This window comes from Janthinobacterium sp. 13 (assembly GCF_002749695.1).
In the GTDB taxonomy this organism is placed as follows: domain Bacteria; phylum Pseudomonadota; class Gammaproteobacteria; order Burkholderiales; family Burkholderiaceae_D; genus Janthinobacterium; species Janthinobacterium kumbetense.
The window spans coordinates 4,925,358-5,037,778 of sequence record NZ_PEEQ01000001.1; the positions used below are offsets into that span (position 1 = coordinate 4,925,358).

Here is a 112,421-nt window from a genome sequence, read left to right on the forward strand (position 1 = left end):
CCGGCGCAGCCGCAGGTGCCCGACAAAAGCTGCTTCAGCCAGTGGTTTCCGTCGCCGTTCAGCCTGGCCGGCGTGACGTATGCGACGGCCGAGCACTACATGATGGCGCAAAAGGCGGCCCTGTTTGGCGACACGGCCGTCCAGGCGCGCATCGTTGCGGCCGAGCGGCCGTCGGAAGTGAAGAAGCTGGGACGCGAAGTGGCGAACTTCGACGCCAGGGTGTGGGAAGCGGCGCGCGCCGGCATCGTTTTCGATGGCAACTTTGCCAAGTTCTCGCAAAAGGCTGCGCTGCGCAAGTTTTTGCTGGGCACGGGCGAGCGCGTCATCGTCGAAGCCAGTCCCGTCGACCGGATATGGGGCGTGGGCCTGGCGTCGGACAACCCGCGCATCCTGGACCCCGCCAGCTGGGACGGCTTGAACTTGCTGGGGTTTGAACTGATGAAAGTGCGGACCGCTTTGCGGGGCTGAGAATTGACGCTGCACTCGCCTGCAATTTCCCGACTGTTGTTTTCCTGAAGCCGCCGCGCCTGGCGCGGCCGGCCATGCCCCTTCCAGCCCTGTGGTCATCGAGGGGCGCTCTGACAAACCTCGCCGAATTTGTTATACTTGACTAAATCATTCAACTACTCGGGGTTTGAGGAGTTGAAAAGCCGCAATATTTTAAACCAGTTGACCAGAGGATGTATGCGTCTGACTACAAAAGGCCGTTTTGCCGTGACAGCGATGATCGATCTTGCCCTGCGCCAGGGCAAGGGACCGGTCACCTTGTCCGGTATCAGCCAGCGCCAGTCGATTTCCCTGTCCTACCTGGAGCAGCTGTTCGGCAAGCTGCGCCGGCATGAGATCGTCGAATCGATCCGCGGCCCAGGCGGCGGTTACAGCCTGGCGCGCCGCGCCGACAAGGTGACGGTGGCCGACATCATCATCGCCGTCGACGAACCGCTGGACGCCACGCAGTGCGGCGGCAAGGAACATTGCCACGGCGCCGACGCGGCCACGGGCGCGCGCTGCATGACGCATGAATTGTGGTCCACACTCAACGAAAAAATGGTCGATTATCTGGATTCTGTGTCCTTGCAGGACCTGGTCGACCAGCAGAGACAAAAGAATGCCGAGCAAAGCGTGATGGTGATGCACCGTAACCACGCCGCCCTCGGTTGATAATGACAAAAATACCAGTTGCTGATTGCAGGAGTTATTGATGAACGCCCCAGAAAAAAACGTAGGCCAAGTGCACTTTGAAACCGCACCGCATTTCCCGATCTACATGGATTACTCGGCCACGACGCCGATCGATCCACGCGTCGCCGACAAGATGATTCCTTACCTGCGCGAGCAGTTCGGCAATCCGGCATCGCGCAGCCACATGTACGGCTGGACGGCGGAAAAAGCCGTGGAAGAGGCACGCGGCCACGTGGCGGCCCTGGTGAACGCCGATCCGCGCGAAATCATCTGGACCTCCGGCGCGACGGAAAGCAACAACCTGGCCATCAAGGGCGCGGCGCAGTTCTACAAGACCAAGGGCAAGCACATCATCACCGTCAAGACCGAGCACAAATCGGTGCTCGACACGGTACGCGAGCTGGAACGCATCGGCTTTGAAGCGACCTACCTGGAACCGCAGGATAACGGCCTGATCACCGTCGAGCAGCTGGCCGCGGCCGTGCGCCCGGACACCATCCTCGTGTCGGTGATGCTGGTGAACAACGAAATCGGCGTGATCCAGCCGATCGACGAGATCGGCGTATTCTGCCGCTCGAAAGGCATCATCTTCCATTGCGACGCCGCGCAAGCGACGGGCAAGGTCGTCATCGACCTGCAAAAGACCAAGGTCGACCTGATGACCTTCACGGCGCACAAAACCTACGGCCCGAAAGGCGTGGGCGCCCTGTACGTGTGCCGCAAGCCGCGCGTGCGCCTGGAAGCGCAGATGCACGGCGGCGGCCATGAGCGCGGCCTGCGTTCGGGCACCCTGCCGACGCACCAGATCGTCGGCATGGGCGAAGCGTTCCGCATCGCCAAGGAAGAGATGGACAGCGAAATCGGCCGCATCCAGGCCTTGCGCGACCGCCTGGCCAAGGGCTTGCAGGAGATCGAAGAAGTCTACATCAACGGCGACATGGAGCACCGCGTGCCGCACAACCTGAACGTCAGCTTCAACTACGTCGAAGGCGAGTCGCTGATCATGGCGATCAAGGATATTGCCGTGTCGTCCGGTTCGGCCTGCACCTCGGCCAGCCTGGAACCATCGTACGTGCTGCGCGCCCTGGGCCGCAGCGACGAACTGGCGCACAGCTCGATCCGCTTCACCATTGGCCGCTTCTCGACCGAGGAAGACATCGACTTCGCCGTGAACCTGCTGAAATCGAAAGTACACAAGCTGCGCGACCTGTCGCCGCTGTGGGACATGTTTAAAGATGGCATCGATATCAATTCCATCCAATGGGCTGCCCACTAACCAATACCCTGGCCCTGTTGGACAGGGCCGGCAAGAATATTTAAGGAGCATCAAAATGGCTTACTCGGACAAAGTACTCGATCACTACGAAAACCCGCGCAACGTGGGCGCTTTCGACAAGGGTGATGAAACCATCGGCACCGGCATGGTAGGCGCGCCTGCCTGCGGCGACGTGATGAAACTGCAGATCAAGGTTGGCGCCGACGGCCTGATCGAAGATGCGAAATTCAAGACCTACGGCTGCGGTTCGGCCATCGCCTCGAGCTCGCTGGTGACCGAATGGGTGAAAGGCAAGACCCTGGACCAAGCGCTGGCCATCAAGAACACGCAGATCGCCGAAGAGCTGGCCCTGCCGCCAGTGAAGATCCACTGCTCCATCCTGGCGGAAGACGCCATCAAGGCGGCAGTGCTGGACTATCAGACCCGCCATCCGGCCGCGTAGAGCACCTGAGAAAACGCCCATGGCTGCGTTGCATTGCCTTGTCGTACTAGTCGTACTGCCTGCGGCAATGCGCCTTGCCCTGAACGTTTTTCAGGCACTCTAGAATTTGTTGGATTTTGATACCTGTTCCCATGTGGGAACAGGAGCGGAGAAATACATGATCACACTGACCGAAAAAGCGGCGAAACACATCAACCGTTATATCGAACGGCGCGGCAAGGGCATGGGCTTGCGCTTTGGCGTGCGCACCACGGGCTGCTCGGGCCTGGCCTACAAGCTCGAATATGTCGATGAAGTGGCGGCCGAAGACAGCGTCTTCGAATCGCACGGCGTGAAAGTCTTCGTCGACCCGAAAAGCTTGCCTTACATCGACGGCACGGAACTCGATTTCGCGCGCGAAGGCTTGAACGAAGGCTTCAAGTTCCACAATCCGAACGAAAAAGACGCCTGCGGCTGCGGCGAGTCCTTCAGGATTTAAACAGCTGGCAAGACCCCGGTCGGTGCGCTGTACCCATCGATTGCGGTACAGCGACCACCGACCATTATGCAAAACCACTTCGAATTATTCCAGTTGCCGGCGCAGTTCTCGCTCGACATGAGCGCGCTCGACGCGGCCTACCGCGACGTGCAGGGCAAGGTCCATCCGGACCGCTTCATCAATGCCAGCAGCGCTGAAAAGCGCGTGGCGATGCAATGGGCCACGCGCGCCAATGAAGCCTATCAAACCCTGAAAAGCCCGCAAAAACGCGCGCAATACCTGTGCGAACTCAATGGCGTCGACCTGCAGACGGAGTCGAACACGGCCATGCCCGTCAGTTTCCTGATGCAGCAGATGGAATGGCGCGAAGAGCTGGGCGACGCCCGTGCCGGCAAGGATGCCGACGCGCTCGACGCCCTGGACCGCCAGTTGCGCGGCGAACGCAAGGCCTTGCTGGCCCAGGTGGCGGCCCAGCTGGACGCGGCCGACTACGCGAATGCCGCGCAAAGCGTGCGCGCCCTGATGTTCCTCGACAAATTCGGCGAGGAAGTCCGTTTTGCCTATGAGGCGATGGAAGCTTGATCGCCGGATAGCTTGACCGGCGTGCCAAGCGCCAGTCTGGCCCGCGACTTATAATGCGCGTCAGGCATCAACTGCATCACGCAAAAAATTAATCGAGGCACGAATACAATGGCACTTCTGCAAATTTCCGAACCAGGCATGTCGACCGCGCCGCACCAGCACCGCCTGGCCGTCGGCATCGACCTTGGCACCACCAATTCCCTGGTCGCCACCGTCCGCAACAGCATTCCCGAGGTGCTCAACGACGAAGACGGGCGCTCCCTGCTGCCTTCCGTCGTGCGCTACCTGCCGAACGGCCACGCGAACATCGGCTACAAGGCCCTGGCTGCGCAAACCACCGACCCGAAGAACACCATCGTTTCCGTGAAACGCTTCATGGGCCGCGGCCTGGCCGACATCGCCTATGCGGAAAACCTGCCCTACGACTTCCAGGACACGCCTGGCATGGTGCAGCTGAAAACCGTGGCCGGCGTGAAAAGCCCCGTCGAAGTGTCGGCGCAAATCCTCGCCACCCTGCGCCAGCGCGCGGAAGATTCGCTGGGCGACGACCTGGTGGGCGCCGTGATTACTGTACCAGCGTATTTCGACGATGCACAGCGGCAAGCCACGAAAGATGCGGCGCAATTGGCCGGCATCAATGTCTTGCGCCTGCTGAGCGAGCCGACGGCCGCCGCCATCGCGTATGGCCTCGATAACGCGTCCGAAGGCGTGTACGCCGTGTACGACCTGGGCGGCGGCACCTTCGACATCTCGATCTTGAAACTGAGCAAGGGCGTGTTCGAAGTGCTGTCCACGGGCGGCGACTCGGCCCTGGGCGGCGACGATTTCGACCGTCGCCTGTTCTGCTGGATCAGCGAGCACGCCAAGCTGGCGCCGCTGTCGGACGAAGACACGGCCATCCTGATGGTGAAGGCGCGCGAGATCAAGGAATTGCTGTCGACCAAGTCGGAAACGACGATCGACGCCAAGCTGAACTCGGGCGAAGAAATCCATCTGCGCATCACGGCCGAAGAATTCGCCGCCATGACTTCGCACCTGGTCGTGAAAACCATGAACGCCATCAAGAAAGCCTTGCGCGACGCGAACGTGGATGCGGACGACGTCGATGGCGTGGTGATGGTGGGCGGCGCCACGCGCATGCCGCACGTGCAGCGCGCCGTGAGCGAGTTCTTCCACACGACGCCGCACGCGAACATCGACCCCGACAAAGTGGTGGCGCTGGGTGCCGCCATCCAGGCGAACTTGCTGGCAGGCAACCGCGCCGCCGGCGACGACTGGCTGCTGCTGGACGTGATCCCGCTGTCGCTGGGCATCGAAACCATGGGCGGCCTGGTGGAAAAGATCATCCCCCGCAATTCGACGATACCGTGCGCGCGCGCCCAGGAATTCACGACCTTCAAGGATGGCCAGACGGCCCTGGCCGTGCACGTGCTGCAGGGTGAGCGCGAACTGGTCAGCGATTGCCGTTCCCTGGCACGCTTCGAGCTGCGCGGCATTCCGCCGATGGTGGCGGGCGCCGCGCGCATCCGTATCACGTATCAGGTCGACGCGGACGGCTTGCTGTCCGTCTCGGCGCGCGAACTGCGCTCGGGCGTGGAAGCGTCGATCAGCGTCAAGCCGGCCTACGGCCTGGGCGACGACGACATCGCGCGCATGCTGCAGGATTCGTACACCTCGGCCGACGTCGACATGGTGGCGCGCGCGCTGCGCGAAGAGCAGGTGGAAGCGGAACGCATCCTGCTGGCCACGCAGTCGGCGCTCGATGAAGACGGCGGCTTGCTCGATGCGGACGAACGCGCAGCCGTCGACGGCTTGATGAGCAAGGTGCGCGACGCTATTGCGCAATCGCAAAGCGGCGCCATCGACCACCAGGCCCTGAAGCTGGCGATCGAGGCGCTGGCCGACGGCACCGAGGATTTCGCCTCGCGCCGCATGGACCGCAGCGTGCGCACGGCACTGACCGGCAAATCGCTGGATCAAGTCGTTTAAAGATAATTGACATGCGCGCCGCAGGCATTCGCCGCGGCCGCGCTCCGAATGACAGACTGAAAGAAGACACCATGCCACAAATCGTTATCCTGCCGCACGCCAAGCTTTGCCCGGACGGCGCCGTCATCGAAGCACCTGCCGGCAAGTCCATCTGCGACATCCTGCTGGAAAACGACATCGACATCGAGCACGCCTGCGAAAAATCGTGCGCCTGCACCACCTGCCACGTGCTGGTGCGTGAAGGCATCGAATCCCTGAACGAAGCGACGGAACTGGAAGAAGACATGCTGGACAAGGCCTGGGGCCTGGAAGCCGTGTCGCGCCTGTCGTGCCAGTCCATCGTGGCCGAGGCCGACCTCGTCGTCGAAATCCCGAAATACACGATCAACCAGGTCAGCGAAGGCAGCCACTAACATGAAATGGTCCGACATTCACGCGATCGCCGAGGCGCTGTACGATGCGCATCCGGACATCGATCCCCTGACCGTGCGTTTCACCGACCTGCACAACTGGGTGGTGGAACTGGACGGCTTCGACGATGACCACACGCGCGGCGGCGAAAAAGTGCTCGAAGCGATACAGATGGCGTGGATCGATGAAGCGCGCTAAGGGCGCGGCAGCCGCCGCCACCGCAGTCGCCGCGCCGAAAGACGTCATCACCGCCGCCAGCAACATGCCCGAAATCAAGGATGGCCAGTCGGTCGCCTTGCTGCAGGAATTGCACATCCTGACGCGCGACGGCAAGATGAACCAGGACAGCCGCCGCAAGTTGAAACAGGTATACCACCTGACGCAATTCATCGAGCCGCTGCTGCGCGAAGTGCAGCTCGACCATCCCGGCGTGTCGCTGGTCGACCACGGCGCCGGCAAGTCCTACCTGGGCTTCATCCTGTATGACCTGTTCTTCAAGAACGGCAACGACGGTTCGCACATCTATGGCATCGAGACGCGCGAAGAACTGGTGCAGCGTTCGCAGGAGCTGGCGAAGAAATTCAAGTTCCCCGGCATGTCGTTTTTACCGCTGTCCGTGGCCGAATCGACGGAATCGACCTTGCTGCCGCAGCAGATCGATATCGTCACGGCCTTGCACGCGTGCAATACGGCCACCGACGACGCCATCCATTTCGCCTTGAAGAAAAAGGCGAAATTCATGGTGCTGGTGCCATGTTGCCAGGCTGAAGTCGCCTCCGTATTGAAGAAGAACAAGGGCAAGAGCCTGGGCAAGAATGTCTTGACGGAATTGTGGCGCCACCCGCTGCATACGCGCGAATTCGGCAGCCAGATCACCAACGTGCTGCGTTGCCTGCAGCTGGAAGCCCATGGCTACCAGGTCAGCGTGACGGAACTGGTGGGCTGGGAGCATTCGATGAAGAATGAACTGATCATCGCCAGCTACAAGAACTTGCCGCGCCAGCGTCCGACGGAACGCTTGCAGGAAGTGCTGCAAACCCTGGGCCTGGAAGAGATGGGGCACCGCTTCTTTGCCGAAGAGCTGGCCAAGGCGGGCGCGTAAAGTATCCGCAGGGCAAAGTATCCGCAAGGGCAAACGAGGGGAGGAGCGGGTCGGTTACAATACCGGCTTTCTCCTCCTCTTGCTTTTTGCGCCTCCTCCATGACCACACCTATTGAAATGCCCACCGTCCGCCTGGCCAAGCGCCTGTCTGAAGACGTGCCCTGTTCGCGCCGCGAGGCCGAGCTGTATATCGAGGGCGGCTGGGTGACGGTCGACGGCGTGCTGGTGGAAGAGTCGGGCGCGCGCGTGGCGGACAACCAGGAAGTGGTGCTGTTGCCGAACGCCACCCTGGAAGAAATGCCGCCCGTGACGATTCTGCTGCACAAGCCGGCCGGCATCAATGGCGGCGTGGGCAGCGAAGGCAAGCCAGCCTTGAGCTGTTTGCGTCCAGAAGAGATCTTCACGCCGGAAAACGTGGCGCCCAGTTCCGTCACGCGCTTCCTCAAGCGCCACCTGATCGGCCTGACCATCACCAATCCGCTCGACACCATGGCGTCCGGCTTGCTGGTATTCACGCAGGATTTCCGCGTCGCCCGCAAGCTGGTCGACGAAGCGAAAACGGTGGAGCAGGAATTCATCGTGGAAGTGGCCGGCAACATCATGGAAAACGGCCTGGCGCTGCTCAATCACGGCTTGCCCTTCAATGGCAAGCCTTTGCCGCCGATCAAGGTCAGCTGGCAAAATGAAACGCGTTTGCGTTTCGCCCTGAAAAACGTGCAGCCGGGCCAGATCGCCCACATGTGCAAGATGGTGGGGCTGGACGTCGTCGCCATGAAGCGCTTGCGCATCGGCCGCATCCCGATGGGCGCCATGCCCGTGGGGCAATGGCGTTACTTGCAGGGTTACGAACGCTTCTAAAGCTGCGGCGCGACGATGGAATGGCTTTCTGCAAAGCTTTTCCATAGCCGTTCGGCAATATTCAAGGCGATGGTGTCGGCCTTCTCTTGCAAGGCCGCATTGCCCATGCTCTCGGTCGTGGCGAAGAACAGGGTCAGCCAGCGTCGGAACATGCAGGGCGTGAGGTGTTCCATTTGCGCGTGCTGGGCCAGCGGCTTGCCGTGGTAGCGCATGGTGCCGCGCAGCAAGCCTGACCAGAAATCGACCAGTGTGGCCAGGTGGGCATCCCAATCCTTGACCTCGGCGGCAAAGATGGGGCCCAGCATGGCGTCGTCGCGCGCGGCCGCATAAAAGGTGTGGACGAGATGCTTGACTTCGTCTTCGCTGCAGACTTCCTCGCGGTAGGGAGCGAAGCGTGTGTGGGGGAGGGGGGCGGTAGTATTCATGGCATGCCATGATCGCAGAGCCCCCGTGGCGCTTCAATGACCCAGGTCAAGCCGCGTCAAAACTCAGGCGGCGACTTTCTTCGGCTTCTTCGCCGGGGCCGGCAATTGCACGATGTGCGTGCCCGCCAGCTTGTCGTGTAGAAATTGTCCATTGCCCGTGAACAGGGCCGTGCTGGACCAGGCCAGGATGCCGACACCGATGGCGCCCAGGGCCGTCCAGTGCTGCAAGTCCAGCAGGTACGACACCAGCAGGGCTGGCAGCAGCCACATCCATGACAGGACATAGCGGTAGGCGGCCACGCGCAGCGGCACGTGGGCGTGGCCCGGCAGCACGACTTTCAGGCGCCACGTCTTCATGGCCAGGGTTTGCCCTTCGCGGCTCCATTGATGGATGAAATACGCACCCATGACGAGGAAGGCCAGGCACTGGCGCATGTGTTCCGTCAGCGGCGTATGCGCGCCCTGCACGGCCAGCTCGAACAGCAGGAAGGGCAGGAACAGCACGGCCAGGGCCAGCAGCGACTCGTACACCATGGAAATCAGGCGGCGCTTGATCGTGGGATGGGAAGTGATGCTGGCGGCAGGCGTGCTATTTGGCATTGGTTGGCAGTGGGGCAGGCGTAATAGATGGCGTAACAGATGGCGTGACGGGCACGGTGGCGGGGGCCGCGGCGGGATCGCTCGGCACGGCCGTCGCTGCGGGCGCGGGCGGCAGGACGGGTGCGGCGGCCGCAGGCGCTGCCGGCGTGGCGGGCAGCAGGATCGGGGCCGGCTTGCTCGTATTCGAATTGATCGCGGGCACTTTTTCCAGCGGCTTTTTCGGCACGAGTTCCGTCGCCAGTTTTTTCTTTTGATCTTCCGGCAATTGCTGGTACTGCTCCCATTGCGCGGTTTTTTGACCAGGATCAATCTTCTTCGTGCGCGTATAGTTTTCGCGCACGAGGCGGCGCTGTTCCGGCGTCAGCTTGATCCATTCGCGCATGCGTTCATGCACGCGCGTTTGCTCGTCCGGCGTCATGGAGGCGAAACGGCTGGCAATATCGAGCCATTTCTGCTTGCGCAAGGCTTCCAGCTTGTTCCATTCGCTCGCCAGCGGCTGCAGTGCTTCCTGCTGCGCGCGCGACAACTTGTTCCACGAGGGATTCTCGCCGGTCTTGGGCGGCGTGCCGCCCTTGCCGGCCGTGCGGGGCGAACCGGGCTTGGCTGTCGAGGCCGGCGCGGGCGCCACCACGGGTGCGGCTGCCACGGGAGGAGCGGCGGGCGCGGCATGTTGCTGCGCGCCAACCCAGGCGGCGCCGGCCAGGGCGCAGGCACCCAGGCCGATGCCGCCGGCCAGCCAGCCTTTGCGTACGCTTGAGCGTGTCATTATTGCTCGCGTTTCGTCAGGTAGGCATTGAAGCCATGGTCCATGTAGGCGGAAAGCGGCAATTCGTCCGACAGCACGGCGGCGTCGATTTCTGCCAGTTCGGCAATATGTTGTTCTTGCTCAAACTGATAGATGCCCACCATGCCGCCGACCAGCAGCAGCAGGGGGATGATGACGCTCATGCGCCCCAGCCACGACAGCGGCTCGACAAACAGGCTGCTGGCCACGCCGGCGAACACATTCTGGCGCACGGCGACGGCGGCGGGCGCGTCCGCCTTCTTGCGGGACAGGGCCAGCTTGCGTGCCGCTGCCAGGCGATCGGTGGCCGATGCGGGCAGGTCGTCGAGTTTTTCGTTCAGTGCATGGCGCACTTTGTAAGCGAAATTGAGATCGTCGGTGTTCATAATTTAATTCCCTTGGCTTTCAGCGATTCGGCGAGCGTGTGGGTAGCTCTAGAGCAATGTGTTTTCACGCTACCTTCGGAGCAACCCATCGCTTCCGCTGTTTCAGCCACATCCATGTCCTGCCAATAACGCATGAGGAAGGCTTCGCGTTGACGTGACGGCAGTTTTTGTACCTCCGCATCAATCAAATCAAGGATTTGCGCGCGCTCGACCTGGTCGGCCGAGGATTCGGCGGCGCTGGAGCCCTGTTCCGATTCATAAGTGTCAAGTATATCAAAATCCTCATGCTCGTCGCCCGAGGGCTTCATGCCGGAAAACAGGCTGACCCAGGTGTTGCGGACTTTTTCGCGGCGGAAATAATCGAGGATGGTGTTTTGCAGGATGCGCTGGAACAGCATCGGCAGTTCGGCGGCCGGCTTGTCGCCGTATTTCTCGGCCAGCTTGATCATGGCGTCCTGCACGATGTCGAGTGCCGATTCTTCCTTGCGGACCGCGTAGGCGGCTTGCTTGAAGGCGCGCCGCTCGACATTTTCTAGAAAGTCGGATAATTCTTTGTCTGTTGCCATGCGGTATGGGGGATCTTAGCGGCTGCGGGTGCGGTGGGCGAAATGGGGGCGGGTATGCTTTTTGCAACCTCGTGCATGCTAGCAAAAAATGTGCGTTTCCGCAGAGTTTTTGCACTCCGTGCGCGCAAAATGGCCTTTCGGCTGACATTTTCCTTGACCATAATGGTGCGACGCGATACCGTATAGGACGCTTTGAACACCCCAAAGCCCTATGGTCAGGTCGCGACCGGCACACAAGGCCATCCGCGGCAAGACGCGCTTTCATTTGTAGGCAGTTTGTTCTAACCCGCGCCACAAGCGCGAGCGGTTCGTACAGGCGCCACAGAAACTCCGGCCAAACGAGTTGCGTTAAGCGTTGTTTTGTAAGGTATCTATGGGTGCCCAAAGAAATTGCGTGACCGCATGAAAAGGGAAGCAGGAGCACTGTCGCGCACAGCGAACTTCGTCAGGAAAGAACATCCGATCAATCTCCAATGGACCTTGAAAGGAATGTTTCATGAATACCGAAGCAGCAGCAGGACCAATTACGGGCGCAGAAATTGTCGTGCGCTGTCTGGCTGAAGAGGGCGTCGAGCACGTCTTTGGATACCCGGGCGGAGCCGTACTCTACATCTACGACGCCATCTTCCAGCAAAACAAATTCCAGCATATTCTGGTACGCCACGAGCAGGCCGCGATCCACGCCGCCGATGCCTATTCGCGCAGCTCGAACAAGGTCGGTGTCGCCATCGTCACGTCCGGTCCGGGCGTCACGAATGCCGTCACGGGCTTGTCCACCGCGTACATGGACTCGATTCCCATGGTGGTGATCTCCGGCCAGGTGCCGAGCCACGCCATCGGGCAGGATGCGTTCCAGGAATGCGACACGGTCGGCATCACGCGCCCCGTCGTCAAGCACAACTTCCTCGTCAAGGACGTCAAGGACCTGGCAGCGACGATCAAGAAAGCCTTCTTCATCGCCCGTACCGGCCGTCCGGGACCCGTGCTGGTCGATATCCCCAAGGATATCAGCATGCACAAATGCCATTTCGACTATCCGAAGGAAGTCGAGATGCGTTCCTACCGTCCCGTCGACAAGGGCCACTCGGGCCAGATCCGCAAGGCCGTGCAGCTGTTGCTGCAAGCCGAACGCCCGATGATCTACACGGGCGGCGGCGTGATCCTGGCAAATGCCTCGGCCGAGCTGAACAAGCTGGTCGACCGCCTGGGTTTCCCTTGCACCAACACCTTGATGGGCCTGGGCGGCTACCGCGCCTCGAGCGAGCAGTATGTCGGCATGCCCGGCATGCACGGCACCTATGAAGCGAACATGGCGATGCAGAATTGCGACGTCCTGATCGCCATCGGCGCCCGCTTCGACGACCGCGTGATCGGCAACCCGAAACATTTCGCTTCGCATCCGCGCAAGATCATCCACGTGGACATCGATCCCTCGTCGATTTCCAAGCGCGTCAAGGTCGATATTCCCATCGTCGGTAACGTCAAGGACGTGCTGATCGAGTTCCTCGCGCAGCTCGACGCGGCCGAAGCCAAGCCGAACGTCAATGCCTTGAGCAACTGGTGGAAGCAGATCGCCGAATGGCGCGGCCGCGAATGCCTGAAGTACCCGACCTCCGACCTCGTCATCAAGCCGCAATCGGTGGTGGAAAAGGTGTTCCAGATCACCAAGGGCGACGCCTTCATCACGTCCGACGTGGGCCAGCACCAGATGTGGGCTGCGCAATACTACGGTTTCGACAAGCCGCGCCGCTGGATCAATTCCGGCGGCCTGGGCACCATGGGTGTCGGCTTGCCGTACGCCATGGGCGTGCAGATGGCCAATCCGGACGCCACCGTTGCCTGCATCACGGGCGAAGGTTCGATCCAGATGTGCATCCAGGAATTGGCAACGTGCAAGCAGTACCACTTGACGCCGAAGATCATCATGCTCAACAACCGTTTCCTCGGCATGGTGCGCCAGTGGCAGGAAATCGATTACGGTTCGCGCTATTCCGAGTCGTACATGGATTCGCTGCCCGACTTCGAGAAACTGGCCGAGGCATATGGCCACGTGGGCATGAAAATTGAAAAACCGGGCGACGTCGACGGCGCCCTGAAAGAGGCGTTCGGCATGAAAGACAGGCTGGTATTCATGAACTTCATTACCGACCAGTCCGAAAACGTGTGGCCCATGGTGAAAGCCGGCAAAGGCCTGTCCGAAATGATGCTCGGCTCGGAGGACCTCTAATCATGCGCCATATTATTTCTGTCTTGCTGGAAAACGAAGCGGGCGCCCTGTCGCGCGTGGTGGGCCTGTTCTCGGCACGCGGTTACAACATCGAAACGTTGACCGTGGCGCCGACGGAAGACTCGACCCTGTCGCGCATGACCATTGTCACCAGCGGCTCGGACGACATCATCGAGCAGATCACCAAGCACTTGAACCGCCTCATCGAAGTGGTGAAGGTGGTGGACTTGACCGAAGGCCAGCATATCGAACGCGAGTTGATGCTGATCAAGGTTCGTGCCGTGGGCAAGGAGCGCGAGGAAATGAAGCGCACCGCCGATATCTTCCGTGGCCGCATCATCGATGTCACCGAAAAGACGTACACGATCGAATTGACCGGCAACAAGGTCAAGCTCGACGCGTTCATCGATTCGATCGACCGCGCCGCCATCCTGGAAACCGTCCGCACGGGTGGTTCCGGCATCGGCCGCGGCGAACGCATCCTCAAAGTATAAAAATACAAGCAGCTCTACGCGGCCCTGGCGCCGCATTTAAAACAACAACGCATCATCAAATTATAGGAAATACCATGAAAGTTTTTTACGACAAAGACGCTGACCTCTCCTTGATCAAAGGCAAAAACGTTGCCATCATCGGCTACGGTTCGCAAGGCCATGCACACGCCCAAAACCTGAACGATTCGGGCGTCAACGTCACCGTCGGCCTGCGCAAGGGCGGCGCGTCGTGGACCAAGGTCGAGCAAGCGGGCTTGAAAGTGGCGGAAGTCAACGACGCCGTGAAAGCGGCCGACGTCATCATGATCCTGTTGCCAGATGAAAACATCGCTCAGGTCTACAACGAAAACATCGCCCCGTTCGCCAAGCAAGGCGCCGTGCTGGCCTTCGCCCACGGCTTCAACGTGCATTACGGCCAAGTCGTGCCACGCGCCGACCTGGACGTGATCATGGTCGCGCCGAAGGCCCCGGGCCACACCGTGCGCGCCACCTACACCCAGGGCGGCGGCGTGCCTCACCTGATCGCCGTGTACCAGGACAAATCGGGCATCGCCCGCGATATCGCCCTGTCGTACGCGTCGGCCAACGGCGGCGGCCGTGCCGGCATCATCGAAACGAATTTCCGCGAAGAAACTGAAACGGACTTGTTCGGTGAGCAAGCCGTGCTGTGCGGCGGCGCCGTGGAACTGATCAAGGCCGGCTTCGAAACCCTGACGGAAGCCGGTTACGCGCCTGAAATGGCGTATTTCGAGTGCTTGCACGAACTGAAGCTGATCGTCGACCTGATCTATGAAGGCGGCATCGCCAACATGAACTACTCGATCTCGAACAACGCCGAATACGGCGAATACGTGACCGGTCCTAAAGTCGTGACGTCGGCCACCAAGGATGCGATGCGTCAATGCCTGAAAGACATTCAAACGGGCGAATACGCGAAGAGCTTCATCCTGGAAAACAAGGCAGGCGCACCGACCCTGATCTCGCGCCGTCGTCTGACGTCCGAGCACCAGATCGAAGAAGTGGGCGCGAAACTGCGCGCCATGATGCCTTGGATCGCGAAAAACAAGATGGTCGACCAGTCGAAAAACTAAGCATTTTTTGCTGATTCACCATAAAAAAGCCGGCGCAAGCCGGCTTTTTTATGTGCGCCGGCGCCTGGCAGGCAACATCCGTTACAATCAGGCCCATTCAACAATACCGTCAGCCTCATGCTTGTTTTTTCTAAAGTTTTTGTCGGGAATCTTCATGTGGTCAAGCGCCCCGTCGCGGTTGCCGTCAGCTGCTGGTTTCTGGTCATCGGCTCGCTGTTGGCGCTGGTGTCGGCTTTCCTCGGCCGCCACGACCCCGCCATGCTGGCCGCAATGGGGGACGGCGTGATTCCCGCCGAAGTGCAATACGCGATTTTGCTCTTCAGCCAGGGCATCACCCTGGTGGCAGCACTGGCCATGCTGCAAAGGCAGCGTGGCGCGCGCACGGTGTATCTGGTGTGGGGCGTGATCGACATTGCGCTCTGCCTGGCGACCTTGCCGGTCAAGATGGACGTCTTGCCTGGCGCGCTCATGTTCGCCGTCATCTGCGCCTTCCTGTACAGTCCGAAATCGAATGCCTGGTTTTCGCCACGCAAGGCGGCTAATGATGCCTGCATGACGCCAGCCTGAGCATGGCTGCCTGAACACGGCTATTTCCCTGCGCACGCCGTCGCGGCGTTTGCGCTACAATTCCGCCCTTCCTTTGCAGTTTCATATCGCTGCATCTGTTTCGGTATCTGCCGACCGCAACGCGCATTACCGCTATTTGATAGCACGCCAGGCTCGTTGAGGCGCTGCCTGCGCAACCCGAGGTACCCACATGACTGACCGTATGACCGCCGCCGTGCCTGTTTCAGGCTCTGCCGGCACTGCCATTTCCCGACGCTTTCCGCTGGCCGCCTTGCTGGCGCTGGCGATGACCAGCTTTATCGCCATCCTGGCCGAAACCTTGCCTGCCGGCCTGTTGCCGCAGATTTCGCAGGGCCTCGGCATTTCCGAAGTCATGACGGGTCAGCTCGTCACGGTGTTTGCGATCGGCTCCATCCTGACCGCCATCCCCCTGACCGCCATGACCAGCGGCTGGCGCCGCCGCAAGGTGCTGCTGCTGGCCGTCGGCGGCTTCCTGGTCTTCAATACCATGACGGCGCTGGCGCCCAATTACATGGTGGCGCTGGCTTCGCGCTTCCTGGCCGGCATGGCGGCCGGGCTGGCCTGGGGCTTGATGGCCGGCTATGCGCGCCGCATGGTCAGCGTGGAACAGCAGGGCAGGGCGATGGCCATCGCCATGATCGGTACGCCGCTGGCCCTGTCGCTGGGCGTGCCGCTGGGCACCTTGCTGGGCGGCGTGCTGGGCTGGCGCAGCATCTTCGGCATCATGTCCGGCCTGGCCGTGGTGCTGGTCGCCTGGATACTGGTGGCCGTGCCCGATTATCCGGGGCAAAGGAATGGCGAACGCCTGTCGATCCGCCAGGTGTTCATGACGCCGGGCGTGCGGCCGATCTTGGCGGTGATCGTCGCCTGGATGCTGGCGCATAACATTCTGTATACCTATATCGCGCCGTTCCTGGCGCCGTCCGGCTTGCGTCCCCGCATCGACCTGGTGCTGCTCGTGTATGGCGTGGGCTCGCTGGCCGGCATCTGGCTGGTCAGCCAGTTGATCGACCGCTGGCTGCGCCCGCTCGTGCTGGGCTGCCTCGCCGCGTTGGCCTGCGTGGTGGTGGCGCTGGGCCTGGCGATGGACTCGCCGGCCGTGATCTATGTCAGCATGGCCATCTGGGGCGTCACCTTTGGCGGCGCCGGCACCTTGCTGCAGACGGCGTCGGCCGACGCGGCCGGCGACGGCATGGATGTGGCGCAGGCGATGGTGGCGACCATCTGGAACGTGGCCATCGCGGGCGGCGGCCTGGCGGGCGGCGTGCTGCTGGACGGCTATGGCGCGGCCTCGTTCCCCTGGGCCATGCTGGCCTTGCTGCTGGTGGCCTTGACCATCGCCTGGCGCGCGCGGCGTTACAGTTTCAAGCCGGGCCGGCGCAGCGGCGGCCCGGTGGCGGGTCACTGATAACATTGTTATTTTGAATGACGGTGTATTGAAATGTGAGCAGATGTGACTGGCAAGCACATTTTGTGACGATTTGTTAATTTGCGCCACAGGAATGAATGAGGCGTTAGAATCTACACAGTTTGACAAGTTTCTCAAGCGAAAGAGGTGGCAACAGCCACCCCTTTCGCGGGCTGTCAGCCATATTAACTACCTAGGAGTACCCCATGACCGTGATGAAATCCGTCCTTGTTGCCGCCGCAGCCACCGTTGCCTTGAGCGCACAAGCCCAATCCCTGCCGACCAACGGCACCCTGGTGGTCGTACCCGCGTTTGGCGAAGTCAAGCATGTCAATGACCAGGTGGTCGCTACCCTGGCCGTCGAAGAACAGGACAAGGACAAGGCAGCCGCCGCGTCGCGAGTCAACCAGAAGATGAACAAGGGTATCGCCATCGTCAAGCAGGCCGATCCTTCTGCCGCGCTGAAATCGTATGGCTATTACACCTATCCCGTGTATCCGGAAGAGCGCCCATTGCCAGCCGGCGCCGTGGCCAAGCCGCGTTTGCCAACGGCCTGGCGCGTGGGCCAGTACCTGGAAGTGACGACGGCCAATCTGGCGACCCTGCCAAAAACCGTGTCGGCGGCGCAAGGCGTGCTGACCCTGAATGGCTTGAATTTCGGCCTGAAGCCGGAAACCATCCGCCTGCTGGACGATCAGCGCATCGCCGCCACGTATAAGAACCTGAACGAACGCGTGGCCGCCATCGCCAAGGCCATGGGCCGCAACGTTTCCGACGCCGTGCTCGATACGGTGGACTTCGAAGGTTCGGGCAACTATGTCACCGAAAACCGTGCTGCCGCCGCACCGATGATGATGCGCAGCGCCAAGATGGCCGAAGACAGCACCGTCGCCGAACCGAGCTTCGAGCCGGGCGAAACGACGCTCGACATGCGTGTCGTCGGCAAGGTCAAGTTCAAGTAAGTGCATTAGCGTGGAAACAATTCCGCGTTAGACTGTTTTGAAAATCATGGGGCTGTTGGCCCCATGGTCGTTTTTGCCCCATTATTTTTCAGGAGAACACCATGACCGTCATGAAAACCATGCTGGCCGCCGCTGTCGTTACCGCCGCCGCCACCGTTGCCCTGGGCGCACAAGCCCAGGCCTTGCCCACTTCCGGCACCCTCGTGGTGGTGCCCGCCAACGGCGAAGTCGTGCATGCGAATGACCAGGTGACCGTCACCCTGGCCATCGAAGAGCAGGACAAGGACAAGGCCGCCGCCGCCTCGCGCGTGAACCAGAAGATGAACCAGGGCGCCGCCATCGTCAAGAAAGCCGATCCGCAAGCCGTGCTGAAGACCCAGGGCTACTACACGTATGCCGTGTACCCGGAAACGGCGCCGCTGCCGCCAGGCGTCGCCGCCAAGCCGCGCGTGCCGACGGGCTGGAGAGTGGGCCAATACCTGCAGGTCACGACGACCAACCTGGCCGCCTTGCCGAAAACCGTTTCCGCGGCGCAAGGCGTGCTGACCCTGAACCGCCTGAACTTCGGCCTGGCGCCCGCCACCATCCGCAAGCTCGACGACCAGCGCATCGTCGCCGCCTACAGGAACCTGAACGAACGCGTGGCCGCCATCGCCGGCGCCATGGGCCGCAACGTCAATGACGCCGTGATCGACACCATCGATTTCGAAGGCTCGGGCAATTACGCGCAGCGCGTCAGCGTGGCCGGCGCGCGCAACATGAGTGCCGACGCCATGGGCTATGGCGGCAACCAGGTGGCCGAACCGAGCTTCGAGCCAGGCGAAACGACCCTCAACATGGGCCTGGTGGCGAAGGTCAAGTTCAAATAAGGCTAGCTTCGGGATCAATATTGTCAGCTTGACGCCGCCACGCTTTTCTTTGGCGGTAGCTCCTCTATAATGGCAATATCGGCGGGCGCATGGCGAGACAGTCATGCGCCTGCCATCTGGCACCGATTCCCCCGCAGTACACAAGATATGGAACAACATGGCAAACTTCCCCCGTCGTAGAGGCAAGAACGGCACTCCCGCAGCATCCAAAGCGTCCCGCTTCAGCAAATTCGTGCGCCAGCCGGTGACCGATGGCACTGGCAAGAAAACCTTGCGCCGCCGCGGCATCTATCTGTTGCCGAACGCCTTCACGACGGCAGCCCTGTTTTGCGGTTTCTACGCCATCGTCATGGCCATGAACCAGAAATTCGAACACGCGGCCTGGGCCATCTTCATCGCCATGATCCTCGACGGCCTCGACGGCCGCATCGCGCGCCTGACGAATACGCAGAGCGAATTCGGCGCCCAGTACGACAGCCTGTCCGACATGGTGTCCTTCGGCGCCGCGCCCGCGCTGGTGATCTACGAATGGTCGCTGCGCGGCATGGGCAAGCTGGGCTGGCTGGCCGCCTTCGTGTATTGCGCCGGCGCGGCCTTGCGCCTGGCCCGTTTCAACACGAATATCGCCGTGGTCGACAAGCGCTTCTTCCAGGGCTTGCCCAGCCCGGCGGCGGCGGCCATGGTGGCCGGCTTCATCCTGTTGATGAACGACCTGGAATTTGCCGGCAACCAGCTGGCCTGGGTGTCGTGGGCGATCGCCCTGTTTTCCGGCCTGACCATGGTCACCAACGTGCCGTTCTACAGCTTCAAGGATGTGAATTTCCGCAAGTCCGTGCCGTTCATCGTGGTATTCCTGCTGGCATTGTTCTTTGCGCTCATCTCCATCGACCCGCCGAAAGTGCTGTTCCCGATTTTCGTCGCCTATGGCCTGTCCGGCTACGCCGTGTTCTTCTGGCGCATGGCGAAGGGCAAGCCCGTCAGCATTATCCAGACCGACCCCGAGCATTGATGCGCTGAGTCGGTAGCGTCGCCAGTCTTCAGCCAGCCAGGAGCAGCCATGAGCACCAGCAACCGACTCATCATTTTTGACACCACCTTGCGCGACGGCGAGCAATCGCCGGGCGCCTCCATGACGCGCGAGGAAAAGCTGCGCATCGCCAAGCAGCTCGAGCGCCTGAAGGTTGACGTGATCGAAGCGGGCTTCGCCGCCGCCTCGCAAGGCGACTTCGAGTCGATACGGGCGATAGCCGGCGCCGTGCGCGAATCGACCATCTGCTCGCTGTCGCGCGCCAACGACCGCGACATCGCCCGCGCCGCCGAAGCGCTGGCGCCGGCCGAGCGCAAGCGCATCCACACTTTCATTGCCACGTCGCCCCTGCACATGCAGATGAAGCTGCGCATGACGCCAGAGCAAGTGCTTACGCAAGCGCAAAACGCCGTGCGCTACGCGCGCCAGTTCACGGACGACATCGAATTCAGCCCCGAAGACGGCAGCCGCTCCGACGAGGATTTCCTGTGCCGCGTGCTGGAAGCCGTGATCGCCGAGGGCGCCACCACCATCAATTTCCCCGATACGGTGGGCTACGCCGTGCCGGAAATCTTCGGCGCCACCATCCGCCGCTTGCGCGAACGCATCCCGAACTCAGATAAAGCCATCTGGTCTGTCCATTGTCATAACGACCTGGGCCTGGCTGTGGCCAATTCCCTGGCCGGCGTCATGATAGGCGGCGCGCGGCAGATCGAATGCACGGTCAATGGCCTGGGCGAGCGGGCCGGCAACACGGCGCTGGAAGAAGTGGTGATGGCGCTGCGCACGCGCGCCGCCTATTACAACTTGACGGTGGGTATCGACACGACGCAAATCGTGGCCGCATCCAAGATGGTGTCGCAAATCACGGGCTTTGCCGTGCAGCCGAACAAGGCCGTCGTCGGCGCGAACGCCTTTGCGCACGCGTCCGGCATCCACCAGGACGGCATCTTGAAGGCGCGCGAGACGTATGAAATCATGCGCGCCGAAGACGTGGGCTGGACGGCCAACAAGATCGTGCTGGGAAAACTGTCGGGCCGCAACGCCTTCAAGCAGCGGCTGCATGAGCTGGGCATCGCGCTGGAATCGGAAGCGGACATCAATGCCGCCTTCATCCGTTTCAAGGAACTGGCGGACCGGAAATCCGAGATTTTCGACGAAGACATCATGGCCCTCGTCAGCGAGGAACAGCAGGCGCAGGAGAGTGAGCACTACCGTTTCATTTCACTGACGCAGCAGTCGACGACGGGCGCCGTGCCCCATGCGCGCGTGGAATTCCTCGTCGGCGGCAAGCAACTGAGCTGCGAAGGGCGGGGCGACGGCCCCGTCGACGCCACCGTCAACGCCATCGAAAGCGCGGCCGCCAGCGGCGCGGAGCTGGTCTTGTTCTCCGTCAATGCCATCAGCACGGGCACGCAGTCGCAGGGCGAAGTCACGATGCGATTGTCGCGCGACGGGCGCATCGTCAACGGCGTGGGCGCCGACCCGGACATCATCGTCGCGTCGGCGAAGGCGTATCTGTCGGCACTGAATAAACTGCATGCCAAGGATGAGCGCATCGACCCGCAGCCGTAAGTCGGGGTCAGACTCGCCGGGTCTGACCCCAGAATTTGATGCTCACCGTACCAGAGTACGCTTGCGCTTCTTAGTCACCTCTCTCTTCCGCTCGCTACGGTTTTATCAGGCGTTGTTGCACAGGTAATGAATCAGCGGAAAAACCGCCGCTCCTCCTTGGCAGGGTCGGGTCCGTTCATCATCATGCGCACGATGCCGTCGTGGTCGAAGTGCACGTGCATCATGGAATCCCAGACGCCCGATTCCTTGTAGCGGTAAGACCAGACGTGCAGTTTCGGCAGCGACAGGTACGAGGTTTCCGTCGGGCGGCCCAGGGTGTGCAGCACATCTTGCTGGGTCGATACGCCCACCTTGATGCGGGCAAAGCCCGGCGTATCGAGCACTTGCTCGTAGGAAATGAGCTTGTCGTCGGGGCCGAAGCGGGCCATGTACGTGTACTGGCCGTAGGGGCCCGTCGCGTATTCCAGTTCCGCGCCCGTGGGCAGTTGGTAGATGTTGCTTGGCCGGCCCAAGCGCGCTTCCACGGCGGCGCGCGGCTCGCCCGGCTGCGGCGGCGGGACGTTCCAACTGGCGCAGCCGGCCAGGACGGCAAACAGCATGGGTGTTGCTAATTTGAGCAGATTTTTCATGTTTGACCTCCTGAAATGCAGGAAAACCCTATCATGCACCGAGAAAAGCGCGCACGGCAGGATACAGGCGGGCATTTTTCCGATATACTTGCGCGTCTGGTTGGCAGCATAGGCCAGTATTTTAATAATCGTAGTTCACGGTGGATAGGGTTCAGACTCTGTGCACCGCATGTGAAAGGTTTATCATGACAGTAGAAAACATCAACAAAGCCGCTATCATCGCGGACAACGCACGTGGTCAAAACGACACCGGCTCCCCTGAAGTGCAAGTTGCACTGCTGACAGCTCGCATCAACGAACTGAACGGCCACTTCAAAGCCCACTCGAAAGATCACCACTCCCGCCGCGGCCTGATCATGATGGTCAACCGTCGTAAGAGCCTGTTGTCCTACCTGAAGGCTAAAGACGCTACCCGTTATCGCGACCTGATCGCTAAACTTGGTCTGCGCAAGTAATTTTTGCCGTACAAGGTTTATACAGAAATGCCTGCGCCAGTTCGCTGACGCGGGCATTTTGTCATTTGAATTCCGGATTTATGTCGAGAAGTACAGTATTCTCTACCGATATCATGTTTTAAAAGTAAAGTAGCAAAGGTGGCAACAAGTAAAGGCAGCATTTTTACGCCGCCTGTGGTGAGGTGAACGACAGCCCCTGAAAATCTGTCGGCAATTAGAAAAGGGATACCCCATGTTTAACAAAGTTACGAAAACCTTCCAGTACGGTCAACATCAAGTGACCCTGGAAACCGGCGAAATCGCACGTCAGGCATCCGGCGCAGTGCTGGTGTCGATCGAAGATACCGTCGTTCTGGCAACGGTGGTGGCACGCAAAGATGCCAAGCCAGGCCAGGATTTCTTCCCTTTGACGGTTGATTATGTCGAGAAAACCTATGCTGCCGGTAAAATCCCGGGCGGTTTTTTCAAGCGCGAAGGCCGTCCTTCCGAAAAAGAAACACTGACATCCCGTTTGATCGACCGTCCTATCCGTCCGCTGTTCCCGGAAGGCTACCTGAATGAAGTGCAAGTCATCATTCACGTGTTGTCGGTCAACCCTGAAATCGATCCGGACATCGCCGCCATGATCGGCGCCTCGGCTGCCCTGTGCGTATCGGGCGTGCCTTTCAACGGTCCTATCGGCGCCGCGCGCGTCGGTTACGCCAATGGCCAGTACATCCTGAACCCGACCGTCCAGCAACTGAAAACGTCGGAAATGGACCTGGTGGTCGCCGGTACCGAAACGGCCGTGCTGATGGTCGAATCGGAAGCGAAACAGCTGTCCGAAGAAATCATGCTGGGCGCCGTGGTCTTCGGCCACGACCAGATGAAAGTCGTCATCGACGCGATTCACGACCTGGTGCGTGACGGCGGCAAGCCGGAAGTGGAATGGGCGCCTGCGCCGAAAAACGAAGCACTGATCGCCCGCGTCGCGCATTTCGCCAACGCCAAGATCAATGACGCGTATCAAACCAAGGACAAGCAAGAGCGTACGGCCAAGCTGAAAGCGGCGACGTCGGAAGTGATCGCCGACCTGTCGGCCGAAGCGGCTGCCGCCGGCGGCGCATCGATCGACAGCGCTGAAGTCAACAACATCCTGTTCGACATCGAAGCGAAAATCGTGCGTACGCAAATCCTGGACGGCGAGCCACGCATCGACGGCCGCGACACGCGCACCGTGCGTCCGATCTCGATCCGCACCAGCGTGCTGCCACGCACCCACGGTTCGGCCCTGTTCACGCGCGGCGAAACGCAAGCGCTGGTCGTCGCTACCCTGGGCACCGCCCGCGACAGCCAGAAGATCGACGCGCTGATGGGCGAGTTCACGGATTCGTTCATGCTGCATTACAACATGCCTCCATTCGCCACCGGCGAAACGGGCCGTGTCGGTACGCCAAAACGCCGCGAAATCGGCCACGGCCGCCTGGCCAAGCGCGCGCTGATCGCCGCCCTGCCAGCAGCTGAAGAGTTCAGCTACTCGGTGCGCCTGGTCTCGGAAATCACGGAATCGAACGGTTCCTCGTCGATGGCTTCCGTGTGCGGCGGCTGCCTGGCACTGATGGACGCCGGCGTGCCGATGAAAGAGCACGTGGCCGGTATCGCCATGGGCCTGATCAAGGAAGGCGGCAAGTTTGCCGTGCTGTCCGACATCCTGGGCGACGAAGATCACCTGGGCGACATGGACTTCAAGGTAGCCGGTACCCGCAACGGTATCACGGCGCTGCAGATGGACATCAAGATCATGGGCATCACCAAGGAAATCATGCAAGTGGCACTGGCGCAAGCCAAGGAAGGCCGCGAGCACATCCTGGGCGAAATGCAAAAAGCCATGCCGCACGTCAAAACCGAACTGTCCGATTTCGCACCGCGTCTGATCACGATCAAGATCAACCCGGAAAAAATCCGTGACGTGATCGGCAAGGGCGGCGCCGTGATCCGCGCGCTGACCGAAGAGACGGGCACCCAGATCGACATCAGCGACGAAGGCGTGGTCACCATCGCTTCCGTCGACGCCGCTGCCGGCCAGGAAGCCAAGCGCCGCATCGAGGAACTGACCGCTTCCGTCGAAGTGGGCAAGACCTACGAAGGCACCGTGCTGAAACTGCTGGACTTCGGCGCCATCGTGCAAGTCATGCCAGGCAAGGACGGCTTGCTGCACATCTCGCAGATCGCCAACGAGCGTGTCAACGCCGTGGCCGACTACCTGAAAGAAGGCCAGCTGGTGCGCGTCAAAGTGCTGGAAACGGACGACCGCGGCCGTTTGAAACTGTCGATGAAAGCTGCCGAAGGCAACGAAGCGCCAGCCGCTTAATGTCCTTCAGGTTCGCCTGAGTGCGGCTTCGGCCGCATGCTCAAAAACCGCCGGCGCGCAAGCCCTGGCGGTTTTTTTATGCGTCGCGTTTGCGCTGTATCGAAGGCGTGTGCCGCGTTGCCCGCCTGTCTGCACCGGCCTTGATCCAGCGCGTATCGGCCGCCGCTGCTCTCTGTAGATTCGGCATGGGATCTTCCCCTGAACGAGTCTTCCAAGGAGATGCAGCATGCGCACATACTGCGGGCTGGCCGCCGCCTTTCTGCTTGCCGTCGCGCCCGGTGTCCGGGCGCAGCTGGACAGCGCACCGACGCCGGTGCCGTTACCCATCCCTATCGCCGCCGCATCCGCGGCCATGCCGGTGCAAGACCTCGACGCCTTGCGCGCCGTGCATGCGCGCGAAATCAATGACCTCAGCACCTTCAGGACGGCGGGCTTGCAGCGCGAAGCCATCGATCCCTACCTGGACAGCGCGCCGGGCCAGCAATTCCTGCGCGAACTGCGCGCCGCCGATCCTGCCGCCCCGGCCGAGACGATTTACGCGCGCGCGGTCGAGCAGCTCGCCTCCGGCAGCACCTTGCCCGATGTGCAAGCCATGTCGGCCGCGCTGGTGAAGATCGTGCCGCATGGCCAGAATGTGTCGCCGTACTCGCCGTATTTCACCACCAGCGTGCAATTGCAGCTGGCCTCGGGCCAGTGCGCCAGCCTGGCCGACTGTTTCGGCTTGCCCTTGAAGAGCGAGGCGCCGCTGTATGATGTGTATCAGGTCATGCCCAAGGGTACCGTCAGCGTGTTCGTCAGCCAGGTGGCGCCGACGGAAGAGCTGGGCGGGCTGGTGCGGCGCCGTGGCGGGGCGCAGCAGTATTTGCTGCCCAACCGCAGCCTGTGGTCGGTCCCCGTGCTGATCGGCACGATCAAGAATTGAGGAGAGATGATGGATCAACCGCGCCTGCAAGCCCATGCCGCCGAACTGGAACAGTTGCTGGCGCGCCTGGCGCCCGCCGATGGGGAAGTGGCCGACCTGCGCAGCGCGCTGGAGCCGCTGCTGGCCCTGGCGGGCAGCGGCGCCTTGACGGCGCCCTTGCCGTGGGGCGACATCCCCGGCGGGCGTTATTTCACGGAAGGCGACTTGCGCCGTTACCCCGAACTGGAGCAGGCATTTGCCCGTTTCCGCATCGAGGCGACGGGCGGCGAATCGCCGGCCCTGCGCAAGCTGCGCGGCGAGATCTGATTAATATATGGTATCAATTGTTGTTTATGGGTAATTGACTGTCAGTATTGCTTGACGACAAAATCTTATTCCCTGACCATGGCGCATCCCTCCCGATTTTCTCTTTTTTATTGGATGCACCATGTTGTCCTCCCTTAAGGCGCGGCTGATCGCCATCGCCGTTTCCATCGTCGTGCTGGCCATGCTGGCCGTCGCCATCGCCAACTTCTTCACTACCCGCTCCAGCACCTTGGCCGCGCTCGACACGCAGATGCTGCAGTTGTCGCACAGCCATGCCGCGGCCATCGCCGAATGGCTGCGTTCCAAGCAAGCCGTCGTGGGCTCGCTCAAGCAGGGCGCCACGGCGGCCGACCCGCTGCCGGCCCTGAAGGCGGCCGAGCAGGCCGGCACCTTCGACATGGCGTATATCGGCTTTGCCGACAAGCACGCCGTCTTTTCGCAGGAGCGCAAGCGCGCCGCCGACTACGATCCCACGGCGCGGCCCTGGTACAAGCTGGCGTCCGAAGTGGGCGGCCCCATCATCACGGCGCCCTACATCGGCGCCAGTACGGGCAAGCTGGTGGTGACGTTTGCCGAGCCGCTGGGCGGCAAGGGCAGCGTGACGGGCGTGATGGCGGCCGACGTGATGATGGATGCGGTGGTGCAAAACGTCGCCTCGATCAAGCCGACGGCGTCCAGCTATGCCTTCCTCGTCGATGGCGGCGGCAAGATCATCGCCCACCCGGACGGCAAGCTGACCCTGAAGCCGCTGGCCGAGCTGGACCCGGGCCTCAGTGCGCAGGCGCTGGCCGATATCGAAAAGAGCGGCGACGGCGCCGCCATCCGCCTGGGCGAACGCAATGGCATCTTGCATGTGAGCAAGGTGCCGGGCAGCGACTGGCTGCTGGCGACCGTGCTCGACCGCGCAGAAGCGACGCAAGCCCTGAGCTCCATGCTGCGCGCCTCGGCCCTGACGGCCTTGCTGGTGCTGGCCCTGGCCGCCACGGTCTTGAGCGTGCTGGTGGCGCGCGCCTTGCGCCGCCTGGGCCTGGTGCGCGATGCGATGGAAGCGATCGCCACGGGCGACGGCGACCTGACCAGCCGCCTCGACGCGGAAGGCACGGACGAGCTGGCGCAGATTGCCAAGGCGTTCAACTTGTTCGTCGAAAAGATCGCCACCGTGCTGGTGCAGATCCGCAGCATCAGCACCCTGGTGCGCAGCGAATCGGCCGATATTGCCGCAGGCAACGCCGACCTGTCTTCGCGCACGGAAGCGCAGGCGGGCGCGCTGGAAGAAACGGCCAGTTCGATGGATGAGCTGACGTCGACCGTCAAGCAGAATGCGGAAAACGCGCATGCGGCCAATGAGCTGGCCGTATCCGCCTCGGAAGTGGCGGCCAAGGGCGGCCGCGTGGTGCAGCAAGTGGTCGGCACCATGGCCGGCATCCAGGAAAGCTCGCGCAAGATCGTCGACATCATCGGCGTGATCGACGGCATCGCCTTCCAGACGAATATCCTGGCCCTGAACGCGGCCGTCGAGGCGGCGCGCGCGGGCGAGCAGGGCAGGGGCTTTGCCGTGGTGGCGTCCGAAGTGCGCAACCTGGCGCAACGGTCTGCCGGCGCGGCGAAGGAAATCAAGGAATTGATCGGCGATTCGGTGGAAAAAGTCGATGCGGGCGGGCGCCTCGTCGATGAGGCGGGCCAGACCATGGACCAGGTGGTGGCGTCGGTGCAGCAATTGACGACCATCATGAGCGAGATCACGGTGGCCAGCCGCGAACAGAGCGCCGGCATCGGCGAGATCAATACGGCCGTCACGCACATGGATACCATGACGCAGCAAAACGCGGCCCTCGTCGAACAAGCCGCCGCTGCCGCGGAAAGCCTGCAGGAGCAGGCCGTGGACCTGGCGCAAGCCGTCGGCATGTTCCGCCTCGGCGATGCGGGTCCTGCCGCCGCGCCCGCGCCCGTGACCCGCCTCAAGGCGAAGCCGGCCGTTCGTGCTCCCGCGCCGCGCGCGCCAGCCCGCGCACTGTCGCCGGCCAAGCCCGTCAAGGCGGCCAAGTCCGGCGCCGACGAGTGGGAAGAGTTTTAAGCGTACAGCAATCGCGACGCTTATTTGGCACGTTCATCCGCGTTTTTGTCAGGCCAGCCTGCCAAAAGCGCAGTTCGTCGCAATCGGCGTGTCTGCCGGGAGCGGTATGGCTATAGTGACACCATACCGCAAGCCCACTGCCAGACACCCGAGGAGATTCAAATGAACGTCGCTAAAAACATGGAAGTCATCGCCGTTGCCGCCGCCATCCTGCTCGGCGCCAGCTGCTACGCCATCGCCCCGGCCGCCCCGGCCCTGCAAGTGGCCAGTTCCACGGCCACCCTGGCCGCGCCAGCGAACAAGGCGGCCATGCAAGTGGTGGTGGTCAAGGCCAAGCGCCTGACCGCCTTGGAAAAAGCCCGTTTTGCATAATTGATTGTCAGCAATTTTTGCTGCTGCTACAGTGGCAGCCAGCGGCGATGCGCGCGAGTCCCACGAGGGCGCCGCGACACATAAAAACAAGATACCGAGGATGCACTACATGAAAAAGACACTGCAATTGGCGCTGCTGTTCCTGGCGACTCTGGGCCTGGTGCGCGGCGCGGCCGCCGAGACCCGCTTGCTGGAAATGCGCAACATCGACGCCCGCGTGGTGCGCGTCAAGCTCGATGGCGTGATGGAGGTGCGCATTCGCCAGGGCAACGTGCCTTCGCTGAGCATCACGGCCGACAAGCGCTACATCGCCGATGTCAGCACGGCGCAAAGCGGCGATACCCTGCACATCGAAACGGAAGTGCGCGGCTTCAAGATCGGCCCTTCGTCGATACGCGCCGACCTGGTCTTGCCGAATTTGCGCGAGCTGAGCTCGGAAGGCTTCGGCAGCACGGACATCACGGGTTTCAAGGGCGAGGAACTGACCCTGTCGCTGGAAGGGGCGGGAAGCATCAAGCTGGTGGGCGACTACCGCAAGCTCAATGCCAGCCTGGGCGGCGTGGGCAGCATGCAGATATGGATCGGTAACAATGAGCGGGCCGAGCTGGACTTGCAGGGCGCGGGCTCTGTCGTGCTGGGCGGACGCGGACGACTCTTGAAAGCCAGCCTGGGCGGCCTGGGCAGCCTGAATGCGCAGCAATTCGAAGCGGACGCCGTGAACCTGGAATTGAGCGGCCTCGGCAACGCCACGGTGAATGCCCATACGAATGCCAAGCTGAACTTGAGCGGGCTCGGTTCGGTGGTGGTGTACGGCAAGCCGGTCAACCGCGATGTCAGCGTCGAGGGCCTGGGCAAAGTTAGCTGGAAGTAAAAGCATCCTGCCGCAGGCCTTTTGGCAGGACAAGAATAAGTAGTCAGACCACATCCCATTCCGATGAAAAAACTGATCATTACATTACTCATGCTGTTGACGATACAGCTACCCGCGCGGGCTGGCTTCGCCGAAGGCGCCAGTGCCTACAACAACAAGAATTACGCCTTGGCCTACAAGGAAATATTGCCCCTTGCCAAGACCGGCAACGCCGATGCCCAGCATTTGCTGGGCTTGATGTATTACATGGGACGGGGCTTGCCGCAGGATTACAAGCAAGCCATGTTCTGGCACCGCAAGGCGGCCGAGCAGGGCAAGGCCGACGCCCAGTATGTGGTGGGCGCCATGTATTACACGGGCAACGCCGTGCTGCAGGATCACAAGCAAGCCGTGGGCTGGTTCCGCAAGGCGGCCGAGCAGAACCATGCCGAGGCGCAGCAGGTGCTGGGCCTGATGTACCGCTACCACATGGGCGGCGTGCAGCAGGACAACGTCATCGCCTACATGCTGTGGAACCTGGCGGCGGCGAATGGCAACGCGAATGCGGCCGACCAGCGCGCCGCCGTGGTGCGCAAGATGACGCATGAGCAAGTCGAAGAGGGGCAAGCCCTGTCGGCGAAATGGAAGCCGGGCACGCCCTTGCCGCGCCAGTCGAAAACGGGCGCCGGTTAAGACGGGGCGGTGGTCTGCAGGGGAGGGCGGCTTGGCGTACAATCGCCGTTTTCCCTTGAGAGAGTCCCGCCATGCGTGCAGTTGCCATCAGCCAGCCAGGTCCCGCCGACGTTTTGCAGATCGCGGAACGTCCCATGCCGCAATATAAGGCGGGCGAACTGCTGATCAAGGTGCACGCGGCCGGCATCAACCGTCCCGACGTGCTGCAGCGCCTGGGCAAGTATGCGCCGCCCGCCGGCGCATCCGACTTGCCGGGCCTGGAAGTGGCGGGCGAAATCGTCGATGGCGACTTTACCAATACCGGATTCAGGAAGGGCGACCTCGTCTGCGCGCTGGTGCAGGGCGGCGGCTATGCCGAATACTGCGCCGCCCCAAGCGGCCAGTGCCTGCCCTTGCCGCAAGGCTTGACGGCGCTGGAAGGCGCGTCCCTGCCGGAAAACTTCTTTACCGTCTGGAGCAATGTCTTCGACCGCTGCGCGCTGCTTGACGGCGAAACGTTACTGGTGCAGGGCGGCACGTCCGGCATCGGCGTGACGGCCATCCAGCTGGCGGCCGCCCTGGGCCATCGCGTGTTCGCCACGGCGGGCAGCGACGAGAAGGCGCGCGCCTGCGAGGCGCTGGGCGCCGAACGGGGTATCAACTACCGCACGGAAGATTTCGTCGCCGTCGTCAAGGAATTGACCGGTGGCAAAGGCGTCGACGTCATCCTCGACATGGTGGGCGGCGACTACCTGCCGCGCGAAATCGATTGCCTGGCCGACGATGGCCGCATCGGCCTGATCGCCGTGCAGGGCGGCACCAAGGCGGAACTGGACCTGGGTAGCTTGCTGCGCCGCCGCCTGACGGTGACGGGTTCCACCCTGCGTCCCCGTTCCGTCGCCTTCAAGGCGGCCATCGCCAGCCATTTGCGCACGACGGTCTGGCCGCTGATCGAGGCGGGCAAGATCAAGCCCGTGATCTATCAAACTTTCCCGTTGGAAAAAGCCAACGAGGCGCATGCCTTGATGGAGGCGAGCACGCACGTGGGCAAGATCATGTTGCAAGTTGCCTGAAACGGGGCACTGCCTGTTTGACCGGCATCGGTGCCGGAGTTAGAATGACGGGTTATTAGAATTTAGGCTACTATGCGTCGCAAACTCGTCGTCGGAAATTGGAAAATGAACGGCAGTCGCACCTCGAACGCGGTGTTATTGTCTGAAATAGTTGCTGGCCTGGCTGCCTCTGGCGCCGCCAGCGCCGTCTGTGTGCCTGCGCCGTATCTGGCGCAGTGCCAGGCGCAATTGGCAGGCACGGCCCTGGGCTGGGGCGCGCAGGATGTGTCCGCGCACGCCAGCGGCGCCTACACGGGAGAAATCTCGACCGCCATGCTGCAGGATTTCGGCTGCAGCTATGTGGTGATCGGGCATTCCGAGCGCCGCGCCTACCATGGCGAGAGCGATGCGCAGGTGGCGGCCAAGACGGTTGCCGCGCTGGCGGCGGGCATCACGCCTATCGTCTGCATCGGCGAAACCCTGGCGCAGCGCGAAGCGGGCCAGACCAATGCCGTAGTGGCGCAGCAACTGGGCGCCGTGCTGGCGGCCATTGGTGACGACGACGTGGCGAAACTGGTGCTGGCCTATGAGCCAGTCTGGGCCATCGGCACGGGCAAGACCGCCACGCCGCAAATGGCGCAGGACGTGCATCAGGTATTGCGCGCCCAGCTGGTGGCAAAGAATGCGGTAGCGGCCGCCGGCGTGCAAATCCTGTACGGCGGCAGCATGAAGCCGGAGAACGCAAAAGAATTGATGGCGATGCCGGATATCGATGGCGGTCTGATCGGTGGAGCAGCATTGAAGGCGGCGGATTTCCTGGCGATTATTCACGCCGCTGATTGAATTACTTTAAACTAAGAATGGAATTGCAATGAACATGATGTTCAATCTGGTAGTGGTAGTACAGGTTATTTCGGCATTGTCGATTATCGCGCTGGTGTTGTTGCAGCACGGTAAGGGCGCCGACATGGGCGCCGCCTTCGGTTCGGGCGCCTCGGGCAGCCTGTTCGGTGCGACGGGTTCGTCGAACTTCATGTCGAAATCGACGGGCGTTGCCGCCGCGATCTTCTTCGGCGCCACCTTGGCCCTGTCGCTGATGGCGAATCAGCGCGCCACCACGGTCGGCGGCGGCGTGATGGATAAAGTCGTCAAGCCAGTGCCAGTCACCGGCGCGGGCGCGATCCCGACGACGGTGCCAGCAGCTGCTCCAGCTGCCAGCGCTCCGGCAGCGGCGGCTCCGGTTGCCAGCACCCCGGCCGGCGCGATTCCGAAGTAATTCTGTATCAGCTCGATACCTCATCGAGAGTAATTCTCATTACGGGCAGATTATTGCTCAATGTTTTAGCAGTGCGGCAGGAAAAAATCGTGGCGCGCTGGAAGATGTAAAAATTTATCGTTTTTATCTGTGTTTTGATGCATTTGTGCATTAACTTTAGCGGCAAAGCAGAGTAGAATACGGGCCTTACCGCCGACGTGGTGAAATTGGTAGACACGCTATCTTGAGGGGGTAGTGGCGAAAGCTGTACGAGTTCGAGTCTCGTCGTCGGCACCAGAAATCAGAAGCCAGCAACGGCGCACGAGCCATGGCTCGTACAAAGTTGCTGGCTTTTTTTACGAGGATGTGTCGTTCGATCCTGGTCTTAGCTTTGATTGGGGTCGTGCGTTAGATACGCTGCAAATGATCGCAGCGTCCTCATTTAACCGATCGTTCAATATAAGCTCATCAATCGTGAACCTCGAAAATTACTTCCCCGTCCTGCTGTTCATTATTATCGGCCTTGGTGTCGGTATCGCTCCCCAGCTCCTGGGGCGCCTGTTAGGCCCTAACAAGCCCGACGCAGCAAAACTCTCCCCGTACGAATGTGGCTTTGAAGCATTCGAAGACGCGCGCATGAAATTTGATGTGCGCTACTATCTGGTCGCAATCCTGTTTATTTTGTTCGATCTGGAAACGGCATTCTTTTTCCCATGGGGCGTTGCAATGCGCGACCTGGGCTGGGCCGGTTTCGTCACGATGATGGTGTTCATCGCTGAATTCGTGGTCGGATTTTGGTACATTTGGAAGAAAGGTGCCCTTGACTGGGAATAAGCCATGGCTATTGAAGGCGTATTAAGCGAAGGTTTCATCACCACCTCGGCCGACAAGCTGATCAACTGGGCGCGCACCGGGTCTATGTTCCCGATGACGTTCGGTCTGGCCTGCTGTGCGGTCGAAATGATGCATGTGGGCGCAGCCCGCTACGATATGGACCGTTTCGGCGTCGTGTTTCGTCCGTCGCCGCGTCAGTCCGACGTCATGATCGTTGCCGGCACCCTGTGCAACAAGATGGCGCCGGCCCTGCGCAAGGTCTACGACCAGATGGCAGAGCCACGCTGGGTCATCTCGATGGGTTCCTGCGCCAATGGCGGCGGGTACTACCATTACTCCTATTCCGTGGTGCGCGGTTGCGACCGCATCGTGCCCGTCGACGTGTATGTGCCTGGCTGTCCTCCGACCGCTGAAGCCTTGCTGTACGGCATCATGCAGTTGCAGAACAAGATCAAGCGTACCAGCACGATCGCACGCTAACGGGGCCGCTTCAGATTATGACAACACATTTAGAAGTATTGCAAAACGCCCTCGGCACTGCCCTGGGCGATCGCGTTAGCACGACGGTTGCGCTGGGGGAAGCCACCCTGGTCGTCAAGGCCGAGGACTACCTGGCCGTGATGCAGACCCTGCGCGACGATCCGACCCTGCATTTCGAGCAATTGCTCGACCTGTGCGGCGTCGACTACTCGACCTATGGCGACGGTAGCTGGGATGGCCTGCGTTTCGCGGCCGTTTCGCACTTGCTGTCGGTCAAGCACAACTGGCGCGTGCGCGTGCGCGTGTTCGCGCCGGACGACGACATGCCGCTGCTGCCCTCCGTGGTCGGCATCTGGCGTGCCGTCAACTGGTACGAGCGCGAAGCATTCGACCTGCTGGGCATCCTCTTCGAAGGCCACAACGACTTGCGCCGCCTGCTGACCGACTACGGTTTCATCGGCCATCCGTTCCGCAAGGATTTCCCCGTCTCCGGCTATGTCGAGATGCGCTACGATCCGGAACAAAAGCGCGTGATTTACCAGCCCGTGACGATCGAGCCGCGGGAAAACGTGCCGCGCGTGATCCGCGAAGAACATTACGGGATGAAATAATGGCTGAGATTAAGAACTACACCCTGAACTTTGGGCCACAGCATCCGGCCGCGCACGGTGTGCTGCGCCTGGTGCTGGAGATGGATGGCGAAGTCATCCAGCGCGCCGACCCGCATATCGGCCTGCTGCACCGCGCCACCGAAAAGCTGGCTGAACAGAAGACCTACCTGCAATCCGTGCCGTACATGGACCGTCTCGACTATGTGTCGATGATGTGCAATGAACATGCATACGTGATGGCCATCGAAAAGATGCTGGGCCTGGAAGTGCCGCTGCGCGCGCAATACATCCGCGTCATGTTCGACGAGATGACGCGTATCCTGAACCACCTGATGTGGCTGGGCACCCACGCGCTGGACGTCGGCGCCATGGGCCCGTTCCTGTATTGCTTCCGCGACCGCGAAGACTTGTTCGACGCCTACGAGGCAGTGTCGGGCGCGCGCATGCACGCGGCCTACTACCGTCCGGGCGGCGTATACCGCGATTTGCCGGATGCGATGCCGCAGCACAAGGCGTCGATCATCCGCAACGCCAAGGCCATCGGCAAGCTGAACGAAAACCGCCAGGGCTCCCTGCTGGACTTCATCGAAGACTTCGCGCGCCGTTTCCCGAACTCGGTGGACGAGTACGAAACCTTGCTGACCGACAACCGTATCTGGAAACAGCGTACCGTCGGCATCGGCGTGGTCTCGCCGGAAGATGCGCTGGCCATGGGCTTTACGGGCGCCATGCTGCGCGGCTCGGGCGTGCAGTGGGATTTGCGCAAGAAACAGCCGTACGAAGTATACGACTTGATGGATTTCGATATTCCTATCGGCACCAACGGCGATTGCTACGACCGCTACCTGGTTCGCGTGGAAGAGCTGCGCCAGTCGAACCGCATCATCAAGCAATGCGTGGAGTGGCTGCGCAACAATGAAGGTCCTGTCATGACCAGCAACCGCAAGGTGGCGCCTCCGGGCCGCGTCGACATGAAGACCAACATGGAATCGCTGATTCACCACTTCAAGCTGTTCACGGAAGGTTTCCACGTGCCGCCAGGCGAGGCCTACAGCGCCGTGGAACATCCGAAGGGCGAGTTCGGCGTGTACCTGGTGTCCGACGGCGCCAACAAGCCGTACCGCATGAAACTGCGCGCGCCAGACTACGCCCACTTGCAGTCGCTCGACGAGATGGCGCGTGGGCACATGCTTGCCGACGCCGTGACCATCATCGGGACGCAAGATATCGTGTTCGGCAGTATTGACCGCTAAGAGGCAAAAAGTATGTTGTTATCAGAGCAATGCTATAAGAAAATTGACCGCGAGCTGGCCAAGTACCCGGCCGACCAGCGTCAGTCGGCCGTCATGGCCGCGTTGGCCCATGCCCAGGATGAACTGGGCTGGCTGGCGCCGGAAACCATGAAGGAACTGGCCGATTACATCGGCATGCCGGCGATTGCCGTGCAGGAAGTGGCCACGTTCTACAATATGTACAACGTGAAACCCGTGGGCAAGCACAAGATCACCGTGTGCACCAACCTGCCATGCGCCCTGTCGGGCGGCGTGCGCGCTGCAGACTACCTGAAGCAGAAACTGGGCATCGATTTCCGCGAAACCACCCCTGACGGCCAGTTCACCCTGGTTGAAGGCGAGTGCATGGGTGCTTGCGGCGATGCGCCTGTCTTGCTGGTCAGTAATAAAACCATGTGCAGCTGGATGTCGAACGAGAAGATCGACGCCATGCTGGAGGAACTCAAGAAATGACGTCACTCCACAACCGCCATATCGATCCATTGATCCTGAAGGATCTGGATGGCAAGAACTGGCATTTGCAAGATTATGTGAACCGCGGCGGCTATAGCGCCCTGCGGCGTATCCTGGAAGAGAAAATCACGCCGGAACAGATCATCGCCGACCTCAAGGCTTCGTCCTTGCGCGGCCGTGGCGGCGCGGGTTTCCCTACCGGCTTGAAGTGGAGCTTCATGCCGCGCCAGTTCCCGGGTCAAAAATACCTCGTCTGCAATACAGATGAAGGCGAACCGGGCACTTTCAAGGACCGTGACATCATTCGTTACAATCCCCATGCGCTGATCGAAGGCATGGCCATTGGCGCTTATGCGATGGGCATCACCGTCGGTTATAACTATATCCACGGTGAAATCTTCCAGGAATACCTGCGTTTCGAAGAAGCGCTGGAAGAGGCGCGCGCCGCCGGTTTCCTGGGCGACAAGATCATGGGCAGCGAGTTCTCGTTCCAGTTGCATGCGCACCATGGTTATGGCGCCTACATCTGCGGCGAAGAAACGGCCCTGCTGGAGTCGCTGGAAGGCAAGAAAGGCCAGCCGCGCTTCAAGCCGCCTTTCCCAGCCTCGTTTGGCCTGTACGGCAAGCCGACGACGATCAACAACACGGAAACCTTCGCGGCCGTGCCTTTCGTGCTGAACATTGGTCCAGAGAAATACCTGGCGATGGGCAAGCCGAACAACGGCGGTTCGAAGATCTTCTCGATCTCGGGCGACGTGGAAAAACCGGGCAACTACGAAGTGCCGCTCGGCACCCCGTTTGCGACCCTGCTGGAACTGGCAGGCGGCATGCGCGGTGGCAAAAAGATCAAGGCCGTGATCCCTGGCGGTTCGTCCGCTCCGGTGATCCGCGGCGACATCATGATGCAGACCGACCTGGACTACGACTCGATCGCGAAAGCCGGTTCGATGTTGGGTTCGGGCGCCGTCATCGTGATGGACGAAACACGCTGCATGGTAAAGGCGCTGGAACGCCTGTCCTACTTCTACTTTGAAGAATCGTGCGGCCAGTGTACGCCTTGCCGTGAAGGCACAGGCTGGATGTACCGCATGGTGCACCGCATCGAGCAGGGGCAGGGTCGTCCAGACGACCTGGACATGCTCAACTCGATCGCCGACAACATCCAGGGCCGCACCATTTGCGCGCTGGGCGATGCGGCTGCCATGCCGGTACGGGCCTTCATTAAGAATTTCCGTGAAGAATTTGAATATCATATCGAGCACAAGCATTGCTTAGTGCCCGCATATATCTAAGCTGCGTCAGGTAACGATCACCATGGTTGAAATCGAAATAGACGGCAAAAAAGTCGAAGTCCCTGCTGGTAGCATGGTGATGGACGCCGCCAACAAATTGGGAACCTACATTCCGCACTTCTGCTATCACAAGAAATTGTCGATCGCAGCGAACTGCCGCATGTGCCTGGTCGAAGTGGAAAAGGCGCCCAAGCCTTTGCCCGCTTGTGCGACCCCGGTCAGTGCCGGCATGATCGTGCGCTCCGCCAGCGATAAAGCTGTGCAGGCGCAAAAGTCGGTCATGGAATTCTTGCTGATTAACCACCCGCTTGATTGCCCTATCTGCGATCAGGGCGGCGAGTGCCAGTTGCAAGACTTGGCAGTGGGCTACGGCAAGAGCGAATCGCGCTACAAGGAAGACAAGCGCGTCGTGCAGCCGAAGGAAGCCGGTCCGCTGGTGTCCATGCAGGAAATGTCGCGCTGCATCCAGTGCACCCGTTGCGTACGCTTTGGCCAGGAAGTGGCCGGCGTGATGGAACTGGGCATGATCGGCCGCGGCGAACACTCGGAAATCGTGTCCTTCGTGGGCCAGACGGTCGACTCCGAACTGTCGGGCAACATGATCGACCTGTGCCCGGTCGGCGCACTGACCTCGAAGCCGTTCCGCTACAGCGCCCGTACGTGGGAACTGTCGCGCCGCAAATCGGTCAGCCCGCATGATGGCCTGGGCGCGAACTTGATCGTGCAAGTGAAAGCTGGCAAGGTCAAGCGCGTATTGCCGCTGGAAAACGAAGCCGTCAACGAGTGCTGGATCTCGGACAAGGACCGTTTCTCGTACGAAGCGCTGGACAGCGCCGAACGCCTGACGTCCCCGATGCTGAAACAAGGCAACGAGTGGAAAGAAGTCGATTGGCAAACGGCGCTGGAATACGTGGCGCACGGTTTGAAAAATATCAAGCACGAACATGGCGCCGACGCCATCGCCGCGCTGGCAACGCCGCATTCGACGGTCGAAGAGCTGGTCCTGCTGCAAAAGGTCGCCAACGGTCTCGGTTCCGAGCACGTCGACTTCCGCCTGCGCCAGACCGACTTCGCGCTCGACGCGTCCGTCAAACCTTGGCTGGGCATGCCGATCAACGAATTTGGCCAGATCAAGCGCGCCTTCGTCATCGGCTCGTTCCTGCGCAAGGATCACCCGCTGCTGGCCACGCGTTTGCGCGCGTCCGTCAAGGGCGGCGCCAAGCTGTCGATCCTGCACGCGTCCGACGATGATCAACTGATCACCATCGCCAACAAGATGATCGTCGCGCCTGGCGATTGGCTGGCGGCCTTGTCTGAAGTGGTCGTTGCTGTTGCTAAAGCGAAAGAAATCGCCGCGCCAGCCGGTTTCGAAGCGGTGAGCGCTTCGGACGTGGCCGTCGCGATTGCCGCCAGCCTGATGGCCGGCGACAACGGCGCCGTGCTGCTGGGTAATGCGGCAACGCAACACCCGCAAGCGTCGCAACTGCATGCTGCCGCGCAATGGATCGCCGAACAGACGGGCGCCAAGCTCGGTTACCTGACGGAAGCGGCCAACACGGTTGGCGCGCACCTGGTCGCCAAGCCGCGCGCCAACGTGCAAGCAGCGTTTGCCGTGCCGAAGAAAGCCTACGTGCTGCTGCACGCCGAGCCGGAACTCGATGCCGCCAATCCACAAGCGGCCCGCGCCGCCCTGGATGGCGCCGACATGGTCGTGGCCATGTCCGCCTTCAAGCACGGCATGGATTACGCCGACGTCTTGCTGCCGATCGCCCCGTTCGCTGAAACCTCGGGCACCTTCGTCAACTGCGAAGGCCGCGCGCAAAGCTTCAACGGCACCGTGAAACCGCTGGCCGATACCCGTCCAGCCTGGAAAGTGCTGCGCGTCCTGGGCAACATCCTGGGCCTGGCCGGTTTCGACTACGACACGTCCGAAGCGATCCGCGACGAAGCGTTTGGCGCCGGCGTGACCGATCTGTCGGCACAGCTGAACAACATCGCCAAGAACGCCCCGGAAGCGGCCTCGTATGCGCCGGCCTCGCCAGCGCTGCAACGCATCGCCGACGTGCCGATCTACTTCGCCGACGCGCTGGTACGCCGCTCCGAACCGCTGCTGCGCACGGTCGATGGCGCCGCGCCGCAAGCGCACCTGTCCCTGGCGCTGGCTGACAAGCTGGGCATCAAGGCGGGCGACAAGGTCAAAGTGGCGCAAGGCTCCGGCAGCGCCATCCTGGTGGCGGCACTCCATGCCGGCCTGCCAGCCAATGTGGTGAAAGTGTCGGCGGCGCATGCCTCGACGGCTAGCCTGGGCGGCATGTTCGGTGACATCACAGTTGAAACAGCAGAGGGGAAAATCTGATGGCTCTGCCTGAATTTGTAAACGTCATCAACAGCAGCGGCCAGGATTTGCTGGGCGGCTCCTGGCCGTTCTTCTGGACCCTGATCAAGATCCTGTGCGTGCTGCTGCCGCTGATGGGCCTGGTTGCCTACCTGACCTTGTGGGAACGCAAGCTGATCGGCTGGATCCAGATCCGCGTCGGCCCGAACCGCGTGGGTCCTTTGGGCTTGCTGCAACCGATCGCCGATGCGCTGAAACTCTTGTTCAAAGAGATCATCATCCCGTCCAAGGCCGCCAAGGGCCTGTTCGTGATCGGCCCGATCATGACCATCATGCCGGCTCTGGCCGCCTGGTCGGTCGTGCCGTTCGGCCCGCAAGCCGTACTGGCCAACGTCAACGCAGGCTTGCTGATGCTGCTGGCGATTACCTCGATGGAAGTCTACGGCATCATCATCGCCGGCTGGGCCTCGAACTCGAAGTACTCGTTCATGGGCGCCATGCGCGCTTCGGCACAGATGATTTCGTATGAAATCCCGATGGGCTTCGTGATGGTCATCGTGCTGATGGTCTCGGGCAGCCTGAACTTCATCGACATCGTCGGCGGCCAGCAAATCGGCTTCTTCGCCGACAAGGGCGTGAACTTCCTGTCGTGGAACTGGCTGCCGCTGCTGCCGATGTTCGTCATCTACCTGGTGTCGGGCCTGGCTGAAGCCAACCGTCACCCGTTCGACGTCGTCGAAGGCGAGTCGGAAATCGTGGCCGGCCACATGGTCGAGTACTCGGGCATGGCCTACGCCATGTTCATGCTGGCCGAATACGCCAACATGATCCTGATCGGCGCCCTGGCTTCGATCATGTTCCTCGGTGGCTGGTCCGCACCATTTGCTTTCCTTGAGTTCTGGGGTGGTTTCGGCGGCTTCTTCTGGTTGTTCGCCAAGACCTTCTTCATCGTGTCGGTGTTCATCTGGGTACGCGGTACTTTCCCACGCTACCGTTATGACCAGATCATGCGCCTCGGCTGGAAAGTGTTTATCCCGTTGACGCTGGTCTACCTGGTCTTCGTCGCTGCCTGGATGCAGACATCCTGGAATATTTGGAAGTAAGAGAGTGCATACGAATGGATAAGGTAAAAGATTTCTTCAGCAGCCTCTTGTTAGGCGAGCTGATCAAGGGCATGGCGTTGACAGGCAAGTACATGTTTTCGCGCAAGATCACGGTGCAATTCCCGGAAGAGAAGACACCGATCTCGCCGCGTTTCCGTGGCTTGCACGCGCTGCGCCGCTACCCGAACGGCGAGGAACGTTGCATCGCCTGCAAACTGTGCGAAGCGGTTTGCCCGGCGATGGCCATCACGATCGAATCGGAACAGCGTGACGACGGCTCGCGCCGCACCACGCGTTACGATATTGACTTGACCAAGTGCATCTTCTGCGGTTTCTGCGAAGAGTCCTGCCCGGTCGATTCGATCGTCGAGACGCAAATCCTGGAATACCACGGCGAGAAACGCGGGGATTTGTATTACACGAAAGAGATGTTGCTGGCCGTAGGCGATCGTTATGAAAATGACATCGCCGCTGCGCGCGCCGCCGACGCACCTTATCGCTGATGGATGCGCCGCAGCTGACAAGCTGCGGCGCGCCCCTCGTTCATCTGTACGTCTATTGGGTTTTTTATGGACTTTAAAACAATTTTGTTTTACGCCTTCGCGCTGATCTTGATTCTGGCAGCGACGCGCGTCATCACGGCCCGTAATCCGGTCCACGCAGTACTGTTCCTGGTACTGTCCTTCTTTTCCGCAGCGGGCATCTGGATGCTGCTGCAAGCTGAATTCCTGGCCATCGTGCTGGTATTGGTGTATGTCGGCGCCGTGATGGTGCTGTTCCTCTTCGTGGTCATGATGCTCGATATCAATATCGACCGCATGCGCGAAGGCTTCTGGGGCTATCTGCCTTTGTCGGTGACGGTGGGCGTGATCATCGTGCTGGAAATGGCCGCCGTCCTGTGGCACGGTTTCCGCAACTTTGCGCCTAGCATCGCTCCGGTGAACGTCAACCTGGGCGGCACCAAGGAACTGGGCCTGCTGATCTACACGAAATATGTGTTCGCCTTCGAGATCGCCGCCGTCGTGCTGCTGGTGGCCATCGTTGCCGCGGTCGCACTGACTTTGCGCAAACGCAAGGACACCAAGCATTTTGCTCCAGGCGATGCGGTACGCGTCAAGCGCAACGACCGCCTGAAGATCATCAAGATGGACGCGGTCGTCGAGCGTCCTGCGGCTGAGCCGGAAGTTAAGGAGGCACCATGACATTATCGCTCACACATTTTCTGGTCCTGGGCGCGATCCTGTTCGCAATCTCGATCGTCGGTATTTTCCTGAACCGCAAGAACATCATCGTATTGCTGATGGCAATCGAATTGATGCTGCTGGCGGTGAATATGAATTTCATCGCGTTCTCCCATTTCATGGGCGACGCGGCCGGTCAGATCTTCGTTTTCTTCATCCTGACGGTTGCCGCCGCTGAGTCGGCTATCGGTCTGGCTATTCTGGTGGTGATGTTCCGTAATCTGGATACCATCAACGTCGAAGACCTGGACAGCCTCAAAGGCTGATGTTTTTCAGACTCGATCTCTCGAATAATAACGATTAAGGTTCATCATGGCGGGGCAACTCCTCAACCCTAACCTCCTTCTTGCCGTACCGCTGGCGCCGCTGGCCGGTGCCGCGATTGCAGGCTTGCTTGGCACCCAGTTCCTGGGTAATTTGGTCGGACGCAAGACGTCGCATACCGCGACGATCCTGGGCGTACTGATTGCGTTCATCCTGTCCGTGCAGACATTGCTGGCAGTGATGGATGGCGCGACATTCAATGGCACGATCTATAACTGGATGACGATCGGCACCCTGAAGATGGAAGTGGGCTTCCAGATCGATTCGCTGTCGGCGATGATGATGTGCGTGGTCACCTTCGTCTCCCTGATGGTGCACATTTACACGATCGGCTACATGAAGGATGACGAAGGCTACAACCGCTTCTTCGCCTACATCTCGCTGTTCACGTTCTCGATGTTGATGCTGGTCATGGCCAACAACTTCCTGCAACTGTTCTTCGGTTGGGAAGCAGTGGGCCTGGTCTCTTACCTGCTGATCGGTTTCTGGTACCAGCGTCCGACGGCCATCGTGGCCAACATGAAGGCTTTCCTCGTCAACCGCGTGGGCGACTTCGGCTTCATCCTGGGCATCGGCCTGCTGCTGGCCTACGCCGGCACCATGAACTACCAGGAAGTGTTCGCCAAGAAAGACGAACTGGCACTGCTGAGCTTGCCAGGTACCGACTGGGCCCTGCTGACCGTTGCCTGCATCTGCCTGTTCATCGGCGCGATGGGCAAGTCGGCGCAGTTCCCGCTGCACGTGTGGCTGCCTGACTCGATGGAAGGTCCTACCCCGATCTCGGCACTGATCCACGCCGCGACGATGGTGACGGCCGGTATCTTCATGGTTTCGCGCATGTCGCCGCTGTTCGAACTGTCCGACACGGCACTGTCCTTCATCCTGGTGATCGGCTCCATCACGGCGCTGTTCATGGGCTTCCTGGGCATCATCCAGAACGACATCAAGCGCGTCGTCGCTTACTCGACCCTGTCGCAGCTCGGTTACATGACCGTGGCGCTGGGTTCGTCCGCGTACTCCGTGGCCGTGTTCCACCTGATGACGCACGCATTCTTCAAGGCACTGCTGTTCCTGGGCGCCGGTTCCGTCATCATCGGCATGCACCATGACCAGGACATCCGCAACATGGGCGGCCTGCGCAAATACATGCCAATCACCTGGATCACTTCCCTGGTCGGTTCGCTGGCCCTGATCGGCACGCCGCTGTTCTCCGGTTTCTACTCGAAAGACAGCATCATCGAAGCCGTCGAAGCGACGCACATCTGGGGCGCTGGCTTTGCCCAGTTCGCCGTGCTGGCTGGCGTGTTCGTTACCGCCTTCTACTCGTTCCGCATGTATTTCCTCGTCTTCCACGGCAAGGAACGTTTCGGCCAGCCGCATGCGCACGGCCATGACGACCATCACGCACCGAAAGCGGCCCATGGCGCGCACGGCGATGCACATGACGACCATGGTCATGAAGAAGAGGAAGACGACCACGGCCACCATGGCCTGGAACCTGGCCAGAAGCCGCATGAATCGCCGTTCGTCGTGTGGTTCCCGCTGGTGATGCTGGCGATTCCATCGCTGATCATCGGCTACCTGACGATCGGCCCGATGCTGCATGGCGATTTCTTCAAGGGCGTGATCTTCGTTGGCGAAAACCATCCAGCAATGGAAGAGTTGTCGCATGAATTCCACGGCGCAATGGCGATGGCGATCCACGGCCTGTCGACGGCACCGTTCTGGCTGGCATTGTCCGGCGTGGTGGCAGCCTACTACTGCTACATGGTCAACCCGCGTGTACCGGCCTGGTTCTTTGCCAAGTTCCACGCGATCCACACCCTGCTGGACAACAAGTACTACATGGACAAGTTCAATGAAGTCGTGTTCGCCGGCGGTGCCCGCTTGCTGGGTAATGGCCTGTGGAACTTCGGTGACAAGAAGCTGATCGATGGCCTGCTGGTCAACGGTAGCGCCAAGGTCGTCGCCTGGCTGTCCTCGCTGTCGCGAGTGTTGCAGACCGGCTACATCTATCACTATGCATTCGTGATGATCCTGGGCGTGCTGGGCTTCCTGATCTATTTCCTGCCATTCTGGCCCGCTAAGTAAGCTGACCTGATAAAAGAATACTGAGAACCATGATGCAGTCTACGATTTCTACACTACCTCCTTACCTGAGTCTGTCGATCTGGGTGCCGATCATTTGCGGCGTCCTGGTCCTGGCTCTCGGCCGTGACAGCAAAGCGGGCTTTACCCGCTGGCTGTCGCTGGCCGGCGCGGTGCTCAGCATGCTGTGCACCTGGCCCCTGATCCAGCATTTCGACAACGCCGCGCACGGCATGCAATTCGTCGAAAAAGCACCGTGGATTGAAACCTTCAATATCTGGTACTCGCTGGGTATCGACGGCCTGTCCCTGTGGTTCGTGCCGCTGACGGCCTTCATCACCGTCATCGTCGTCATTTCGGCCTGGCAAGTGATCGAGAAGCGCATCGCCCAGTACATGGGCTCGTTCCTGATCCTGTCGGGCCTGATGATCGGCGTGTTCTGCGCGCTGGACGGCTTGCTGTTCTACTTCTTCTTTGAAGCAACCCTGATCCCGATGTTCATCATCATCGGTATCTGGGGCGGTTCGAACCGCGTGTACGCGTCGTTCAAGTTCTTCCTGTACACCTTCTTCGGTTCGCTGCTGACCCTGGTTGCCATCATTTACCTGCGCAATGTGTCGGGCACCTTCGACATCCTGGCCTGGCATGCGTTCAAGCTGACGATGAACGAACAGATCTTCATCTTCCTGGCCTTCCTGATGGCGTTTGCCGTCAAGGTGCCGATGTTCCCCGTGCATACGTGGTTGCCGGACGTCCACGTGGAAGCGCCGACGGGCGGTTCCGCCGTGCTGGCCGCCATCATGCTGAAACTGGGCGCCTATGGCTTCCTGCGTTTCTCGCTGCCGATCACGCCAGACGCCAGCCACTACCTGTCGGGCTTCATGATCGCCTTGTCGCTGATCGCCGTCATCTATATCGGTCTGGTTGCCCTGGTGCAAACCGACATGAAAAAACTGGTCGCCTATTCGTCGATCGCGCACATGGGTTTCGTCACCCTGGGCTTCTTCATGTTCAACGATATCTCGGTGCAGGGCGGTATCGTGCAGATGGTCTCGCACGGCTTCATCTCCGGGGCCATGTTCCTGTGCATCGGCGTGCTGTATGACCGCATGCATACCCGCAACATCGCCGACTACGGCGGCGTCGTGAACCGCATGCCGAAATTTGCCGCCTTCTTCGTGCTGTTCTCGATGGCCAACTGCGGTCTGCCAGCGACGTCCGGCTTCGTCGGCGAGTTCATGGTGATCCTGGGCGCGGTGAAATTCAACTTCTGGATTGGTCTGCTGGCTGCAACGGCACTGATCTGGGGCGCGGCGTACTCGCTGTGGATGGCCAAGCGCGTGGTGTTCGGCAAGATCAAGAACAAGCATGTGGCCGAATTGACCGACATCAACAAACGTGAATTCTTCATGCTTGCTGTGCTGGCCATCGCCGTGCTCGTGATGGGTCTGTACCCAGCCCCGTTCACCGACACGATGCAAACCTCGGTGACTGATCTGCTTGCCCATGTCAAAGCCGGCAAGCTGCTGCCTTAAATAGAAGACCGATAACATGACTAATGCACCTAATCTGGTACCGCTGTACGCGGAAATCTTTCTGCTGATCGCCACGTCGGCGCTCTTGCTGATCGATATGTTCTTGCCTGCGGCGAAGCGTTCGATCACTTACGTGCTGGCCTTGCTGACCCTGGCCGGCTGCGCCTTGCTGACCGTGGGCGACTTCAACGCGGGCACCACCGTCTACACGTTCAATAACATGTTCGTGTCGGACCCGATGTCGCAGTTGCTGAAACTGTTCTCCTACGGCGCCGTGGCGCTGACCCTGATCTACTCGCGTGCCTACGCCACCGACCGCAGCATGCTGTCGGGTAACCTGGGCGGCGAGTTCTACGTACTGGCCCTGTTTGCACTGCTGGGCCAGATGATCATGATTTCGGCCAACAACTTCCTGATCATCTACCTGGGTCTGGAACTGATGTCGCTGTCGCTGTACGCACTGATCGCCTTGCGCCGTGACAATGCCAAGGCCACGGAAGCGGCCATGAAATACTTCATCCTGGGCGCACTGGCCTCCGGTTTCATGTTGTACGGTATTTCGATGCTGTACGGCGCCTCCGGTACCCTGGACCTTGGCGAACTGCGCGTGGCGCTGGAAAACGGCAAGACCAACGGCACCATCATGGTCTTCGGCCTGGTGTTCCTGGTAGCCGGCCTGGCCTTCAAACTGGGCGTCGTGCCATTCCACATGTGGGTGCCTGACGTGTATCAAGGTTCGCCGACGGCAGTGACCCTGCTGCTGGGCGCGGCGCCGAAACTGGCCGCCTTCGCCATCACCCTGCGCCTGCTGGCCGAAGGCTTGCTGCCGATGGCGCATGACTGGCAGCAAATGCTGCTGGTGCTGGCCGTGATGTCGCTGGCGATCGGTAACTTCACCGCCATCGCGCAAACGAATTTGAAGCGCATGTTGGCGTACTCGACCATCGCACAAATGGGCTTCGTTCTGCTGGGCCTGCTGTCCGGTACCGTGGATGCACCGAACAACACCCTGAACGCGGCTGGCGCAGCCACCGCCTACGGCGCCTCGATGTACTACGTGATCACCTATGTGTTCACCACCCTGGGTACCTTTGGCGTGATCATGTTGTTGGCACGTAATGGTTTCGAAGCAGACGAACTGGCCGACTTCAAGGGCCTGGGCAAACGCAGCCCGATCTTCGCACTGGTGATGACCCTGTTCATGTTCTCGCTGGCCGGCGTGCCGCCGCTGATGGGCTTCATGGCCAAGTACTCGGTGCTGGCATCGGTATTGGCCACGGGCCAGCTGTGGCTGACCATCGCCGCCGTGCTGTTCTCGCTGATCGGCGCCTTCTACTACCTGCGCGTCGTGAAGATGATGTGGTTCGACGAGCCGACCGACAGCAATGCGCTGGTCGTGCATGGCGACATGCGCGTCGTGCTGGCCCTGAACGGCGTGTTCGTCCTGGCGCTGGGTGCGATGCCTAACAGCATCCTGGCTGCCTGCGCAACCGCCATCACCAAGACCCTGGCGTCCTGACCGATGGATGTCACCGTCTCGAGCTGGCTGGTGATCGCCCTGGGCATCCTGGGTGCCAACCTGCCTTTCCTGAACGAGAAACTGTTTGCCGCCGTGCCCTTGAAAAAGGCGGCGCAAGCAGAGCAGGGCTGGCGCAAGCCGCTGGCGCTGCGCCTGCTGGAGATGGTGATTCTGTATTTCATCGTCGGCGCCGTGGCGTTCGCGCTCGAAGCGCGCATCGGCAACGGTTTCCCGCAGACGTGGGAGTTCTATGCCATCACCGGCTGTCTGTTCCTGGTGCTGGCTTTCCCAGGCTTTGTCACCCGCTACCTGCGCAAGCGACATTAGCCCCATCGACCGAAAGCGGCGCCTCTGGCGCCGTTTTTTTTATTGAGCATAATCAAGGTATGGATACTGAACGCATGGACATGAATTTAACTGAGACCAAGGTGGACGGCGAGCTCGTCTACCAGGGCGGCTTCCTGCGCGTGCAGCGCGACCGGGTTGCGCTGCCGGACGGCAAGATCACGGCGCGCGAATTCGTCCTGCATCCGGGCGCCGTCGTCATCCTGCCGCTGCTCGACGATGGCAGCGTGCTGATGGAACGGCAGTACCGCTATCCGCTGGACCGGGTCTTCATTGAATTCCCCGCCGGCAAGATCGATGCGGGCGAATCGCACCTGGCTTGCGCCCAGCGCGAGTTGCTGGAAGAAACGGGCTATACGGCCAGCGACTGGCAATTCGTCTCCACCATCCACAACGCCATCGCGTATTCGGACGAGCACCTGGAACTGTTCCTGGCGCGCGGCCTGGTAGCGGGCGAACGCCAGCTCGATGAAGGCGAATTCCTCGAAACGTTCACGGCCACCGTGCCGCAGCTGCTCGACTGGGTCAAGGATGGCACGATCACGGACGTGAAAACCGTCATCGGCATCTTCTGGCTCGACAAGATTACCAGCGGCGCCTGGCAGCCGGCTTGATCCTGCGCATGCGCACGGCGATCTTCCTGTTGCTGGCGTCGGCCAGCCTGGGCGCACACGGGGCGGCGCGCACGCCGTTCCAGGTGCGCTGCGAAGACACGATCAGCAAGACGGTGTCCGTGCTGACGGCGCAGCAGAACGGCTACAGCATCGACACGCATCTGCCGTACAAGGCCCTGACGGTGATGAAGGGCACGGCGCGTGCCAACACCTGGGTACTGGGCTTGACCAAGACCGAGTCGCGCGTGGCCATCGCCCTGGCCGGTCCCATGCTGCAAGACCCGGCCAGCGGCTACGAATGCGTGGCGCCGCAGATTACCGTCACCCTCACGTATGCGCCCGTGGTGATCTATATCGGCCGCGAATTTGCCCCCGGCACTTGCGCGTATGATGAGATACTGGCGCACGAACTGCGGCACATGAAAACCTATATGGAACACTTGCCGCGCGTGGAAAAGACCGTGCGCGCCGCGCTGGCGAAGCGCTTTGAGGCGAGGCCCCTGTATGCGCCCAGCGGCACGGCCAAGGCGGCGCTGGCGCGCGAGATCGACACGGGCTGGTTGCCGTACGTCAAGGCCGAAATGCGCAAGGTGGAAATTTTGCAGGCGGCCATCGATTCTCCGCAGGAATATGCGCGCCTGGGCAAGGCGTGCAATGGTGAGATCCAGAATATCCTGGCGGGCAAGACAGCGCCCGCCAACTAGACAAGGAATGGCATGACAGCAGCACCGAATCGCCCCCGTTATTTTGCCCTGATCCCCGCCGCCGGCGTGGGCGCGCGCATGGAAGCGGGCAGTCCCAAGCAATATTTACCCATCGCCGGCAAGCCCATGCTGCGCCACGCGCTCGACGCCTTTCTCGCCAGCCCCCTGATCGCGCATACGTATGTCGTCGTCAGCGCCGAGGATGGCCAGATCGACGCCGTCGTGCCGGGGCAGGGCGCAGCCTCAGGCGTCACTGTGCTGCGCTGCGGCGGCGCCACGCGCATGGAAACGATACTGAATGCCCTGCAGGCACTGCACGGCAGCATAGCCGCCCACGACCAGGTGCTGGTGCACGACGCGGCGCGCCCTGGCCTGACGCCGGCGCTGATCGCAAAACTCATCGCCGAAGTCGCTGACCATCCGGCCGGCGGCTTGCTGGCCTTGCCCGTGGTCGATACCGTCAAGCGGGCAGGGCAGAACAGCCTGTCGGCGCAGACGGTGCCGCGCGACCATTTATGGCTGGCGCAGACGCCGCAGATGTTCAGCTATGCGCTGCTGCACCGGGCCCTGTCGCAAGCGCCCGATCCGCAAGCGATCACGGACGACGCCAGCGCCGTCGAAGCGCTGGGCCTGGCGCCCAGGCTGGTCGAAGGCCACCCGCGCAACCTGAAGGTGACCTTGCCGCGCGACATACACACGGCCGAGCTGTACTTGGCCCATCCTTGAATCCTGAACAGAAAGACCGCATGACGACCATCACCACTCCCGTACTGCCTTTCCGCATCGGCCAGGGCTATGACTGCCACGCGCTGGTGGAAAACCGCGACCTGATCATCGGCGGCGTGAAAATCCCCCATCACCTGGGCTTGCTTGGCCATTCCGACGCGGACGTATTGCTGCACGCGATTACGGACGCCATCTTCGGCGCCGCCGCGCTGGGCGACATCGGCCGCCATTTCCCCGACACGGATGCGCAATTCAAGGGCGCCGATTCGCGCACCCTGCTGCGTGAAGCCGTGCGCCGCGTGCAGGCGACCGGTTATATCATCGGCAACATCGACGCCACCATCATCGCCCAGCGCCCGAAAATGGCGCCGCATATCGCCGCCATGTGCGCCAACGTGGCCGAAGACCTGGGCGTGAGTGTGGGCCGGGTCAACATCAAGGCCAAGACGAATGAGAAACTGGGCTACCTGGGCCGCGAAGAGGGTATCGCGGCCGAAGCCGTGGCCTTGCTGCTGCGCGTCTGATACGCCACCGACCATCGACCACTGACAGGAGAGAGCATGTTCCAGCTACGCCGTACCAGCATCCTGCTTGCATGGGCACTGGCCGCCGCGCCAGCGGCCCACGCCGAACTGCAAGCCACGGGCGAACCGCCCGCCGCGAAACAGCCGTGGAAGGCCGTTACCGTGGCCGAAGGCGTGCGCCAGCCGTGGGGCATCGCCTGGCTGGGCGAGGGGCGCGCGCTCGTCACCAGCAAGCAGGGCACCTTGCATTTGCTCAATGGAAAGACTTTTACCGACGTGGCGCTGGAAGGCATGCCCAAGGTATTCACGGGCGGGCAGGGCGGCTTGCTCGATATCGTCCTGCACCCGCAGGATGCGGGCAAGGCGCAGCAGCGCGTCTACATGACGGTGTCGACTGGCAACAATGACGCCAACCGCACGACCCTCGTGCGCGGCGTGTTCGACGGCAAGAAGGTGACGGGCATCCAGACCCTGTTCAAGGTCGCTACGGACAAGAGCGGCGGCCAGCACTTCGGCTCGCGTCTGCTGTGGCTGCCGGACGGCACTTTGCTGATGAGCGTGGCCGATGGCGGCAACCCGCCGCTGCGCGTCAAAGACCGCCTGGCGCGCGAGCAGGCACAGAATCTGGCCACGCACCAGGGTTCCATCCTGCGCCTGACGGAAGACGGCAAGCCGGCGCCCGGCAATCCGCTTGCCGCCAAGGGCGCCTTGCCGGAAATCTGGTCGTATGGGCACCGCAACGTGCAGGGCCTGGCGCTCGACCCCGTTTCCGGCCGCGTATGGGCCACGGAACACGGTCCGTACGGCGGCGACGAGCTGAACCTGGTGGTGGCGGGCGGCAACTATGGCTGGCCCCTGCAAAGCTATGGCGCCGACTATACGACGCATGAACCGGTCGGCAAGCACGAAGTGGCCGGCATGCTCAACCCGAGCGTGGCCTGGGTGCCGTCGCCGGCCCCGTCCGGATTGGCCGTCTACACGGGCGACAAGATTGCCGCCTGGCGCGGCAGCATCTTCAGCGGCGGCCTGGCGGCCAAGGATATCCGCCGCATCGCCGTCGATGCCAGCGGCAAGGTGACGGGGCAAGACCGCCTGGCCATCGGCGCGCGCGTGCGCGACGTGCGCCAGGGGCCGGATGGCTACCTGTACGCGCTGACGGACGAAGACAACGGCCGCCTGCTGCGCATCGTGCCGCAGTAACACGGCAGGCGCCCACTTCGCTTAAGATGGCGCCTTTACTTCATTCAAGGTGGCGGCATGGCCCGTGATACTTATGCATACCGGCACGTCGCCGTCGAATCGCGCGCGATTAATGGCCGCGTGGAAATCCGCCCCGTGCCGGGCCAGGCCTTTTCGCCGGAGCTGGCCGTGCAGTGCTCGCGCCGCCTGGTCGACCTGCAGCGCCATCCGCTGGGCAGCCGCTTTCTGCTCTTTGCCAAGCTGACGGACCGCCTGGGCGGCACGCCTTTCCTGTATGCGTATCACGGCGACGCGGACGTGGTGATGACGCCGGCCGAAGTGACGAAATTCCTCGGAGAATTCCGCCGCGGCCGCATCTGATTCCTACGAGGCGATGCAGGCCGCGCCGGCCTTGGCGCCGGCCTGCGGCTTGCCGAAGATAGCGATCGTCAAGCCGCAGCCGAGGGCGAACAAGCCGCCGACCACCATCGCGCTGGACACGCCCAGCCGGTCGACGGCCACGCCTCCCAGCAAGGCGCCGGACGCCAGCGACACTTGCACGATGGCAACGAAGAGCGCGCTGCTGCCTTCCATCAGCTCCGGCGCCGCCTTGAACATCCACGTCTGCACGGCGATCGGCATGGCGCCGAAACCGAAACCCCAGACGGCCACCAGCAGCATGGCGGTAAGCGAATGGCTGCCGAACGCGGCCAGGGCAAGGGTGGACACGCCCAGCACGGCGCCCGTCGCCATCAGCGCGGCCCGTTCATAGCGGCCGGCGGCCCAGCCGCCCGCGAGGTTGCCGATGAAGCCGGAAGCGCCGTACACGAGCAGCATGGCGCTGACCGTGCCGGCCGCCAGGTGCGAGATTTGCGTAAGGAAAGGCGCGATATACGTGTAGGCGGCGAACTGGCCCGTGAAGAGCATGGCCGTGGCGATCAGGCCCAGCCTGGCCTTGCGGATGCCGAAAATCATCGGCAACTGGCGCAGGCGGATGGCCTGTGTCGGTGGCAGCTTGGGCAGCAGCAACAGCTGGCCGAGGAAGACCAGCACGGCAATGGCGCTGGCCGCGCCGAACGCGACCCGCCAGCCCACCAGATCGCCCACCAGCGCACCGGCCGGCACGCCCGCCACCGTGCCCAGCGAGACGCCGGCGAAGATGATGGACATGGCGCGCGAGGCATGCTGCGGCGCCACCAGGCGCGGGCCGATGGCGCTGCCGATGGCCCAGAAGCCGCCCACGCCCACGCCCAGCATGGCGCGGCCCAGCAGTATCCACGCATACGAAGGGGCCAGCGCCACCAGCAGGTTCGATGCCACCAGCAGGGCCGTCAGGGCCAGCAGCACGATGCGGCGGTCCAGGCGGCCCGAGCCGACGGTGACGAAGATGGCGGCAAAGGCGGCAACGATGCCGGGCGTGGTGATCATCAAGCCCGCCTGGCCCTTGCTGATGGCCAGTTCGGCGGCCATGGCGGGCAGCAGGCCGACGGGCAGGAATTCGGACGTGACGAGGGCGAAGGCGCCGATGCCGACGGATAAGACGGCCAGCCACGGCGCCACGGTGGTATCGTCGTCGGTAGCGTTGGAAAGTGTATGCATGAGAGGTTCCTGAAAAGCCGAGAGGTTTTTAACCGGTCGGTATATAATCAGGGTAGGTGGACATTGTTGTCAATAATTTTTTACCGAACGGTATGAAACAAGATAAAAAAGAAGAGGCGGTCAAGGCGAAAACGGGGCGGCCACGCACGTTCGACGCGGACGAGGCGCTCGATTGCGCCATGAAAGTATTCTGGGAAAAAGGCTATGAAGGCAGTTCCTTGCCGGAATTGACGAAAGCCATGGGCATGAACCGGCCCAGCCTGTATGCCGTCTTCGGCAACAAGGAGCAATTGTTCCACAAGGCGCTCGAGCGCTACAGCGATACGCGCATGCGGTTTTTCGATGCGGCGCTGGAACAGCCGACGGCGCGCCAGGTGGTGGAAGCCTTGCTGACGCAATATGTCGACGCGCAAACGATGCCGGACGGCCCGCACGGCTGCATGGGCGTCAATGCGGCGCTCGCCTGCAGCGACGATGCCTTGCCGATCCGCGATGAATTGTTCGCGCGCCGGTTGCGCGGCGAAATCAAGTTGCGCGACCGCTTGCGGCGCGCGAAGGAAGAGGGGGATTTGCCGCCCGATTCCTGCCCGGAGCAGCAGGCGCGCTTCGTCGTGACCCTGTCGCAGGGCATGGCCATCCAGGCGGCGGCAGGCGTATCTCGCGAGCAATTGCAGCAGATGGTGGGCTTGCTGCTGCGCAATTGGCCGATGTAACTACTCCGTCGGGGCGATGGTCTTGGCCAGGTCGCTGGGCGCCTTGCGCCGCCAGGCAGCCGTCAGGGCGGCGGCCAGCATGTCCAGCTCGGCATCCGCCAGGCGTACCGTGATGCCGGCCAGGCGTTCGCCCCACCACAGCTTCTCGCAGCCGGACGGCGTGATGACGGTGGCGATGTGCGCCGCTTCCGCATCGAGCAGCACATTGATGTGCTCGTCATCGGGCAGGGTGGCGAAGATCTTCCCGCCCACGCGGAAGGCCGGACGGTCGTGGTGTTCTTCCTCGGTGGCGTCGGGAAACGACAGTGCCAGATAGCGTAGTTCTTCCAGGTCGACCATTCCTCTTTCCCCCAGTTCGGATAGATAGCAGCGTGACTACATTTTGCCATGCTGTTTCGCCCCGTGGTGCAGCGGCATGCGAAAAGAAATGCGCAAGATGCGACACTGGCGCGCGCGCTTGTGGCGCTTGCGCGACAGGTCCGGCCAGCGCGCCAGGGGTAAAATGCCCATCCCGGCAGGCTTGTTCAGCCTGTTTCAAGGTGCTTGTCATATAAATATCTTACATGGCTAAAAGAAAAATACTTTTCTTCTAGGGAATTTAAGATAGAATAGATTCAACGTTTCACCTGACCCGTCAATTGTCTGGTTTTGTCCCGGGAACCCGAACCCTTTCCAGGACGCTTGCAGTGCCGCCATGGCACGCCGCAAGTCCGCGAAGTTTTGCGGAAGCCACGCCCCCGACCGCTCATTCTTGCAATTCTTGCGCTATGCCGACACGCCTCAATGCAGCGTGTATTCAGCTCAAGCGCCTTCACGCCTGTTGCGCCCGTTGAATACTTATTGACTGGATACCCATTATGAAAAACTTGCCTAAAATCGCTTTGTCCCTGATCGCCGTTGGTGTGTTTGCCCACGCGAACGCCAGCACCATCACCGTTTCCACCGGCTACTCGAATGCCGGCGCGCAAGCGTCCGCCGCCGCTTACCAGTCCGTCGTGAATGCCGCCGTGGCCACGCCGGGCGCCGGCTATGGCACGACGACGATTGCCAGCTACAACAATGTCACGAATAGCAGCCTGTTCGGCAGCGGTTCGAATATCGCCTTCAAGTCGGTGATCAACTTTGGCGTCAGCGCGGCCGATGCGGGCGCCTGGAGCTTCCGCAGCGGCGTCGACTTCGGCAAGGGCGGCGCCCTGTTCCTCGACGGCGTGGCGCTGGACTTCAAGAGCAGCGACCTGTGGTGGGCCGGTAACTACAATAGCAGCAGCCAGTTCCTCGCCGGTTCGGGCACCTTGGCTGCAGGCAATCATACCTTGAGCATCTTTGGCCTGGAAGGCTGCTGCGATGGCGGCCAGCAAGTCCAGTTCAAGGCGGGCAACAACAATTTCGCCAGCTTTTCCAGCACCGATGGCCTGGTCTCGGCCGTGCCGGAACCAAGCACCTATGCCATGCTGCTGATCGGCCTGGGCTTGCTGGGCTTCACGGCGCGCCGCAAGCAGGAAGCCAAGTTTTAAGCGCACATCCCGAGCGCACGTAAAAAAGCCCGCCGCTCCGTCAGGATGCGGCGGGCTTTTTGCTTGATAGCGGCTTAGTCGCCGCTGTCTTCGTCTTCGTCGGCGCCCTTGGCCGCCTGGCCGCGCTCGGCATCGACGGCGCGCTGCAGGCTGGCCGCGTCGCGGAAGAAGGCGTCCGTCGTGTGATCCGGGCTCAGGCGCAAGGCTGGCGGGTAGATCACGGCCATGTAGGCCTCGTCGGCCAGGCGGCCGCTGGCCTGCAGGTTGCTCAGCAGGATCAGGGTCGAGCCGACGATGGCCAGCACGACGGCGACGAGGCCGAAGCGGCGCGGATGCTGCGGCTTGATCGTGCACAAATGGTAATAGATCATCGCGCATACAATGACGATGAACATATGCCGTCCGTAGCGCGTCAGCACTTCCAGCGACAGCGCATACGCCGTCACATTGCTGCCCAGTTCCCACACTTCCATGGCCAGCAAGCCGCAGCCGATGATGAACAGGTGGCGGCCGAAACGCGCCCCATGGCCAAACAGGCGGTTTGCCACGGCCCAGATCGACGCCCACACGAGGCCGCCGGCCAGCGCGTAGGCGATGATCATCAGGTAGGAAATCGGTTCGAAGGCGTCCGCGTCGCTCAGCCAGTTGCTGAAGGCGGCCGAGGCGCCGATCATGGCCAGGCCGGCGATGGCGGGGCGCAAGCCTTCCCAGTCGTGCCGGGTCGTGTCGCCCAGTTCGGGCGCCACCGGGTGGTCGCTGGCGCGCACGCGCAGGCGCGTGTGGCCCAGGCGCACGATGCTGTTGCCCGTCATGGCCACCTGCAGTTGCCGCTGGCCCCGGTGGATCACGCCATTCTGGCTGCCCAGGTCGCGCAGCAGCAGGCCGCCTGCGCCGTCGTCCTCGACGATGGCGTGCGCGGCGGCCGTATGGGCGTCGTCGAGGATGAAGTCGTTGTCGTAGCCGCGCCCGATGCGGATCGGCAAGGTGGCTATGCGCTGGCGTTGCCGCACTTCGCCATTGTCGGCGAGGATTTCGATGAAGTATGGTGCTTTCATGGCTTGCGGCGGCTTTCCCGCGACAGCGCTTCGAGGAAGGTGCGCGTGACGCGCATGCCGTTGGCGTAGGACACGCCGCGCGCGTCGATGCGGCTTTGCAGGCTCATGAGTGGCTCATCGGTGCTGGCGGCCAGCAGGGCAAAGTCGTACAGGCCGGTAAACTTGCGGTAGGCGCGCACGCACAGGACGGCGCGCAAGGGCAGGGTCTTGTTCTTGACGAATTGTTCGGTGCATTGCGGGCCCGTCAGGCTGGCGCTCTTGTAGCTGCCGAAACTTTCATTCTTGAACGAAGCGCTGGCCAGCTCGGAAAAGCGCAGGGCGCCCAGACCGCTGCTGCGCAGGAATTCGTGGCGCATCGACACTTGCCCCGTCTGCAGGGCGCCGGAGATGAAGATGGCCGATTCCATGGCGCAGCTGGTGTTGTCGAGCATGTAGGGCTTGTCGGACTTGACGTTGGAGCGGCCCCAGCAGCGCATCTGGTCGGACTCGCGCACGGGCACGCGGTACGGGCCCATGGCTTTCAGGCTCAGGGGCGTGTCGAGCAGGCGCGCCAGCATAACTTCCTGGTGCGCCAGCAGTTGCGCCGTCACCAGCGGCTTGAAGTCCTTCGGCGGCTTGCCTTGCTGCGCCACCTTGGCCAGCAATTGCTGGGCATAGCGGGCAGGCACGAGAAAACTGACGAGTTCGCCATCGAGGCGTTTCGACACATTCACGCCGGCCACGTCGCCATTCGCCGTGACGCTGGGGCCGCCGCTCATGCCGGAATTGATCGGTCCCGTAAACATCAGCTGGTCGTAGAAGCTGCGCGTGACGACGCCGTTGTACGAGCCTTCCGAAATGGCGAAGCCCAGGTCCAGCGGATTGCCCATCGAATACAGGTATTGCCCCTGCGTCAAGGGCGCCAGCCCTTCCGGCATCTTGAAGAAACCCGTGCCATGGCGGTTCACGCGCAGCACGGCCAGGTCGTGCAGCACGTCGACGGCCAGCAATTCCACGTTGCCGCGCTGGCCGCTGGTGTCGACCCATTCGCCCACGTAGGTATCGGGGTCGAGCGCGAATTGCGACACGACGTGATAGTTGCTCACCACCAGGTCGCCCGTGCCGATCAAAAAGCCGGAACCCAAGGACGACTGCGTACGGCCGTTTTTCAGCAGCACGCGCACTTGCAGGATGTCGGCGCGCGCCGCCGTGTACAGCTTTTGCGCGGCCGACGAGGGCGGCGGCAGGGCCGCATGTTCGGTGGCGGCGGGCGCGGCGGTGGCCGGCGGCGGTTTGATGGGGGGAGTCGAAGCGGTGGCGGCAGCGGCAGGCGCGGCAGGTGCAGGCGCCGCGGCCGCGTGGGCGCCTGCGGCAGCGCACAGGCTGGCCAGCAAGCAGGCGTAGTTAGATAATTTCATGCATCCTTTGTGCGTGAGCAGGAGCGCGGCCGGCGCGGCGCGGTATCGCGCACGCGCCGGCCCGGGGGACTACAGGGCGCCGTCTTCCAGCGCCGGCGCCGTTTGCGGCGTCATCATGTGACCGAGCTTGCTTTGCTTGGTATTCAGGTAGTGCTGGTTGAAGGCGTTGCGGTTGACCAGCAGCGGCACCCGTTCGGCCACCGTGATGCCCAGCGCTTCCATGGCGGCGATCTTGCGCGGGTTGTTCGTCATCAAGCGCAGGCTGTGGATGCCGAATTGCGCAAACATGGGCTTGCACAGGGTGTAGTTGCGCGCATCGGCCTTGAAGCCCAGCTGTTCATTCGCCTGCACCGTGTCGGCGCCCGCTTCCTGCAGGCGGTAGGCGCGGATCTTGTTGATCAAGCCGATGCCGCGTCCTTCCTGGCGCAGGTACAGCAAGATGCCGCGGCCTTCTTCGGCGATGCGTTTCAAGGCGCCCTCGAGCTGGGCGCCGCAGTCGCAGCGCTGCGAAAACAGCACGTCGCCCGTCAGGCACTCGGAATGCACGCGCGCCAGCACCGGTTCGCCGTTGCCGATATCGCCCAGCACCATGGCCAGGTGTTCCTTGCCAGTGGCGTGCTCGACAAAGGCGTGCAGGGTGAACTGTGCCCACGGCGTCGGCAGTGCGCAGGAAGTCGTGTAATCCAATTCGCCTGTCGCCAGGAGGTCTGCGCCGCTTTGCATGGTTGTGCTCATATAGGTAATTGTCAAAAATAAAAGGCGCGCGACACCACTCCGGTGCCGGCGCGCCCTGTCATCATACCAAAAAGCAGGGGAAGCCATTTCCCCTGGCTGAGATTTGAAAGCTGGAATGTCTGGAGATATTGCTCTAATTGCGGCCGGATCAGCCTTTTACAAGACGGCCGGCCTTGCCGAAGCCCCGCTCCACCAGCAACAGCATGCCGCCGAAGATGGACAGGTTCTTCAGGAAGTTCGTCAGCTGGTCCTGGAAGTGGGCCGCGTCCGCGCTCCAGAAGGCGTGGAAGATCACGGTGGTGGGAATCAGGAACAGCGCCAGGGCCAGCGCCGCCCAGCGCGCCTGCCAGCCCGTGATCAGCAGCAAGCCGCCGCCCACTTCCAGGGCGATCACGCCCACCAGCAAGATATTGGCGATTGGCAAGCCCTGGCTGGCCATGTAGCTTGCCACCCCCGCGAAGGCGCCGATTTTCAGCAAGCCCGAGACAAAGAACAGCACGCCAAGGGCGGCACGGCCGAGGGGCAGCAGCAGATCAGTGTTATTTTTCATAGTAATCCAATTGTTTTTATCAAGATTTGAGGTTGACTTGCGGTGCCTGGCAAAACCGTAGCGAGCGGCAGTGATTTGTGGCTAAGAAGCGCAACCGTACTTTGTACGGGGGCGCCGAGCCGGTGAGCATCGCAGGCCGCAAAGCGCGACGCGCAGTAGGTTTGGCCAGGTGCCATCATTTAGGCAGGTCGAAGAGGAGGAATTCCGCGTCTTCAGGCTGGGTGATTGTCACGACCGCTTCCTGCGTCAGTTTCAGCGCATCGCCCGCTTTCAAGGGCGTGCCGTTGACCACCAGGCTGCCGCGGATCAGGTGCACATAGGCGAGGCGGCCTTCTTGCAGCGCGTGTTCGGCCTGTTCGCCTTCCTGCAGGATGCTGGCGTAGATGGCCGCATCCTGGTGGATCAGCACGGAACCCTGGCGGCCGTCCGAGGAAGCGATCAGGCGCAGCTTGCCCCGTTTGCTGTCCGGCGCGAAGTGTTTCTCTTCATAGCTGGGCGGAATGCCCGTCACGTTCGGCTGGATCCAGATCTGCAGGAAGTGCAAGCCATCCGTGTTCGAATGGTTGAACTCGCTGTGGCGCACGCCGCTGCCGGCGCTCATGCGCTGCACGTCGCCGTAGTGCAGGACGGAACCGGTGCCCATGCTGTCCTTGTGTTCCAGCGCGCCGTCGAGTACATACGAAATGATTTCCATGTCGCGGTGGCCGTGCGTGCCGAAACCCTGGCCTGGCGTGACGCGGTCTTCATTGATCACCAGCAGGGGGCCAAAGCCCATGTGCAGCGGATCGTGATAGCTGCCGAAGGAAAAGCTGTGGTGGGAATTGAGCCAGCCGTGGTTGGCGGCGCCGCGTTCTTCGCTGTGACGAATCTGTAACATGGTGGACTCCGTTTCTATAAGTTAATGTGCGATAATTTCGAAGGACCGTTGCCTGGCGCTACGCCGCGGCTCTTTTCTGCCCTTCGCTGTACGATGGAGAAAGTATAGGCCCCTGTGTCGGGAAAGAAAAACGGAAAATCTTGCGACCTATGATCGAAAAAATCGAATGTTAAGACTGAGCCTGGAAGCCCTGCAAATCGTCGACGCCATCGACCGCCGCGGATCGTTCTCGTCGGCCGGCAAGGAGTTGCACAAAGTCCCGTCCACCATTTCCTATACGGTGGCCAAGCTGGAAGACGACCTCGGCGTGCAAGTGTTCCAGCGCAACGGCCCGAAAGTCATGCTGACGGCGGCCGGCCAGGAATTGCTGAAAGAGGGCCGCTACCTGCTGAAGGCGGCGCAAGACCTCGAACACCGCGTGCGCCGGGTGGCGTCCGGCTGGGAAACGGAATTGTCCATCGGCATCGACTCCATGTTTTCCGCCGTGGCCCTGGCCGACGACGTGCGCGCCTTTTATGACGTGGCGCAGCAGACGCGCTTGCGCCTGTCGCAAGACACCCTGTCGGGCACGTGGGAAGCGCTGCTGGACCGGCGGGCCGACTTGCTGGTGGGCGCGCCCGGCGATGGCCCGGCGGGCGGCGGCTACATCGCGCAGCCGATCGGCATGCTCGACTTCGTGTTTGCCGTGGCGCCCACGCATCCGCTGGCGCAGGTGGCGGAGCCCTTGTCGCGCGGCCACCTGCAGCAGCACCGGGCCGTGGTGGTGGCCGATTCGGCGCGCCAGATGGCGCCGCGCACGGTGGGCCTGCTGCTGGGGCAGGATGCCTTGAGCGTGCCGAACATGCAGGTCAAGTTCGACTACCAGGTGCTGGGGCTGGGCTTTGGCTTCCTGCCGGGACCGTGCGCCCGCGCCGCCATCGCGCGTGGCTTGCTGGTGGAAAAGGCCGTGGAAGAACCGAAACCGTCGGAAACGTTTTACCTGGCCTGGAGAGTGGGTGAGGATGGCGCGGCGCTGCGCTGGTGGATGGCGCGCATGCGCGAACCGGATGTGTTTGCCCGCCTGGCGCAGCATCTGCCGGGCCATTCGGCGTAGGTCTTAAAATGTTGACATACGCCAACATTTTTAAGTTACCATATTCACAGTATTTCCGCCCGACCTCCACGCCCCACAGTGGGATTTTGATGATTACACACACCGCAGTGCCCCTGATCTGTTCCCCTGACCTGGCCCTAGAGTGGGGTTGCCATGCTTGAGGCGAAGGTTGCGCTGTGCCTGCGCCTGGCCCAGGATGCCCGTGAACAGGCGGGGCCGCAGCAGGCCGCCACCCTGGCGCGGCTGGAGGAGGAGCTGGAGCGGCTGCGCGGCGCCAGCCGGCCCGTGGTGCGCGTGGCGCCCCCCGATGCCTTGCTGGAAATCGATCCCGACGGCTTCTTGATCGGCTGGAACCATGGCGCCGAACAGATGTTCGGCTATTCCGAGCTGGAAGCCCTGGGCCAGCACATCCTGTTCCTGTATCCGGAAGACGACGCGGAAGCGAGCGTGCTGGAATTGCATTTCACGCAGGGCGACGTGGCCACCGATGTGCGCCGGCGCAAGAAGTCGGGCATGGTGACGTGGCTGCGCATGCACCGCCACGTGATCCACGACCAGGTGGGCAAGGCGTGTGGCATGGCCGTGCGCCTGTCGGCCATGAGCGAGCCGCTGTCCGACGTGGACAAGGTAAGGTTGCACGCACGCATCATCGAAGACAGCGAGCAAGCCGTGCTGATCACGGATGCGGAAGAGCGCATCGTCTCCATCAACAGCTCGTTTAGCCGCATCACCGGCTATTCGCCGGCCGAAGCCATCGGCCGCACGCCGGACTTGCTGCGCTCGGGCGTGCACGATCCCGATTTCCGCGCCAAGGTGCGCGCCGCCATGCGCGGGCACGGTTCCTGGCGCGGCGAAATCATCGGCAAGCGCAAGAATGGCGAACTGTTCCCGCAAGACGTCACCATCAGCGTCGTGCGCGACGAATTCGGCGAAATCAGCCACGTGTTTTCCCTGTTTTCCGATATCTCCGTGCACAAGGATGCCGAGGCGCGCATGCAGCGCATGGCCAACTACGACAGCTTGACGGGCTTGCCCAACCGCTGCCTGCTGAACCAGCTGGTCGACCAGGGCCTGGCCGAAGCGAAACGCCAGGGCACGCATGGCGCGCTGATGGTCATCGACATCAGCCGCATCGGTTCCATCAGCGACACGCTGGGCCATGAAGTGGGCGACCAGCTGGTGATCGCCATCGGCCAGCTGTTCCGCGGCGCCTTGCGCGACGCCGACATCCTGGCGCGCGTCGACAACAGCAAGTTCGTCGTCGCCCTGTTGCATATCGAAAAGCGCGAACACGCGGCCAACGTGGCGCAAAAGCTGCTCAATTTGCTGGAAGCACCGATCAATATCGATGCGCACGCCCTGCACGTGGGCGCCAGCATCGGCATCACCGTGTATCCGGAAGACGGCCTGGAAGCGCCGGCCCTGTTCCGCTTTGCCGACGTGGCCGTGGCCAAGGCGGGGCAGACGATCGAATCGACCTTCCTGTTTTACCGCGAAGACATGAACCGCCGGGCCAAGGAACATTTGCGCCTGGAAAGCGAAATGCGCCTGGCGCTGGGCGACAAGGAACTGGAATTGCATTACCAGCCGAAAGTGAGCCTGGCCAGCGGACGCATCGTGGGCGCGGAAGCCTTGCTGCGCTGGAAGCATCCGATGCGCGGCATGGTCTCGCCCGGCCTCTTCATCCCCGTCGCCGAGGAAACCAGCCTGATTCTGGAGCTGGGCACCTGGGTGCTGGACGAGGCGTGCCGCCAGATCCGCAGCTGGGAAGACCGCGGCCTGCACATGCCGGCCATCGCCGTCAACCTGTCGGCGCGCCAGTTCGATGAACAGTTGCCGGCGCGCATAGCGGCCGTGCTGGAACGCTACGGCGTGCGGCCCGACCAGATCATGCTGGAAATCACGGAAAGCCTGTTGATGCGCGGCGCCGACAAGGTGATCGACATCATGAACCAGCTGGTGGCCATGGGCCTGGCGCTGGCGCTGGACGACTTCGGCACCGGCTATTCCAGCCTGGCCTACCTGAAGAAATTCCCCATCAGCACCTTGAAAATCGACCGCTCCTTCGTCATCGGCTTGCCGTTCGAGGAAAACGATTGCGCCATCGCCCGCGCCATCGTCACCATGGCGCAGCAGTTGCGCCAGGAAATCGTCGCCGAAGGGGTGGAAACGGCCGAGCAGATGCGCTTCCTGCGCGAACTCGGCTGCGACCAGCTGCAAGGTTATCTGTTCAGCCCGGCCGTGCCGGCGGCCGAATTCGAGCTGATGCTGGGTGAAGGCCGGCAGTTGCGGCTGGAAGAACTGGCGCTTTAAGCGCCACCCAGCTGCACTTTTTCCAGCAGATAATCGAGCATCACGCGCACCCGCGCGGGCACTTGCAAGCCCGGTCCCACGAAGACGGCGTGCACGACTTCCTTGTCGCCCGGGTTGTAGTCCTGCAGCACGGGTAGCAAATCGCCTCGCTCGATGTCGCGCAGCACGTGCTGGCGCGAAAAGCGTCCCAGCCCCATGCCGGCCAGCACCAGCTGGCGCATGCTTTCGCCATCGCTGACGCAGGTATTGCCCTGCGGCGCCACCTGTATCGATCCGCCCGCGCCATCGAGGAAGGGCCAGGTTTCGTTCTGGCAGCGAAAGTTAAACGCCAGCAAATTGTGCCGTGACAACTCCTGCGGCGTGCGCGGCAAGCCGTGGCGTGCCGCGTAGGCGGGCGACGCCACGACGACCATCGCATCCTCGCCCAGTTTGCGCGCCACCAGGTTCGATTCCTTCAGCTTGCCCGTGCGGATGGCGATGTCGGTGCGGTCTTCCAGCAGATCGACGATGGCGTCGCTGACGACGACGTCGAGCACGATGTCGGGATAGCGCTGCGCGAACTCGGGCAGGATGGGCAGCAGATGGCGCACGCCGAACGGCACGAAACAGTTGATGCGCAAGCGCCCGCGCGGCGCCGCCCCTTGCGATGCTTCGCGCTCGGCGCTCTCGATATCGTCGAGGATGCGCTTGCACTGGATAAAGAAGGCGTCGCCCTCGGGCGTCGTGTGCAGCTGGCGCGTGCTGCGCTGGAGCAGCCGCGCGCCGAGCCGCGCTTCCAGTCGATTGACGAGCTTGCTGACGGCCGACGGCGTCAAGGCCAGGCGGCGCGCGGCGGCGGAAAAGGCGCCCGTTTCCACCACGGCGGCAAACACGGCCATCTCGAACGCGCGGTTGATGTCTTGCCTGGCCATTATTGAATCCATTTCACAGGTGTTTCCATTATTGGAGTCTATATCAAAAGCGTTTGCATCGATACACTGGCTGGCTTGAACTCTGCCGGAGAAATACCATGACCACCGCAAACCCTGTTTCCACTTCAGCCAGCAAGATGCCGCCCGGCGTGCTGGCGCTGGCCGTCGGCGCCTTTGCCATCGGCGTGACCGAATTCATCGTCGTCGGCATCTTGCCGACCATCGCGAAAGATTTGCATATTTCCATCGAATCGGCCGGCTCGCTGGTCAGCCTGTATGCGCTGGCGCTGGCCATTGGCACGCCGCTGCTGGTGCTGCTGATGTCGCGCCTGCCGCGCAAGGCGGCCCTGCTGGGGCTGATGAGCGTGTTCCTGGCCGGTAACCTGCTGGCCGCCTTTTCGCACACGTTCGAACTGTTGCTGCTGGGGCGTGTCATCACGGCCGTGGCGCACGGCACGTTCTTTGCCATCGGCGCCACCGTGGCCGCCAGCCTCGTCACCAAGGCGCAGGCGGGCAGGGCGATTTCCGTGATGTTTGCGGGATTGACCCTGGCCATGGTGATCGGCGTGCCGTTCGGTAGTTTCCTTGGCAACTTGATGGGCTGGCGTCTGCCCTTCTTTGCCGTGGTGCTGCTGGCCGCGCTGGGCCTGGCCGCCATGGCGCGCTGGCTGCCGACCGGTTTGCAGCAAGGCAAGGGCGGCAAGGCCATGACGCAGCTGGCGGCGCTGGGCAGCGGCCCCATCCTGACGATGATGGCGATTACGACGTTTGGCTTTGGCAGCAGCTTTGCCGCGTTCACGTTCATCACGCCCATCCTGACGGATGTGACGGGCTTTTCCGCCACCATGGCCAGCGCCTTGCTGATCGTGTTTGGCGCCGCCACCTTTGCCGGCAACCTGGCGGGCGGCTACCTGACCAGCCACCTGGGCTGGCAAAAGGCCTTGCGCGTGATGCTGCTATTGCTGGCCGTCACGCAAGCGGGCGTGGCGCTGAGCATCAGTTCGCCCTGGATGATGACGGTGATGCTGTTCGTCTGGGGCGTGTTCGCCTTCGGCCTGTCGCCCGCCTTGCAGGCAGGCATGCTGGCCACGGCCGAGCGCTACACGCCGCAAGCCGTCGATTTCGCCTCGGGCCTGAACATTTCCGCGTTTAACCTCGGCATTTCCTTCGGTTCCATGCTCGGTGCGCTGATGGTCTCGCGCCAGCTGATGGCGTCGTCGCCCTGGGCCGGCGTGGCCGCCGCGCTGCTGGCCCTGCTGCCGCTGGCCTGGCTGGCGCGCAAGAACCTGGCGTCGCACGTGGCGGGTGCGGCTGCGCACTGAGGTTCAGGTATGCACGGCAACGGCCGGCGCCGGTTTCTTCATGCGCTGCGCCATGTAGGAGCTGCCCATCGACGCGGCCATGATCATGGCGATGGCCAGCCATTGCGGCGCGTCCAGCCGTTCGTCGAGCAGGATGAACGCCAGCATGGCGGCCACGGCAGGCTCCATGCTGCTCATGATACCAAACGCTTGCGGCGTCAGCCGTTTCAGGGCCACCATTTCCAGCGAGATCGGGATGGCGCTGGAAATGAGCGCCACGCCCAGGCCCACGCCCAGCACGACGGGCGAGAGCAGGGCGGCGCCGCTGTGCATCACGCCGACGGGCACCACCACCAGCGCGGCCATGGCCAGGCCCAGCGATACGGAATGGCCCGCATGCAAATGGCTGGCGCGCTTGCCGAAGACGATGTACGAAGCCCAGCAGACGGCCGCGCCCAGGGCGAACAGCACGCCCGTGGGATCGAGATTGCTGACGTCGTGACCCAGCGGCAACAGCAGCGCCAGTCCCGCCACGGCCAGGGCCACCCAGACGAAGTCGAGCGGGCGGCGCGAGGCCAGCAGCGCCACGGCCAGCGGGCCGGAAAATTCGATGGCGACGGCGATGCCGAACGGTATCGTGCTCAAGGCCATGTAGAAGCACAGGTTCGTCAAACCCAGCGCCGCGCCGTACAGGGCCACCGTGCGCAGGTCGGCGCGGCTCAGCTGCCAGCGCCACGGGCGCCAGAACAGCAACAGCAGCAGGGCGGAAAAGCCCACGCGCACGGCCGTCGTGCCTTGCGCGCCCACCAGCGGGAACAGGCTGTGCTTGGCCCACGACGTGCCCAGTCCCAGGCAGGTGACGGAGCCGAGGATGGCCAGCAGGGGAATCAAGGAGGAATAGCGGCGTAATGGCATGGTGATAAATGGCTTGATATCGAAGTGGTGAAAGTTTATTGTGTCTGCTCCGATATTTGCACTGCATTTTGACCTTTATGACGCAACTTTCGCTCACGCCTGCTGTCGCCCTCGACACCTTCGACCTGGCCATCCTCGATATCTTGCAGCGCGATAACACGACCTCGCAGCGCGAAATCGCCCAGGCCGTGCATTTGTCCGCGCCGGCCGTGCAGCGGCGCATCCGCCGCCTGCGCGAGAGCGGCGTGATCCGCAACGAGGTGGCCGTGCTCGACGCCAGTCGCCTGGGCCGCCCGCTGATACTGACGGTGGAAGTGCATTTGCACGACGAGCATCCGCAGCGCACGGCCGGCATGCGCGCGCGCATCATGGCCGAACCCGCCATCCAGCAGTGCTACGGCATCACGGGCGAGGCCGATTACCTGCTGGTCATCACGGCCAGCAGCATGGCCGAATACGAGGCGCTGACGGAACGCCTGTTCGGCGGCGACGACAATATCCGCCGCTACCGCACGTCGGTGGCCTTGACTTGCCTCAAGATGGGCTTGCACGTGCCGCTGACATAGAACAAGGGCCAGGCATATGACGCTCTCCAGCAAGAAGCAAGCGGCCGTGCTGGCCGCCATGCCCGCCAGCATGCGCGCCGCCGTGGCAGGCTACGACTGGGCGCGCGACAGCGTCGGTGAGTCGGACGCTGCCGTCTACCGCTTGCAGGGCAGGGATGGCGCGCCGGCCCTGTTCCTGAAACACGGCATGGGTGCCGCCGCTGCCGACCTCGCCGAGGAACTGGCGCGCCTGCGCTGGCTGGCGCAATACCTCCCCGTGCCGGCGGTGGCGCAATTTGCCCGCGCGGCAAGCCCCGACCAGGCATGGCTGCTGACGGCGGCCATGCCTGGCAACACGGCGTGCCAGGTGCTGGAAGAAAATCCTGCGCTGGATCCCGCCGTGGCCGACGCGCTGGCGGCCTTCCTGCGCCGCCTGCACGCGCTTCCCGTCAGCGACTGCCCGTTCGACGCCGGCCATGCCGTGCGGCTGGCCCAGGCGCGCCGGCGCATCGATGCGGGCTTCGTCGATGCCGGCGATTTCGATGCCGAGCGGGAAGGCTGGACGGCGCAGCAAGTGTGGCTGGCGCTGCAAGACTACCTGCCGCTCATCCCAGACCTCGTCGTCACGCATGGCGATTTTTCGCTGGAAAATATCCTGATGCACGATGGCGCCGTCGTCGGCTGCCTCGATGTGGGCCGGGCGGGCGTTGCCGACCGTTATCAGGACCTGGCCATCGTTTGGCGTGCTCTTGGTGAGTTGGACGCCGCGCTACCGCCAAGGTTTGTTCAGCAATATGGGATCGTTGATATCGATCAAGGCAAGCTGCAATTCCATCTGCTGCTCGACGAGCTGTTCTGAGTGCTGGCAGTCATCACGGCTCTTCGCGCTCGGCGTCGCGTTCGCGGCAACTCAAGGAGGCGTAATGGCCCTTGGGCAGCGTGGCCTGGATGGCCACTTCGCGCAGGTTTTTCCGGATATCGACGGGGTCGGTCAGGGTGCAGCGCTGGGCGCGGGCGAACGCCTGCAGCTTTTGCGTGCTGCCGTTGACCTTTACCGTCACGCCGGCCCCGGGGCTGACGCAGCAGCCTATGTATTGCGTGATGTATTCCTCTTCGATGAGCACCAGTTCGTGTCCCATGAAGCTGGCCGGTTTCTTGAGCAGGTAGTAATCCGTGTAGTCGAAGCGCTGGTTGGGGCGCTTGCCGATAAAACCTTCGCGCATGTAGGCGGCGATGGCCTTGCCGGAGGTGCCCACTCGCTGCGTCGTGCCCTTTTTCAGGTGCAGCGCATGGATCAGGCCGTTTTCGAGCCCCCCATCGGCAGCGGCAGCAGATGCTGCAGCGGCGGCGCTGGTGCAAGTGGCGGCGGCGAGCAGAAGAGCGCCGAGCAGGCGGCGGGTGCGGTATTCAGGCATGGGAATGATTTCTTGCATATATTTCACGGGTGGAGGAGAAGAAGCGCAGTGTAGCCCACGCCGGCCTGGGCGCGTGGCACAATGCGTGTTCCGCATGCCACTCACCCCAGGACTTTCATGACCCGCGCCATCCTTGACCAAGCCCAGATCCATTCCGCCGCCCGCCCTTTGATCGGCAGCAAGCACAAGGACATCGTGCGCGAAGTGCAGGCGGCCATCGCCGCGCACCAGGTGGTCGTCGTCGGCATGGCGCTCAATCCGTTTCCGCGCAAGGCGCGCAAGATCCTCGACGTGCTGGGCACGCCCTACCAGTACTTGCAATACGGCAGCTATTTGAACCAGTGGCACCGCCGCAATGCCCTCAAGATGTGGACGGGCTGGCCCACGTTCCCCATGGTCTTTGTCAACGGCGTGCTCATCGGTGGCGCCAGCGAATTGCACAAGCTCGTCGAAAACGGCGAGTTCAGCAGCATGCTGGCAAAGAAAGTGCGCGAGTTTTAAGCGCTGTCTTACTCGCCCGGCCGCCACGGCGACTTGCGCGTGCGCAAGGGGTCGAGCAAGCTGCGCAGATCGTTGTGGTCGAGCTCGTACATCAGCGCAATCAGACTGCCGAGTTCGCCCGAGGGAAAGCCCTCGCGCGCGAACCAGCCCAGGTAGTGGCCCGGCAAGTCGGCCAGCAAGCGTCCCTGATATTTCCCATATGGCATTTCGCGCGTGACCAGCAGCGCCAGTTTTTCTGAATTCATGGTGGTGACCCCGTGTGGATGCGGCCAGTGTAGCAGACCGCTCTATTATTGAGCTGTGCGCAACTATCTTCTGCCTGATGAGGTATTTTTCGAAACAAAGAAAACCCCGATACTGCATGCCAACATCATTTATCGGAGTTTGCCATGCCCATTGCCTTGCTCGCGCTGACCCTCAGCGCATTTGCCATCGGAACCACGGAGTTTGTCATCGTCGGGCTGTTGCCCACCATCGCCGCCGACCTGGGCGTCAACCTGCCATCGGCCGGCTTGCTGGTCAGCCTGTATGCGCTGGGCGTCGCCGTCGGCGCGCCCGTGCTGACTGCCCTGACGGGCAAGATTGCGCGCAAGACCTTGCTGCTCTCGCTGATGGTGTTGTTTACCTTGGGTAACTTGCTGGCCTGGAAATCGCCGGGCTACGAAACCCTCGTCATCGCCCGCATCCTGACGGGGCTGGCGCATGGCGTCTTCTTTTCCATCGGCTCGACCATCGCCACGTCCCTGGTGCCGAAAGACAAGGCGGCCAGCGCGATCGCCATCATGTTTACGGGCTTGACCGTGGCCCTGGTGACGGGCGTGCCGCTGGGTACTTTCATCGGCCAGCATTTTGGCTGGCGCGAAACTTTCCTCGCCGTTTCGGCGCTGGGCTTGATCGCCTTTGTCGGCAGCCTGCTGTACGTGCCATCGACCATCAAGCACAGCAAACCGGCCTCGCTGCTGCAGCAAGTGCAGGTGCTGGGCCAGCCGCGCCTGCTGCTGGTGTACGCCATGACGGCCGTCGGCTATGGCGGTTCCTTCATCGCCTTCACCTACCTGGCGCCGATTCTGCAGCAAGTGTCGGGTTTCAGCGCCGGCGCCGTGGGCGTGGTGATGCTCGTGTATGGCGTTTCCGTGGCGTTCGGCAATATCTGGGGCGGCAAGCTGGCCGACAAGAAAGGCCCTGTCAGCGCCCTGAAACTGATCTTCCTGCTGTTGGCGGCCGTCTTGTTGCTGCTCACCTTCACGGCGCCGCATCCCGTGCTCGTCGTCATCACCGTGCTGCTGTGGGGCGCCGTGGCCTTCGGTAACGTGGCTGGCTTGCAAGTGTATGTCGTGCAGCAAGCGGAACATTTCACGCCCCGTGCCGTCGATGTGGCGTCCGGCCTGAATATCGCCGCCTTCAATCTGGGCATCGCCGGCGGCGCCTGGGGTGGCGGCCTCATCGTGGAGCACCTGGGCCTCGTGCACACGGGCTGGATCGGCGCCCTCGTCGTGCTGGGCGCATTCGGCTTGACGGCCTTGAGCGGCCGCCTGGACCGTTTGAACCCGATCTCCGTGCGGCCCGCTGGCGCAAAAGCGATGCGTGCGACGGGGCATTGAGAAGCGGGGCGTCCGCTCGTTCTTGCTTCCGAGGTGCGGCTTGCCTGTAATCAAGCTGAAATATTTGTCGTTTATGCTCCGGCCTCGTATTCCAGCAGGTCTGTCCCACGATATTTATTTATAACGGAAGAAACAAAAAATGTCGAATTACGCCCCTGAGTCCTCACGCCGCCGCCTGTTGCAACTGTTTGCCGGTGCCCCCATGCTGCCTTTGGCCGGCTTGACCGGCGTCAGCGCTTTTCTGTCCGGTTGTGGCGGCAGTTCGGATAACGACGTGCCAGCGGTGACGCCGCCAGTCGTTCCTGCCGCGACGTTTACCACGGCGGAATTCACCGGCATGGCCGCGCCACTGGCGAGTTCGCCTGCCGCGCTGGCCACGACCACCGTCGGCTCCAAGCTCAAGGTCAATTTCAGCGATGGCAGCAGCAACAGCTATAACCTGGCGTACCAGCCTTTCTTCCTGACGGGCGACCGGGTGCCGGACGGAAAGGGCGGCACCGTGATCGCGGGCGGCTACTTCGACATCAAGAACCAGCCCATCATCGACAGTTCGGTGCCGGGCAAGGAACGCCAGTTCTTCTCGGATTCGCCGGACGGCAGCTCGATGCTGACGGTGGCCCACGCCAGCGTGAGCGGCGTCAAGGGCAAGCCAGTGTTTGCCGTGGTGCAATTTGAATACAATTCGCTGAACCAGGCCGGCGCTTCCACCTACGGCACGCTGCCGTCGCCGATCGCCGTGCTGAGCCTGGACCAGGACCAGACCACCGGCAAGCTGTCGCTGGTGAAATACCACAATGTCGATACCTCGCTGGTGAAGGGCCTGTGGATTACCTGCGGCGCCAGCCTGTCGCCATGGAATACCCATCTGTCGAGCGAAGAGTACGAACCCGACGCCTTCGACCAGGGCCTGGGTGGCCAGACCTTGGCCGTGCTCAAGGAATTCAGCAAGAACGTCTTCGGCGATACGACGACCGCCAATCCGTACGACTACGGCCACCTGCCGGAAGTGTCGGTCAACCCGGACGGCACCGGCAGCATCAAGAAGCACTATTGCCTGGGCCGCTACTCGCGCGAACTGGTGCAGGTGATGCCGGACCAGCGCACCATCCTGGGCGGCGACGACTATACGAATGGCGGGCTGTTCATGTTCGTGGCCGACAAGGTGGCCGACCTGGCCGCAGGCGGCACCCTGTACGTCGCCAAGTACACGACCCAGCTGACCGAGACCACCACCGGCAAGCTGCAATGGGTCAAGCTGGGCCATGCGACGCACGCCGAGATCAAGGCGTTGGTCGACGGCGGCATCAAGGCCACCGACATCATGGATTCGACCCTGGCCGATCCGTCCGACGCCAGCTACACGAAGATTGTGCTGAACAAGAAAACCGCCTGGGTCAGGGTCAAGGCCGGCCAGGAAAAAGCCGCCGCCTTCCTGGAAACCCACCGCTACGCGGCCCTGAAGGGCGGCAGCATGGCCTTTACCAAGAACGAGGGCACGACGGTCAACGCCAAGGACAAGATCGCCTACTCGGCGTATGCCAACATCCAGGATTCGATGGTCGAAGGCGGTTCGGGCTACGTGGCCGGCCACAACGTCAAGTTCAAGAAGCTGGTGGCGGGCGCCGTCGTGTCGCACAAGCTGACGGGCGGACAGAAGGATGACACGGGCGCGGCGATCGACAGCGAATGGGTGCCAAGCGAGTCGACCCTGCTGATCGCGGGCGAAGACATCGCGGCCGATGGCCTGGGCAACACGGCCAACCCGGCCAAGATCGCCAGCCCCGACAACCTGAAGTTCTCGGAAAAACTGCGCACCCTGTTCATCGGCGAGGACAGCGGCAACCACCTGAACAACTTCCTGTGGGCGTACAACGTCGATACCAAGAAGCTGGAGCGCCTGCTGTCGTGCCCGGCCGGCGCGGAATCGACGGGCCTGCATGCGGTCGACGAAATCAATGGCTGGACCTATGTGATGAGCAACTTCCAGCATCCGGGCGACGAGTGGAGCCGCTTCCCCGCCTTGCCGTCGGCGCTGAAGGATCAGATCAACATCATCATCAACACCAACTACAACAGCAAGGCCAGCGGTGCTGTCGGCTACCTGACGGCGGAACTGGCGCAGGTGAAACTGTCGAAATGATGCGCGTCAGCTGACGCCGCAGCGGGCACGCAGGGCAGGCAGGCGCAGGCCTTCTCTGCCGCTGCGTGCCCCTCGCCATCCGCTCCGTCCCTCGAACCGGGTGACGGGGCGTTTGGCGTGGCGGCGCCAGACGGACGGCTAACTTGCTGGCAGAAAACAGCAAAACGGGGGAAAATGGCGTTTCCCTCCCTTTAGCGTCCCCCATCATGTCCGATATTGCAGCTTCGCCGCCAGGCCTGCGCGCCGCCATCAATCCGAAACCGCTGGGCGTCGCCCTGTTGCTCATCCTGATCGGTGCGTGGTACCTGGCGCACACCGTCGGCATCAACCAGGCCGCGCTGTACGTGGTGGGCGCCTTGCTCGGCATTACCCTGTATCACGCGGCCTTCGGCTTCACGTCCGCCTGGCGCGTCTTCATCGCCGATGGCCGCGGCGATGGCTTGCGCGCGCAAATGCTGATGCTGGCCGTGGGCGTGGCGCTGTTTTTCCCCGCGCTGTCGGCCGGCACCCTGTTCGGCACGCCCGTCGCGGGCCTCGTTTCGCCCGCCGGCACGTCCGTTATCTTCGGCGCCTTCATCTTCGGCATCGGCATGCAGCTGGGCGGCGGTTGCGCGTCCGGCACCTTGTATACAGTCGGTGGGGGCAGCACGCGCATGCTCATCACCCTGGCCGCCTTCATCGTCGGCTCCGTGATCGGCACGGCGCACATGCCGTTCTGGACGGCGCTGCCGCAGCTCAAACCGATTTCCCTCGTCACGACACTGGGCCTGGCGCCCGCGCTGGCGCTGAACTGGATCGTCTTTGCCTTGATCGCCGCCATCACGGTGCTGGTGGAAAAGCGCCGCCATGGCAAGCTCGTCGCCACGCCCCTGCGCCCGGCGCAGGCGTCGCCCTGGCTGCATGGCCCGTGGCCGCTGGTGGCGGGCGCCGTCGCCCTCGTCGTGCTGAACTTCGCCACGCTGGCGTTGTCTGGCAAGCCGTGGGGCGTGACGTCGGCGTTCGCCCTGTGGGGTGCCAAGGCGGCCTCCGTGGTCGGTATCGACACGGCCAGCTGGGCTTACTGGTCCACCAAGGCGAATGCCGCCGCCCTTGCCGCGCCATTGACGCAAGACAAGACTTCCGTGATGGACATCGGCATCGTGCTGGGCGCCATGCTGGCGGCCGCGCTGGCCGGCCGCTACGCGCCCGTGTGGCGCATTCCGCGCCGCTCGCTGATCGCCGCCATCGTCGGCGGCTTGCTGCTCGGCTACGGCGCGCGCCTGGCCTATGGCTGCAACATCGGCGCCTATTTCAGCGGCATCGTCTCGGGCAGCTTGCACGGCTGGTTGTGGCTGGTGTGCGCCTTCCTGGGCAACGTCATCGGCACGCGTTTGCGTCCGTGGTTCGGCCTGGAAGTGGAAAAAGTCAAACCGACCGGCTGCTGACGCCTGATTGCCTGGGGGCATTGCTGTACGCTTTGTTGTATATTGCTGCCCCTGTTCACCTTTGCCGCCAGCGCAACATCCATGTCCCCAGTCATCCTGTTTGCCGTCGTCCTCGCATATTTCCTGATCTTGCTGGGCGTGGCATGGCGCACCTCGCGCCATGCCACCAACGACAGTTTCTTCATCGGCAACAAGGACAGCAACTGGATGCTGGTGGCCTTCGGCATGGTGGGCACGACCTTGACGGGCGTGACCTTCATCAGCGTACCCGGCGCCGTGGGCAGCAACGGCTTCGGCTATATCCAGCTGATGATCGGCTATGTGCTCGGTTACCTGGCCATCACCTTCATCTTGCTGCCGCTGTACTACCGGCTGCAGCTCACGTCGATTTACCGCTATCTGGAATTGCGCCTGGGGCGGCGCTCCTACCAGAGCGGGGCGGCGTTTTTCATCGTTTCGCGCCTGCTGGGCGCCACGGCGCGGCTGTATCTGGTGGTCAATATCCTGCAGGCAACTATTCTCGACAGCTTCGGCGTGCCGTTCTGGCTGACGGCGTGCGTCGTGCTGCTGCTGATCCTGATCTACACGTATGAAGGGGGCGTCAAGACCATCGTCTGGACCGATACCCTGCAAACGGCGTGCATGCTGGCCGGTCTCGTCATCTGCAGCGTGTTCTTGCTGCGCGAGATGGATTTGTCGCTCGTCGACAGCCTCGAACGCATGCGCGCGCAAGGCCTCACGCGCATCTTCACCACCGACCCGGACAGCCCCGCCTACGTGTGGAAGCATATTCTTGCCGGCATGTTCATCACCATTGCCATGACGGGCATGGACCAGGAAATGATGCAAAAGAACATCTCCGTGCGGACCCTGCGCGACTCGCAAAAGAATATGCTCAGCCTGACCGTGGTGCTGACCGGCGTGCTGCTGCTGTTCCTCTTCCTGGGCGGCTTGCTGCACCTGTACGCGCCGCTGGCCGGCGTGACGGCCACGGGCGATAAATTGTTCCCCGCCGTGGTGCTCGGGCATTTCCCCGCCGTGGTGCAGCTGATTTTCTTCATCGCCCTCATTTCCGCCCTGTTTCCCAGCGTGGACGGGGCGCTCACGGCCTTGACGTCCACCTTCTGCATCGACATCCTGGGCTTGCAGCGGCGGCAGGATTTGAGCCCGGCCGTGCAGATGCGCTGGCGCCGCAAGGTGCACCTGGGCTTTGCGGCCCTGTTCTTGATCCTGATCATGGCCTTCAAGTGGCTCGATGATCCCAGCATGATAGGCGTGATCCTGAAGCTGGCCAGCTATACCTACGGTCCGCTGCTGGGTTTGTTCGCCTTCGGCCTGCTGAGCCGGCGCGGCGTGCGCGACCGCTGGGTGCCTTTGGTGGCCGTGGCCGGGCCGCTGCTGTGCGCGCTGATCGAGCAGGAGCAGGCGCTGCTGTTTGTGCATTACCGCCTCGGCCTGGAATTGCTGATACTGAATGGTTCCCTCGTGCTGGGCGGCCTGTTCCTCATTTCCACGCCGCCAGGGCAGGGCGCCCAGGGCGCGCAATACTTGTCAAAATAAGACGAATCCCAAGGCGATCGCGGCGATTTTCAGCTATATTGATTTCCTTTAGGTACATAACCTCACGGAGCATCAATGTCACTCAACCCCTTCCCGCCGCTGCGCCGCGGTTTTGGCGCATTCTGGCGCGCGCTGGACGCCACCCGCCGCGCGGTCATCAATCTGATTTTCCTGCTGATCGTCATCGCCATCCTGATCGCCATCTTTGGCGGCGGCGCCAAGCCCCTGGCGGAAAAGACCACGCTGGTGCTGGACTTGCAAGGCCCGTTGGTCGAGGAAACCCCGGGCGGCGTGCGCGAAGCGGTGCTGGCCAATGTCAGCGGCGAAGTCAAGAAAAACGTGCAGCTGCGCGACGTGCTGGCCGTGCTCGACACGGCGGCCAAGGACAAGAACATCGGTTCCATGGTCATCCTGCTCGACGAATTGCAGGGTGGCGGCCTCGCGTCGCTGCGCGAAGTGGCGGCCGGCGTGGAACGCTTCCGCGCCACGGGCAAGAAAGTGACGGCCTGGGGTTCCAGCTACAACCAGCGCCAGTACCTGGTGGCGGTCAAGGCCGACGAGGTATTCCTGCACCCGATGGGCGGCGTCATGCTGGAAGGCTTTGGCCGCTACCGCAATTACTACCGCGACGCGCTCGACAAGGTCGGCGTGACGGTCAACCTGCTGAAAGTGGGTACGTACAAGAGTGCGGCCGAGCCGTTCATCGCCAATGGCCCGTCCGAAGCGGCGGCCGAAGCGGACCGCTACCTGAACAACGGCCTGTGGACCACCTACACGACGGACGTGGAAAAGGCGCGCAAGCTGCCGGCCGGCGCCATCATGCAATCGATCGATGCGCTGCCGGCGCTGATGACGGCGGCCGGCGGCGACCTGGGCAAGTTGTCGCTGGACGCCAAGCTGGTCGATGGCCTGAAAACGCGCGACGAACTGCGCCAGTTCATGATGGCACGCGGCGCGAAGAACACGGAAGGCACGAATTTCCGCCAGGTGAACTACACCGACTACCTGGCGCGCCTGCGCCCCGTGCACATCGGCGACGCCGTCGGCGTGGTCATCGCCTCCGGTGAAATCGGCGACGGCATCGCGCCACCGGGCGCCATCGGCGGCCTGTCCACCTCGCGTCTGATCCGCCAGGCGCGCGAAGACAAGTCGATCAAGGCCGTCGTGCTGCGCGTCGATTCGCCTGGCGGCAGCGCCTTCGGCTCGGAATTGATCCGCCGCGAACTGGAACTGACGCGCGCCGCCGGCAAGCCGGTGGTCGTCTCGATGGGCAACGTGGCCGCTTCGGGCGGCTACTGGATCAGCACCTCGTCCGACGAAGTCATCGCCGACGCGGCCACCATCACCGGTTCCATCGGCGTGTTCGCGATTCTGCCGACGGCCGACAAGGTGGTGGAAAAGCTGGGCATCCACACGGCCGGCTCGCCGACCACCTGGCTGGCCGACGCGGGCAACCCTTTGCGTCCGCTCGACCCCCGCTTTGCGCAAGTGATCCAGGGTTCGATCAACCACGTGTATGGCGACTTCCTGAACCTGGCCGCCAAGGCGCGCAAGACGACGCCGGAAAAGATCAATGAAGTGGCGCAGGGCCGCGTCTGGACGGGCTTGCAGGCGAAAGAGCGCAACCTGGTCGACCGCATCGGCAGCTACGGCGATGCGCTGGCGTCGGCCGCCAAGCGCGCCAACCTGGGCGCCGACTACCGCGTGACGTACCTGGAGCAGGAAACGTCGAACGTGGACCGCCTGATCGGCATGTTCGGCTCCAAGGCCATGGCCTCGCTGGGATTGGGCGAGCACGTGAAACTGGGCCTGGCCGGCACGGGCTTGCCGGCCGACGCGGCGCTGGGCATGGCGCAGGACCTGAGCTGGCTGTCCGGCATCACGCGCGAGCACAAACCGTTCATGGCCCTCACGCACTGCCTGTGCGAGGTGCCCCTGGGCGGCAAGTAACACCAGCATAGACAAGCTACCCAAGCCGGCTTCGCCCGGCTTGTTTCATATGCAGGACAGCGATGAGGAGCAAGGCATGGCAAGCGACATGAACGAAAAAACCGGCACGGCCATCACCATCCGCCCCTGCGCCAAGGGCGACGAGCTGGCGCTGGCGCTGGTGGGGCAAGCGACTTTCCTGGAAGCGTTCGCCGGCATCCTCGATGGCGCCGACGTCATCGCCCATTGCCAGCGCCAGCACGACGCGCAGCTGTACCGCGATTGGCTGGCGCTGCCGGCCATGCGCCTGTGGCTGGCCGAGGCCACGCCGGGCGGCGCGCCCGTCGGCTACCTGGTCCTCAGTCCGGCCAGCCTGCCGGTGGCCGACCCGCGGCCGGACGACCTGGAAATCAAGCGCATCTACCTGCTGCACCGCTTCCAGGGGCAGCGCGTGGGCCAGCGCCTGATGCAGGCGGCCGTGGAACAGGCGCGCGCCGGCGGGGCGGGAAGGGTGCTGCTGGGCGTGTACGCGGAAAACCACGATGCGCTGGCGTTTTATGCGCGCTGCGGCTTTGCGCAGGTGGGCCGGCGCACCTTCCGCGTGGGCCGCACCGACTATCAGGATGTCATCCTCGGCATGACGCTGTAAGCGCCAACGGCCTGCGCGGCGCCAGGTCAAGCCGGCTGGCGGGAGATTTGTAGCGAGTTTGTATCTGCATGCGAGTCGCCCGCGCGCCGCCGGCGCTTGGGCGCGACACCCCGCAAGCCTGATTCTTCCACCGTTCCCCCACAGGGGCGGCATGTCTGCCGGCCCGTCTGATCCTTCCATGCCTGTCTGGCTGTGTGTAATTGTTTCAAGTAGAAATGAAACAGTTACATGACTATGCTAGAGTCGTTTCACGCTAGGGAGCGATGTTTTTTTCAGCTGACTTTCAGCTCTTGACTCCCCCGGCTTTGTACCGAAACAACCCCGAAAAACGGTCGTCCGGCCTGAGTGTGTTCCACCTCGGCCGGCGCCACAGACTCGCCGTGCCAGCGGCCTAGACAAGGATAAGCGATGGATTCGCAGATTACACCCAACACCCCGCGGCGCAGCCGCCGTTCGAAAATCGTCGGCACGGTCATCGCGCTGGCCGTGATGGCTGCGCTGGGGGGCGGTGCCTGGTACCTGACCCATTCGGGCGTCAGCGCGCAGCCCGGCGCCGGTGGCCCCGGAGGGCCGGGAGGCCCGGGCGGGCGCCGCGGCGGCCCCTCGACCACCGTGGGCGTGGCCACGGCCGTGAAATCCGACTTGCCCGTGGTGCTCGATGCGCTGGGCACGGTGACGGCCGCGTCCACCGTGACGGTGCGCCCGCAAGTGTCGGGCATTTTGAAGGAGCTGAAATTCAAGGAAGGCGGCATGGTCAAGGCGGGCCAGGTGGTGGCGCAGATCGACCCGGCCCAGTTCGAGATGGCGCTGATGCAGGCCACGGGCCAGCGCCAGCGCGATGAAGCGCAGCTGGAAAACGCGCGCCTGACCCTGAAACGCTATCAAACCCTGCTGGGCCAGGATTCCATCGCCCGCCAGGATGTCGACACGCAGGCCGCCCTGGTCAAACAATTGGAAGGTACCGTGATGACGGACCGCGCCGCCGAAGGCACGGCCAGGCTGAACCTGGGCTACACCAAGGTGGTGTCGCCGATCAGCGGCCGCGCGGGCCTGAAGGTGGTCGATATCGGCAACCTGGTGAGCACCAGCGACACGGGCGGCGTGGTGGTGGTGACGCAGCTGTCGCCCATCGACGTGGAATTTTCCGTGCCGCAGGATAAAGTGCAGACCATCCAGGAACGCCTGAATGGCGGCACGGCCCTGGCGGCGCTGGCGCTGGACCGCACGCGCACGCATACCCTGGACAAGGGCAGCCTGACGGCGCTCGACAACCAGGTCGACGTGCAGACGGGCACCGTGCGCGCCAAGGCCCGCTACACGAACGACAAGATGGCCCTGTTCCCCAGCCAGTTCGTCAACGTGCGCCTGGAACTGGGCAACATCACGGGCGCCGTGCTGGTGCCCGTGACGGCCTTGCGCCACAGCAACAACGGCGACTTCGTCTACGTGCTGAAAGCGGACAAGACCGTTACCGTGCGCATGGTCACGCGGGGCCAGGCGACCACCGACATGGTGGAAATCCGCGCCGGCCTGGAAGCGGGAGAGCAAGTCATCACGGAAGGCGCCGACCGCCTGAAGGAGGGTGCGAAAGTCACCCTGGCGGGCGACAAGCCTGCCATGGGCGGCGCCGGTGCTGCCGGTGCCGCCGGGGCGAACGGCGAACGCCGCCACCGCCGCCAGCACGCTGACGGCGCGGCCAGCGCCTCGGCGTCCGCATCGGCATCCGCGTCAGCCGCAGTGCCAGCTACTGCGCCGGCGAAGGGCGCAGCGCAATGAGTCCATCGACTCCCTTCATCAAGCGCCCCGTCGCCACGGCGCTGCTGATGCTGGCCATCGTGCTGGCGGGGCTGGTCGGCTTCAAGTTCCTGCCGCTGGCCGCCTTGCCGCAGGTGGACTTCCCCACCATCCAGGTGCAGACCCTGTACCCGGGCGCCAGTCCCGAAGTCATGGGGCAGACCGTGACGGCGCCGCTGGAGCGCCAGTTCGGGCAGATGTCCGGCTTGCAGCGCATGAGTTCCACCAGCGCGGCCGGCGTTTCCATCATCACCCTGCAATTCACCCTGGGCCAGACCCTGGACGTGGCCGAGCAGGAAGTGCAGGCGGCCATCAACGCGGGCGGCTCGCTGCTGCCGACCGACTTGCCGGCGCCGCCCGTGTACGCGAAGATCAACCCGGCCGACGCGCCCGTGCTGACCCTGGCCATCACGTCGGACACGATGCCGCTGACGCAGGTGCAGAACATCGTCAACACGCGCCTGGCGCTGAAGATCAGCCAGGTCAACGGCGTGGGCCTCGTGTCGCTGTCGGGCGGCCAGCGTCCCGCCGTGCGCATCCAGGGCGACACCAAATTGCTGGCCTCGTACGGCCTGGGCCTCGACAGCCTGCGCACGGCCATCGCGGCGGCCAACGTCAACAGCGCCAAGGGCAGTTTCGACGGTCCCACGCGCTCGTTCACCATCAACGCGAACGATCAACTCGTCACGGCGGAAGACTACAAGCGCCTGATCATCACCTATAAAAACGGCGCGCCCGTGCGCTTGTCGGACGTGGCGAATGTCGTCGACAGCGCGGAAAACACGCGCCTGGGCGCCTGGTCCGGCAAGCAGCCGGCCATCATCCTGAACGTGCAGCGCCAGCCGGGCGCCAACGTCATCAAGACGGTCGACGCCATCAAGGCCCTGCTGCCCGACCTGCAGGCCAGCCTGCCGGCGGCCATGAAGCTCGACGTGCTGAGCGACCGCACGACGGGCATCCGCGCTTCCGTCGAACACGTGGAAATGGAACTGCTGCTATCCGTGCTGCTGGTGGTGCTGGTGATCTTCGCCTTCCTGCACAGCATGCGCGCCACCGTGATCGCCAGCCTGTCCGTGCCGATTTCGCTGATCGGCGCCTGCGGCGTCATGTATCTGCTCGGCTATAGCCTGAACAACCTGTCCCTGATGGCGCTGACGATTGCCACGGGCTTCGTCGTCGACGACGCCATCGTCATGATCGAAAACATCGCCCGCTACATCGAGGAGGGCGAAACGCCGATGGCCGCCGCCCTGAAGGGCGCGTCGCAGATCGGCTTTACCATCATCTCGCTGACTGTCTCCCTGATCGCCGTGCTCATTCCCCTGCTGTTCATGGGCGACGTGGTGGGCCGCTTGTTCCGCGAATTCGCCATGACCCTGGCCATCACGATCCTGATTTCCGCCGTGGTGTCGCTCACCCTGGTGCCGATGATGTCGGCGCGCTGGCTGAAGAGCCACGCCGATGAAAAGATCAGCGCCACGGGACAGCGCATCCAGGCTTTTCTCGACAAGGTGATCGTGCAGTACGACCATGCGCTCGTGTGGGTCTTGAAACGCCAGGGCCTGACCTTGCTCGTCGCCCTGGCCACCTTGCTGCTGACCGTCATCCTGTACATCACGATTCCGAAAGGCCTGTTCCCCACGCAGGACACGGGCCAGCTGCAGGCGCGCATCGAAACCTCGCAAGCCGTCTCGTACGAGCGCATGGCCACCTTGCAGCAGGCAGCCGCCAGCGCGCTGCTGGAAGATCCTGCAGTCGATACCTTGAGTTCCCTCGTCGGCGTCGATGCGGCCAACAATACCATGCTGCACACGGGTAGCATGCTGATCAATCTCAAGCGTCCGCGCAGCGGCAGCCAGGACGAGATCATGGAGCGCCTGCGCGACCGCGTGGCCAAGGTGGCCGGCGTGACCCTGTATCTGCAGCCGACGCAGGATCTGACCATCGATGCGGAATCGGGGCCGACGCAGTACCGCGTCTCGCTCGAAGGGGCCGACACGGCCACCGTCACCGAGTGGGCCGGCAAGCTGGCGGCGCGCATGCGCGAAAAAACGCAGCTGCGCAACGTCGTCACGGATGCGGGCGCCACGGGCGCCGCCGTGACGGTCGCCATCGACCGCGACAGCGCCGCGCGCATGTCCGTCACCACGGCCACCGTCGACGATGCGCTGTACAACGCCTTCGGCCAGCGCATCATTTCGACGATTTTCACGGAAACCAACCAGTACCGCGTGATCCTCGAAGCGCAGCCGGGCATCGTCACGACGCCGTCTGACCTGTCGGACCTGCAGGTGCGCACGGGTTCCGGCAAGTCGACGCCGCTGTCCGCCTTTGCCAGCGTCAGCGAAAAACAGGCACCGTTGCAAATCACGCACGTGGCGCAATACCCGGCCACGACGCTGGGCTTTGATACGACGCAAGGCGTGGCCCTGGGCAGCGCCGTCGACGCCATCCGCCAGGCGGCGAAAGACATCGCCTTGCCGCCATCGGTGACCTTGACCTTCCTCGGCGCGGCCGGCGCGTATGAAAACTCGCTGTCGAACCAGCTGTGGCTCATTCTGGCCGCCGTCGTCTGCGTCTACATCGTGCTGGGCGTGCTGTACGAAAGCTATATCCACCCGCTGACGATTCTGTCGACCCTGCCGTCGGCCGGCGTGGGCGCCTTGCTGGCGCTGATGATTTCCGGGCAAGACCTGGGCGTGATCGGCATCATCGGCATCATCCTCCTGATCGGCATCGTCAAGAAGAACGCCATCATGATGATCGACTTCGCCATCGAGGCCGAGCGCGATGAAGGGAAAAGCCCGCAGGAAGCCATCCACCAGGCGGCGCTGCTGCGCTTCCGCCCGATCCTGATGACGACCCTGGCGGCCCTGTTCGCGGCCGTGCCGCTGATGCTGGGCTGGGGCGAGGGCGCCGAGTTGCGCCGTCCGCTGGGCCTGGCCATCTTCGGCGGCTTGATCGTCAGCCAGGTGCTGACCCTGTTTACCACGCCCGTCATCTACCTGGGCTTCGACCGCCTGGGCCAGCGCTTCGCGCGCAAGACGCCCGCGGTGAACCTGGACAAGCCGGCCGATAACGCGGGGAGCGCCGCGTGAACCTGTCCGAACCGTTCGTCAAGCGCCCCATCGCCACCGTGCTGCTGACCATCGGCATCGCGCTGGCCGGGATCGGCGCCTTCTTCGTGCTGCCCGTCTCGCCGCTGCCGCAGGTCGATTATCCGACCATTTCCGTCAGCGCCAGCCTGCCCGGCGCCAGCCCCGCGACCATGGCCACGTCGGTGGCCACGCCGCTGGAACGGCGCCTGGGCGTGATCTCGGGCGTGAACGAGATGACGTCGTCGTCGGGCACGGGCTCGGCGCGCATCAATCTGCAGTTCGACTTGAACCGCAAGATCGATTCGGCCGCGCGCGAAGTGCAGGCGGCCATTGCCGCCTCGCGCGTGGACTTGCCGGCCACCCTGCGCAGCAACCCCACCTACCGCAAGGCCAATCCGTCCGACGCGCCCGTGATCATCCTGGCGCTGACGTCGAAGACGCGCACGCCGGGCCAGATCTACGACGCCGTGTCGAACCTGGTGCAGCAGAAAGTGGCGCAAGTGAAGGGCGTGGGCGACGTGGAACTGGGCGGCGGCTCGCTGCCGGCCGTGCGCGTGGAACTGCTGCCGTACCAGCTCAATCACTATGCCGTATCGATGGAAGACGTGCGCGCGGCCATCCAGGCCAGCAACGCCAACCGCCCGAAAGGGGCGATTTCCGGCGACGAGCGCAGCCTGCAGATCTATTCGGGCGCGGCGACGGCGTCGGGCGGGCGCAGCGCCGCCGATTACCGCAGCCTGGTGGTGGCCTGGCGCGACGGCGCCGCCATCCGCCTCGACGACGTGGCCGAAGTGGTCGACGGCGTGGAAAACAACAATACCCTGGGCCTGTTCAATGGCGACCCGGCCGTCATCGTGCTGATCACGCGCCAGCCCGGCGCCAACGTCATCGCCACGGTGGACGGCGTGCGCGCGCTGCTGCCGCAACTGCAGGCGCAGCTGCCCGGCGACATCAAGCTGCAGGTGGCGTCCGACAGCACCAATTCCATCCGCTCGTCCCTGCACGAGATCGAGTTCACGCTGATCCTGTCCATCGTGCTCGTCGTGCTGGTGGTCAGCGCCTTTTTGCGCAGCGTGCGCGCCACCATCATCCCCGCCGTGGCCACCATCGTCTCGCTGCTGGGCACCTTCGGCGTGATGTACATGCTGGGCTTTTCGCTAAATAACCTTTCCTTGATGGCGCTCACGGTGGCCACCGGCTTTGTCGTCGATGATGCCATCGTGGTGCTGGAAAACACGCAGCGCCACATCGAGGCAGGCATGGACCGCTTCAAGGCGGCCCTGCTGGGCGCGCGCGAAGTGGGCTTTACGGTGCTGTCGATCAGCCTGTCGCTGGTGGCCGTCTTCATCCCGCTGCTGTTCATGGGCGGCCAGGTGGGGCGGCTGTTCCGCGAATTCGCCGTGACCCTGTCGGCCGCCGTGATGATTTCGCTCGTCATCTCGCTCACCACCACGCCGATGATGTGCGCCTGGCTGCTGAAAAGCGGGCAGCAGCACAAGCCGCCAGGCGTCGTCGCGCGCTGGTTCGAGCGGGGCTTCGAGCGCATGCTGAACGTGTATGAACACTGCCTGGACTGGGCCTTGTCGAGCGCCGCTCTCGTGATGACGATCCTCGTGTTCGTCGTCGGCCTGAACGTGTACCTGTTCGCGGCCGCGCCCAAGGGCTTTTTCCCGCAGCAGGACACGGGCCAGATCAATGGCGGCATGCGCGCCGACCAGAGCATCTCGTTCCAGGCCATGCAGGCCAAATTGCGCCAGCTGGTCGACATCATCAAGGACGATCCGGCCGTCGCCACCGTCGTCGGGTTCACGGGCGGCGGCAGGGCGGGGGGCGGCTTCATGTTCATCGACTTGAAGCCGGCCTCGCAGCGCACGGACAAGGGGCAAGCCGTGATCGCCCGCCTGCGCCCGCAGCTGGCCAAGGTGACGGGCATTTCGCTGTTCCTCAACCCCGTGCAGGATTTGCGCATGGGCGGGCGCTCCAGCAATTCCACGTACCAGTACACCCTGATCAGCGACAACCAGGCGGACTTGAAGAAATGGGCGGCGAAACTGGCCGACCAGATGAAGCTGCAGCCGGCCCTGATCGACGTGGACACGGACCAGGCGGAAAACGGCGTGGAAACCTTTGTTTCCATCGACAAGGACCGCGCCACGCAGCTGGGCGTGCAAGTCAAGGATATCGACAATGCGCTGTACAACAGCTTCGGCCAGCGCCAGGTGGCGACCATCTACGATGAGCTGAACCAGTATCACGTGATCATGGAAGTGGCGCCCCGCTACGCGCAAAGCCCGGAAGCGCTGCGCTCCGTGTACGTGCCCGCGTCGAATGCGGCCGCCGTCGCCGCCACCGGCACGACGGCCGCCAGCACCGCCGCGGCCAGCACCAGCGTGGCGGCGACGACGTCCAATACGACGGCGGCGCGCGATCCGTCCAGCGGCTCGGCCTTGAGCACCACCCTGGCGAAGATGGTGCCGCTGTCGTCGTTCAGCAGCTTCGCGGAAAGCTCGACGGCGACGTCGATCAACCACCAGGGCGGCGAACTGGCGACCACCGTGTCGTTCAACCTGGCCGACGGCTATCCGCTCAGCGACGGGCAGGCTGCCGTGGCCCAGGCGGAGTCGGAAATCGGCATGCCCGTGAACGTGCGCGGCAGCTTCCAGGGTTCGGCGAAGAGTGCGCAGGACAGCAACAAGGAGCAGCCGCTGCTGATCCTGGCGGCCATCGTGGTGATCTACATCGTGCTGGGCATCCTGTACGAAAGCCTGATCCACCCCGTCACCGTGCTGTCGACCTTGCCGTCGGCGGGGGTGGGCGCCGTGCTGGCCTTGCTGCTGTTCCGCATGGAGTTTTCCATCATCGCCCTGATCGGCGTGTTCCTGTTGATCGGTATCGTCAAGAAAAATGCTATATTGATCATCGACTTCGCGCTGGAGGCCGAGCGTTCGCGCGGGCTGACAGCTGTGGAAGCGGTGCGCGAGGCTTGTTTGCTGCGTTTCCGCCCCATTCTGATGACCACCCTGGCGGCGGCGCTTGGCGCCTTGCCGCTGGCGATCGGTTTCGGCGAGGGGTCAGAGCTACGCCAGCCCTTGGGGGTCGCCATCATCGGCGGCCTGATTGCCAGCCAGTTACTCACATTGCTGACCACCCCGGTGGTCTACATCCTGCTCGACAAGCTGCGCACGCGCAGCGCCGACGAGCAGCAATTGAGCCGCATTCCTGGGCCAGATAACCCGAGCACACAATCATGAAGCAAGTAAAACCTATCGTATCGACCGTCCCTGCACGCCACCTGCTGGCACTGGGCGTCGCCACCGCCGTCCTCCTGCTGGCCGGCTGCGCCGTCAGCCCCGCGTATGAAACGCCGACGGCCGCCGCGCCGCAAGCGTTCAAGGAGGCGGCCGGCTGGCAGCCTGCCGTGCCGGCCGACACCCTGGAGCGGGGACCGTGGTGGACCCTGTTCGGCGACGCGCAATTGAACCAGCTGGCCGAAGGCATCGACATCTCGAACCAGAACGTGGCCGCCGCCATCGCTTCCTACGAGCAGGCGCGCGCGCTGGTGCGCGAACAGCGCGCCTCGCTGTTCCCCACCGTGAACCTGACGGGCAGCGGCGCCCGCTCGGGCGGCGGCGGCGAGCAGCAGACGAACAACAACTTCAAGGCCGCCATCGGCGCGTCGTGGGAACCGGACGTGTGGGGCAAGCTGCGCGCCGGCGTGACGGGCGCGGACGCCAGCGCCAGCGCCAGCGCGGCCGACCTGGCCGCCGCGCGCCTGTCGGCGCAGGGCGAGCTGGCCACCAATTACTTTTCGCTGCGCCAGAGCGATGCGCAGATCGCGCTCCTGAATGCCACCATCGATGGCTACAAGCGCGTGCTCGACATCACCAGCAACCGCTTCAATTCGGGCATCGCCGCCAAGTCCGACCTGCTGCAGGCGCAGACGCAGCTGGCCAATGCGCAGATCGACCTGTCGAGCCAGACGCGTTCACGCGCGCAGCTGGAACATGCGATCGCGATACTTTTGGGCCGCGCGCCGTCCGACTTCAGCCTGGCCGTGGCGCCGTGGACCCTGACCGTGCCCGAGGTGCCGCTGGGCGTGCCGTCGACCCTGCTGCAGCGCCGTCCCGACATCGCTGCTGCCGAGCGCCGGGTGGCCGTGGCCAACGAGCAGATCGGCATCGCCCGTTCCGCGTATTACCCGAGCCTGAACCTGACGGGTTCCTACGGTTCCGGCGCCAGCAAGGTGGGCGACCTGTTCAATGCCTCATCGAGCCTGTGGTCGCTGGGCGTGTCGGCCGCGCAAACCCTGTTCAACGCGGGCGCCACCACGGCCAGCGTGGATGCGGCCAAGGCGGGACACGAGGCGGCCGTGGCGCGCTACCGCCAGACGGTATTGAGTGCCTTTGGCGCCGTGGAAGACCAGTTGTCGGCCACGCGCGCGCTGGCCGAACAGCTGGCCTTGCGCCAGCAGGCGTCATCCGCCGCCGACCAGGTCGAGCAGCAGATGCTGAACCGCTACAACGCGGGCCAGGTCGGCTATACGGACGTGGTGACGGCGCAAGTGACGGCCCTGTCGGCGCGCCGTTCGCTGGTGCAGGCGCAGGCGGACCGCCAGACGACGGCCGTGGCCCTGATCCAGTCGCTGGGCGGCGGCTGGCACGTGCCGCAGGCGCAGTAAAGGGGACGGCTAGGGGGCAGCCTGGCGCAGGGAAAAGCCCTGCGCCAAATTCGTGTTTTGCCGCGCATCTTGAGTGCTAGAATGCAAGATTATCAATTCCCAGCCTGACGCTTTGGCCGTGGCTGCACTCTTGCAGAAGATGACACGCAGTAAACACAGCAATGCTTCCGTCCCTGAAGTGGCCACCATCGTTTTCCCCGTGGTGGCCATCGGCGCATCCGCCGGCGGACTCGATCCCATCGTTGCCTTCCTGGCGAACGTGCCGCAGGAGAGCGGGATTGCCTATGTGGTGATCCAGCATCTTGATCCCACGCAAAAGGCCATGCTGCCGGAACTGCTGCAGCGCGCCACCAGCATCCCCGTCACGGAAATCACGCACCAGGCGGAGTTGCGGCCCAACCATATCTATGTGATACCGTCGAATGCCGACCTGGGCTTGTCCAAGGGGCGTTTCGTGCTCAGCGAACCGGTGCAGCTGCGCGGGCACCGCTTGCCCATCAACACCTTTTTCGAAAGCCTCGCAAGCGAACTGGGCGAACTGGCCGTGGGCGTGATTTTTTCCGGCATGGGTAATGACGGCACGCGCGGCTTGCAGGCGATCAAGCAGGCAGGGGGCCTGACCCTGGCCCAGCATCCGGACACGGCCAAGTTCGACATGATGCCGCAAAGCGCGATTGCCGCGGAAGTGGTGGACCTGGTCGACTTTCCCGACAAGATGCCGGACAAGATCATCACCTATCTGTTCCGCAGCAGCTTCCTCAGCCTGCCGGGCCATGAACCGAACGGGCGAAATTCCTTGCAGGAAATTGTCGCCTTGCTGTCCGAACACACGGGCAACAGTTTTACGGATTACAAGATCAACACGGTGCTGCGGCGCATCGAGCGGCGCATGAGCTTGTATCAAATGTCGTCGATGGAAGAATACGTGCCGTATCTGCGTGCCAATCCCACCGAAATCGACTTGCTGTTCAAGGAATTGCTGATCGGCGTGACGAGTTTCTTCCGCGACCCGAAAGTGTGGGAATACCTGAAGATGGTCGCCTTGCCGCAATTGCTGGCGGCCCATCCGGAAGGACGCGCGTTCAAGGCCTGGGTGCCCGCCTGTTCCACGGGCGAGGAAGCGTATTCGCTGGCCATGGTATTCCATGAAGTGGTGGCCAGCATCAATCCGCCGTCGAAGTACAGCCTGCAGATCTTTGCCACCGACCTGTCGGCCGACGCCATCGACCGTGCGCGCCAGGGGCGCTTTCCACACAGCATCAGCAGCGACGTGTCGGCCGAACGCCTCGGGCGTTTCTTCTTGCGCGACAAGAACGATTATCACGTGAAAAAAGAGATACGCAACACGATCATCTTTGCCCAGCAAAACATCATTTCCGATCCGCCGTTCACCAAGCTCGACATCCTGTGCTGCCGCAATCTGCTGATTTATCTCAATGCCAAGCTGCAGCAGCGTTTGATACCCCTGTTTCATTACGCCTTGAACCGCGACGGGATTTTGCTGCTGGGCAGCGCCGACACGCCCGGCCATTTTTCCGACCTGTTTTCACCGCTGACCACGTCGACCCGGCTGTACCGCCGCCTCGACAACCTGGCGCGTCAGCGCCTGCCCACGTATTTCCCCACCAAGGTATCGTTGGCATCCCCCCCTACACCTAGCGACACGAGAGAAGTCAGCATGACTGGAAAGATTCAATCCCATGTCGAGCAATTATTGCTCCAGAAATATTCACCGGCTGCCGCGCTGCTGAACCAGGATGGCGACATCCTGTACATCAACGGGCGCACGGGCGCCTTCCTCGAACCGGCAGCCGGCAAGGCCAACTGGAATATCCACGCCATGGCGCGCGAAGGCTTGCGCTACGAGCTGGCTGGCCTCATCAAGGAAGCCTTGCAGAGCGAGAGGGTGGTGCGCCTGAAGGGGCTGGTGGTCAAGGACCACCTGGGACAGTCGCTGGGCGTCGACCTGAGCGCGGAAGCGCTGAGCCAGCCTGAATCCTTGCGCGGCATGGTGTTCGTGACGTTTGCCAGCGCGCCGCTGGTGGCCGAGGCGCGCCGCGGCCGCTCGCCGAACCCCAAGGTGCTGGAACTGGAACAGCAACTGGCGCAGGCGCGCAATGAAATCCAGGCCGTGCGCGACGAGATGCAGACGTCGCGCGAGGAACTCAAATCGGCCAACGAGGAACTGCAGTCGACCAATGAAGAGCTGCAATCGACGAACGAGGAGCTGACCACGTCGAAGGAAGAGATGCAGTCGCTCAACGAAGAGTTGTACACGGTCAATGCGGAGCTGCAATCGAAGGTCGATGATTTGTCGCTGGTCAATAGCGACATGAAGAATCTGCTCAATAGTACCGATATCGCCACCATTTTCCTCGACAGCGACCTGCGCATCCGCCGCTTCACGGCGCCGGCCACGCAAATCTATAAGCTGATCCAGACGGACTTGCGCCGTCCGCTCAGCGACATCGTCAACGACCTCGATTATCCGGGCCTGGAAGACGATGCGCTGGAAGTGATCCGCAGCCTGGTGTTTTGCGAGCGGCAAGTGGAAACCAAGACGGGGCGCTGGTACAACGTGCGCATAATGCCGTACCGCACGATCGAAAATGTGATCGATGGCGTGGTGGTGACCTTCATCAACATTACAGAGTCGAAACTGCTGGAAGCCCAGCTGCGCCAGATCCAGTCCGGCGCCGTGGCCGGCGGTAGTAGCGGCGAGCACGTGTCATGAGCGAACCATTCGACGGCAGCGCGCCGGCCCGCCTGAGAGAGCAGGCGGAGCAATTGGCCGCGGAGCAGCGCCAGCCCGTGCCGCAGTCGAATGAAGACGTGATGCGTCAGTTGCATGAGTTGCAGGTCAGCCAGATCGAGCTGGAAATGCAGAGCGCGGCCCTGGCCGAGCTGGAACAGCTGAAAAACGAATTTGAAAGCAGCCGCGACCGTTATGCGCAGCTGTATGAACAGGCGCCCGTCAGTTACTTTTCGCTGGCGCGCGAAGGCGTGATCACGCGTGTCAACGTGGCGGCTTGCGGCTTGTTGCAACGGGACAAGAACCGGTTGCTGGGACGGCGTTTCGAGCAATTCGTCGCGCCCCAGGCGCAGGGCGGCTTCCGGCGCTTCCTCGACGCCGTCTTCACCGGCGGCGCGCGCCAGGTGCTCGAAGCGCCGCTGTTCGAAGGCGAAGCGGGCGGCATGTGCGGCATGGTGCGCATCGAAGCCAATTACGATGCGGACAGCGCCACGGCGCGCATGCTGGTGACGGACCTGGGCGACGAGCACGCGCGCGAATCGGCCTTGCGGCGCGCCTTCGTGATACTCGACAGCATACGCGAAGGCGTGCTGGTGACGGACAGCGCCAACCGCATCATTTCCGTCAACCCCGCGTTCACCACCATTACCGGCTACCAGGCGGAGGAAGCCATCGGCCGCGATCCGTCCTTCCTCGGCGGCGGCACGCATTTGCCGCACTTTTATGAAGCCATGTGGCGCAGCCTGCACCAGGATGGCAGCTGGTATGGCGAACTGGTGAACCGGCGCAAGAATGGCGAGCGCTTCGTCGAATCGCTGTCGATCACGCCGATGCGCAGCCCGGATGGCGCGATCAGCCACTTTGTCGGCGTGTTTTCCGATATCACCGAGCGCAAGCTGGCCGAGGCGGACTTGCGCGAACTGCACCGCGAGCTGGACCAAAGGGTGGTCGACCGCACGGCCGAATTGCTGCGGGCCAACCAGCACCTGCAGCTGGAAGTGCACCAGCGTGAGCGGGCGCAGGAAGCCTTGCGCGATGCCGAGCGCTTCTTTCACGCCACCATCGATTCCCTGACGGACCGGGTGTTGGTGCTGGACCGGTCGGGCCGCGTCGTGCATGCCAACCAGGCTTGCCTGGCCTTCGTCGGGCAAACGCCGCAGCCGCTGCACTACCTGGAATTTTGCGACACGGACCCGCGCTGGCAGCGCAGCGCCGGGCGCGAGCTGGCCGCCGGCATCCGCTCCGTCATCGCCGGCAACGCGGACACGTTTGCGCTCGAATATGAGTTTGCCACGCGCTCGGGTCCCCGCTGGTCGCAGGCCAGGATCAGCCGTTTCCTCGGCGAAGGGCCGCTGCGCGTGGTGGTGGCGCATACGGACATCACCGAACGCAAGCTGATGGATGGCGCCCTGCGCCAGTCGCATGCGCAGCTGCGCCAGCTGGCGCTGCACCTGGAAACGGCCAAGGAAGACGAGCGCAAGCGCATTTCGCGCGATATCCACGATGAACTGGGGCAAAACCTGCTGGCGCTGCGCATCGATATTTCCATGCTCAGCGCGCGCACGGAAGGCTCCCATCCGCGCCTGCACCGCCGGGTCGGCGCCGTGCTCAGCAACGTTGACACCACCATCAAGAGCGTGCGCGGCATCATGAACGAGCTGCGCCCGATGGCGCTGGACCTGGGCTTGCAAGCCGCCATCGAGTGGCAGGTGGGCGACTTCCGCAAGCGCAGCGGCGTCGCTTGCCAGCTGCTGATACGCGACGAGGCATTGTTTTCCGCCATCGGCAGCCAGGTCGAGATCGTGCTGTTCCGCATCGTGCAGGAAGCGCTCAGCAACGTCATGCGCCATGCCCAGGCCAGCCAGGTCGAGATCGAGCTCAGTTCGGATGCCTGCGCCGTGTATGTGGCCATCAGCGACAACGGCATCGGCATCACGCCCCAGCAGCAGCGCAAGAAGCAGTGCTTTGGCCTGATCGGCATTGCCGAGCGGGTGACGGCGCTGGGCGGGCAGTTCGAGGTCGGTGTGCCGGCCTCGGGCGCCGGTTGCCGGCTGGCCCTGCAGATCCCCTTGCAGGGGACGGGACGGCCGGCCGCCTGATACAGAAATTGCAATGGGATAATTTTGGCTATGTCACCGTCAAATGTGGGAATGCTCCCAGCGTTGCTTTCAATAACGTTTCTGGTGAGCGGATGCGCCTGGCGTCGAGTATCCAGCGCCAGCCCAGGTAATTCGGCAGGTAGCGCGTCGCCACGCCGCGAAAGGGCCGCAGCCAGTCCCGCAGACGGCTGTGATACGCATTGACGTTCTGCACATGCGCGGCGCCCTGCACACGGATGCCGGCGCGCAAGTTGACGGCCTGGTGGCTGATGCCCGCTTCCCTGGCAAACGCCCGGTAGGCGGCATGGCCATCCGTTACCAGCAGGACATCCTTATCGATGACGGGCAACAAACAGCGGTGCAGCTGTGCCTTCGTCAACGCCCCTTTGCCCGTGACGAAATCGAGGGTCTGGCCTGTACGGTCGCGCGCCACCAGGATACAGACCTGCTCATCGGAAATACCGCGCTGGCGGGCATGGCCGCCCCGGCGGCGGGCCGGACGCGTCATCTGCCTGGATCCTTTTTCCGATTCCAGCACATATAACTCGTCCGCCTCGGCAATGCCATGCAGGCCATGCGGCCGATCCGTCCTGGCGACGCGGAGAAAACGGTGGCGCCAGCGAAACGTGGTGTTGCGGTGCAGTCCCAACTGCTGAGCGGCCTGGCGTACCGACCTGGAATCGAGCAGGCAATCGGCATAGGCGATCCACAACGATTTATGGCGCAAGCGGGACAGCGGCGTGCCCGTCAAGGCATTGAAAGTGCGCCCGCACGGTACACAACGGTAGCGCTGCAAGCCATGCGCATGGCCATGCCGGTGCAGCTGATGCGCGTGGCAGGCGGGACAGGCCAAGCGCGGCTGCGCCACGCTTTCCAGCAGCGCGACGGTCGCGTCATGTGGCGCGTTGCCACGCAGCAAGGTTATGCCTGCCTGCCGCTGGCGCCGGTTCAGGTAAGCAAACTGTGCGATAAAGCTGATCCATTCGGCTGGCTGCATGATCTGCTCCCCGCGTGGTGAATATGCAGAGTCAGACAGCGCAGCCAACGGAAGATTCCGGCATTTCCCCTACTTGCCGATGACAGAGCCATAATTTTTGCCGACTCAGGCCGCCTGGACAGGCTATACTTTCGCCTGCTTTTTATGGAGGAGCAAATCTTGTTCAAGACAATCGTATTACCAGTCGCCTTGCTGGGCGCGTTCGCCGGCGCACACGCTGACGAAGGGCAGTGGCAACCACACCAATTGCCGCAGCTGAAAGCCGAACTGAAACGGGTCGGCATCGACATTCCTGCAGAAAAACTGGCCGACCTGAGCAAGCACCCGATGAGCGCCATCGTGTCGCTGGGCGGCTGCTCGGCCGCCTTCGTCTCCGACGCCGGCCTGGTGGTGACGAACCACCACTGCGCGTATGGCGCCGTGCAGCGCAATTCCACGCCGGAACACAATTACATCACCGACGGCTTCCTGGCCAAGACGCGCGCCGCAGAGCTGCCGGGCGGTCCGAACAGCCTCGTGTATGTGACGGACAAGGTGGAAAACGTCAGCGACCGCGTGCTGAAAGGCTTGACGGCCGACATGAGCGGCCGCGCGCGCCACGAAGCCGTGGAAAAGCGCGTCAAGGACCTGATCGCCGAATGCGAAACGGACAAGATGTACCGCTGCTCCGTGCCCGCCTTCCACCGCGGCCTCGAGTACTACCGCATCCGCCAGATGATGATACGCGACGTGCGCCTCGTGTACGCGCCATCGGACAAGATCGGCAACTTCGGCGGCGATACCGACAACTACGAGTGGCCGCGCCACACGGGCGATTACTCGTTCCTGCGCGCCTACGTGGGCAAGGATGGCCGTCCGGCCGACCCGTCGCCCGACAACGTGCCGTACCAATCGAAGGATTTCCTGGTGGTGTCGGCCGAAGGCTTGAAAGCCGGTGACGGCATCTTGCTGGCGGGCTACCCCGGCCGCACCAGCCGCTACAAGCTGCCGGCGGAAATCCGCTTCGCGCGCGATACGGCCTTCCCCCTGAAAGTATCCGAACTGCAAGCGGACCTGGCCGTGATGGCCGACTCGACGAAGGGTGACGCGGCCGCTGCCGTGCGCTATGCGAGCGTGGTGAAAAGCATCAACAACGTGCTGAAGAAAACCCAGGGCTTGCTCGACGGTTTCGCCCGCAAGGACATCGCCGCCATCAAGGACGTGCAGGATGCCGAGTTCCGCGCCTGGTACGCCAAACAGCCGAACGTGTCGCCGACCCTGCTGGCCGAACTGGACGCGGCGATCGCCAGCGACATGGCCTTGAGCGAAGAAGAGTTCGCCTGGAGCGTGGCCACCAACAGCGACTTGCTGAAAAGCGCGCGCACCATCTACCGCCTGTCGCTGGAGCGCCAGAAAGCGGATGCCGAGCGCGAATCGGGCTTCCAGCAGCGCGACCTGGCCTTCATCAAGGCCCGCCTGGCCCGTCTGGAACAGTCGTATGTCAACAAGGTCGACCAGGCGCGTTTTGAAGCCGGTCTGAAGCGTTACGCGCAACTGGCGGCGAAGAGCCATCCGCAAGGCCTGGACGCGCTGTTGCCGGCGCCAGGCGCCGTGGCGGCCCTGTATCAGCAGACGCAACTGGCTGACACGGCCAAGCGCCTGGCCTGGCTGGAAAAGGACCAGGCCGCTGTTGCCCAGTCCGATGACGCCTTCATGGCGCTGGCCATCAAGCTGCAGCCCGTCGAAGCGGCGCTGGAAGAGCGCCGCAAGGAAATCGACGGCAACCTGGAACGCGTGATTCCGCAATACATGCAAGCCGTGATTGCCTGGAAGAAATCGCAAGGCAAGCCGGTCTATCCTGACGCCAACTCGACCCTGCGCGTCACGTATGGTACGGTATCGCCGTACTCGCCGCGCGATGGCATCACCAAGGGGCCGTTCACGACCGTGGAAGGCATCGTTGAGAAAGTCACGGGCAAGGCTCCGTTCGAAGCGCCGCAAGGCTTGATTGACGCCGTCAAGCAAAAACGCTACGGTCAGTTCCGCGACCCGGCACTGGGCACGGTGCCCGTCAACTTCCTCACCAGCGCCGACACCACGGGCGGCAATTCCGGCTCGGCCGTGATGAACAAGCGCGGCGAATTGATCGGCCTGAACTTCGATTCGACGTATGAATCGATCACCAAGGACTGGTACTTCGACACGGCCATCACGCGCGCCATCCACCTCGACATCCGCTACATGCTGTGGGTGATGAAGGAAGTGGACCACGCGGATAACTTGCTGCAGGAAATGACGATCAAGTATCCGAAGGCAGTGAAAGCCGCCAAGAAATAAGCTTTAGCTTGCGCTAGCGCAAAGCCGCATCCGCCGCAGGGCCGATGCGGCTTTTTTGCGGCCGCACCGTACGCGCGGCCGGCGCCTGCCGCATCGGCTGCGCCACGTATAATTCCGATCACTTTCCACTCTTATTTTTTCGACAGGCCCGCCATGCCCCCGACTCCCGCTTTACCACTTGATTGGCAGACATTTGAAACTGCCTACGACGTCGAAGAAACCTGCTTCAAGCTGGCCAGCGCGTCGCTGGCCTTGCTGGGCGCGTCCCCATTCAAGGACCAGGCATTTTCCGCCTTTGCCTTCAACGCCGTATCGTTCCCCTCCCTTTCGCTGAGCCTTGACACCGATCCCGCCAACCGGGAGCGCGATTACTATCCTCCGGACTGGTCGAACGAGTGCATCGAAGTCGACGTGCCGGAAATCGGCCAGCTGTGGGAGGAGGGCTATGCAAGGATCGAAGGCGCGCTGCTCGAGCTGATCGACGCTGCCGATGACGAGCTGCTCGATGCCATCGAGGAGGGCTATCTGCACAGCCTGAGGAAAACCATGGTGCGGCTTGAAACGAGCCATGCGTTCGAGCAGATCAGGACCTGCCCGCGATTCTGGACCGTCGTCACGCAAATCGACGCCGATACGGAGGAAGAGGAGCGGCTGCTCGACCAGGTGCGCCAGGGCCTCCCGGCGTGAGCCTCCGCCGCCATTGCAGGCCGCGCGCTACAGCAGGGCTTGCCAGCGCCTGACTTCCGCGTCCGTCAGCATCGGCCCCCAGCCGCCACGCAGCGCCGCATCGTGCTGCACATAGTGCGCAAGCGGCGGCGCCGCCACGCCATGCCTGGCACAGATATCAAGCACGTCCTCCAGCTGGCGCCGGCTTGCCGCAAGGTCATCGCCATGCCAGGTACAGGCGCTCGTTTCCAGCACATGCCCGACAAGTTGCTCCAGCGCACCGAGCAGGTGCCCGGGCAGCGCCATGCGCAGGTCGTCCGGCCAGGGATCGCCCATGCCCGTGACGGCCAGGCAAGCAAAGCCGCGCTCCCAGGCGGCAAAATCCCCCGGCGCGAGCTGCGCCACCTTCCATGCGTGGCCGGCGAACGCGGACAGCGCCGGGTGGTGCAGGGCATGCTGCCGGCAAAAGCGTTGCAGGCACGTGAGCGCAAGGCATTGCCTGGCAATCACGGAGAGCGTGTCTATCGATATGTCATGCATGAATCATCAGTTCCTGAAGGTGGCACTTGCCGATAAGCGAGTCAATTTGGCTTTATTGCGGTTGTCCCGCCTGGCAAGGCAGCTGCCGCAGCGCCTCCACGGGCAACTGAAAAAAGCGCGGCACCATGGCCGGCGACAGGTCGTCGCCGCCGTCCGCCATGGCCAGGCGGCCACTCAGCAGCAGCATCACGTAGCCGTGGCCCAGCGACCAGCCGGCGCTGGCGGCGGCCTTGTCCCAGCGCGCATCGAGGCCCGCTTCGCGCACGGCCGCGCCGGCCGTCTGCAGCACGTACTGGAAACACGCCTGCGCCGCGTCCTGCAAGGCGGGGAACTGGCGCACGTCCTGGTGTTCGAACATCAGCCGGTAGTGGGCCGGCGCGGCCAGGGCGAATTCGATGTATTGCTGGCCCAGCAGCTGAAAACGCTGTTCGGAAGGCAGGCTGCCCTGCGGCGGCAGTTCGGCTTCCCATTTGGCGATCAGGCTGGCGAAGCCGGCCGCCGCCACGTCGGCCAGCAAGGCTTCCTTGCTGGGGAAGTGGCGGTACACGGCGGCGATCGACACGCCCACCGTGCGCGCCAGTTCGCGCAGGGAAAGGGCGGCGTCGTGCTGCTGCGCCAGTTGCGCGATGGTGGCGGCGACCAGGGTGTCGCGCAGGTTGCCGTGATGGTAAGTACTTGTGCTTGTCATTCTATGTTATCGCTGTTCACATTGTCGTGTATGATGGCCATGTTATCACTGAACACATGGAGAGCACATGCAAGAGATGAACAATGCGGTACGCGCCGTGGCCTTGCCGCCGGGCGCCAGCATCGCCCCCTTGTACCCGGGCAGCCACCTGGCCGACGCGTATGCCGTCGAGCTGCCGACTGCGCAGGCGCGCCAGATGGACATGGAAAGCCTGGCGCGCGTGCTGCTGGGCAGCCAGCCGGGCTGGGCGCGCAAGCTGATGGTGGTGCGCGACGCCATCGTGGCGCGCTTCGGCATCCGGACGGCCAGGCAGATGGAAGCCAGGCCTGGCAAGCGCATCGGCATCTTCCGCATCTTTGCCGTCAGCGACGATGAAATCGTCGTGGGCGAGGATGACAGCCACCTGGATTTCCGTTTGTCGGTGCTGCGCAACCGCGATGCGGGGCGGCATGGCAGCGTGACCATGTCCAGCGTCGTGCATTGCCATAATCGGGTGGGGCGCGCCTACATCCTGCTGATCCGGCCTTTCCACAAGCTGATCGTGCAGCGTTCGCTGGCGCGCGCCGTCAAGGGCGGCTTTGCCTGAGCGGGGAAGGCGGCTGGCGGTGCGGGCAATCTTGCTTATTCATGGCTGGTATTGCATACTGCACCACCAGCCTCATCACGATTCCCATGAACGATACGCTTCTCCTGCTGGGTTTTGCCACCACGCCGCTTGAACTGATTTCCTTTGTCCTGGCACTGACAACCGTTGCGCTGAACATCCGCCAGAATCACTGGGCGTGGCTGTTCGCCATCATTTCCTCGGCCGCCTACGGTTTCGTGTTTTTCGAATCGCGCCTGTATGGCGACATGGCCTTGCAACTGCTGTTCATCAGCGTCTCGTTCTGGGGCTGGTACCAGTGGCTGCACCCGGCCAGCGGCGGCAAGACCCTGCCCGTGACGCGCCTCGACGGCCGCGGCTGGCTGGCATGTGCCGTCGGCTGGCTGGTGGGCTTCCTGCTCATCGCCTGGCTGCTGACGACGACGGACACGGACGTGCCCCATGCGGACGGTTTCCTCACCGCAGGCAGCCTGGTGGGACAATTCCTGCTGTCGCGCAAGAAATTGGAAAACTGGATCGCCTGGATCATCGTCGACGTGCTGTACGTGTGGCTGTATGTGCACAAGGGCCTGACCCTGACGGCCGTGCTGTACGCGTTCTTCGTCGTGATGGCCGTCATCGGCTTGCTGGCGTGGAGAAAGTCGGCCCCGGCCGCGCCGAGCGCGATGGTCCTCAAGTGATGGAGCGTTGCGTGCGCGTGGCCATCCTGGGCGCGGAATCGTCGGGCAAGTCGACCCTGGCGGCGGCCCTGGCCGAGCGCCATGGCACGGTGTGGGTGCCCGAGTATTTACGCGAGTTTGTGGAAACGCAAGGCAGGGTGCCCGTCGCGGCGGATCAGTATGGTATTGCCCGCATGCAGCTGGAGCGGGAAAACGCGGCCGCCGCGCAGGCGCAGCAATTTTTATTTTGCGACACGACGCCGCTGATGACGGCCGTCTACAGCCGCCATTACTTCCATGGCGTCGATGCGCCGCTGGCCGCCCTGGCCGATGACTACCACTATGGCCTGACCCTGGTCACGGCGCCCGACAGCCCCTGGGTGGCCGACGGCTTGCAGCGCGAGTCGGAAGCCGTGCGCCAATTGATCTACCGCTACCTGCTCGATGAGCTCGACGCGCGCGGCATCGTCTACCACGTGCTGCGCGACAGCCTGGAGGCGCGCCTGGAACAGGCGGCGCCTTTGCTGCAGCAGGCGCTCGCTGCGGCGCCTGCCATTTCCCTCAATTAAAAGTCAAACTGCGCCGAGACCTTGAAGGTGCGGCTGGCGCCCGGATACAGATAGCCATCCGACTCCGGCGTCACGTCGCGCCAGTAGAACTTGTCAGCTACGTTGTTGACGGCGGCGCGCAGCACGGCGCGCGTGCCGGCGATGCGCGTGGCGTACGCGGCGCCCAGGTTGAACACGTTGTACGACGGCACGAAGGTCGTGTTGCTGTACTCAAACGCTTTCTTGCCCGCATATTCCCAGCTGCCATTCACGCTCAAGCCCGCCACCTGTTGCACGGCGTAATCCGCATGCACGGCCGCCTTGAAGGCCGGCACGTTGGGCACGCGCTTGCCGTCGAGGTCGGCATTGCCCGTGCCTGACTGCTGGCTGTTCAGGGCCGTCACGGATGCGCCCAGGCTCAGGCTGGACGATGCCTTTCCCTGGGCCGACAATTCCAGCCCCCGGTGCTGGGCCTGGCCCTCGCGCACGAAGTTATAGGCGGTGCTGTCGACGTACTGGTTGAATTCCAGGCCCTTGCGGATCTGGAACAGGCTGGCCGCCAGCATGAAGTCCGGCGTCACCTCCATCTTCACACCCAGTTCGACCTGCTTCGAGCGGCTGGGCGACAATTCCACGTTGGCATTGAGCGCCTTGCGGTCGGCCGTGCCGCCATGTTCCATGCCTTGCGAATAGGCCGCGTACACGGACAGATTGTCGAGCGGGGTGTAGACGAGCGAGACGTTGGGCAGCAGGAAATCGTGCTTGGCGCGGATTTCCGTATCGGCCTTGAGTACATACTGGTAGCCGTCGACATTGATATGGCGCAAGCCGCCATGCAGCTTCCAGTCCGGCGCCAGGCTGACGATGTCCTGCACGAAGACGGAGTTTTCCGTGTCCTTGCGCACCAGGCGCACGGGGCCTTGCACGCCCGTCGACATGTCGACGATCTGCGGGCGGTAGATGTTGCTCACGCCGGCCCAGTCGTACACGTACAGGCCGGCGCGGTCCTTGCGGCGGAAGGTCGAGACGCCGGCCGTGAATTCATGGCGCAGGGAACCGGTGGCGAACTTGCCCTGGATCATGGCTTGCGCGCTCAGCGGTTTTTTCGTCTCGCCCAGGCTGCGGTAGTCATACACGTCGAAGTCGCCATTGCCGCAGAAGCCGGGGTACAGGTCTTGCGCGCTGCAGCCATACGGGAAGGCCGTGTAGTCGTCGCGCTTGAACGAGTGCTGGTTGGCCGACAGGGTGGCATGCCAGTCGTCATTGAACGCGTACTGGAAGCGCAGGCCGAGATTGCTGGTGACGGTTTCCACGGGACGCGTCCACGGCTGCAGGTTGAGCATGGCGTCGGCGCTGATGCCGGTCGGCAAGGTTTTATTGTTCAGCAGCTGGAAGCCGGGCGCCGTCGCCTGCGCCTTGTCCTGGTAGTCGGCATCGATTTGCAGCAGGGCTTGCGGCGAAATCTGCCAGTCGAAGGCGCCGGAAATGAACTTGCGGTTGCCGTCCGCGCCCTTGATGTAGGAGCGCAGGCGCTCGGCGGCCACGTTGACGCGGTAACCGAAGCGCGTGTCTTCCAGGCGGCCGCCCAGGTCGATGGCGCCGTACACGGTGCCGCGCTCGCGCGTTTCCACGGTGACCGTGCGCAGCGGGGCGGCGGTGGGGCGCTTGACGATGAAGTCGATCACGCCGCCCGGCGCGGCCACGCCTGCCTGCAAGCCGGCCAGGCCCTTCAGCACTTCGATGCGTTCCTTGTTTTCCAGCGGGATTTGCGTGTCGCCAGGAATGGCCACGCCATCCTTGCGGTAGCTGGAATTGTTATCGAGCTTGAAGCCGCGGATGGAAAACTGTTCCGCATAGCCGACGGCGTTGTAGGCGTCGTTGATGCTGGTGTCGAGCTTGACTGCATCGCTGAGATTGCGGATCTGCAAGTCCTGCATGTCTTTTTGCGAAATGACGGTGACGGATGCCGGCGTCTGCAGCAGCGGCGCGTCGGAAAAGCCGCCCACGGAGGCGCGCTTGGCGGCCGGCGCCTTGCTGGCCGTGACGACGACTTCGGCCATGCTTTGCGCCTGCGGGTCGGCTGCGTCGGAAGCCAGGGCGGGCGCGGCAAACGCGTGCAGGATGGCCAGGGTCAAAACAGAAACGGATAAATTCGGTGTGGACATAGATTGCTCGTGGTTCAAGCCGTCTCTGGGAAAGAGCACGGCAGGCTGCTTGTTCGGCTGGCGCCAACGCAGGAGCTATCAAAGGAGGGAGGTACTTTGCGCTTTCCTTCGCTGGCATTATCCAGATCAGGTACGAAGGGTATCTCTCACCCGGATGACTGCTCCAGGACCCCTAGCGAAATGACAGCTTAGCATGAACCACGGCCAGCTGTCCCACCCGGCTGACCGTTTTACAACAGTGTGGTGCGAATCTACAAACTGAGTTCCAGCACCTTGCGGCTGACGGCGGGCGTCACTTCGCGCTGTTCGCCCAGGGCCGTCATGCCGTGCGCTTCCAGGGCGGACACGACGGCGTCCACGCTGGCGTGGTTGAGGCCGTAGTCGGCCAGGCGCGTCTTGACGCCCATGTGGCGGAAGAAGAATTCCGTGCGCGCGATGGCGGCTTCGATGCGGCCATCCTCGTCGCCGCCGTCCAGGCCCCACACGCGGGCCGCGTATTGCAGCAGCTTGGCGCGCTTGGCTTGTTTGCGCACGCGCAACATGCTGGGCAGGATGATGGCCAGGGTTTGCGCATGGTCGAGCTCGTACAAGGCCGTCAATTCGTGGCCGATGGCGTGCGTGGACCAGTCCTGCGGCACGCCCACGCCGATCAGGCCGTTCAAGGCCAGGGTGGCGCTCCACATCACGTTGGCACGCACGTCGTAGTCGTCCGGGTGCGACAGGGCTTTCGGGCCTTCTTCGATCAGCGTCAATAAAATGCCTTCGGCGAAGCGGTCTTGCACGGACGCGTTCACAGGGTAGGTCAAATACTGTTCCATCACATGCGCAAACGCATCGACGACGCCATTGCCCACCTGGCGCAGCGGCAAGGTGAATGTCTTCGACGGGTCCAGCACGGAGAATTTAGGATAGACCTTGCGGCTCATGAACGAGCGCTTTTCCTGCGTGGCCTTGCGCGTGATCACGGCCGAGCCATTCATTTCGGAACCCGTGGCCGGCAAGGTCAACACGGTGCCGAAGGGCAGGGCGGCTTCGACGATCTTGCCGCCTTTGGCCAGGATGTCCCACGCCACGCCTTCGTGCAGGGCGGCCGCGGCGATGAACTTGGTGCCATCGACCACGGAACCGCCGCCGACGGCCAGCAGGAAATCGATGCGCTCGCTTTTCACCATGGCCACGGCCTGCATCAGGGTTTCATAGCTGGGATTGGGTTCGATGCCGGCAAATTCCAGCACCGTATGGCCGGCCAGCGCCGCCTTGACTTCATCGTAGACGCCGTTCTGCTTGATGCTGCCGCCGCCATACGTCATGAGCACTCTGGCCTGGGGCGGGATCAGCGCCGTGATGGCGGCGATCTGGCCCTGGCCGAAAAGGATTTGCGTCGGATTGTAAAAGTCGAAATTGAACATGGGGCTCCTGCCGCTGAGGTTTAGGCTGTTGCTGAGCCATGATTATGGCCGAATGGGTGGAAACGTGCCGTGGACGCTTGAGCTTTTCGTCCGCGCGGTGGAGAATGCAGCCGATGTCACCACCACGCGAAAAGGAATGCGCATGACCACCGTCCCACTGGAAGAATCCGGCTTGCCGGCCACCGCGCTCGACATGCACCGCGCCATCGGCGCCACCATCGCCGCGCTGCAGGCGCTGGACTTGAACAGCCAGCGTTTCGAGGCGTGCACGGACCCGGAACTGCGCCGCGTGCTCGCGCATGCGGGCGACACCAGCCGCAAGGAAGCGGCCATGCTGCTCGAATGGATGCGCCGCCGCGACGCGCGCCTGGACACGGCCATGAAGGAAGCGCTGTTCAAGGCGGGGCCGATTGTTGCCCAGTATCACTATGACGAGAAAATATTGTAACTATTGGTTTGTTGCTGTGGCGTACCATGCGCCACTTTCGCATCGCTTCGCGTAGACTGTGCCCCTAATTAAATTTAACATCGGATAGCAGCGGCTGTCCGGTGTATTTCAGGGGGCTTCAAGAAATGAGATCATTACCATACCGAGAAGGCAGCTGGTTTGCCGTGCCCTTGCCGGGCGGCGGCTATGCCGTCGGCGTGGTGGCGCGCAGGGCGCCTGCCGGGCGCATCATGCTGGCGTATATGTTCGGGCCGAAGCGCGACAGCTTGCCCACGCTGGAAGAACTGGAAGGCTTGCGCCCGGAACAGGCCGTGCGCCGCCTGCGCACGGGCGACATGGCCCTGCTCAACGAGCGCTGGCCCCTGCTGGGCGACAGCCGCCACTGGGAGCGCGACGCCTGGCCCATGCCGGCCTTTATCCGCCGCAATGAATCCTTGCAGCGCGCCTGGCGCGCCAGCTATGCGGATGCCGACCCTGCCAAGCTGAACCGCGAGGAATCGATTCCCTTCGATACGCCGGGCATGGAAAGCGATTCCCTGTACGGCTATGGGGCGACGGAATTGTTGATGAATAAACTGCTGGCGCAGGAACAGGCGTCCGCCTGAGCGGCAGGGAACGGCACAACTGTACCGTTCCCGTCCGTTTATGCCGCTGGCAAGCTGATCTGAAACGCGAGGCCGCCGCCTTCGCGGTTGCGCACTTGCAATTCAGCGCCGTGGCGCAGCAGCACGCGGTCGACGATGGCCAGGCCCAGCCCGGCGCCATTTGCCTGACCACGCGCCGTATCGAGGCGGGTAAACGGCTTCATCAGCTGCTCGATCTTTTCCGCCGGCACGCCCGTGCCGTGGTCCTGCACCTCGATGATCACCTTTTTCGCGCCGTGGCTGGTGCGCACCTGGCAGGCGATGTCGATTTCCGTCACGTCGCTGTCCGGCGTCTTGCCATAGCGGCGTGCATTCTCGATCAGGTTGTTCAGTACGCGGCGCAGGTCGGTGGGGTTGCCCATCGCATGCGCGCCGTCGGCGATGCTGGCGTTGATCTTCACGTCCGGCAGGCGCATCGCTTCGCGCGTCATGTCGTTGAGCAAACCGCTGAGGTCGACGTCGGTAAAGCTCGACGCCTCAGTCGGCCTGGCATAGTCGAGGAACTGGCCGATGATGGCGTCCATTTGCCCGATATCGGACTGGATGCCTTCGCGCGCCTCGTCCGACAGGTTCGCCATTTCCACTTCCAGCTGCATGCGCGCCAGCGGCGTGCGCAAGTCGTGCGAAATGCCGGCCAGGATCACGGCGCGGTCCGATTCCACCTGTTTCAGGTCGTCGACCATCTGGTTGAAGCTGCGGTTCGCCTCGATGATTTCGATCGGCCCCTTTTCCGGCAGCGGCGCCGGCTGCTTGCCCTTGGCGATGTCGCGCGCGGCCGCCGTCAAGCGCGACAGCGGCAGATTGATCAGGCTGGAAATGATGGCCGCGCCCAGCAGGGACAGCAGGGATACGAGGCTGGCCCAGCCCAGCCACTGGAAGCCCGTCAGGCCGCGCAGGCGCTCGCGGTCCAGCATCAGCCAGTACTCGTCGTCGTCGATCTTGAAGCTGACCCAGAAGCCGGCCACGCCGTTGACGCGCGCGGAAAAGCGCGTGTCCTTGCCCAGCTTGGCCTTCACCAGCGCCTCGATGTCGGGCATCAGGTAATTGTCGGGCGGCGGCTCGATGCGGTCGTCTTCTTCCAGCGAGAAGATGCGGATGCCTTCATTGCTGACGAGGTCGAACAGCAGCTCGCGCCGCAACTCGGGCGCCGAGTGCGTCAAGGCCGCATGCGTGATGGTGACGACGGAAATGATCTGGGCGGAAATCTGCTGCGCCTGCGGCTCGCGCTGGATGAAGGAAATCATGCTGAACCACGCGATCATGCTGACCGTGGTCAAGGTGCCGAGCAGCAAAAAGGTGCGCCAGAACAAGCCGCTTTTCAGCCGCGCCAGGCTGATATCGGGAAAAAGCTTCATCATGCCTCGCCAGCGATCAGCGCGGCTGTCCGTCCGGGATGAAGACGTAGCCGAGGCCCCACACGGTCTGGATGAACAGCGGGCTCGACGGATCTGGCTCGATCAGCTTGCGCAGGCGCGAGATTTGCACGTCCAGGCTGCGGTCGAACACTTCGTATTCGCGGCCGCGCGCCAGTTCCATCAGTTTTTCGCGCGACAGGGGCTGGCGCGCATGGCGGGCAAACACTTTCAGCACGGAAAACTCGCCCGTGGTCAGGGGCACCGTTTCGCCATTCTTTTTCAGGGTACGCGTGCCCAGGTCCAGCACGAAGTCGCCGAATTCGAAGGTTTGCGGCGTTTCCGACGGCGCGCCCGGGATTTCATCGGGACCCTTGCGCCGCAGCACGGCGCCGATGCGGGCCACCAGTTCGCGCGGATTGAACGGTTTCGGCAGGTAATCGTCGGCACCCATTTCCAGGCCCACGATGCGGTCCACGTCTTCGCCCTTGGCCGTCAGCATGATGATCGGCGTCTGGTCGCCCGCGCCGCGCAGGCGGCGGCAGATCGACAGGCCGTCTTCGCCCGGCAGCATCAGGTCGAGCACCAGCAGGTCGTAGCGTTCGCGCAGCCACAGCTTGTTCATGGCCGTCGCGCTCTCTGCCGTAAAGACATTGAAACCCTGTTCGGTCAGGTAGCGGCGCAGCAGGTCGCGCAGGCGCACATCGTCATCGACCACCATGATTTTTGCCTGGTGGCCGTGGATCGATTGCGTTGGTGTGTTGCTGCCGGAAGTGGAGGTTGTGGTCATTTAGGGTGTCGTGTTATCTTATATTAGTTGCTATAGTAACGCCTCGCGCGGCGTCGGCAAGGGGCTGTGGCGACCCATTACAAAGTGTTACAAACTTTACCCAATTACTCTTACTGCACCGTGTAAAGCATCATACACTGGGGCCACAGTGGAAATCAGCTTTAAGTTTATACGGCATCGCGGAAGAGGAACTCAATGAATATCTTTACTAAAAAAATTCACGCCGCTCCCAGCGCAGCTATTGCCGCACGTACAACTGTGCTGTCCGCATTTGCCGTTTGCTCCGTGTTTGCCGCCAGCCTGGCGTCAGCGCAAAACCAGCCGCCGCCACGCCGTGACGACCAGCAGCAAATGCAGGCCCAGCGGTATGAACAGGTACAGCGCACCAGCAGCAATGATACGCGACTGCGCGAACAGCGTGACGCACGCAGTTTCGACACGCGCGCCGAAGAGCAGCGCCGCGCCAACGAAGGCGCCGACGCTTCGCGCCGCACGGGCCGCATGACGCCCGACGAACGGCGCGACCTGCGCCGCCAGATCAACGAAGTGGGCCAGGATATCTATTCCAACCCGCCGCGCCGCTAGGCAGCCATCCCCCCTCCGACAGGGCCATCTCGCAAGACATGGCCCTGTTTGCATCTGGCCGCCCGCATTGTCGCTGAGTCAGGCACACGGCCCCGCCCCGTGATATTGTTCTAGTGCACGGAGGCAATTCTTTGAAATGGCTGCTGGGGGAGGCAAGGCGTGAGCGACGACGACACACCCGTTCCGGATGCGGTCCCCGCAGGCGGCTTGCCGCACGGCCTGGTCCAGCGCGACGAGGGCGTGTTCCTGGACCTGTCGCTGGCGCCGGCGCAGCTGCGCGCCGCCGTCGACCAGCTGTTCCAGTCGGGGCAGTTGCTGGCGGGCCTCGATTACGGTTTGTTCCTGCTGACCCTGTTCCATGCGCCCGCACCCCGCGCCGCGCCCAAGGGCGACGCCTTGCTGCGCATCGCCGTGCGCGTGGCGGCATTCCCGCCCCAGCGCCGCGCGCTGTATAAACAGGTCAAGATCCGGGGCGACAGCGCCGAGTTTTATTTTGAAACCTTGCCTGCCGACGCGGATGGCCAGGCGCCGGCGCGCCGCGAGTTTGACGAGCTGGTGGCTGACCTGTGGTGCAAGGGCGTGCACTACGGCATCGATAGCGTGGCCGTGCGCGCCATGCTCGCCAGCGGCAAGGCCGAGCGCATCACGGTGGCGCGGGTGCTGCCGCCGCAGCCGGGGCGCGACGCCCAGCTGGTCGAAGTGTCGCAAGGCATCCACCGCGACGACGCGCCGCGCGAACGCTCCGATGGCCGCCTGGATTTGCTCAGCTTCAAGAACCGCTTCCCGCAAGTGAAAAAGCACGCGCGCCTGCTGCGCCTGCTGCCCGGCACGCCCGGCTTGCCTGGCTATGACCTGGCCGGCAAGGCACTGCCGCCGCCCGCGCCGCTGGAACTGGACCTGGCCACGGTGGCGGGGCCAGGCACGTCGGTCGAGTATTTCAGCGATGGCGCTTTCGTCGTCGCCACCATGGATGGCTATGTGAATGTCGATGAGCACGGCAAGATGTCGATCGAAAACAAGATCGTCAGCCGCGAAGGCGTCAGCAGCCGCACCACGGGCAATCTGAAGCTGCGCGCCGCCTACGAGGAGTATGGCGAAGTGCAGGAGCAGCGGCAGCTCGACGGCAGCGACATCACCATCCATGGCGACGTGTATGGCCATCTGCACTCGCATGGCGGGTTGATATGGCTCAAGCGCAACCTGGTGGGCGGCACAGCCTTCAATGAGCACGGCGACGTGCGCGTCGAGGGTGTCGCTTCCGGTTCCGTGCTGCAGGCGCTGAGCGGCGAAGTGCACGTGAAGCGGGCCGAAAGCTGCGTCATCGCCGGCACGCGCGTGGTGATCGACAGCGCCAGCAATTGCGAGATCATCGCCGACGAGGTCGTCATCGAACTGGCCGAAGGCTGCGCCGTGGCGGCGCGCACCATCCGCATCGGCAGCGCCGGTCCCCGCAGGCAGGTGGAAATGCTGCTGTTCCCCCTCGTGCCCGACTTGAGCGCGCTGGAGCAAAAGATCGGGGAAAGCCTGGCGAAGGCGGCGCAATTCCTGCAGGTGCAGCACAAGCGCCAGCAGGAAATCGATGCCATCGCGCAATTGCCCGAGGTGCGCAACTACCTGACCCTGGCGGGCCAGCTGCGGCGCGGCGAATTGCAGCTGCAGCCAGCGCAGCAGGTGCAGTACGACAAGCTGGCCGCGCGCATCGCTCCCGTGCTGAAGGAGGTGGCGCGGCTGCGCGTGGAAGTGAAACAGTCGGAAATCCTGCACGCGCAGATGCTGGCGCTGGTGGAACAATTGCGCCAGGAGCGGCAGGCGACGGCGGGCCAGTCGCGCTGCACCCTGGGCCTCGTCGATGGCGAGACGACGGTGCGTGCCCTCGTCGTGCCGCCCGGACCGGCCAAGGTCTACGACCGGCCGCCGAAAGAAATCAAGGCCTTGCTGCGCAGCGCCACGCCGGCCACGCAGCCCGTGTTCGCGGACAGCACGGGCAGCCTGGACTGGACTTACCAGCCACCGCCCTGATCAGTCGATAACTTTGCCGCGGGATTGCTTGAGGACGCTGTGCGTGCTCTTGCTGTCGAGGCGGCGCCGCTGCGAGCTGCGCGTGGGCTTGGTGGCGCGGCGCACGGCGGGCAGGAAAGTCACGCTGTCGATGATTTCCTGCAAGCGCCGCAATGCCTCTTCCTTGTTCTGTTCCTGGCTGCGCGACTGCTGCGCCTTGAGCACCAGCACGCCATCCTTGCTGATGCGGCTGTCGCGCAGGGCCAGCAGCCGTTCCTTGTACGCTTCCGGCAGCGACGAGGCGGCGATGGGGAAGCGCAGATGGATGGCGCTGGACACCTTGTTGACGTTCTGCCCGCCCGGGCCCTGGGCGCGGATGGCGGAAAATTCAACTTCAGCGGGGTTGACGAGGTGTTGCATGGCCTGCCTGTTGGGGGGGAATGTCGGTATTGTAAGGGAAGATGGCTGCGCCGGCGCAAGGCGGGGCGCCGAGGTCAGGCTGGCCTTCCGGGAAAGTTGAGTTTTCTCAACGCCGCCTGCGGCGATGCTGGTTAGCATGGGGCCAACGTTGCGCCACTGCGCATCCTGGCAGCGCTTACCGGATGAAAGGAACACCATGCAGCCCACGACCACGCCTGGCGCCGCAACCGCGCAATACCTGACGCAGTACTTGAGTTTCCGGCTGGGCGGCCTGGAATACGGCCTCGATTACCGTTGCGTGCGGGAATTGCGCCCCCTGAAGGAGCTCGACCGCTTTTCCTCGGAAGGGGAAGTGCTGCACAGCGTGGCCGTCTCGCGCGGCGTGATCATTCCCATCGTCGACATGCGCGCCGCGTTCGGCAGCGCCCACGGCGCGCCCGACCCGGCTACCGACGTGATCATCCTGCAGCTGAGCAATGGCGTGATGGGCATGGTGGTCGATGGCGTCACCGATATCGTCAGCCTGGCCCCCGCCGACATCGCCGCCGTGCCCGGCCTGGGCGAGACGGAAGCCGATTACCTGCTGGGCCTGGGCACGGTGGCGGGTCGCCGATTGATCCTCGTCGACATCGACCGCCTGATGGCGATCCGCAGCCCCAGCCCCATGCAGGCGGCATAAAAAAAGACGACCCGGGAGTCGTCTTTGTGTTTTGCGTTAGCCCAGTTTCTCTAACTGATCCTGCAAGTCCAGCCATTCCGCTTCCAGCTGCGCCAGGTCCTTGGTGAAGAAGGTCTGGTCGGCCAGCAATTGCTTCAGCTTGGCCTTGTTGGCCGCGTCGTAGATGGTCGGCTCGCCCAGCTTGGCGTCGGTTTCCGCCTTTTGCGCATTGCGCTTGGCGATCTGCTCTTCCTGGCGCTTGATCTTGTTTTCGATCGGCTTGCGCAGGGCGGCCGTTTTCTGGCGCTCTTCCGCTTCCTTGCGCTTGTCGCGCACGGGCGCGGCAGGGGCCGGGGCGGCGGCTACCGGCGAAGGTACGGAAGACGTCACGGGGAAGTCCGTCTTGTTGGCCTTGCCGGCGGCCGGCAGCACGTCCGTGCCCTTGCCCAGCTTGGTCTTGAACAGCCAATCCTTGTAGTCGTCCAGGTCGCCGTCGAACGGTTGCAGCTTGCCGTCGGCAACGATGATGAATTCGTCGGTGGTGGCGCGCAGCAGGTGGCGATCATGGGAAACGACGACCAGCGTGCCTTCGAACTGGGCCAGCGCTTCCGTCAGCGCTTCGCGCGTTTCCAGATCCAGATGGTTGGTCGGTTCATCGAGCAGCAGCAGGTTCGGACGCTGCCAGACGATCAGGGCCAGCGCCAATCGGGCTTTTTCGCCGCCCGAGAACGGGGCGATCGAGGCGGTGACCATGTTGCCGGGGAAGTTGAAGCCGCCGAGGAAGTTGCGCAGTTCCTGCTCGCGCACGGTCGGGGCGATCTTCGCCAGATGCCACAGCGGCGATTCGTCGTGGCGCAGCATTTCCACCTGGTGCTGGGCGAAGTAGCCGATGTTGAGGCCCTTGCCCATGGTGGCGTCGCCCGTCAGCGGCATCAGTTCGCCGGCGATGGTCTTGATCAGGGTCGATTTGCCGGCGCCGTTCTGGCCCAGCAAGCCGATGCGCTGGCCGATCTGCAGCGAAAACTTGATGCCGTTGACGATGGTTTTATGCGTGATTTCGCCCGTCGCTTCGTTCTCGATCTTGTAGCCCGCATCGACGTCTTCCATCACCAGCAGCGGGTTCGGAGCCGACAGCGGCTCGCGGAATTCGAACGAGAATTCGGCGGCGGCGCGCAGTGGCGCCAGTTCTTCCATCTTCGCCAGCGCCTTCATGCGGCTTTGCGCCTGGCGCGCTTTCGACGCTTGCGCCTTGAAGCGGTTCACGAACGATTCCAGATGGGCGCGCTTGCGCTGCTGCTTTTCCAGCGCGCCGGCGGCCAGGATCATCTGCGCCGCGCGTTGGCGCTCGAAGCTCGAATAGTTGCCCGAGTAGCGTTTCAGCTTGCGCTCGTCGATATGCACGACCACGTTGACGACTTCATCGAGGAAGTCGCGGTCATGGGAAATGATCAGCAAGGTGCCGGCGTAACGCTTGAGCCAGTCTTCCAGCCAGATGATGGCGTCCAGATCCAAGTGGTTGGTCGGTTCATCGAGCAGCAGCAGGTCGGACGGGCACATCAGCGCTTGCGCCAGGTTCAGACGCATGCGCCAGCCGCCGGAGAAACTGGCCACCGGTTGCTGCATCTGGTCCAGGGTGAAGCCCAGGCCCAGCAGCAATTGCTCGCCGCGCGATTGCACGGTGTAGGCGTCGGCATCGGCCATGGCGCTGTAGATTTCGCCGATGGCGATACCGTTTTCCGACGTGGCAGGCTCCGACTCCAGGCGCGCCAGTTCCGCTTCCAGTTTGCGCAGGGTGACGTCGCCGTCGATCGCATAGTCGAGCGCGGCACGGTCCAGCGGCGGCGTTTCCTGCGCCACGTAAGCCACGCGCCATTTGGCCGGGAAATCGATCTCGCCCTGGTCAGGGTGCAATTCGCCACGCATCATGGCGAACAGGCTCGATTTGCCCGCGCCATTGGCTCCGATCAGGCCGATCTTGTCGCCCGGATTGAGGGTGACATCGACTTGTTCGAGCAACGGTTTGATGCCGCGCATCAGGCTTACTTGTAGGAAACGTATCATTTTTTTCTTTGTGTTGTAAATTAAGGCGCTGCGCGCTGACGCCAGCGCTTATACCAGCTTGAGCTGCTCGGCCGTCAGCAGGAAGACCATGTCGTCGCCGGCGCTCGTCGTCAGCCAGGTCAGGCCCAGCTCGCCGAAGGCCGCTTCCGCGTATGCGCGTTCGTTGCCGATTTCAATCATCAGGATGCCGTCATCCGTCAGGCGCTCGGCCGCGCCGGCGATGATCTTGCGCACCAGGTCCATGCCGTCGCTGCCGC

109 protein-coding genes, 1 tRNA gene and 1 riboswitch (2 of these 111 cut by a window edge) are annotated in these 112,421 nt (G+C 62.9%); of the genes, 83 read left to right on the forward strand and 27 right to left on the reverse strand.

Going from position 1 to position 112,421, the window contains the following annotated elements; all coding sequences use genetic code 11:
* The 11 genes from CLU94_RS21640 to CLU94_RS21690 all read left to right on the forward strand — a co-directional run.
* Positions 1–468, forward strand: the 3' portion of a protein-coding gene (locus CLU94_RS21640) for an NADAR family protein (RefSeq protein ID WP_099667138.1). The gene continues 84 nt to the left of window position 1, outside the view; 468 of the gene's 552 nt are visible here — the last part of the coding sequence; the start codon falls outside the window, past its left edge; it ends in the stop codon at positions 466–468.
* 216 nt (positions 469–684) lie between these two features.
* Positions 685–1,161 carry a Fe-S cluster assembly transcriptional regulator IscR gene (iscR, locus tag CLU94_RS21645; RefSeq protein ID WP_065310626.1) on the forward strand — a complete coding sequence of 159 codons (477 nt, stop codon included), beginning with the start codon at positions 685–687 and terminating at the stop codon, positions 1,159–1,161.
* A 40-nt stretch (positions 1,162–1,201) separates the two neighbouring features.
* Positions 1,202–2,458 (forward strand): IscS subfamily cysteine desulfurase, encoded by a 1,257-nt coding sequence (locus CLU94_RS21650; protein ID WP_099667139.1) that lies wholly within the window; start codon positions 1,202–1,204, stop codon positions 2,456–2,458.
* Positions 2,459–2,513: 55 nt separating this feature from the next.
* Complete coding sequence (iscU, locus tag CLU94_RS21655; RefSeq protein ID WP_034750082.1) at positions 2,514–2,900, forward strand: Fe-S cluster assembly scaffold IscU; 387 nt, start codon at positions 2,514–2,516, stop codon at positions 2,898–2,900.
* 157 nt (positions 2,901–3,057) lie between these two features.
* A complete protein-coding gene (iscA, locus tag CLU94_RS21660) occupies positions 3,058–3,378 on the forward strand; it encodes an iron-sulfur cluster assembly protein IscA (RefSeq protein ID WP_010399774.1) in 321 nt (106 codons plus the stop codon).
* Positions 3,379–3,444: 66 nt separating this feature from the next.
* Positions 3,445–3,960 (forward strand): Fe-S protein assembly co-chaperone HscB, encoded by a 516-nt coding sequence (hscB, locus tag CLU94_RS21665; protein WP_099667140.1) that lies wholly within the window; start codon positions 3,445–3,447, stop codon positions 3,958–3,960.
* A gap of 108 nt (positions 3,961–4,068) precedes the next feature.
* Positions 4,069–5,949, forward strand: coding sequence for a Fe-S protein assembly chaperone HscA (hscA, locus tag CLU94_RS21670; protein ID WP_099667141.1), 1,881 nt, complete (start codon positions 4,069–4,071; stop codon positions 5,947–5,949).
* A 71-nt stretch (positions 5,950–6,020) separates the two neighbouring features.
* The gene (gene fdx / locus CLU94_RS21675; RefSeq protein WP_034750070.1) at positions 6,021–6,362 is read left to right on the forward strand and encodes an ISC system 2Fe-2S type ferredoxin; all 342 of its coding nucleotides are present in this window, start codon (positions 6,021–6,023) and stop codon (positions 6,360–6,362) included.
* Between the two features lies 1 nt (position 6,363).
* Positions 6,364–6,558, forward strand: a complete 195-nt coding sequence (gene iscX, locus CLU94_RS21680) for a Fe-S cluster assembly protein IscX (RefSeq protein ID WP_071076333.1) — start codon at positions 6,364–6,366, stop codon at positions 6,556–6,558.
* Positions 6,545–7,462 (forward strand): class I SAM-dependent methyltransferase, encoded by a 918-nt coding sequence (locus CLU94_RS21685; RefSeq protein WP_099667142.1) that lies wholly within the window; start codon positions 6,545–6,547, stop codon positions 7,460–7,462. Before iscX ends, CLU94_RS21685 begins: the two co-directional genes overlap by 14 nt.
* Before the next feature lie 99 nt (positions 7,463–7,561).
* Complete coding sequence (locus CLU94_RS21690) at positions 7,562–8,320, forward strand: rRNA pseudouridine synthase (protein ID WP_099667143.1); 759 nt, start codon at positions 7,562–7,564, stop codon at positions 8,318–8,320.
* Here CLU94_RS21690 and CLU94_RS21695 read toward each other — a convergent pair.
* The 5 genes from CLU94_RS21695 to CLU94_RS21715 all read right to left on the reverse strand — a co-directional run bounded on the left by CLU94_RS21695 (position 8,317) and on the right by CLU94_RS21715 (position 11,081).
* On the reverse strand, positions 8,317–8,745 hold the full coding sequence (locus CLU94_RS21695) for a group III truncated hemoglobin (protein ID WP_099667144.1): 429 nt from the start codon (positions 8,743–8,745) through the stop codon (positions 8,317–8,319). The genes CLU94_RS21690 and CLU94_RS21695 overlap by 4 nt on opposite strands.
* A gap of 63 nt (positions 8,746–8,808) precedes the next feature.
* The gene (locus CLU94_RS21700; RefSeq protein ID WP_099667145.1) at positions 8,809–9,345 is read right to left on the reverse strand and encodes an RDD family protein; all 537 of its coding nucleotides are present in this window, start codon (positions 9,343–9,345) and stop codon (positions 8,809–8,811) included.
* Positions 9,335–10,111 carry a DUF3106 domain-containing protein gene (locus tag CLU94_RS21705; protein WP_099667146.1) on the reverse strand — a complete coding sequence of 259 codons (777 nt, stop codon included), beginning with the start codon at positions 10,109–10,111 and terminating at the stop codon, positions 9,335–9,337. The genes CLU94_RS21700 and CLU94_RS21705 overlap by 11 nt, the downstream gene beginning before the upstream one ends.
* Positions 10,111–10,515 (reverse strand): DUF3619 family protein, encoded by a 405-nt coding sequence (locus tag CLU94_RS21710; protein WP_099667147.1) that lies wholly within the window; start codon positions 10,513–10,515, stop codon positions 10,111–10,113. Before CLU94_RS21710 ends, CLU94_RS21705 begins: the two co-directional genes overlap by 1 nt.
* On the reverse strand, positions 10,512–11,081 hold the full coding sequence (locus CLU94_RS21715; RefSeq protein ID WP_034779551.1) for an RNA polymerase sigma factor: 570 nt from the start codon (positions 11,079–11,081) through the stop codon (positions 10,512–10,514). The genes CLU94_RS21710 and CLU94_RS21715 overlap by 4 nt, the downstream gene beginning before the upstream one ends.
* 496 nt (positions 11,082–11,577) lie before the next feature.
* Here CLU94_RS21715 and CLU94_RS21720 point away from each other — a divergent pair, with 496 nt between their 5' ends.
* From CLU94_RS21720 to CLU94_RS21760, 9 genes are all read left to right on the forward strand, one after another.
* Positions 11,578–13,308, forward strand: coding sequence for an acetolactate synthase 3 catalytic subunit (locus CLU94_RS21720; RefSeq protein WP_099667148.1), 1,731 nt, complete (start codon positions 11,578–11,580; stop codon positions 13,306–13,308).
* 2 nt (positions 13,309–13,310) lie between these two features.
* A complete protein-coding gene (ilvN, locus tag CLU94_RS21725) occupies positions 13,311–13,802 on the forward strand; it encodes an acetolactate synthase small subunit (RefSeq protein WP_010399754.1) in 492 nt (163 codons plus the stop codon).
* 74 nt (positions 13,803–13,876) lie between these two features.
* Positions 13,877–14,893: a ketol-acid reductoisomerase gene (gene ilvC, locus CLU94_RS21730; RefSeq protein ID WP_034750044.1), complete on the forward strand. Its 1,017-nt coding sequence runs from the start codon at positions 13,877–13,879 to the stop codon at positions 14,891–14,893.
* Positions 14,894–15,049: 156 nt separating this feature from the next.
* On the forward strand, positions 15,050–15,460 hold the full coding sequence (locus CLU94_RS21735; protein WP_099667149.1) for a hypothetical protein: 411 nt from the start codon (positions 15,050–15,052) through the stop codon (positions 15,458–15,460).
* A 190-nt stretch (positions 15,461–15,650) separates the two neighbouring features.
* Positions 15,651–16,889, forward strand: a complete 1,239-nt coding sequence (locus CLU94_RS21740; RefSeq protein ID WP_218965311.1) for an MFS transporter — start codon at positions 15,651–15,653, stop codon at positions 16,887–16,889.
* Positions 16,890–17,095: 206 nt separating this feature from the next.
* Positions 17,096–17,851: an SIMPL domain-containing protein gene (locus CLU94_RS21745; protein ID WP_099388393.1), complete on the forward strand. Its 756-nt coding sequence runs from the start codon at positions 17,096–17,098 to the stop codon at positions 17,849–17,851.
* Between the two features lie 101 nt (positions 17,852–17,952).
* Positions 17,953–18,720, forward strand: coding sequence for an SIMPL domain-containing protein (locus CLU94_RS21750; protein WP_099667151.1), 768 nt, complete (start codon positions 17,953–17,955; stop codon positions 18,718–18,720).
* Between the two features lie 157 nt (positions 18,721–18,877).
* Positions 18,878–19,729 carry a CDP-diacylglycerol--serine O-phosphatidyltransferase gene (gene pssA, locus CLU94_RS21755; RefSeq protein ID WP_077407095.1) on the forward strand — a complete coding sequence of 284 codons (852 nt, stop codon included), beginning with the start codon at positions 18,878–18,880 and terminating at the stop codon, positions 19,727–19,729.
* 48 nt (positions 19,730–19,777) lie between these two features.
* Complete coding sequence (locus tag CLU94_RS21760) at positions 19,778–21,322, forward strand: 2-isopropylmalate synthase (RefSeq protein WP_099667152.1); 1,545 nt, start codon at positions 19,778–19,780, stop codon at positions 21,320–21,322.
* 131 nt (positions 21,323–21,453) lie between these two features.
* Here the strand turns inward: CLU94_RS21760 and bamE are convergent, their stop codons facing one another.
* Positions 21,454–21,951 (reverse strand): outer membrane protein assembly factor BamE domain-containing protein, encoded by a 498-nt coding sequence (gene bamE / locus CLU94_RS21765; protein WP_099667153.1) that lies wholly within the window; start codon positions 21,949–21,951, stop codon positions 21,454–21,456.
* Positions 21,952–22,136: 185 nt separating this feature from the next.
* On the opposite strand from bamE, the gene rpsO reads away from it, so the two are divergent.
* The 33 genes from rpsO (at position 22,137) to CLU94_RS21930 (ending at position 51,839) form a co-directional block, all read left to right on the forward strand.
* Positions 22,137–22,406, forward strand: a complete 270-nt coding sequence (gene rpsO / locus CLU94_RS21770; protein WP_010399743.1) for a 30S ribosomal protein S15 — start codon at positions 22,137–22,139, stop codon at positions 22,404–22,406.
* Between the two features lie 232 nt (positions 22,407–22,638).
* A complete protein-coding gene (pnp, locus tag CLU94_RS21775) occupies positions 22,639–24,756 on the forward strand; it encodes a polyribonucleotide nucleotidyltransferase (RefSeq protein ID WP_010399742.1) in 2,118 nt (705 codons plus the stop codon).
* Positions 24,757–24,982: 226 nt separating this feature from the next.
* Entirely contained in the window at positions 24,983–25,678 is a 696-nt protein-coding gene (locus CLU94_RS21780) for a hypothetical protein (protein WP_099667154.1), read from the forward strand.
* Positions 25,679–25,687: 9 nt separating this feature from the next.
* The gene (locus CLU94_RS21785; RefSeq protein WP_099667155.1) at positions 25,688–25,984 is read left to right on the forward strand and encodes a hypothetical protein; all 297 of its coding nucleotides are present in this window, start codon (positions 25,688–25,690) and stop codon (positions 25,982–25,984) included.
* A gap of 121 nt (positions 25,985–26,105) precedes the next feature.
* Entirely contained in the window at positions 26,106–28,058 is a 1,953-nt protein-coding gene (locus tag CLU94_RS21790; RefSeq protein ID WP_180278727.1) for a methyl-accepting chemotaxis protein, read from the forward strand.
* A gap of 162 nt (positions 28,059–28,220) precedes the next feature.
* Positions 28,221–28,430: a hypothetical protein gene (locus CLU94_RS21795; protein WP_099667156.1), complete on the forward strand. Its 210-nt coding sequence runs from the start codon at positions 28,221–28,223 to the stop codon at positions 28,428–28,430.
* Positions 28,431–28,539: 109 nt separating this feature from the next.
* On the forward strand, positions 28,540–29,301 hold the full coding sequence (locus CLU94_RS21800; protein WP_099388387.1) for a GIN domain-containing protein: 762 nt from the start codon (positions 28,540–28,542) through the stop codon (positions 29,299–29,301).
* 63 nt (positions 29,302–29,364) lie between these two features.
* On the forward strand, positions 29,365–29,973 hold the full coding sequence (locus CLU94_RS21805) for a tetratricopeptide repeat protein (protein WP_077407077.1): 609 nt from the start codon (positions 29,365–29,367) through the stop codon (positions 29,971–29,973).
* A 71-nt stretch (positions 29,974–30,044) separates the two neighbouring features.
* On the forward strand, positions 30,045–31,025 hold the full coding sequence (locus tag CLU94_RS21810) for an NAD(P)H-quinone oxidoreductase (protein ID WP_099667157.1): 981 nt from the start codon (positions 30,045–30,047) through the stop codon (positions 31,023–31,025).
* Positions 31,026–31,097: 72 nt separating this feature from the next.
* The gene (tpiA, locus tag CLU94_RS21815) at positions 31,098–31,847 is read left to right on the forward strand and encodes a triose-phosphate isomerase (protein ID WP_099667158.1); all 750 of its coding nucleotides are present in this window, start codon (positions 31,098–31,100) and stop codon (positions 31,845–31,847) included.
* A gap of 28 nt (positions 31,848–31,875) precedes the next feature.
* Positions 31,876–32,280, forward strand: a complete 405-nt coding sequence (gene secG / locus CLU94_RS21820) for a preprotein translocase subunit SecG (RefSeq protein WP_034749996.1) — start codon at positions 31,876–31,878, stop codon at positions 32,278–32,280.
* A 191-nt stretch (positions 32,281–32,471) separates the two neighbouring features.
* Positions 32,472–32,556: transfer RNA gene (locus CLU94_RS21825), tRNA-Leu, on the forward strand.
* A gap of 177 nt (positions 32,557–32,733) precedes the next feature.
* Entirely contained in the window at positions 32,734–33,093 is a 360-nt protein-coding gene (locus CLU94_RS21830; RefSeq protein ID WP_010399734.1) for an NADH-quinone oxidoreductase subunit A, read from the forward strand.
* Positions 33,094–33,096: 3 nt separating this feature from the next.
* Positions 33,097–33,573 (forward strand): NuoB/complex I 20 kDa subunit family protein, encoded by a 477-nt coding sequence (locus CLU94_RS21835; RefSeq protein ID WP_010399733.1) that lies wholly within the window; start codon positions 33,097–33,099, stop codon positions 33,571–33,573.
* Positions 33,574–33,590: 17 nt separating this feature from the next.
* A complete protein-coding gene (locus CLU94_RS21840; protein WP_099667159.1) occupies positions 33,591–34,184 on the forward strand; it encodes an NADH-quinone oxidoreductase subunit C in 594 nt (197 codons plus the stop codon).
* Positions 34,184–35,437: an NADH-quinone oxidoreductase subunit D gene (locus tag CLU94_RS21845; RefSeq protein ID WP_034749992.1), complete on the forward strand. Its 1,254-nt coding sequence runs from the start codon at positions 34,184–34,186 to the stop codon at positions 35,435–35,437. The genes CLU94_RS21840 and CLU94_RS21845 overlap by 1 nt, the downstream gene beginning before the upstream one ends.
* 12 nt (positions 35,438–35,449) lie before the next feature.
* Positions 35,450–35,929 carry an NADH-quinone oxidoreductase subunit NuoE gene (nuoE, locus tag CLU94_RS21850; protein ID WP_034779513.1) on the forward strand — a complete coding sequence of 160 codons (480 nt, stop codon included), beginning with the start codon at positions 35,450–35,452 and terminating at the stop codon, positions 35,927–35,929.
* A complete protein-coding gene (nuoF, locus tag CLU94_RS21855) occupies positions 35,926–37,221 on the forward strand; it encodes an NADH-quinone oxidoreductase subunit NuoF (RefSeq protein WP_010399729.1) in 1,296 nt (431 codons plus the stop codon). Before nuoE ends, nuoF begins: the two co-directional genes overlap by 4 nt.
* Before the next feature lie 22 nt (positions 37,222–37,243).
* Entirely contained in the window at positions 37,244–39,577 is a 2,334-nt protein-coding gene (gene nuoG, locus CLU94_RS21860) for an NADH-quinone oxidoreductase subunit NuoG (protein WP_099667160.1), read from the forward strand.
* On the forward strand, positions 39,577–40,659 hold the full coding sequence (gene nuoH / locus CLU94_RS21865) for an NADH-quinone oxidoreductase subunit NuoH (protein ID WP_071076363.1): 1,083 nt from the start codon (positions 39,577–39,579) through the stop codon (positions 40,657–40,659). Before nuoG ends, nuoH begins: the two co-directional genes overlap by 1 nt.
* 14 nt (positions 40,660–40,673) lie before the next feature.
* Positions 40,674–41,162: an NADH-quinone oxidoreductase subunit NuoI gene (gene nuoI, locus CLU94_RS21870; RefSeq protein WP_010399726.1), complete on the forward strand. Its 489-nt coding sequence runs from the start codon at positions 40,674–40,676 to the stop codon at positions 41,160–41,162.
* 66 nt (positions 41,163–41,228) lie between these two features.
* On the forward strand, positions 41,229–41,861 hold the full coding sequence (locus CLU94_RS21875) for an NADH-quinone oxidoreductase subunit J (RefSeq protein ID WP_034779507.1): 633 nt from the start codon (positions 41,229–41,231) through the stop codon (positions 41,859–41,861).
* Complete coding sequence (gene nuoK / locus CLU94_RS21880) at positions 41,858–42,166, forward strand: NADH-quinone oxidoreductase subunit NuoK (RefSeq protein WP_010399724.1); 309 nt, start codon at positions 41,858–41,860, stop codon at positions 42,164–42,166. Before CLU94_RS21875 ends, nuoK begins: the two co-directional genes overlap by 4 nt.
* 46 nt (positions 42,167–42,212) lie before the next feature.
* Positions 42,213–44,315: an NADH-quinone oxidoreductase subunit L gene (nuoL, locus tag CLU94_RS21885; protein ID WP_099667161.1), complete on the forward strand. Its 2,103-nt coding sequence runs from the start codon at positions 42,213–42,215 to the stop codon at positions 44,313–44,315.
* Between the two features lie 29 nt (positions 44,316–44,344).
* Positions 44,345–45,847 carry an NADH-quinone oxidoreductase subunit M gene (locus CLU94_RS21890; RefSeq protein WP_099667162.1) on the forward strand — a complete coding sequence of 501 codons (1,503 nt, stop codon included), beginning with the start codon at positions 44,345–44,347 and terminating at the stop codon, positions 45,845–45,847.
* Positions 45,848–45,863: 16 nt separating this feature from the next.
* Positions 45,864–47,366: an NADH-quinone oxidoreductase subunit NuoN gene (gene nuoN, locus CLU94_RS21895; protein ID WP_099667163.1), complete on the forward strand. Its 1,503-nt coding sequence runs from the start codon at positions 45,864–45,866 to the stop codon at positions 47,364–47,366.
* 3 nt (positions 47,367–47,369) lie between these two features.
* Positions 47,370–47,693 (forward strand): DUF2818 family protein, encoded by a 324-nt coding sequence (locus tag CLU94_RS21900; RefSeq protein ID WP_099667164.1) that lies wholly within the window; start codon positions 47,370–47,372, stop codon positions 47,691–47,693.
* Between the two features lie 74 nt (positions 47,694–47,767).
* A complete protein-coding gene (locus CLU94_RS21905; RefSeq protein ID WP_099668431.1) occupies positions 47,768–48,325 on the forward strand; it encodes an NUDIX domain-containing protein in 558 nt (185 codons plus the stop codon).
* Between the two features lie 8 nt (positions 48,326–48,333).
* Positions 48,334–49,029 (forward strand): hypothetical protein, encoded by a 696-nt coding sequence (locus CLU94_RS21910; RefSeq protein WP_180278728.1) that lies wholly within the window; start codon positions 48,334–48,336, stop codon positions 49,027–49,029.
* A 12-nt stretch (positions 49,030–49,041) separates the two neighbouring features.
* Complete coding sequence (gene ispD / locus CLU94_RS21915; RefSeq protein WP_099667166.1) at positions 49,042–49,755, forward strand: 2-C-methyl-D-erythritol 4-phosphate cytidylyltransferase; 714 nt, start codon at positions 49,042–49,044, stop codon at positions 49,753–49,755.
* 20 nt (positions 49,756–49,775) lie between these two features.
* A complete protein-coding gene (gene ispF / locus CLU94_RS21920; protein WP_099667167.1) occupies positions 49,776–50,279 on the forward strand; it encodes a 2-C-methyl-D-erythritol 2,4-cyclodiphosphate synthase in 504 nt (167 codons plus the stop codon).
* Positions 50,280–50,315: 36 nt separating this feature from the next.
* The gene (locus tag CLU94_RS21925; protein WP_099667168.1) at positions 50,316–51,479 is read left to right on the forward strand and encodes a PQQ-dependent sugar dehydrogenase; all 1,164 of its coding nucleotides are present in this window, start codon (positions 50,316–50,318) and stop codon (positions 51,477–51,479) included.
* Positions 51,480–51,536: 57 nt separating this feature from the next.
* Positions 51,537–51,839 (forward strand): hypothetical protein, encoded by a 303-nt coding sequence (locus CLU94_RS21930; RefSeq protein ID WP_180278729.1) that lies wholly within the window; start codon positions 51,537–51,539, stop codon positions 51,837–51,839.
* A 3-nt stretch (positions 51,840–51,842) separates the two neighbouring features.
* On the opposite strand, the gene CLU94_RS21935 is transcribed toward CLU94_RS21930, so the two are convergent.
* On the reverse strand, positions 51,843–53,057 hold the full coding sequence (locus CLU94_RS21935; RefSeq protein WP_099667170.1) for an MFS transporter: 1,215 nt from the start codon (positions 53,055–53,057) through the stop codon (positions 51,843–51,845).
* A gap of 92 nt (positions 53,058–53,149) precedes the next feature.
* Here CLU94_RS21935 and CLU94_RS21940 point away from each other — a divergent pair, with 92 nt between their 5' ends.
* Entirely contained in the window at positions 53,150–53,770 is a 621-nt protein-coding gene (locus CLU94_RS21940) for a TetR/AcrR family transcriptional regulator (RefSeq protein ID WP_077407037.1), read from the forward strand.
* On the opposite strand, the gene CLU94_RS21945 is transcribed toward CLU94_RS21940, so the two are convergent.
* Entirely contained in the window at positions 53,771–54,109 is a 339-nt protein-coding gene (locus CLU94_RS21945) for an MmcQ/YjbR family DNA-binding protein (protein WP_099667171.1), read from the reverse strand.
* A gap of 518 nt (positions 54,110–54,627) precedes the next feature.
* Here CLU94_RS21945 and CLU94_RS21950 point away from each other — a divergent pair.
* Positions 54,628–55,284 (forward strand): CCXG family PEP-CTERM protein, encoded by a 657-nt coding sequence (locus CLU94_RS21950; RefSeq protein ID WP_099667172.1) that lies wholly within the window; start codon positions 54,628–54,630, stop codon positions 55,282–55,284.
* Positions 55,285–55,358: 74 nt separating this feature from the next.
* Here the strand turns inward: CLU94_RS21950 and CLU94_RS21955 are convergent, their stop codons facing one another.
* From CLU94_RS21955 to CLU94_RS21975, 5 genes are all read right to left on the reverse strand, one after another.
* Positions 55,359–56,339, reverse strand: a complete 981-nt coding sequence (locus CLU94_RS21955) for an FHA domain-containing protein (RefSeq protein ID WP_099667173.1) — start codon at positions 56,337–56,339, stop codon at positions 55,359–55,361.
* Positions 56,336–57,736 (reverse strand): S1 family peptidase, encoded by a 1,401-nt coding sequence (locus CLU94_RS21960; protein ID WP_099667174.1) that lies wholly within the window; start codon positions 57,734–57,736, stop codon positions 56,336–56,338. The genes CLU94_RS21955 and CLU94_RS21960 overlap by 4 nt, the downstream gene beginning before the upstream one ends.
* Before the next feature lie 69 nt (positions 57,737–57,805).
* A complete protein-coding gene (gene ribA / locus CLU94_RS21965) occupies positions 57,806–58,459 on the reverse strand; it encodes a GTP cyclohydrolase II (RefSeq protein ID WP_077407024.1) in 654 nt (217 codons plus the stop codon).
* A 160-nt stretch (positions 58,460–58,619) separates the two neighbouring features.
* A complete protein-coding gene (locus CLU94_RS21970; protein WP_099667175.1) occupies positions 58,620–59,021 on the reverse strand; it encodes a DoxX family protein in 402 nt (133 codons plus the stop codon).
* Between the two features lie 175 nt (positions 59,022–59,196).
* A complete protein-coding gene (locus CLU94_RS21975) occupies positions 59,197–59,898 on the reverse strand; it encodes a pirin family protein (protein WP_099667176.1) in 702 nt (233 codons plus the stop codon).
* A gap of 166 nt (positions 59,899–60,064) precedes the next feature.
* On the opposite strand from CLU94_RS21975, the gene CLU94_RS21980 reads away from it, so the two are divergent.
* On the forward strand, positions 60,065–60,991 hold the full coding sequence (locus CLU94_RS21980) for a LysR family transcriptional regulator (protein ID WP_099667177.1): 927 nt from the start codon (positions 60,065–60,067) through the stop codon (positions 60,989–60,991).
* A 153-nt stretch (positions 60,992–61,144) separates the two neighbouring features.
* Entirely contained in the window at positions 61,145–63,304 is a 2,160-nt protein-coding gene (locus CLU94_RS21985) for a putative bifunctional diguanylate cyclase/phosphodiesterase (protein ID WP_099667178.1), read from the forward strand.
* Here CLU94_RS21985 and CLU94_RS21990 read toward each other — a convergent pair.
* Complete coding sequence (locus CLU94_RS21990; protein WP_257218931.1) at positions 63,301–64,227, reverse strand: LysR family transcriptional regulator; 927 nt, start codon at positions 64,225–64,227, stop codon at positions 63,301–63,303. The two genes, CLU94_RS21985 and CLU94_RS21990, sit on opposite strands and share 4 nt — an antisense overlap.
* An 86-nt stretch (positions 64,228–64,313) precedes the next feature.
* Between CLU94_RS21990 and CLU94_RS21995 the strand changes: the two genes are divergently transcribed.
* Entirely contained in the window at positions 64,314–65,537 is a 1,224-nt protein-coding gene (locus CLU94_RS21995) for an MFS transporter (RefSeq protein ID WP_180278730.1), read from the forward strand.
* Positions 65,538–65,540: 3 nt separating this feature from the next.
* On the opposite strand, the gene CLU94_RS22000 is transcribed toward CLU94_RS21995, so the two are convergent.
* Entirely contained in the window at positions 65,541–66,431 is an 891-nt protein-coding gene (locus CLU94_RS22000) for an EamA family transporter (protein WP_099667181.1), read from the reverse strand.
* A 77-nt stretch (positions 66,432–66,508) separates the two neighbouring features.
* Between CLU94_RS22000 and CLU94_RS22005 the strand changes: the two genes are divergently transcribed.
* Both CLU94_RS22005 and CLU94_RS22010 read left to right on the forward strand, forming a co-directional pair.
* Positions 66,509–66,997: an Lrp/AsnC family transcriptional regulator gene (locus tag CLU94_RS22005; RefSeq protein WP_099668432.1), complete on the forward strand. Its 489-nt coding sequence runs from the start codon at positions 66,509–66,511 to the stop codon at positions 66,995–66,997.
* 16 nt (positions 66,998–67,013) lie between these two features.
* Complete coding sequence (locus CLU94_RS22010; RefSeq protein ID WP_099667182.1) at positions 67,014–67,835, forward strand: APH(3')-I family aminoglycoside O-phosphotransferase; 822 nt, start codon at positions 67,014–67,016, stop codon at positions 67,833–67,835.
* A 13-nt stretch (positions 67,836–67,848) separates the two neighbouring features.
* Here CLU94_RS22010 and CLU94_RS22015 read toward each other — a convergent pair whose 3' ends face one another.
* Positions 67,849–68,391, reverse strand: coding sequence for a hypothetical protein (locus tag CLU94_RS22015; RefSeq protein WP_143451502.1), 543 nt, complete (start codon positions 68,389–68,391; stop codon positions 67,849–67,851).
* Positions 68,392–68,508: 117 nt separating this feature from the next.
* Between CLU94_RS22015 and CLU94_RS22020 the strand changes: the two genes are divergently transcribed.
* Positions 68,509–68,892: a glutaredoxin gene (locus CLU94_RS22020; RefSeq protein ID WP_099667184.1), complete on the forward strand. Its 384-nt coding sequence runs from the start codon at positions 68,509–68,511 to the stop codon at positions 68,890–68,892.
* Between the two features lie 8 nt (positions 68,893–68,900).
* On the opposite strand, the gene CLU94_RS22025 is transcribed toward CLU94_RS22020, so the two are convergent.
* Entirely contained in the window at positions 68,901–69,137 is a 237-nt protein-coding gene (locus CLU94_RS22025) for a DUF3820 family protein (protein ID WP_034749909.1), read from the reverse strand.
* Between the two features lie 144 nt (positions 69,138–69,281).
* On the opposite strand from CLU94_RS22025, the gene CLU94_RS22030 reads away from it, so the two are divergent.
* The 12 genes from CLU94_RS22030 to CLU94_RS22085 all read left to right on the forward strand — a co-directional run bounded on the left by CLU94_RS22030 (position 69,282) and on the right by CLU94_RS22085 (position 92,616).
* Complete coding sequence (locus CLU94_RS22030) at positions 69,282–70,493, forward strand: MFS transporter (RefSeq protein ID WP_099667185.1); 1,212 nt, start codon at positions 69,282–69,284, stop codon at positions 70,491–70,493.
* A 139-nt stretch (positions 70,494–70,632) separates the two neighbouring features.
* Complete coding sequence (locus CLU94_RS22035) at positions 70,633–72,633, forward strand: PhoX family protein (protein ID WP_099667186.1); 2,001 nt, start codon at positions 70,633–70,635, stop codon at positions 72,631–72,633.
* Positions 72,634–72,839: 206 nt separating this feature from the next.
* Positions 72,840–74,057: a YeeE/YedE family protein gene (locus tag CLU94_RS22040; RefSeq protein ID WP_099667187.1), complete on the forward strand. Its 1,218-nt coding sequence runs from the start codon at positions 72,840–72,842 to the stop codon at positions 74,055–74,057.
* Between the two features lie 81 nt (positions 74,058–74,138).
* Positions 74,139–75,617: a sodium:solute symporter gene (locus tag CLU94_RS22045; RefSeq protein WP_099668433.1), complete on the forward strand. Its 1,479-nt coding sequence runs from the start codon at positions 74,139–74,141 to the stop codon at positions 75,615–75,617.
* A gap of 75 nt (positions 75,618–75,692) precedes the next feature.
* Positions 75,693–77,567: a signal peptide peptidase SppA gene (gene sppA, locus CLU94_RS22050; RefSeq protein WP_099667188.1), complete on the forward strand. Its 1,875-nt coding sequence runs from the start codon at positions 75,693–75,695 to the stop codon at positions 77,565–77,567.
* An 88-nt stretch (positions 77,568–77,655) separates the two neighbouring features.
* Positions 77,656–78,195 (forward strand): GNAT family N-acetyltransferase, encoded by a 540-nt coding sequence (locus CLU94_RS22055; RefSeq protein ID WP_099668434.1) that lies wholly within the window; start codon positions 77,656–77,658, stop codon positions 78,193–78,195.
* A gap of 408 nt (positions 78,196–78,603) precedes the next feature.
* Positions 78,604–79,971 (forward strand): efflux RND transporter periplasmic adaptor subunit, encoded by a 1,368-nt coding sequence (locus CLU94_RS22060; protein WP_099667189.1) that lies wholly within the window; start codon positions 78,604–78,606, stop codon positions 79,969–79,971.
* A complete protein-coding gene (locus tag CLU94_RS22065; RefSeq protein ID WP_099667190.1) occupies positions 79,968–83,087 on the forward strand; it encodes an efflux RND transporter permease subunit in 3,120 nt (1,039 codons plus the stop codon). Before CLU94_RS22060 ends, CLU94_RS22065 begins: the two co-directional genes overlap by 4 nt.
* Positions 83,084–86,338: an efflux RND transporter permease subunit gene (locus CLU94_RS22070; RefSeq protein WP_099667191.1), complete on the forward strand. Its 3,255-nt coding sequence runs from the start codon at positions 83,084–83,086 to the stop codon at positions 86,336–86,338. Before CLU94_RS22065 ends, CLU94_RS22070 begins: the two co-directional genes overlap by 4 nt.
* Positions 86,335–87,765 (forward strand): efflux transporter outer membrane subunit, encoded by a 1,431-nt coding sequence (locus CLU94_RS22075; RefSeq protein WP_257218934.1) that lies wholly within the window; start codon positions 86,335–86,337, stop codon positions 87,763–87,765. The genes CLU94_RS22070 and CLU94_RS22075 overlap by 4 nt, the downstream gene beginning before the upstream one ends.
* A gap of 139 nt (positions 87,766–87,904) precedes the next feature.
* The gene (locus CLU94_RS22080; RefSeq protein ID WP_099668436.1) at positions 87,905–90,499 is read left to right on the forward strand and encodes a chemotaxis protein CheB; all 2,595 of its coding nucleotides are present in this window, start codon (positions 87,905–87,907) and stop codon (positions 90,497–90,499) included.
* A complete protein-coding gene (locus CLU94_RS22085) occupies positions 90,496–92,616 on the forward strand; it encodes a sensor histidine kinase (RefSeq protein WP_257218935.1) in 2,121 nt (706 codons plus the stop codon). Before CLU94_RS22080 ends, CLU94_RS22085 begins: the two co-directional genes overlap by 4 nt.
* 28 nt (positions 92,617–92,644) lie before the next feature.
* Here the strand turns inward: CLU94_RS22085 and CLU94_RS22090 are convergent, their stop codons facing one another.
* Positions 92,645–93,613, reverse strand: coding sequence for an IS1595 family transposase (locus CLU94_RS22090; protein WP_099667192.1), 969 nt, complete (start codon positions 93,611–93,613; stop codon positions 92,645–92,647).
* 159 nt (positions 93,614–93,772) lie between these two features.
* On the opposite strand from CLU94_RS22090, the gene CLU94_RS22095 reads away from it, so the two are divergent.
* Both CLU94_RS22095 and CLU94_RS22100 read left to right on the forward strand, forming a co-directional pair.
* Positions 93,773–95,929 carry a S46 family peptidase gene (locus CLU94_RS22095; RefSeq protein WP_369812185.1) on the forward strand — a complete coding sequence of 719 codons (2,157 nt, stop codon included), beginning with the start codon at positions 93,773–93,775 and terminating at the stop codon, positions 95,927–95,929.
* A 153-nt stretch (positions 95,930–96,082) separates the two neighbouring features.
* Positions 96,083–96,616 carry a DUF4303 domain-containing protein gene (locus CLU94_RS22100; protein WP_099667194.1) on the forward strand — a complete coding sequence of 178 codons (534 nt, stop codon included), beginning with the start codon at positions 96,083–96,085 and terminating at the stop codon, positions 96,614–96,616.
* A gap of 27 nt (positions 96,617–96,643) precedes the next feature.
* Here the strand turns inward: CLU94_RS22100 and CLU94_RS22105 are convergent, their stop codons facing one another.
* Both CLU94_RS22105 and CLU94_RS22110 read right to left on the reverse strand, forming a co-directional pair.
* Positions 96,644–97,135, reverse strand: a complete 492-nt coding sequence (locus CLU94_RS22105; RefSeq protein ID WP_099667195.1) for a hypothetical protein — start codon at positions 97,133–97,135, stop codon at positions 96,644–96,646.
* Positions 97,136–97,187: 52 nt separating this feature from the next.
* Positions 97,188–97,823 (reverse strand): TetR/AcrR family transcriptional regulator, encoded by a 636-nt coding sequence (locus CLU94_RS22110; RefSeq protein ID WP_099667196.1) that lies wholly within the window; start codon positions 97,821–97,823, stop codon positions 97,188–97,190.
* A gap of 67 nt (positions 97,824–97,890) precedes the next feature.
* Between CLU94_RS22110 and CLU94_RS22115 the strand changes: the two genes are divergently transcribed.
* From CLU94_RS22115 to CLU94_RS22125, 3 genes are all read left to right on the forward strand, one after another.
* Complete coding sequence (locus CLU94_RS22115) at positions 97,891–98,409, forward strand: DUF2867 domain-containing protein (protein ID WP_099667197.1); 519 nt, start codon at positions 97,891–97,893, stop codon at positions 98,407–98,409.
* 86 nt (positions 98,410–98,495) lie between these two features.
* A complete protein-coding gene (pnuC, locus tag CLU94_RS22120) occupies positions 98,496–99,107 on the forward strand; it encodes a nicotinamide riboside transporter PnuC (protein WP_099667198.1) in 612 nt (203 codons plus the stop codon).
* On the forward strand, positions 99,107–99,655 hold the full coding sequence (locus CLU94_RS22125; protein ID WP_099667199.1) for an AAA family ATPase: 549 nt from the start codon (positions 99,107–99,109) through the stop codon (positions 99,653–99,655). The genes pnuC and CLU94_RS22125 overlap by 1 nt, the downstream gene beginning before the upstream one ends.
* Here the strand turns inward: CLU94_RS22125 and CLU94_RS22130 are convergent.
* On the reverse strand, positions 99,652–101,799 hold the full coding sequence (locus tag CLU94_RS22130) for a TonB-dependent siderophore receptor (RefSeq protein WP_099667200.1): 2,148 nt from the start codon (positions 101,797–101,799) through the stop codon (positions 99,652–99,654). The genes CLU94_RS22125 and CLU94_RS22130 overlap by 4 nt on opposite strands.
* Before the next feature lie 86 nt (positions 101,800–101,885).
* Positions 101,886–101,983, reverse strand: a riboswitch (TPP riboswitch).
* Between the two features lie 67 nt (positions 101,984–102,050).
* Positions 102,051–103,208: an iron-containing alcohol dehydrogenase gene (locus tag CLU94_RS22135; protein ID WP_099667201.1), complete on the reverse strand. Its 1,158-nt coding sequence runs from the start codon at positions 103,206–103,208 to the stop codon at positions 102,051–102,053.
* Positions 103,209–103,350: 142 nt separating this feature from the next.
* Between CLU94_RS22135 and CLU94_RS22140 the strand changes: the two genes are divergently transcribed.
* Both CLU94_RS22140 and CLU94_RS22145 read left to right on the forward strand, forming a co-directional pair.
* A complete protein-coding gene (locus CLU94_RS22140) occupies positions 103,351–103,656 on the forward strand; it encodes a ferritin family protein (RefSeq protein ID WP_034750230.1) in 306 nt (101 codons plus the stop codon).
* 125 nt (positions 103,657–103,781) lie between these two features.
* Entirely contained in the window at positions 103,782–104,261 is a 480-nt protein-coding gene (locus CLU94_RS22145) for an Imm26 family immunity protein (RefSeq protein ID WP_099667202.1), read from the forward strand.
* 38 nt (positions 104,262–104,299) lie between these two features.
* Here CLU94_RS22145 and CLU94_RS22150 read toward each other — a convergent pair whose 3' ends face one another.
* Both CLU94_RS22150 and ompR read right to left on the reverse strand, forming a co-directional pair.
* Positions 104,300–105,658, reverse strand: coding sequence for a sensor histidine kinase (locus tag CLU94_RS22150; protein WP_077406916.1), 1,359 nt, complete (start codon positions 105,656–105,658; stop codon positions 104,300–104,302).
* Between the two features lie 13 nt (positions 105,659–105,671).
* A complete protein-coding gene (gene ompR, locus CLU94_RS22155) occupies positions 105,672–106,373 on the reverse strand; it encodes an osmolarity response regulator transcription factor OmpR (RefSeq protein WP_223278807.1) in 702 nt (233 codons plus the stop codon).
* A gap of 264 nt (positions 106,374–106,637) precedes the next feature.
* On the opposite strand from ompR, the gene CLU94_RS22160 reads away from it, so the two are divergent.
* Both CLU94_RS22160 and CLU94_RS22165 read left to right on the forward strand, forming a co-directional pair.
* The gene (locus tag CLU94_RS22160) at positions 106,638–107,027 is read left to right on the forward strand and encodes a hypothetical protein (protein ID WP_099378341.1); all 390 of its coding nucleotides are present in this window, start codon (positions 106,638–106,640) and stop codon (positions 107,025–107,027) included.
* 159 nt (positions 107,028–107,186) lie between these two features.
* Positions 107,187–109,046 carry a flagellar assembly protein A gene (locus CLU94_RS22165; RefSeq protein ID WP_099667203.1) on the forward strand — a complete coding sequence of 620 codons (1,860 nt, stop codon included), beginning with the start codon at positions 107,187–107,189 and terminating at the stop codon, positions 109,044–109,046.
* On the opposite strand, the gene arfB is transcribed toward CLU94_RS22165, so the two are convergent.
* On the reverse strand, positions 109,047–109,445 hold the full coding sequence (gene arfB / locus CLU94_RS22170; RefSeq protein WP_034779396.1) for an alternative ribosome rescue aminoacyl-tRNA hydrolase ArfB: 399 nt from the start codon (positions 109,443–109,445) through the stop codon (positions 109,047–109,049). It abuts the gene before it with no gap.
* 196 nt (positions 109,446–109,641) lie between these two features.
* Between arfB and CLU94_RS22175 the strand changes: the two genes are divergently transcribed.
* Positions 109,642–110,124 (forward strand): chemotaxis protein CheW, encoded by a 483-nt coding sequence (locus CLU94_RS22175; protein ID WP_077406904.1) that lies wholly within the window; start codon positions 109,642–109,644, stop codon positions 110,122–110,124.
* A gap of 36 nt (positions 110,125–110,160) precedes the next feature.
* Here the strand turns inward: CLU94_RS22175 and CLU94_RS22180 are convergent, their stop codons facing one another.
* Positions 110,161–112,164, reverse strand: coding sequence for an ATP-binding cassette domain-containing protein (locus CLU94_RS22180; protein ID WP_099667204.1), 2,004 nt, complete (start codon positions 112,162–112,164; stop codon positions 110,161–110,163).
* Positions 112,165–112,212: 48 nt separating this feature from the next.
* Positions 112,213–112,421, reverse strand: partial view of a 50S ribosomal protein L3 N(5)-glutamine methyltransferase gene (prmB, locus tag CLU94_RS22185; protein WP_099667205.1) — the final stretch only. Its footprint extends 682 nt past the window's final position; the window shows 209 of its 891 coding nt (coding positions 683–891); its start codon lies off the right edge, out of view; the stop codon is at positions 112,213–112,215.

What these genes read in the sequence shown, in the direction of transcription:
- iscR (WP_065310626.1), top strand. Translation starts at nt 685, where the DNA reads ATGCGTCTGACTACAAAAGGCCGTTTTGCCGTGACAGCGATGATCGAT.
- CLU94_RS21650 (WP_099667139.1), top strand. Translation starts at nt 1,202, where the DNA reads ATGAACGCCCCAGAAAAAAACGTAGGCCAAGTGCACTTTGAAACCGCA.
- iscU (WP_034750082.1), top strand. Translation starts at nt 2,514, where the DNA reads ATGGCTTACTCGGACAAAGTACTCGATCACTACGAAAACCCGCGCAAC.
- iscA (WP_010399774.1), top strand. Translation starts at nt 3,058, where the DNA reads ATGATCACACTGACCGAAAAAGCGGCGAAACACATCAACCGTTATATC.
- hscB (WP_099667140.1), top strand. Translation starts at nt 3,445, where the DNA reads ATGCAAAACCACTTCGAATTATTCCAGTTGCCGGCGCAGTTCTCGCTC.
- hscA (WP_099667141.1), top strand. Translation starts at nt 4,069, where the DNA reads ATGGCACTTCTGCAAATTTCCGAACCAGGCATGTCGACCGCGCCGCAC.
- fdx (WP_034750070.1), top strand. Translation starts at nt 6,021, where the DNA reads ATGCCACAAATCGTTATCCTGCCGCACGCCAAGCTTTGCCCGGACGGC.
- iscX (WP_071076333.1), top strand. Translation starts at nt 6,364, where the DNA reads ATGAAATGGTCCGACATTCACGCGATCGCCGAGGCGCTGTACGATGCG.
- CLU94_RS21685 (WP_099667142.1), top strand. Translation starts at nt 6,545, where the DNA reads ATGAAGCGCGCTAAGGGCGCGGCAGCCGCCGCCACCGCAGTCGCCGCG.
- CLU94_RS21690 (WP_099667143.1), top strand. Translation starts at nt 7,562, where the DNA reads ATGACCACACCTATTGAAATGCCCACCGTCCGCCTGGCCAAGCGCCTG.
- CLU94_RS21695 (WP_099667144.1), bottom strand. Translation starts at nt 8,745, where the DNA reads ATGAATACTACCGCCCCCCTCCCCCACACACGCTTCGCTCCCTACCGC.
- CLU94_RS21700 (WP_099667145.1), bottom strand. Translation starts at nt 9,345, where the DNA reads ATGCCAAATAGCACGCCTGCCGCCAGCATCACTTCCCATCCCACGATC.
- CLU94_RS21705 (WP_099667146.1), bottom strand. Translation starts at nt 10,111, where the DNA reads ATGACACGCTCAAGCGTACGCAAAGGCTGGCTGGCCGGCGGCATCGGC.
- CLU94_RS21710 (WP_099667147.1), bottom strand. Translation starts at nt 10,515, where the DNA reads ATGAACACCGACGATCTCAATTTCGCTTACAAAGTGCGCCATGCACTG.
- CLU94_RS21715 (WP_034779551.1), bottom strand. Translation starts at nt 11,081, where the DNA reads ATGGCAACAGACAAAGAATTATCCGACTTTCTAGAAAATGTCGAGCGG.
- CLU94_RS21720 (WP_099667148.1), top strand. Translation starts at nt 11,578, where the DNA reads ATGAATACCGAAGCAGCAGCAGGACCAATTACGGGCGCAGAAATTGTC.
- ilvN (WP_010399754.1), top strand. Translation starts at nt 13,311, where the DNA reads ATGCGCCATATTATTTCTGTCTTGCTGGAAAACGAAGCGGGCGCCCTG.
- ilvC (WP_034750044.1), top strand. Translation starts at nt 13,877, where the DNA reads ATGAAAGTTTTTTACGACAAAGACGCTGACCTCTCCTTGATCAAAGGC.
- CLU94_RS21740 (WP_218965311.1), top strand. Translation starts at nt 15,651, where the DNA reads ATGACTGACCGTATGACCGCCGCCGTGCCTGTTTCAGGCTCTGCCGGC.
- CLU94_RS21745 (WP_099388393.1), top strand. Translation starts at nt 17,096, where the DNA reads ATGACCGTGATGAAATCCGTCCTTGTTGCCGCCGCAGCCACCGTTGCC.
- CLU94_RS21750 (WP_099667151.1), top strand. Translation starts at nt 17,953, where the DNA reads ATGACCGTCATGAAAACCATGCTGGCCGCCGCTGTCGTTACCGCCGCC.
- pssA (WP_077407095.1), top strand. Translation starts at nt 18,878, where the DNA reads ATGGCAAACTTCCCCCGTCGTAGAGGCAAGAACGGCACTCCCGCAGCA.
- CLU94_RS21760 (WP_099667152.1), top strand. Translation starts at nt 19,778, where the DNA reads ATGAGCACCAGCAACCGACTCATCATTTTTGACACCACCTTGCGCGAC.
- bamE (WP_099667153.1), bottom strand. Translation starts at nt 21,951, where the DNA reads ATGAAAAATCTGCTCAAATTAGCAACACCCATGCTGTTTGCCGTCCTG.
- rpsO (WP_010399743.1), top strand. Translation starts at nt 22,137, where the DNA reads ATGACAGTAGAAAACATCAACAAAGCCGCTATCATCGCGGACAACGCA.
- pnp (WP_010399742.1), top strand. Translation starts at nt 22,639, where the DNA reads ATGTTTAACAAAGTTACGAAAACCTTCCAGTACGGTCAACATCAAGTG.
- CLU94_RS21780 (WP_099667154.1), top strand. Translation starts at nt 24,983, where the DNA reads ATGCGCACATACTGCGGGCTGGCCGCCGCCTTTCTGCTTGCCGTCGCG.
- CLU94_RS21785 (WP_099667155.1), top strand. Translation starts at nt 25,688, where the DNA reads ATGGATCAACCGCGCCTGCAAGCCCATGCCGCCGAACTGGAACAGTTG.
- CLU94_RS21790 (WP_180278727.1), top strand. Translation starts at nt 26,106, where the DNA reads ATGTTGTCCTCCCTTAAGGCGCGGCTGATCGCCATCGCCGTTTCCATC.
- CLU94_RS21795 (WP_099667156.1), top strand. Translation starts at nt 28,221, where the DNA reads ATGAACGTCGCTAAAAACATGGAAGTCATCGCCGTTGCCGCCGCCATC.
- CLU94_RS21800 (WP_099388387.1), top strand. Translation starts at nt 28,540, where the DNA reads ATGAAAAAGACACTGCAATTGGCGCTGCTGTTCCTGGCGACTCTGGGC.
- CLU94_RS21805 (WP_077407077.1), top strand. Translation starts at nt 29,365, where the DNA reads ATGAAAAAACTGATCATTACATTACTCATGCTGTTGACGATACAGCTA.
- CLU94_RS21810 (WP_099667157.1), top strand. Translation starts at nt 30,045, where the DNA reads ATGCGTGCAGTTGCCATCAGCCAGCCAGGTCCCGCCGACGTTTTGCAG.
- tpiA (WP_099667158.1), top strand. Translation starts at nt 31,098, where the DNA reads ATGCGTCGCAAACTCGTCGTCGGAAATTGGAAAATGAACGGCAGTCGC.
- secG (WP_034749996.1), top strand. Translation starts at nt 31,876, where the DNA reads ATGAACATGATGTTCAATCTGGTAGTGGTAGTACAGGTTATTTCGGCA.
- CLU94_RS21835 (WP_010399733.1), top strand. Translation starts at nt 33,097, where the DNA reads ATGGCTATTGAAGGCGTATTAAGCGAAGGTTTCATCACCACCTCGGCC.
- CLU94_RS21840 (WP_099667159.1), top strand. Translation starts at nt 33,591, where the DNA reads ATGACAACACATTTAGAAGTATTGCAAAACGCCCTCGGCACTGCCCTG.
- CLU94_RS21845 (WP_034749992.1), top strand. Translation starts at nt 34,184, where the DNA reads ATGGCTGAGATTAAGAACTACACCCTGAACTTTGGGCCACAGCATCCG.
- nuoE (WP_034779513.1), top strand. Translation starts at nt 35,450, where the DNA reads ATGTTGTTATCAGAGCAATGCTATAAGAAAATTGACCGCGAGCTGGCC.
- nuoF (WP_010399729.1), top strand. Translation starts at nt 35,926, where the DNA reads ATGACGTCACTCCACAACCGCCATATCGATCCATTGATCCTGAAGGAT.
- nuoG (WP_099667160.1), top strand. Translation starts at nt 37,244, where the DNA reads ATGGTTGAAATCGAAATAGACGGCAAAAAAGTCGAAGTCCCTGCTGGT.
- nuoH (WP_071076363.1), top strand. Translation starts at nt 39,577, where the DNA reads ATGGCTCTGCCTGAATTTGTAAACGTCATCAACAGCAGCGGCCAGGAT.
- nuoI (WP_010399726.1), top strand. Translation starts at nt 40,674, where the DNA reads ATGGATAAGGTAAAAGATTTCTTCAGCAGCCTCTTGTTAGGCGAGCTG.
- CLU94_RS21875 (WP_034779507.1), top strand. Translation starts at nt 41,229, where the DNA reads ATGGACTTTAAAACAATTTTGTTTTACGCCTTCGCGCTGATCTTGATT.
- nuoK (WP_010399724.1), top strand. Translation starts at nt 41,858, where the DNA reads ATGACATTATCGCTCACACATTTTCTGGTCCTGGGCGCGATCCTGTTC.
- nuoL (WP_099667161.1), top strand. Translation starts at nt 42,213, where the DNA reads ATGGCGGGGCAACTCCTCAACCCTAACCTCCTTCTTGCCGTACCGCTG.
- CLU94_RS21890 (WP_099667162.1), top strand. Translation starts at nt 44,345, where the DNA reads ATGATGCAGTCTACGATTTCTACACTACCTCCTTACCTGAGTCTGTCG.
- nuoN (WP_099667163.1), top strand. Translation starts at nt 45,864, where the DNA reads ATGACTAATGCACCTAATCTGGTACCGCTGTACGCGGAAATCTTTCTG.
- CLU94_RS21900 (WP_099667164.1), top strand. Translation starts at nt 47,370, where the DNA reads ATGGATGTCACCGTCTCGAGCTGGCTGGTGATCGCCCTGGGCATCCTG.
- CLU94_RS21905 (WP_099668431.1), top strand. Translation starts at nt 47,768, where the DNA reads ATGGACATGAATTTAACTGAGACCAAGGTGGACGGCGAGCTCGTCTAC.
- CLU94_RS21910 (WP_180278728.1), top strand. Translation starts at nt 48,334, where the DNA reads ATGCGCACGGCGATCTTCCTGTTGCTGGCGTCGGCCAGCCTGGGCGCA.
- ispD (WP_099667166.1), top strand. Translation starts at nt 49,042, where the DNA reads ATGACAGCAGCACCGAATCGCCCCCGTTATTTTGCCCTGATCCCCGCC.
- ispF (WP_099667167.1), top strand. Translation starts at nt 49,776, where the DNA reads ATGACGACCATCACCACTCCCGTACTGCCTTTCCGCATCGGCCAGGGC.
- CLU94_RS21925 (WP_099667168.1), top strand. Translation starts at nt 50,316, where the DNA reads ATGTTCCAGCTACGCCGTACCAGCATCCTGCTTGCATGGGCACTGGCC.
- CLU94_RS21930 (WP_180278729.1), top strand. Translation starts at nt 51,537, where the DNA reads ATGGCCCGTGATACTTATGCATACCGGCACGTCGCCGTCGAATCGCGC.
- CLU94_RS21935 (WP_099667170.1), bottom strand. Translation starts at nt 53,057, where the DNA reads ATGCATACACTTTCCAACGCTACCGACGACGATACCACCGTGGCGCCG.
- CLU94_RS21940 (WP_077407037.1), top strand. Translation starts at nt 53,150, where the DNA reads ATGAAACAAGATAAAAAAGAAGAGGCGGTCAAGGCGAAAACGGGGCGG.
- CLU94_RS21945 (WP_099667171.1), bottom strand. Translation starts at nt 54,109, where the DNA reads ATGGTCGACCTGGAAGAACTACGCTATCTGGCACTGTCGTTTCCCGAC.
- CLU94_RS21950 (WP_099667172.1), top strand. Translation starts at nt 54,628, where the DNA reads ATGAAAAACTTGCCTAAAATCGCTTTGTCCCTGATCGCCGTTGGTGTG.
- CLU94_RS21955 (WP_099667173.1), bottom strand. Translation starts at nt 56,339, where the DNA reads ATGAAAGCACCATACTTCATCGAAATCCTCGCCGACAATGGCGAAGTG.
- CLU94_RS21960 (WP_099667174.1), bottom strand. Translation starts at nt 57,736, where the DNA reads ATGAAATTATCTAACTACGCCTGCTTGCTGGCCAGCCTGTGCGCTGCC.
- ribA (WP_077407024.1), bottom strand. Translation starts at nt 58,459, where the DNA reads ATGCAAAGCGGCGCAGACCTCCTGGCGACAGGCGAATTGGATTACACG.
- CLU94_RS21970 (WP_099667175.1), bottom strand. Translation starts at nt 59,021, where the DNA reads ATGAAAAATAACACTGATCTGCTGCTGCCCCTCGGCCGTGCCGCCCTT.
- CLU94_RS21975 (WP_099667176.1), bottom strand. Translation starts at nt 59,898, where the DNA reads ATGTTACAGATTCGTCACAGCGAAGAACGCGGCGCCGCCAACCACGGC.
- CLU94_RS21980 (WP_099667177.1), top strand. Translation starts at nt 60,065, where the DNA reads ATGTTAAGACTGAGCCTGGAAGCCCTGCAAATCGTCGACGCCATCGAC.
- CLU94_RS21985 (WP_099667178.1), top strand. Translation starts at nt 61,145, where the DNA reads ATGCTTGAGGCGAAGGTTGCGCTGTGCCTGCGCCTGGCCCAGGATGCC.
- CLU94_RS21990 (WP_257218931.1), bottom strand. Translation starts at nt 64,227, where the DNA reads ATGGATTCAATAATGGCCAGGCAAGACATCAACCGCGCGTTCGAGATG.
- CLU94_RS21995 (WP_180278730.1), top strand. Translation starts at nt 64,314, where the DNA reads ATGACCACCGCAAACCCTGTTTCCACTTCAGCCAGCAAGATGCCGCCC.
- CLU94_RS22000 (WP_099667181.1), bottom strand. Translation starts at nt 66,431, where the DNA reads ATGCCATTACGCCGCTATTCCTCCTTGATTCCCCTGCTGGCCATCCTC.
- CLU94_RS22005 (WP_099668432.1), top strand. Translation starts at nt 66,509, where the DNA reads ATGACGCAACTTTCGCTCACGCCTGCTGTCGCCCTCGACACCTTCGAC.
- CLU94_RS22010 (WP_099667182.1), top strand. Translation starts at nt 67,014, where the DNA reads ATGACGCTCTCCAGCAAGAAGCAAGCGGCCGTGCTGGCCGCCATGCCC.
- CLU94_RS22015 (WP_143451502.1), bottom strand. Translation starts at nt 68,391, where the DNA reads ATGCCTGAATACCGCACCCGCCGCCTGCTCGGCGCTCTTCTGCTCGCC.
- CLU94_RS22020 (WP_099667184.1), top strand. Translation starts at nt 68,509, where the DNA reads ATGACCCGCGCCATCCTTGACCAAGCCCAGATCCATTCCGCCGCCCGC.
- CLU94_RS22025 (WP_034749909.1), bottom strand. Translation starts at nt 69,137, where the DNA reads ATGAATTCAGAAAAACTGGCGCTGCTGGTCACGCGCGAAATGCCATAT.
- CLU94_RS22030 (WP_099667185.1), top strand. Translation starts at nt 69,282, where the DNA reads ATGCCCATTGCCTTGCTCGCGCTGACCCTCAGCGCATTTGCCATCGGA.
- CLU94_RS22035 (WP_099667186.1), top strand. Translation starts at nt 70,633, where the DNA reads ATGTCGAATTACGCCCCTGAGTCCTCACGCCGCCGCCTGTTGCAACTG.
- CLU94_RS22040 (WP_099667187.1), top strand. Translation starts at nt 72,840, where the DNA reads ATGTCCGATATTGCAGCTTCGCCGCCAGGCCTGCGCGCCGCCATCAAT.
- CLU94_RS22045 (WP_099668433.1), top strand. Translation starts at nt 74,139, where the DNA reads ATGTCCCCAGTCATCCTGTTTGCCGTCGTCCTCGCATATTTCCTGATC.
- sppA (WP_099667188.1), top strand. Translation starts at nt 75,693, where the DNA reads ATGTCACTCAACCCCTTCCCGCCGCTGCGCCGCGGTTTTGGCGCATTC.
- CLU94_RS22055 (WP_099668434.1), top strand. Translation starts at nt 77,656, where the DNA reads ATGAACGAAAAAACCGGCACGGCCATCACCATCCGCCCCTGCGCCAAG.
- CLU94_RS22060 (WP_099667189.1), top strand. Translation starts at nt 78,604, where the DNA reads ATGGATTCGCAGATTACACCCAACACCCCGCGGCGCAGCCGCCGTTCG.
- CLU94_RS22065 (WP_099667190.1), top strand. Translation starts at nt 79,968, where the DNA reads ATGAGTCCATCGACTCCCTTCATCAAGCGCCCCGTCGCCACGGCGCTG.
- CLU94_RS22075 (WP_257218934.1), top strand. Translation starts at nt 86,335, where the DNA reads ATGAAGCAAGTAAAACCTATCGTATCGACCGTCCCTGCACGCCACCTG.
- CLU94_RS22080 (WP_099668436.1), top strand. Translation starts at nt 87,905, where the DNA reads ATGACACGCAGTAAACACAGCAATGCTTCCGTCCCTGAAGTGGCCACC.
- CLU94_RS22085 (WP_257218935.1), top strand. Translation starts at nt 90,496, where the DNA reads ATGAGCGAACCATTCGACGGCAGCGCGCCGGCCCGCCTGAGAGAGCAG.
- CLU94_RS22090 (WP_099667192.1), bottom strand. Translation starts at nt 93,613, where the DNA reads ATGCAGCCAGCCGAATGGATCAGCTTTATCGCACAGTTTGCTTACCTG.
- CLU94_RS22100 (WP_099667194.1), top strand. Translation starts at nt 96,083, where the DNA reads ATGCCCCCGACTCCCGCTTTACCACTTGATTGGCAGACATTTGAAACT.
- CLU94_RS22105 (WP_099667195.1), bottom strand. Translation starts at nt 97,135, where the DNA reads ATGCATGACATATCGATAGACACGCTCTCCGTGATTGCCAGGCAATGC.
- CLU94_RS22110 (WP_099667196.1), bottom strand. Translation starts at nt 97,823, where the DNA reads ATGACAAGCACAAGTACTTACCATCACGGCAACCTGCGCGACACCCTG.
- CLU94_RS22115 (WP_099667197.1), top strand. Translation starts at nt 97,891, where the DNA reads ATGCAAGAGATGAACAATGCGGTACGCGCCGTGGCCTTGCCGCCGGGC.
- pnuC (WP_099667198.1), top strand. Translation starts at nt 98,496, where the DNA reads ATGAACGATACGCTTCTCCTGCTGGGTTTTGCCACCACGCCGCTTGAA.
- CLU94_RS22125 (WP_099667199.1), top strand. Translation starts at nt 99,107, where the DNA reads ATGGAGCGTTGCGTGCGCGTGGCCATCCTGGGCGCGGAATCGTCGGGC.
- CLU94_RS22130 (WP_099667200.1), bottom strand. Translation starts at nt 101,799, where the DNA reads ATGTCCACACCGAATTTATCCGTTTCTGTTTTGACCCTGGCCATCCTG.
- CLU94_RS22135 (WP_099667201.1), bottom strand. Translation starts at nt 103,208, where the DNA reads ATGTTCAATTTCGACTTTTACAATCCGACGCAAATCCTTTTCGGCCAG.
- CLU94_RS22140 (WP_034750230.1), top strand. Translation starts at nt 103,351, where the DNA reads ATGACCACCGTCCCACTGGAAGAATCCGGCTTGCCGGCCACCGCGCTC.
- CLU94_RS22145 (WP_099667202.1), top strand. Translation starts at nt 103,782, where the DNA reads ATGAGATCATTACCATACCGAGAAGGCAGCTGGTTTGCCGTGCCCTTG.
- CLU94_RS22150 (WP_077406916.1), bottom strand. Translation starts at nt 105,658, where the DNA reads ATGATGAAGCTTTTTCCCGATATCAGCCTGGCGCGGCTGAAAAGCGGC.
- ompR (WP_223278807.1), bottom strand. Translation starts at nt 106,373, where the DNA reads ATGGTGGTCGATGACGATGTGCGCCTGCGCGACCTGCTGCGCCGCTAC.
- CLU94_RS22160 (WP_099378341.1), top strand. Translation starts at nt 106,638, where the DNA reads ATGAATATCTTTACTAAAAAAATTCACGCCGCTCCCAGCGCAGCTATT.
- arfB (WP_034779396.1), bottom strand. Translation starts at nt 109,445, where the DNA reads ATGCAACACCTCGTCAACCCCGCTGAAGTTGAATTTTCCGCCATCCGC.
- CLU94_RS22175 (WP_077406904.1), top strand. Translation starts at nt 109,642, where the DNA reads ATGCAGCCCACGACCACGCCTGGCGCCGCAACCGCGCAATACCTGACG.
- CLU94_RS22180 (WP_099667204.1), bottom strand. Translation starts at nt 112,164, where the DNA reads ATGATACGTTTCCTACAAGTAAGCCTGATGCGCGGCATCAAACCGTTG.